General features: G+C 71.9%; 109 protein-coding genes, 1 tRNA gene and 1 pseudogene (2 of these 111 only partly in view). 34 read left to right on the forward strand and 77 right to left on the reverse strand.

Annotation, left to right across the window (positions count from 1 at the left end):
* Both ACUY4T_RS05160 and dnaK read right to left on the reverse strand, forming a co-directional pair.
* Positions 1-344, reverse strand: partial view of a nucleotide exchange factor GrpE gene (locus tag ACUY4T_RS05160; RefSeq protein WP_446017843.1) — the 5' portion only. Its footprint begins 340 nt before the window's first position; the window shows 344 of its 684 coding nt (coding positions 1-344); the start codon lies at positions 342-344; its stop codon lies off the left edge, out of view.
* A gap of 2 nt (positions 345-346) precedes the next feature.
* The gene (dnaK, locus tag ACUY4T_RS05165; RefSeq protein ID WP_446017844.1) at positions 347-2,230 is read right to left on the reverse strand and encodes a molecular chaperone DnaK; all 1,884 of its coding nucleotides are present in this window, start codon (positions 2,228-2,230) and stop codon (positions 347-349) included.
* 624 nt (positions 2,231-2,854) lie between these two features.
* Here dnaK and ACUY4T_RS05170 point away from each other — a divergent pair.
* From ACUY4T_RS05170 to ACUY4T_RS05195, 6 genes are all read left to right on the forward strand, one after another.
* Positions 2,855-3,757 carry a putative endonuclease domain-containing protein gene (locus ACUY4T_RS05170; RefSeq protein WP_446017845.1) on the forward strand — a complete coding sequence of 301 codons (903 nt, stop codon included), beginning with the start codon at positions 2,855-2,857 and terminating at the stop codon, positions 3,755-3,757.
* Positions 3,758-3,915: 158 nt separating this feature from the next.
* The gene (locus ACUY4T_RS05175) at positions 3,916-4,470 is read left to right on the forward strand and encodes a hypothetical protein (protein WP_446017846.1); all 555 of its coding nucleotides are present in this window, start codon (positions 3,916-3,918) and stop codon (positions 4,468-4,470) included.
* Between the two features lie 145 nt (positions 4,471-4,615).
* Positions 4,616-6,157, forward strand: coding sequence for a M1 family metallopeptidase (locus ACUY4T_RS05180; RefSeq protein WP_446017847.1), 1,542 nt, complete (start codon positions 4,616-4,618; stop codon positions 6,155-6,157).
* Positions 6,158-6,222: 65 nt separating this feature from the next.
* Positions 6,223-7,542 (forward strand): dual-specificity RNA methyltransferase RlmN, encoded by a 1,320-nt coding sequence (gene rlmN, locus ACUY4T_RS05185; protein ID WP_446017848.1) that lies wholly within the window; start codon positions 6,223-6,225, stop codon positions 7,540-7,542.
* Positions 7,539-8,120 carry a hypothetical protein gene (locus tag ACUY4T_RS05190; RefSeq protein ID WP_446017849.1) on the forward strand — a complete coding sequence of 194 codons (582 nt, stop codon included), beginning with the start codon at positions 7,539-7,541 and terminating at the stop codon, positions 8,118-8,120. Before rlmN ends, ACUY4T_RS05190 begins: the two co-directional genes overlap by 4 nt.
* A gap of 270 nt (positions 8,121-8,390) precedes the next feature.
* Complete coding sequence (locus ACUY4T_RS05195) at positions 8,391-9,281, forward strand: serine protein kinase RIO (protein ID WP_446018132.1); 891 nt, start codon at positions 8,391-8,393, stop codon at positions 9,279-9,281.
* A gap of 25 nt (positions 9,282-9,306) precedes the next feature.
* On the opposite strand, the gene ACUY4T_RS05200 is transcribed toward ACUY4T_RS05195, so the two are convergent.
* The gene (locus tag ACUY4T_RS05200) at positions 9,307-10,635 is read right to left on the reverse strand and encodes a hypothetical protein (protein WP_446017850.1); all 1,329 of its coding nucleotides are present in this window, start codon (positions 10,633-10,635) and stop codon (positions 9,307-9,309) included.
* A gap of 291 nt (positions 10,636-10,926) precedes the next feature.
* Here ACUY4T_RS05200 and ACUY4T_RS05205 point away from each other — a divergent pair, with 291 nt between their 5' ends.
* Entirely contained in the window at positions 10,927-12,378 is a 1,452-nt protein-coding gene (locus ACUY4T_RS05205) for an MFS transporter (RefSeq protein ID WP_446017851.1), read from the forward strand.
* Between the two features lie 76 nt (positions 12,379-12,454).
* On the opposite strand, the gene ACUY4T_RS05210 is transcribed toward ACUY4T_RS05205, so the two are convergent.
* The gene (locus ACUY4T_RS05210) at positions 12,455-15,076 is read right to left on the reverse strand and encodes an ExeM/NucH family extracellular endonuclease (RefSeq protein WP_446017852.1); all 2,622 of its coding nucleotides are present in this window, start codon (positions 15,074-15,076) and stop codon (positions 12,455-12,457) included.
* A 356-nt stretch (positions 15,077-15,432) separates the two neighbouring features.
* Between ACUY4T_RS05210 and ACUY4T_RS05215 the strand changes: the two genes are divergently transcribed.
* Positions 15,433-16,443, forward strand: coding sequence for a cell wall-binding repeat-containing protein (locus ACUY4T_RS05215; RefSeq protein WP_446017853.1), 1,011 nt, complete (start codon positions 15,433-15,435; stop codon positions 16,441-16,443).
* Positions 16,444-16,474: 31 nt separating this feature from the next.
* Here ACUY4T_RS05215 and ACUY4T_RS05220 read toward each other — a convergent pair whose 3' ends face one another.
* From ACUY4T_RS05220 to ACUY4T_RS05240, 5 genes are all read right to left on the reverse strand, one after another.
* Entirely contained in the window at positions 16,475-17,077 is a 603-nt protein-coding gene (locus ACUY4T_RS05220; RefSeq protein WP_446017854.1) for a nucleoside deaminase, read from the reverse strand.
* A gap of 161 nt (positions 17,078-17,238) precedes the next feature.
* On the reverse strand, positions 17,239-18,039 hold the full coding sequence (locus tag ACUY4T_RS05225; protein ID WP_446017855.1) for an ABC transporter permease: 801 nt from the start codon (positions 18,037-18,039) through the stop codon (positions 17,239-17,241).
* A gap of 10 nt (positions 18,040-18,049) precedes the next feature.
* Entirely contained in the window at positions 18,050-19,003 is a 954-nt protein-coding gene (locus ACUY4T_RS05230) for an ABC transporter permease (protein ID WP_446017856.1), read from the reverse strand.
* Positions 19,004-19,159: 156 nt separating this feature from the next.
* On the reverse strand, positions 19,160-20,353 hold the full coding sequence (locus ACUY4T_RS05235; RefSeq protein WP_446017857.1) for an ABC transporter substrate-binding protein: 1,194 nt from the start codon (positions 20,351-20,353) through the stop codon (positions 19,160-19,162).
* Between the two features lie 54 nt (positions 20,354-20,407).
* Complete coding sequence (locus ACUY4T_RS05240; RefSeq protein ID WP_446017858.1) at positions 20,408-21,460, reverse strand: ABC transporter ATP-binding protein; 1,053 nt, start codon at positions 21,458-21,460, stop codon at positions 20,408-20,410.
* A gap of 146 nt (positions 21,461-21,606) precedes the next feature.
* Here ACUY4T_RS05240 and ACUY4T_RS05245 point away from each other — a divergent pair, with 146 nt between their 5' ends.
* The 4 genes from ACUY4T_RS05245 to ACUY4T_RS05260 all read left to right on the forward strand — a co-directional run bounded on the left by ACUY4T_RS05245 (position 21,607) and on the right by ACUY4T_RS05260 (position 25,820).
* A complete protein-coding gene (locus tag ACUY4T_RS05245; protein WP_446017859.1) occupies positions 21,607-22,404 on the forward strand; it encodes a FadR/GntR family transcriptional regulator in 798 nt (265 codons plus the stop codon).
* Positions 22,401-23,192, forward strand: coding sequence for a cache domain-containing protein (locus ACUY4T_RS05250; protein ID WP_446017860.1), 792 nt, complete (start codon positions 22,401-22,403; stop codon positions 23,190-23,192). Before ACUY4T_RS05245 ends, ACUY4T_RS05250 begins: the two co-directional genes overlap by 4 nt.
* Before the next feature lie 116 nt (positions 23,193-23,308).
* Positions 23,309-23,857: a hypothetical protein gene (locus ACUY4T_RS05255; RefSeq protein WP_446017861.1), complete on the forward strand. Its 549-nt coding sequence runs from the start codon at positions 23,309-23,311 to the stop codon at positions 23,855-23,857.
* A 55-nt stretch (positions 23,858-23,912) separates the two neighbouring features.
* On the forward strand, positions 23,913-25,820 hold the full coding sequence (locus tag ACUY4T_RS05260; RefSeq protein WP_446017862.1) for a vWA domain-containing protein: 1,908 nt from the start codon (positions 23,913-23,915) through the stop codon (positions 25,818-25,820).
* 18 nt (positions 25,821-25,838) lie between these two features.
* Here ACUY4T_RS05260 and ACUY4T_RS05265 read toward each other — a convergent pair whose 3' ends face one another.
* Positions 25,839-26,540, reverse strand: a complete 702-nt coding sequence (locus ACUY4T_RS05265) for a TetR/AcrR family transcriptional regulator (protein ID WP_446017863.1) — start codon at positions 26,538-26,540, stop codon at positions 25,839-25,841.
* 114 nt (positions 26,541-26,654) lie between these two features.
* On the opposite strand from ACUY4T_RS05265, the gene ACUY4T_RS05270 reads away from it, so the two are divergent.
* Both ACUY4T_RS05270 and ACUY4T_RS05275 read left to right on the forward strand, forming a co-directional pair.
* On the forward strand, positions 26,655-27,572 hold the full coding sequence (locus tag ACUY4T_RS05270) for an alpha/beta hydrolase (RefSeq protein ID WP_446017864.1): 918 nt from the start codon (positions 26,655-26,657) through the stop codon (positions 27,570-27,572).
* A 60-nt stretch (positions 27,573-27,632) separates the two neighbouring features.
* Positions 27,633-28,133 carry a hypothetical protein gene (locus ACUY4T_RS05275; RefSeq protein ID WP_446017865.1) on the forward strand — a complete coding sequence of 167 codons (501 nt, stop codon included), beginning with the start codon at positions 27,633-27,635 and terminating at the stop codon, positions 28,131-28,133.
* Positions 28,134-28,137: 4 nt separating this feature from the next.
* Here the strand turns inward: ACUY4T_RS05275 and dcd are convergent, their stop codons facing one another.
* A complete protein-coding gene (gene dcd / locus ACUY4T_RS05280; RefSeq protein ID WP_446017866.1) occupies positions 28,138-28,743 on the reverse strand; it encodes a dCTP deaminase in 606 nt (201 codons plus the stop codon).
* A gap of 70 nt (positions 28,744-28,813) precedes the next feature.
* Here dcd and ACUY4T_RS05285 point away from each other — a divergent pair.
* Positions 28,814-28,887, forward strand: a tRNA-Gly gene (locus ACUY4T_RS05285).
* Complete coding sequence (locus tag ACUY4T_RS05290; protein WP_446017867.1) at positions 28,887-29,273, forward strand: PPOX class F420-dependent oxidoreductase; 387 nt, start codon at positions 28,887-28,889, stop codon at positions 29,271-29,273. The genes ACUY4T_RS05285 and ACUY4T_RS05290 overlap by 1 nt, the downstream gene beginning before the upstream one ends.
* Positions 29,274-29,280: 7 nt before the next feature.
* Here the strand turns inward: ACUY4T_RS05290 and ACUY4T_RS05295 are convergent, their stop codons facing one another.
* From ACUY4T_RS05295 to ACUY4T_RS05310, 4 genes are all read right to left on the reverse strand, one after another.
* Positions 29,281-30,417, reverse strand: a complete 1,137-nt coding sequence (locus tag ACUY4T_RS05295) for an endonuclease/exonuclease/phosphatase family protein (RefSeq protein ID WP_446017868.1) — start codon at positions 30,415-30,417, stop codon at positions 29,281-29,283.
* A 133-nt stretch (positions 30,418-30,550) separates the two neighbouring features.
* On the reverse strand, positions 30,551-31,369 hold the full coding sequence (locus ACUY4T_RS05300; protein WP_446017869.1) for a DivIVA domain-containing protein: 819 nt from the start codon (positions 31,367-31,369) through the stop codon (positions 30,551-30,553).
* Complete coding sequence (locus ACUY4T_RS05305) at positions 31,366-32,577, reverse strand: globin domain-containing protein (RefSeq protein ID WP_446017870.1); 1,212 nt, start codon at positions 32,575-32,577, stop codon at positions 31,366-31,368. The genes ACUY4T_RS05300 and ACUY4T_RS05305 overlap by 4 nt, the downstream gene beginning before the upstream one ends.
* Before the next feature lie 4 nt (positions 32,578-32,581).
* Entirely contained in the window at positions 32,582-32,989 is a 408-nt protein-coding gene (locus tag ACUY4T_RS05310; RefSeq protein WP_446017871.1) for a group I truncated hemoglobin, read from the reverse strand.
* Positions 32,990-33,312: 323 nt separating this feature from the next.
* Here ACUY4T_RS05310 and ACUY4T_RS05315 point away from each other — a divergent pair, with 323 nt between their 5' ends.
* A complete protein-coding gene (locus ACUY4T_RS05315) occupies positions 33,313-34,047 on the forward strand; it encodes a DUF8692 domain-containing protein (RefSeq protein WP_446017872.1) in 735 nt (244 codons plus the stop codon).
* A gap of 133 nt (positions 34,048-34,180) precedes the next feature.
* Complete coding sequence (locus tag ACUY4T_RS05320; RefSeq protein WP_446017873.1) at positions 34,181-35,569, forward strand: PxKF domain-containing protein; 1,389 nt, start codon at positions 34,181-34,183, stop codon at positions 35,567-35,569.
* Positions 35,570-35,634: 65 nt separating this feature from the next.
* Here the strand turns inward: ACUY4T_RS05320 and ACUY4T_RS05325 are convergent, their stop codons facing one another.
* The 10 genes from ACUY4T_RS05325 to ACUY4T_RS05370 all read right to left on the reverse strand — a co-directional run bounded on the left by ACUY4T_RS05325 (position 35,635) and on the right by ACUY4T_RS05370 (position 43,640).
* Positions 35,635-36,390 carry a hypothetical protein gene (locus ACUY4T_RS05325; protein WP_446017874.1) on the reverse strand — a complete coding sequence of 252 codons (756 nt, stop codon included), beginning with the start codon at positions 36,388-36,390 and terminating at the stop codon, positions 35,635-35,637.
* 1 nt (position 36,391) lies between these two features.
* The gene (locus tag ACUY4T_RS05330) at positions 36,392-37,051 is read right to left on the reverse strand and encodes an RNA polymerase sigma factor (protein WP_446017875.1); all 660 of its coding nucleotides are present in this window, start codon (positions 37,049-37,051) and stop codon (positions 36,392-36,394) included.
* A gap of 80 nt (positions 37,052-37,131) precedes the next feature.
* Entirely contained in the window at positions 37,132-37,395 is a 264-nt protein-coding gene (locus tag ACUY4T_RS05335; RefSeq protein ID WP_446017876.1) for a hypothetical protein, read from the reverse strand.
* A gap of 163 nt (positions 37,396-37,558) precedes the next feature.
* On the reverse strand, positions 37,559-37,720 hold the full coding sequence (locus ACUY4T_RS05340; RefSeq protein WP_446017877.1) for a DUF8730 family Cys-rich protein: 162 nt from the start codon (positions 37,718-37,720) through the stop codon (positions 37,559-37,561).
* Between the two features lie 38 nt (positions 37,721-37,758).
* The gene (locus tag ACUY4T_RS05345) at positions 37,759-37,884 is read right to left on the reverse strand and encodes a DUF8730 family Cys-rich protein (RefSeq protein WP_446017878.1); all 126 of its coding nucleotides are present in this window, start codon (positions 37,882-37,884) and stop codon (positions 37,759-37,761) included.
* A gap of 55 nt (positions 37,885-37,939) precedes the next feature.
* On the reverse strand, positions 37,940-39,607 hold the full coding sequence (locus ACUY4T_RS05350) for an FAD-dependent oxidoreductase (RefSeq protein WP_446017879.1): 1,668 nt from the start codon (positions 39,605-39,607) through the stop codon (positions 37,940-37,942).
* Between the two features lie 109 nt (positions 39,608-39,716).
* Positions 39,717-40,100 carry an SHOCT domain-containing protein gene (locus ACUY4T_RS05355; RefSeq protein WP_446017880.1) on the reverse strand — a complete coding sequence of 128 codons (384 nt, stop codon included), beginning with the start codon at positions 40,098-40,100 and terminating at the stop codon, positions 39,717-39,719.
* A gap of 101 nt (positions 40,101-40,201) precedes the next feature.
* Positions 40,202-41,701 (reverse strand): multicopper oxidase family protein, encoded by a 1,500-nt coding sequence (locus ACUY4T_RS05360; protein ID WP_446017881.1) that lies wholly within the window; start codon positions 41,699-41,701, stop codon positions 40,202-40,204.
* Positions 41,694-41,882 carry a hypothetical protein gene (locus tag ACUY4T_RS05365; protein ID WP_446017882.1) on the reverse strand — a complete coding sequence of 63 codons (189 nt, stop codon included), beginning with the start codon at positions 41,880-41,882 and terminating at the stop codon, positions 41,694-41,696. Before ACUY4T_RS05365 ends, ACUY4T_RS05360 begins: the two co-directional genes overlap by 8 nt.
* 72 nt (positions 41,883-41,954) lie before the next feature.
* Positions 41,955-43,640: an ABC1 kinase family protein gene (locus tag ACUY4T_RS05370; protein WP_446017883.1), complete on the reverse strand. Its 1,686-nt coding sequence runs from the start codon at positions 43,638-43,640 to the stop codon at positions 41,955-41,957.
* A 152-nt stretch (positions 43,641-43,792) separates the two neighbouring features.
* Between ACUY4T_RS05370 and ACUY4T_RS05375 the strand changes: the two genes are divergently transcribed.
* Positions 43,793-44,575 carry an SDR family oxidoreductase gene (locus tag ACUY4T_RS05375; RefSeq protein ID WP_446017884.1) on the forward strand — a complete coding sequence of 261 codons (783 nt, stop codon included), beginning with the start codon at positions 43,793-43,795 and terminating at the stop codon, positions 44,573-44,575.
* On the opposite strand, the gene ACUY4T_RS05380 is transcribed toward ACUY4T_RS05375, so the two are convergent.
* The 9 genes from ACUY4T_RS05380 to ACUY4T_RS05420 form a co-directional block, all read right to left on the reverse strand.
* Complete coding sequence (locus tag ACUY4T_RS05380) at positions 44,576-46,318, reverse strand: SulP family inorganic anion transporter (RefSeq protein WP_446017885.1); 1,743 nt, start codon at positions 46,316-46,318, stop codon at positions 44,576-44,578.
* A gap of 4 nt (positions 46,319-46,322) precedes the next feature.
* Entirely contained in the window at positions 46,323-47,039 is a 717-nt protein-coding gene (locus tag ACUY4T_RS05385; protein WP_446017886.1) for a phosphatase PAP2 family protein, read from the reverse strand.
* Positions 47,029-47,817, reverse strand: a complete 789-nt coding sequence (locus ACUY4T_RS05390) for a phosphatase PAP2 family protein (RefSeq protein ID WP_446017887.1) — start codon at positions 47,815-47,817, stop codon at positions 47,029-47,031. The genes ACUY4T_RS05385 and ACUY4T_RS05390 overlap by 11 nt, the downstream gene beginning before the upstream one ends.
* Before the next feature lie 106 nt (positions 47,818-47,923).
* Positions 47,924-48,091 carry a methionine/alanine import family NSS transporter small subunit gene (locus ACUY4T_RS05395; RefSeq protein WP_446017888.1) on the reverse strand — a complete coding sequence of 56 codons (168 nt, stop codon included), beginning with the start codon at positions 48,089-48,091 and terminating at the stop codon, positions 47,924-47,926.
* Positions 48,088-49,683: a sodium-dependent transporter gene (locus tag ACUY4T_RS05400; protein ID WP_446017889.1), complete on the reverse strand. Its 1,596-nt coding sequence runs from the start codon at positions 49,681-49,683 to the stop codon at positions 48,088-48,090. Before ACUY4T_RS05400 ends, ACUY4T_RS05395 begins: the two co-directional genes overlap by 4 nt.
* Before the next feature lie 92 nt (positions 49,684-49,775).
* Positions 49,776-51,212 carry a DUF2252 domain-containing protein gene (locus ACUY4T_RS05405; RefSeq protein ID WP_446017890.1) on the reverse strand — a complete coding sequence of 479 codons (1,437 nt, stop codon included), beginning with the start codon at positions 51,210-51,212 and terminating at the stop codon, positions 49,776-49,778.
* Positions 51,209-52,933, reverse strand: a complete 1,725-nt coding sequence (locus ACUY4T_RS05410) for an MFS transporter (RefSeq protein WP_446017891.1) — start codon at positions 52,931-52,933, stop codon at positions 51,209-51,211. The genes ACUY4T_RS05405 and ACUY4T_RS05410 overlap by 4 nt, the downstream gene beginning before the upstream one ends.
* Positions 52,908-53,747 carry a class II glutamine amidotransferase gene (locus ACUY4T_RS05415; RefSeq protein WP_446017893.1) on the reverse strand — a complete coding sequence of 280 codons (840 nt, stop codon included), beginning with the start codon at positions 53,745-53,747 and terminating at the stop codon, positions 52,908-52,910. Before ACUY4T_RS05415 ends, ACUY4T_RS05410 begins: the two co-directional genes overlap by 26 nt.
* Positions 53,748-53,843: 96 nt before the next feature.
* The gene (locus tag ACUY4T_RS05420) at positions 53,844-55,100 is read right to left on the reverse strand and encodes a serine hydrolase domain-containing protein (protein ID WP_446017894.1); all 1,257 of its coding nucleotides are present in this window, start codon (positions 55,098-55,100) and stop codon (positions 53,844-53,846) included.
* A 274-nt stretch (positions 55,101-55,374) separates the two neighbouring features.
* Between ACUY4T_RS05420 and ACUY4T_RS05425 the strand changes: the two genes are divergently transcribed.
* Complete coding sequence (locus ACUY4T_RS05425) at positions 55,375-55,782, forward strand: DUF4383 domain-containing protein (protein WP_446017895.1); 408 nt, start codon at positions 55,375-55,377, stop codon at positions 55,780-55,782.
* Between the two features lie 10 nt (positions 55,783-55,792).
* Positions 55,793-56,341, forward strand: coding sequence for a hypothetical protein (locus ACUY4T_RS05430; RefSeq protein WP_446017896.1), 549 nt, complete (start codon positions 55,793-55,795; stop codon positions 56,339-56,341).
* Between the two features lie 71 nt (positions 56,342-56,412).
* Here the strand turns inward: ACUY4T_RS05430 and ACUY4T_RS05435 are convergent, their stop codons facing one another.
* Entirely contained in the window at positions 56,413-57,729 is a 1,317-nt protein-coding gene (locus ACUY4T_RS05435; RefSeq protein ID WP_446017897.1) for an ATP-dependent DNA helicase, read from the reverse strand.
* Between the two features lie 169 nt (positions 57,730-57,898).
* On the opposite strand from ACUY4T_RS05435, the gene ACUY4T_RS05440 reads away from it, so the two are divergent.
* A complete protein-coding gene (locus tag ACUY4T_RS05440; RefSeq protein ID WP_446017898.1) occupies positions 57,899-58,951 on the forward strand; it encodes a hypothetical protein in 1,053 nt (350 codons plus the stop codon).
* A 25-nt stretch (positions 58,952-58,976) separates the two neighbouring features.
* On the opposite strand, the gene ACUY4T_RS05445 is transcribed toward ACUY4T_RS05440, so the two are convergent.
* The 11 genes from ACUY4T_RS05445 to ACUY4T_RS05495 form a co-directional block, all read right to left on the reverse strand.
* Positions 58,977-59,543: a gluconokinase gene (locus ACUY4T_RS05445; RefSeq protein ID WP_446017899.1), complete on the reverse strand. Its 567-nt coding sequence runs from the start codon at positions 59,541-59,543 to the stop codon at positions 58,977-58,979.
* A 3-nt stretch (positions 59,544-59,546) separates the two neighbouring features.
* A complete protein-coding gene (locus ACUY4T_RS05450) occupies positions 59,547-61,547 on the reverse strand; it encodes a bifunctional copper resistance protein CopD/cytochrome c oxidase assembly protein (RefSeq protein ID WP_446017900.1) in 2,001 nt (666 codons plus the stop codon).
* A 164-nt stretch (positions 61,548-61,711) separates the two neighbouring features.
* A complete protein-coding gene (locus tag ACUY4T_RS05455) occupies positions 61,712-61,999 on the reverse strand; it encodes an HU family DNA-binding protein (protein ID WP_446017901.1) in 288 nt (95 codons plus the stop codon).
* 270 nt (positions 62,000-62,269) lie between these two features.
* Positions 62,270-62,575 (reverse strand): 30S ribosomal protein S14, encoded by a 306-nt coding sequence (gene rpsN / locus ACUY4T_RS05460; protein ID WP_446017902.1) that lies wholly within the window; start codon positions 62,573-62,575, stop codon positions 62,270-62,272.
* Positions 62,576-62,578: 3 nt separating this feature from the next.
* On the reverse strand, positions 62,579-62,746 hold the full coding sequence (gene rpmG, locus ACUY4T_RS05465; protein ID WP_021760158.1) for a 50S ribosomal protein L33: 168 nt from the start codon (positions 62,744-62,746) through the stop codon (positions 62,579-62,581).
* Entirely contained in the window at positions 62,746-62,982 is a 237-nt protein-coding gene (gene rpmB, locus ACUY4T_RS05470) for a 50S ribosomal protein L28 (protein WP_067945718.1), read from the reverse strand. Before rpmB ends, rpmG begins: the two co-directional genes overlap by 1 nt.
* Positions 62,983-63,182: 200 nt before the next feature.
* The gene (locus ACUY4T_RS05475) at positions 63,183-63,842 is read right to left on the reverse strand and encodes a hypothetical protein (protein ID WP_446017903.1); all 660 of its coding nucleotides are present in this window, start codon (positions 63,840-63,842) and stop codon (positions 63,183-63,185) included.
* A 16-nt stretch (positions 63,843-63,858) separates the two neighbouring features.
* Positions 63,859-65,226 (reverse strand): glutamate decarboxylase, encoded by a 1,368-nt coding sequence (gene gad, locus ACUY4T_RS05480; protein WP_446017904.1) that lies wholly within the window; start codon positions 65,224-65,226, stop codon positions 63,859-63,861.
* 181 nt (positions 65,227-65,407) lie between these two features.
* Positions 65,408-66,304 (reverse strand): glycine betaine ABC transporter substrate-binding protein, encoded by an 897-nt coding sequence (locus ACUY4T_RS05485; protein ID WP_446017905.1) that lies wholly within the window; start codon positions 66,302-66,304, stop codon positions 65,408-65,410.
* 106 nt (positions 66,305-66,410) lie between these two features.
* Positions 66,411-67,376 (reverse strand): ABC transporter permease, encoded by a 966-nt coding sequence (locus ACUY4T_RS05490; protein WP_446017906.1) that lies wholly within the window; start codon positions 67,374-67,376, stop codon positions 66,411-66,413.
* A complete protein-coding gene (locus tag ACUY4T_RS05495; protein WP_446017907.1) occupies positions 67,373-68,878 on the reverse strand; it encodes a quaternary amine ABC transporter ATP-binding protein in 1,506 nt (501 codons plus the stop codon). The genes ACUY4T_RS05490 and ACUY4T_RS05495 overlap by 4 nt, the downstream gene beginning before the upstream one ends.
* 479 nt (positions 68,879-69,357) lie before the next feature.
* Between ACUY4T_RS05495 and ACUY4T_RS05500 the strand changes: the two genes are divergently transcribed.
* On the forward strand, positions 69,358-69,981 hold the full coding sequence (locus ACUY4T_RS05500; RefSeq protein WP_446017908.1) for a DUF2202 domain-containing protein: 624 nt from the start codon (positions 69,358-69,360) through the stop codon (positions 69,979-69,981).
* Positions 69,982-69,987: 6 nt separating this feature from the next.
* Here ACUY4T_RS05500 and ACUY4T_RS05505 read toward each other — a convergent pair whose 3' ends face one another.
* From ACUY4T_RS05505 to ACUY4T_RS05525, 5 genes are read right to left on the reverse strand one after another with little or no spacing between them, the layout of a single operon-like run.
* Complete coding sequence (locus tag ACUY4T_RS05505; RefSeq protein WP_446017909.1) at positions 69,988-70,386, reverse strand: Fur family transcriptional regulator; 399 nt, start codon at positions 70,384-70,386, stop codon at positions 69,988-69,990.
* Positions 70,383-71,225, reverse strand: coding sequence for a metal ABC transporter permease (locus ACUY4T_RS05510; protein ID WP_446017910.1), 843 nt, complete (start codon positions 71,223-71,225; stop codon positions 70,383-70,385). The genes ACUY4T_RS05505 and ACUY4T_RS05510 overlap by 4 nt, the downstream gene beginning before the upstream one ends.
* Positions 71,225-72,082: a metal ABC transporter permease gene (locus ACUY4T_RS05515; protein WP_446017911.1), complete on the reverse strand. Its 858-nt coding sequence runs from the start codon at positions 72,080-72,082 to the stop codon at positions 71,225-71,227. The genes ACUY4T_RS05510 and ACUY4T_RS05515 overlap by 1 nt, the downstream gene beginning before the upstream one ends.
* Before the next feature lie 37 nt (positions 72,083-72,119).
* Complete coding sequence (locus tag ACUY4T_RS05520) at positions 72,120-72,893, reverse strand: metal ABC transporter ATP-binding protein (RefSeq protein ID WP_446017912.1); 774 nt, start codon at positions 72,891-72,893, stop codon at positions 72,120-72,122.
* 4 nt (positions 72,894-72,897) lie between these two features.
* Positions 72,898-73,974 carry a metal ABC transporter substrate-binding protein gene (locus ACUY4T_RS05525; RefSeq protein WP_446017913.1) on the reverse strand — a complete coding sequence of 359 codons (1,077 nt, stop codon included), beginning with the start codon at positions 73,972-73,974 and terminating at the stop codon, positions 72,898-72,900.
* A gap of 123 nt (positions 73,975-74,097) precedes the next feature.
* On the opposite strand from ACUY4T_RS05525, the gene ACUY4T_RS05530 reads away from it, so the two are divergent.
* Complete coding sequence (locus ACUY4T_RS05530; protein ID WP_446017914.1) at positions 74,098-74,595, forward strand: GNAT family N-acetyltransferase; 498 nt, start codon at positions 74,098-74,100, stop codon at positions 74,593-74,595.
* Positions 74,596-74,601: 6 nt separating this feature from the next.
* On the opposite strand, the gene ACUY4T_RS05535 is transcribed toward ACUY4T_RS05530, so the two are convergent.
* The 4 genes from ACUY4T_RS05535 to ACUY4T_RS05550 form a co-directional block, all read right to left on the reverse strand.
* Complete coding sequence (locus tag ACUY4T_RS05535; RefSeq protein WP_446017915.1) at positions 74,602-75,993, reverse strand: dihydrolipoamide acetyltransferase family protein; 1,392 nt, start codon at positions 75,991-75,993, stop codon at positions 74,602-74,604.
* Positions 75,994-76,023: 30 nt separating this feature from the next.
* Positions 76,024-76,983, reverse strand: coding sequence for an alpha-ketoacid dehydrogenase subunit beta (locus tag ACUY4T_RS05540; protein WP_446018133.1), 960 nt, complete (start codon positions 76,981-76,983; stop codon positions 76,024-76,026).
* Between the two features lie 98 nt (positions 76,984-77,081).
* Positions 77,082-78,215, reverse strand: a complete 1,134-nt coding sequence (locus ACUY4T_RS05545) for a thiamine pyrophosphate-dependent dehydrogenase E1 component subunit alpha (protein WP_446017916.1) — start codon at positions 78,213-78,215, stop codon at positions 77,082-77,084.
* A 16-nt stretch (positions 78,216-78,231) separates the two neighbouring features.
* Positions 78,232-79,341 (reverse strand): histidinol-phosphate transaminase, encoded by a 1,110-nt coding sequence (locus ACUY4T_RS05550; protein WP_446017917.1) that lies wholly within the window; start codon positions 79,339-79,341, stop codon positions 78,232-78,234.
* A gap of 52 nt (positions 79,342-79,393) precedes the next feature.
* On the opposite strand from ACUY4T_RS05550, the gene ACUY4T_RS05555 reads away from it, so the two are divergent.
* Positions 79,394-79,774, forward strand: coding sequence for a phage holin family protein (locus tag ACUY4T_RS05555; RefSeq protein WP_446017918.1), 381 nt, complete (start codon positions 79,394-79,396; stop codon positions 79,772-79,774).
* On the opposite strand, the gene ACUY4T_RS05560 is transcribed toward ACUY4T_RS05555, so the two are convergent.
* Positions 79,743-81,254 (reverse strand): alpha/beta hydrolase family protein, encoded by a 1,512-nt coding sequence (locus ACUY4T_RS05560; protein WP_446017919.1) that lies wholly within the window; start codon positions 81,252-81,254, stop codon positions 79,743-79,745. The genes ACUY4T_RS05555 and ACUY4T_RS05560 overlap by 32 nt on opposite strands.
* The gene (locus ACUY4T_RS05565) at positions 81,251-81,556 is read right to left on the reverse strand and encodes a hypothetical protein (RefSeq protein ID WP_446017920.1); all 306 of its coding nucleotides are present in this window, start codon (positions 81,554-81,556) and stop codon (positions 81,251-81,253) included. Before ACUY4T_RS05565 ends, ACUY4T_RS05560 begins: the two co-directional genes overlap by 4 nt.
* 132 nt (positions 81,557-81,688) lie before the next feature.
* Between ACUY4T_RS05565 and ACUY4T_RS05570 the strand changes: the two genes are divergently transcribed.
* Positions 81,689-82,225, forward strand: coding sequence for a low molecular weight protein-tyrosine-phosphatase (locus ACUY4T_RS05570; protein WP_446017921.1), 537 nt, complete (start codon positions 81,689-81,691; stop codon positions 82,223-82,225).
* The gene (purB, locus tag ACUY4T_RS05575) at positions 82,222-83,607 is read left to right on the forward strand and encodes an adenylosuccinate lyase (protein ID WP_446017922.1); all 1,386 of its coding nucleotides are present in this window, start codon (positions 82,222-82,224) and stop codon (positions 83,605-83,607) included. Before ACUY4T_RS05570 ends, purB begins: the two co-directional genes overlap by 4 nt.
* 48 nt (positions 83,608-83,655) lie before the next feature.
* Here the strand turns inward: purB and ACUY4T_RS05580 are convergent, their stop codons facing one another.
* From ACUY4T_RS05580 to ACUY4T_RS05635, 12 genes are all read right to left on the reverse strand, one after another.
* On the reverse strand, positions 83,656-83,943 hold the full coding sequence (locus ACUY4T_RS05580) for a hypothetical protein (RefSeq protein ID WP_446017923.1): 288 nt from the start codon (positions 83,941-83,943) through the stop codon (positions 83,656-83,658).
* Complete coding sequence (locus tag ACUY4T_RS05585) at positions 83,940-84,545, reverse strand: DUF308 domain-containing protein (protein WP_446017924.1); 606 nt, start codon at positions 84,543-84,545, stop codon at positions 83,940-83,942. The genes ACUY4T_RS05580 and ACUY4T_RS05585 overlap by 4 nt, the downstream gene beginning before the upstream one ends.
* Positions 84,546-84,640: 95 nt before the next feature.
* Positions 84,641-86,053: a Re/Si-specific NAD(P)(+) transhydrogenase subunit beta gene (pntB, locus tag ACUY4T_RS05590; RefSeq protein WP_446017925.1), complete on the reverse strand. Its 1,413-nt coding sequence runs from the start codon at positions 86,051-86,053 to the stop codon at positions 84,641-84,643.
* Positions 86,054-86,092: 39 nt separating this feature from the next.
* Positions 86,093-87,655, reverse strand: a complete 1,563-nt coding sequence (locus tag ACUY4T_RS05595; RefSeq protein ID WP_446017926.1) for a Re/Si-specific NAD(P)(+) transhydrogenase subunit alpha — start codon at positions 87,653-87,655, stop codon at positions 86,093-86,095.
* A gap of 264 nt (positions 87,656-87,919) precedes the next feature.
* Positions 87,920-89,080: an aminotransferase class I/II-fold pyridoxal phosphate-dependent enzyme gene (locus ACUY4T_RS05600; RefSeq protein WP_446017927.1), complete on the reverse strand. Its 1,161-nt coding sequence runs from the start codon at positions 89,078-89,080 to the stop codon at positions 87,920-87,922.
* Between the two features lie 61 nt (positions 89,081-89,141).
* Positions 89,142-89,531, reverse strand: a complete 390-nt coding sequence (locus tag ACUY4T_RS05605) for a cupin domain-containing protein (RefSeq protein WP_446017928.1) — start codon at positions 89,529-89,531, stop codon at positions 89,142-89,144.
* Positions 89,532-89,551: 20 nt separating this feature from the next.
* Positions 89,552-90,925 (reverse strand): replicative DNA helicase, encoded by a 1,374-nt coding sequence (gene dnaB, locus ACUY4T_RS05610; RefSeq protein ID WP_446017929.1) that lies wholly within the window; start codon positions 90,923-90,925, stop codon positions 89,552-89,554.
* Positions 90,926-91,462: 537 nt separating this feature from the next.
* On the reverse strand, positions 91,463-91,915 hold the full coding sequence (rplI, locus tag ACUY4T_RS05615) for a 50S ribosomal protein L9 (RefSeq protein WP_446017930.1): 453 nt from the start codon (positions 91,913-91,915) through the stop codon (positions 91,463-91,465).
* Between the two features lie 11 nt (positions 91,916-91,926).
* Positions 91,927-92,187 (reverse strand): 30S ribosomal protein S18, encoded by a 261-nt coding sequence (gene rpsR / locus ACUY4T_RS05620; protein WP_067947514.1) that lies wholly within the window; start codon positions 92,185-92,187, stop codon positions 91,927-91,929.
* Between the two features lie 73 nt (positions 92,188-92,260).
* Positions 92,261-92,779 (reverse strand): single-stranded DNA-binding protein, encoded by a 519-nt coding sequence (locus ACUY4T_RS05625; RefSeq protein WP_446017931.1) that lies wholly within the window; start codon positions 92,777-92,779, stop codon positions 92,261-92,263.
* A gap of 5 nt (positions 92,780-92,784) precedes the next feature.
* Positions 92,785-93,168, reverse strand: coding sequence for a 30S ribosomal protein S6 (gene rpsF / locus ACUY4T_RS05630; protein WP_067947518.1), 384 nt, complete (start codon positions 93,166-93,168; stop codon positions 92,785-92,787).
* 166 nt (positions 93,169-93,334) lie between these two features.
* On the reverse strand, positions 93,335-94,768 hold the full coding sequence (locus ACUY4T_RS05635) for a CCA tRNA nucleotidyltransferase (RefSeq protein ID WP_446017932.1): 1,434 nt from the start codon (positions 94,766-94,768) through the stop codon (positions 93,335-93,337).
* 96 nt (positions 94,769-94,864) lie between these two features.
* Between ACUY4T_RS05635 and ACUY4T_RS05640 the strand changes: the two genes are divergently transcribed.
* The 6 genes from ACUY4T_RS05640 (at position 94,865) to ACUY4T_RS05665 (ending at position 102,686) form a co-directional block, all read left to right on the forward strand.
* Positions 94,865-97,051, forward strand: a complete 2,187-nt coding sequence (locus ACUY4T_RS05640) for a DUF6049 family protein (RefSeq protein WP_446017933.1) — start codon at positions 94,865-94,867, stop codon at positions 97,049-97,051.
* Positions 97,044-98,666: a murein biosynthesis integral membrane protein MurJ gene (murJ, locus tag ACUY4T_RS05645; RefSeq protein ID WP_446017934.1), complete on the forward strand. Its 1,623-nt coding sequence runs from the start codon at positions 97,044-97,046 to the stop codon at positions 98,664-98,666. The genes ACUY4T_RS05640 and murJ overlap by 8 nt, the downstream gene beginning before the upstream one ends.
* 126 nt (positions 98,667-98,792) lie before the next feature.
* Positions 98,793-99,800: a thioredoxin-disulfide reductase gene (gene trxB, locus ACUY4T_RS05650; protein WP_446017935.1), complete on the forward strand. Its 1,008-nt coding sequence runs from the start codon at positions 98,793-98,795 to the stop codon at positions 99,798-99,800.
* Between the two features lie 73 nt (positions 99,801-99,873).
* The gene (gene trxA, locus ACUY4T_RS05655; RefSeq protein WP_446017936.1) at positions 99,874-100,197 is read left to right on the forward strand and encodes a thioredoxin; all 324 of its coding nucleotides are present in this window, start codon (positions 99,874-99,876) and stop codon (positions 100,195-100,197) included.
* Between the two features lie 186 nt (positions 100,198-100,383).
* A complete protein-coding gene (locus ACUY4T_RS05660) occupies positions 100,384-101,706 on the forward strand; it encodes an aminotransferase-like domain-containing protein (protein ID WP_446017937.1) in 1,323 nt (440 codons plus the stop codon).
* A gap of 17 nt (positions 101,707-101,723) precedes the next feature.
* Complete coding sequence (locus tag ACUY4T_RS05665; protein ID WP_446017938.1) at positions 101,724-102,686, forward strand: D-alanine--D-alanine ligase family protein; 963 nt, start codon at positions 101,724-101,726, stop codon at positions 102,684-102,686.
* Positions 102,687-102,723: 37 nt separating this feature from the next.
* Here ACUY4T_RS05665 and ACUY4T_RS05670 read toward each other — a convergent pair whose 3' ends face one another.
* The 8 genes and pseudogenes from ACUY4T_RS05670 to rpmH all read right to left on the reverse strand — a co-directional run bounded on the left by ACUY4T_RS05670 (position 102,724) and on the right by rpmH (position 110,999).
* Entirely contained in the window at positions 102,724-103,698 is a 975-nt protein-coding gene (locus ACUY4T_RS05670) for a ParB/RepB/Spo0J family partition protein (RefSeq protein ID WP_446017939.1), read from the reverse strand.
* Positions 103,698-104,570 carry a ParA family protein gene (locus tag ACUY4T_RS05675; RefSeq protein ID WP_446018134.1) on the reverse strand — a complete coding sequence of 291 codons (873 nt, stop codon included), beginning with the start codon at positions 104,568-104,570 and terminating at the stop codon, positions 103,698-103,700. Before ACUY4T_RS05675 ends, ACUY4T_RS05670 begins: the two co-directional genes overlap by 1 nt.
* A 3,214-nt stretch (positions 104,571-107,784) precedes the next feature.
* Positions 107,785-108,441 carry a 16S rRNA (guanine(527)-N(7))-methyltransferase RsmG gene (gene rsmG / locus ACUY4T_RS05680; protein ID WP_446017940.1) on the reverse strand — a complete coding sequence of 219 codons (657 nt, stop codon included), beginning with the start codon at positions 108,439-108,441 and terminating at the stop codon, positions 107,785-107,787.
* A gap of 28 nt (positions 108,442-108,469) precedes the next feature.
* Complete coding sequence (locus tag ACUY4T_RS05685; protein ID WP_446018135.1) at positions 108,470-108,967, reverse strand: Jag family protein; 498 nt, start codon at positions 108,965-108,967, stop codon at positions 108,470-108,472.
* A 5-nt stretch (positions 108,968-108,972) separates the two neighbouring features.
* On the reverse strand, positions 108,973-109,929 hold the full coding sequence (yidC, locus tag ACUY4T_RS05690) for a membrane protein insertase YidC (RefSeq protein WP_446017941.1): 957 nt from the start codon (positions 109,927-109,929) through the stop codon (positions 108,973-108,975).
* Positions 109,930-110,148: 219 nt separating this feature from the next.
* Positions 110,149-110,481, reverse strand: a pseudogene (gene yidD / locus ACUY4T_RS05695) (membrane protein insertion efficiency factor YidD); the annotation flags it as partial.
* On the reverse strand, positions 110,444-110,854 hold the full coding sequence (rnpA, locus tag ACUY4T_RS05700) for a ribonuclease P protein component (RefSeq protein WP_446017942.1): 411 nt from the start codon (positions 110,852-110,854) through the stop codon (positions 110,444-110,446). The pseudogene yidD and the gene rnpA, both read right to left, overlap by 38 nt.
* Before the next feature lie 7 nt (positions 110,855-110,861).
* Entirely contained in the window at positions 110,862-110,999 is a 138-nt protein-coding gene (rpmH, locus tag ACUY4T_RS05705; protein ID WP_058724833.1) for a 50S ribosomal protein L34, read from the reverse strand.
* Positions 111,000-111,410: 411 nt separating this feature from the next.
* Between rpmH and dnaA the strand changes: the two genes are divergently transcribed.
* Positions 111,411-111,925, forward strand: the beginning of a protein-coding gene (dnaA, locus tag ACUY4T_RS05710) for a chromosomal replication initiator protein DnaA (RefSeq protein ID WP_446017943.1). It continues 946 nt past the right edge of the window; only the first 515 of its 1,461 coding nucleotides appear in the window; it begins with the start codon at positions 111,411-111,413; its stop codon lies off the right edge, out of view.

Below are 111,925 nucleotides of genomic sequence, written 5' to 3' on the forward strand. Positions count from 1 at the left end.
GCCTCGGTCCGCTTGCGGTAGTTCGCGTACTCGGCGGTGACCCGCTTGAGGTCGGCGAGGTGCTCGGCCGTCGGGTCGTCGACCTCGGCCTGCGCCGCGTTCAGGATGTCGTCGACGGTGAGGGTCTCCTCGTCGCCGTCGGCACCGGGCTCGGGCGCACCGGATGCCGCGGCATCCGCCTGCGCGCCCTCGGCCGCGCCGCCGGCCTCAGCCGACGCCGCCTCGGGGGCGGACTCGCCGCCCGCCCCCTCGGCACCGGGCTCGCGAACCTGACCCGTCTCGGGGTCGATCCGCCGCTTGTCGCGGATGATCGGCTCGTCGTGGTTCTGGTTCTCTTCGGCCATGGCTACTTCTTCTCGTCCTCGTCGTCGATGACCTCGGCGTCGACCACGTCCTCGTCGGACGACTCGGCGCCCTCGGCGCCGGACGCGTTGGCGTCCTCGCCGGGGTTGGCGCCCGCGCCGGCCGCGGCATCCGCCTGCTGGCCCTGCGCGTAGATCGCCTCGCCGAGCTTGCCCTGCGACTGGTTGAGCTTGTCGAACGCGGTCTTCACCGCGTCGTCGTCGTCGCCGGCGAGCGCGGCCTTCAGCGCGTCGACGTCGCCCTGGACCTCCGACTTGATGTCGGCGGGGAGCTTCTCGTCGTTCTCCTTGATCAGCTTCTCGATCGAGTAGACGAGCTGCTCGGCCTGGTTGCGGGTCTCGGCCGACTCGCGTCGCTTCTTGTCCTCCGCCGCGTGCTCCTCGGCGTCGCGCACCATCCGGTCGATGTCGTCCTTCGGCAGCGACGAGCCGCCGGTGATGGTCATCGACTGCTCCTTGCCGGTGCCTTTGTCCTTCGCCGACACGTGGACGATGCCGTTCGCGTCGATGTCGAAGGTGACCTCGATCTGCGGGATGCCGCGGGGGGCCGGGGCGATGCCGGTCAGCTCGAACGTGCCGAGCGGCTTGTTGTCGCGCGTGAACTCGCGCTCGCCCTGGAAGACCTGGATCGCGACCGACGGCTGGTTGTCGTCTGCGGTCGTGAAGGTCTCGCTCCGCTTCGTCGGGATGGCGGTGTTGCGCTCGATGAGCTTGGTCATGATGCCGCCCTTGGTCTCGATGCCGAGGCTCAGGGGGGTGACGTCGATGAGCAGCACGTCCTTGCGCTCGCCCTTGAGGACGCCGGCCTGCAGGGCGGCGCCGACGGCGACGACCTCGTCCGGGTTCACGCCCTTGTTGGGCTCCTTGCCGGTCTCCTGCTTCACCAGCTCGGACACCGCGGGCATGCGGGTCGAGCCGCCGACGAGCACCACGTGGGCGATGTCGGCCACCTTGATGCCGGCCTCGCGGATGACGTCCTCGAAGGGCTTCTTGGTGCGGTCGAGCAGGTCGCTCGTCATGTTCTCGAACTGCGCTCGGGTGAGGGTCTCGTCGAGGTTGGCCGGCCCGTTCTCGGTGAGCGAGAGGTAGGGGAGCTGGATGCTCGTGCTCATGCTCGAGCTGAGCTCCTTCTTGGCCTGCTCGGCGGCCTCCTTGAGGCGCTGGAGGGCGATCTTGTCCTTCGAGACGTCGACGCCCGTCGAGTCCTTGAAGCGCTTGATCAGGTGGTCGACGATCCGCTGGTCCCAGTCGTCGCCGCCGAGGCGGTTGTCACCCGCCGTCGCGCGGACCTGGATGGTCGAGAAGTCGTCGTCCTTGCCCACCTCGAGGAGGGAGACGTCGAACGTGCCGCCACCGAGGTCGAAGACGAGGATGAGCTCGTCCTCCTTGCCCTTGTCGAGGCCGTAGGCGAGGGCCGCGGCCGTGGGCTCGTTGATGATGCGGAGGACGTTGAGGCCCGCGATCTCACCGGCCTCCTTGGTCGCCTGGCGCTCGGCGTCATTGAAGTACGCCGGCACCGTGATGACCGCGTCGGTGACCGTGTCGCCGAGGTACTGCTCGGCGTCGCGCTTGAGCTTCTGCAGGATGCGCGCCGAGATCTCCTGCGGCGTGTACTGCTTGCCGTCGATCTCGCGCTTCCAGTCGGTGCCCATGTGGCGCTTGACCGAGGCGATGGTGCGGTCGACGTTGGTCACGGCCTGGCGCTTGGCGGTCTCGCCGACGAGCACCTCGCCGTCCTTCGTGAATGCGACCACCGACGGGGTGGTCCGGAAGCCCTCGGCGTTCGCGATGACGACGGGCTCGCCGCCCTCGAGGACGCTGACGACCGAGTTGGTGGTGCCCAGGTCGATTCCGACTGCACGTGACATGTGTGTCTCTCCTTCTGCCCCGGGGTCTCGGATGTCGCCCCGCGGCGATCGGCCCGGCGGTGCCCGCCCGCGGCCGAAGTCTGCGTTCGTCGAGACTTGAGCCTCGACCGCTCAAGTCTCGCAGCGGCATCCGACGGGTGTCAAGTCGGCGCCCCAAAACTTGAGCGCACTCGACTCAACCCACTCGGTCGCCCCGCTATTCCGCCCTCGCGTCGAGGCGCTCGCGTCCTCTCACCGCGCCATCCGCCCTCCCTCTTCCCTCCCTTTCTTCCCCCTCCCTTTCTTCCCCCGACTCCCGTCCTCGCCCCTCTTCCCTCTCTTCGCCCTGCCCCCGTCCTCGCCACCCCCTCCCCCCCTCTCTTCCCCTCTTCGCCCTGCCCCCGTCCTCGCCACCCCCTCCCCCCCTCTCTTCCCCCTCGGATTGCCGCTTTCTCCGGGAATGGAGTCCGGGTTCCCAACGGAAACGGCAACCCGGAGGCGGAGGGCGGGAGGCGGAGGGCGGAGGGCGGGAGGCGGCGGAGGGCGGAGCGGCGAGCCGTCCTCCACGTCGGGAGGAGTGCGCCGACACCCCACGAGGTGAGCGGATGTCGCGCGCGCCGTCCTGCCGAGGGGCACGGTTGCGGCATGAGACCGCCCGCACCGCTGCCGCACGAGCTCCGGTCGGGGCCGTTCCACGTTCGCCGCGCGGCCGAGCTCGGCGTGACGCGGGGCCGCCTCGATGCCGGGGATCTCTCGAGCCCGTTCTGCGGAGTGCGGACGACCGTCCCGCCGGTGGCCCTGCTCGACCTCTGCCGCGCCTACGCCCAACGGATGCCGCACCGCCACGTGTTCAGCCACGCGACGGCGGCCGGACTCTGGGGCCTGCCGCTGCCGACTCGCGACCCGCTGCCGCTCCACGTCTCCGTGCCGGCTCCGCTCCGCCAGCCCCGCGCCTCCGGGGTGGTCGGCCACCGGCTCGGCAGCGGCATCCGCACCACCGACCTCCTCGGCCTCCCCGTCGTCGACGCCGCCGACGCCTGGTGCCAGCTCGCCGCGAGCCTTCACCACGACGACCTCGTGGCCGCCGGCGACCGCCTCGTGGGATGGCGCTCGCCCATCGTCGCGCTCGACGAGATCGACGCCGCGATCGAGCGGTTCGGATCCCGCCCGGGGGCGGTGCGCCTGCGCGCGGCGCGCGGCGACATCCGCCCGGGATCCGCGTCGCCGCGGGAGACGAGATTGCGGCTGTCCGTGGTGCGCGCGGGGTTCCCCGAGCCGGAGCTGAACGCCCCCATCCGGCTCGGTTCGGGATGGACGGCGCACGGAGACCTCGTGTTCCGGGCGTTCGGCGTGCTGCTCGAGTACGACGGCGCGCAGCACCGGGAGGACGACGTGCAGTTCCATCGCGACGTTGAGCGACTCAACGACCTCGCGGCCGACGGGTGGATCGTGATCCGCGTCGGGCGCCGACTGCCGGGCGCCCGGGCGCTGGACCAGCTCGAACGCGCCCTGCGGAGCCGCGGATGGTGCGGCACTCGCGTGCCCTGACCGATCGCGTTGCCACTTCCGCCGGGAATGGGCGCGGCATTCCCGGGAAAAGTGGCAATCCGCCGGGAGATGGGGGGCGGGACGGCAGGGGCGGCAGGGGTGGGGGTCAGGGGCTGCACCGGTGCGCCGGGGGGTTGGGCGCCGATACGGTGAGGGGCATGACCCGGACCCTCGCGCCGCGCGTGCTCGCGGCATCCGCTGCCCTGACCCTCTCGCTTGGACTCGCCGCGTGCGCGGGCGACGCCGGCGAACCAGCCGAGACCGCGACGACGACGACGCCCGCGGCCGCCTCGCCCGAGCCCACTGCGGAGCCCACGAACGAGCAGCCCGCGATCGGCGCGAGCTGCGAGGACGTGCTCGCGCCCGAGGCGTACGCGAAGCTCGAGGCCGACGGGCTGGAGCCCCGCACGCCGAGTGCGAACGACCCGATCGCGCAGCGGATCGCCGAGGAGGGCGGGCTCGAGTGCAAGTGGGCAAAGCCGCAGAGCGACGTGATCGTCAACCTGGCGCAGACGACCGGGGTGGATGACGCGGCCTGGGCGGAGGAGCTCGCCGCCGCGGGATACGCGCAGACGGACGATCCGGTGCCCGGTGCCTGGACCGGGCCGGTCGAGCCGGGTACGGGCGTCAGCCCTGTCGTCGTGCTCGCCGACGGCTCGATCACGTTCGTGAGCGCGCCGACGTTCGCGCAGTGGGTCCGCTCCGCGAGCTGAGCCGCGGCCCCGCTCCCGCGGGCGATCACGATCCATTCGCCGCGGGCGATCACGACCCACTCATCGCGCGGGCCGGCCGAGTCCGCCCTATCGCGCACGACCCGTCTCGTCGTAGGGTTCAGCCACCGAGGCGAAGGGGATGCGCATGGGCGGGTACGGGGCGAAGGTGATCGGCGGGGCGACCGCCGCGATGGTGGTGGTCGGCGCGTTCGGTGCTTCCGCCGCGGCGGCGGCACCGGGCGGCGAGAAGGGTCCCGGCGGCTCCGGACCGCGGTACACCGCTGGCGCCTCCGGCGTCGGCGATGCGTACTTCCCGTACGCCGGCAACGGCGGCTACGACGTCGAGCACTACGACCTCGACATCCGCTACACGCCGCCGGCCGCGGCCCCCGCCCCGCTCGAGGGCGAGTTCGAGGGCGTCGCCACCATCGACCTCGTCGCGACGCAGGACCTCGACCGCTTCAACCTCGACCTTCGCGGCATGGACGTGCACGCCGTGACGGTGAACGGCGTGTCCGCGGCATCCGTCGACCCGCCCGCCGCCGGCGCGACCGTCGACGGCGCCGCGTACTGGCACGTGCAGGATGACACCGCTCGCGTCTGGGAGCTCACCGTGCAGCCGCGACCGAAGCTCAAGGCCGGCGCGCAGGTCGAGGTCGTCGTCGAGTACGGCGGCACGACCACGCGGCCCCTCGACATCGAGGGCGCGCTCTACGGCTGGGTCACCCAGCGCGACGGGGCGATGGTCGTGAGCGAGCCCGAGGGTTCGATGACCTGGTATCCGGTGAGCGACCACCAGACCGACAAGGCGACCTACTCGTTCGAGATCACGGTGCCCGAGGGCAAGGTCGCGGTCGCGAACGGCATCCAGCCGAAGCCCGAGGAGACCGCCGACGGCTGGACCACCTGGTACTGGGACGCCCCGGACCAGCAGGCCAGCTACCTGACCACCGCGTCGGTCGGCGACTTCGACCTGCGCGACGCGTACACCTCCGGCAGCGGCGTGCCGATCATCGACGCGGTCGACACGAAGCTGAGCACCACACGGCTCGCGACCACGAACACGAGCCTCGGCCGGCAGGTCGCCATGATCGACTTCTTCGAGTCGAAGTTCGGGCCGTACCCGTTCGTGGCCTTCGGCTCGATCGTCGACAACGACAGCGTGGGCTACGCGCTCGAGACGCAGACCCGGCCCGTGTACTCCTCGCAGGCGAGCGAGGGGACGGTCGCGCACGAGGCCGCCCACCAGTGGTTCGGCAACGCGGTGAGCCCCGAGCGCTGGCAGGACATCTGGCTCAACGAGGGCTGGGCGACCTACGCGACCTGGATGTGGAACGAGGAGCGCGGCATCCGCACGGCGCAGGCCGCATACGACAACTGGTACAACACGGCGCGGCCGGACAGCTACTGGGAGCTCCGGATCGGCGACCCGGGCGAGCTCGGGCTCTTCGCGACGCAGGTCTACAACCGCGGCGCCGCGACCCTGCACGCGCTCCGCCTCGAGGTCGGCGACGACGCGTTCTTCGAGGCGGCGCAGCTCTGGCTCGAGCGCTACGACGACTCGGCGGGCACGTCGGAGGACTTCCAGGCGGTCTACGAGGAGGTCTCGGGCGAGGACCTCGACGCGTTCTTCCAGACCTGGCTCTACGACCAGCAGAAGCCTCCGGCCACCTGGACCACCCCGTAGCCACACGACACCGAGGCGCCCGGGCATCCAGCCGATGCTCGGGCGCCTCGGCGTACGCTGGGAGCATGCCGACCGACACGCCCGAGACCCCCGCACGCCCCGCGGAGGCCGCGGCGACCCCGCGCGACGGCGCCGTCCGCGAGGCGCAGGCCGGTGGCATCCGCTCGACGAAGCCCCGCCAGGTGCGGCCCAAGACCGAGGGATGGCAGCAGGCGAAGGGGCCCGACGGCCGCCCGCTGCTGCAGTTCGCGTCGCCCAAGCGCGGCAAGCCGCCCGCCCACCTCGCCGACCTCGCGCCCGAGGAGTGGAAGGCGAAGGCCGACGAGCTCGGCGTCCCGGCGTTCCGGCTCAAGCAGGTCGCGCGCCACTACTTCACCCGGTGGACCACCGACCCCGCCGAGATGACCGACCTCCCGGCCGCGGGCCGCGAGGAGCTCGTCGCCGGCCTCCTGCCGCCGCTGCTCACCGAGGTGCGCCGCCTCGAGACCGACCGCGGCGACACGATCAAGTTCCTGTGGAAGCTGCACGACGGCGCGCTCGTCGAGTCGGTGCTCATGCGCTACCCGGGCCGCATCACGCTGTGCGTGTCGAGCCAGGCCGGCTGCGGCATGAACTGCCCGTTCTGCGCGACCGGCCAGGCGGGCCTCACCCGCAACATGTCGGCCGCCGAGATCCTCGCGCAGGTGGTCGAGGCCAACCGGGTGATCGCGTCCGGGGCCCTGCACGGCAAGCGCGCCGACGACGGCACGCCCGAGCGCGTGTCGAACATCGTGTTCATGGGCATGGGCGAGCCGCTCGCGAACTACGCCCGGCTCATGCGCGCCGTCCGCACGATGGCCGCCCCCGCGCCGAACGGCCTCGGCATGTCGGCCCGCAACATCACGGTCTCGACGGTGGGGCTCGTCCCCGCCATCCGCAAGCTCGCCGACGAGCACATCCCGGTGACGTTCGCCCTCAGCCTGCACGCGCCCGACGACGGCCTGCGCGACGAGCTGATCCCGGTCAACTCGCGCTGGAAGGTCGACGAGGCGCTCGACGCCGCACGCGAGTACTTCGAGAAGACCGGTCGCCGCGTGTCGATCGAGTACGCGCTCATCAAGGACATGAACGACCACGGATGGCGCGCCGACCTGCTCGCCGAGAAGCTCAACGATCGCGGCCACGGCTGGGTGCACGTCAACCCGATCCCGCTGAACCCGACGCCGGGCTCGATCTGGACCGCGTCGGAGCTCGACGTGCAGCAGGAGTTCGTGCGCCGCCTCACCGCCGCCGGCATCCCGACCACCATCCGCGACACCCGCGGCAAGGAGATCGACGGCGCCTGCGGGCAGCTCGTCGCGACCGAGGAGGACGAGGCGGTGGCCGCCGGTACGCTACCGGCATGATGCGAACCTCGGTTCCGCTCCTCGCCGGCGTCGGCCTCGTGGCCGCGCTGCTGACCGGGTGCGTCGCCGACGGCGGCCCGGCACCGGTTCGCCCCTCGGGTTCGGCCGTGCCGACCACGGGGTCCGCACCGGCGACCGAGACGCCGGAGCCGTCGGACGCCGTCCCCGCCCCGACGACGTCGACCGGTGACGAGGTCACCTGCGAGAACGTGCTCGCGGCCGAGGATGCGGCGCGCCTCGAGGCCGACGGCCTCGCGTACCGCGCCGACCGCTCCGAGCCGTTCGGGCCCGCGGCGGCCGAGCTCGCCGCCGACGGCGGCCTGTCGTGCACCTGGCTGGGCGACGGCGACGTCGGCGTGTGGTTCACGATCCTCTCCGAGTCGGATGCCGCGTTCGCGGAGCGGTCGACGCGGCTGGGGTCGGCGGGCTGGGTGCGCACCGACTACCCGCTGCCGGGCGCGCTCGAGGCGCCGCCGGACTACGACGCGAGCTACATCCCGGTCATCGCCCACGTCGACGGCGTGACCTACTTCGCCACCTCGGCGGACTTCCTCATCTCGCTGGCGCAGTCGCGCTAGGCGCCGTCCCGCACGGGCCGCGGCCCGAGCCGGGCGACGCGGGTCTGGACGGATGCCGCGGGGCGGGCGTATGCTCGCCTGCGGGCCGCGCCACGCGGCATCCGTCGCCTCGCACGCAGGCGACCGCACCCCGCAGAGCGGGCCGAGAACGGAAGGAGTGACGTGATGACGACCGTCCTTGTCGCGCGTATCGCAGACACCCTTCCCTGCGAGGCCGCCCGCTAGCATCCGCGACGGTGGCCTCCACGATCTCGGAGAACCACCGTGAACATGCTGTCGTCACTCGACGATTCCGCCGCGCGCCGTCGCGCGGCATCCGCTGCGCCGTTCGGCGCGGCATCCGCCTTCCTCGCCTTCGACGACGTCGAGCCCGGCGAGGACCAGCGCTGGTCGACCTGGCCGGCCACCCAGCCCAGCGAGCGCGGACCGGAGCCCCGCCCCGACTGGCTCGTCACCTCCGCCGCTGCGATCGACACCGAGCTCGGGGTCGTGAAGACGGGCAAGGAGGCCGACGTGCTGCTCATCGAACGCGCCGTGCCCGGCGCCCCCGCCGACGTGCCCGGCAATGCGGTGCTGCTCGCCGCGAAGCGGTACCGCGGCGCCGAGCACCGGCTGTTCCACCGGTCGGCGATCTACACCGAGGGCCGCGGCACCCGCCGCAGTCGCGACGTGCGCGCCGTGCAGCGCGCCTCGACGTACGGCCGCGAGGTCGCGCGCACCGAGTGGGCCTACGCGGAGTTCGCCGCGCTCAGCCGGCTGACCGAGCTCGGCGCCGCCGTGCCGTACCCGGTGCAGGTGAGCGAGACCGAGGTGCTGATGGAGTTCGTCGGCGAGGGGCGCGTCGCCGCACCGCGTCTCGCGCAGGCGCGCGGATCGCGCGGGGAGCTGCGCGACCTGTTCCAGCAGGTCGCGGACTTCATGCGCACGCTCGCGCTCGCGGGCCTCGCGCACGGCGACCTCTCGCCGTACAACCTGCTCGTCGACCGGGGTCGGGTCGTCGCGATCGACCTGCCCCAGGTGGTCGACGTGGTCGCGAACCCGAACGGGTTCGAGCTGCTGCACCGCGACTGCGTCAACGTGTGCGACTGGTTCACCCGGCAGCGCCTCGAATGCGACGCCGAGGAGCTGTTCGCGGAACTCGTGGGCGACGTGACGGGCTGACGCCGCGGGGTCCGGCCGTGCCGGTTCAACCCGGCAGGACCGGGCCGTCCACGGGGTCCCAGGTCCGTCCGGCCACCGCCGTGCCGCCGTCGCCCGTCACCGGCGCAGCGCGGCCCGGGGTGTCGGGCGGCGGGCCGTGGCCGGAGCCCGACACCCAGTTCCCCACGCCGAGGTCGATGACCGTCGCGACCGAGCCGAAGAACGCGTTGTCGATCGTGTTCACGCTGAACAGCAGGTCGGCGACCTCGCTGTCGAAGCCGGCGATGTTGTTGCCGACGAACGTGTTCGACGCCACGGCCTCGTCGGGGAACAGGTAGGGCTCGTTGGCGAACGCGAACGCGCCGTTCCCGCTCAGTCGGTTGCGGCCCACGTCGGTGCCGGTGACGCTGCCGATCAGGCTGATCGCGCCGTACATCGAGTCGTGCATGACCACCCGGTTCCCCGTCACGACGGCATCATCCTGCACCTCGCCGTAGTAGGCCGAGGCGGCGAGCAGGATGCCGTCGGCGTACGGGTTCTCGCACTCCACGGTGTTGCCCGTCACGTGCGCCCGGCCGCCGAGCGAGTTCCCGATGATGATGCCGTTGCCGCCGCCGTACGGGAGCGGCGCGCGAGGCGGACCCGGCGCGACGTCGTTGTCGGCGATGGCGACCGCTCCGAGGTTCACGCCGGCGAGGATCCCGGCCGTGCTGACGCCGCGGATCACGTTGCGCTCGATGCGCGCGTCGGCGCTGAACCCGAAGAGCGCCAGGCCGTAGCCGTTGTCGGCGTGGACGTCCTCGATCAGGTTGTCGGCGATGAGGATGTCGCCCGTGACCGTCTCGAGCCCGACCACCCACACCGCCTGGCCCTTGTCGACCCCGGGGAGCCAGTCGGGGAGGCCGACGACGTCGGTGACGTGGTTGCGCGTGAACTCGAGTCCGGTCGAACCGCTGGCGTACAACGCCGCCACGCCCGGAGCGTCGAAGGTGATGTCGCTGATGCGGCTGTCGACCGGCGCGTCGTACCATCCGCGGAACGGCGCGAAGCCGCCGGCGATGGTCGTCGGGTGCGACGCCGCCACCTCCCCTTCGATCTCCACGTCCCGGTTCAGGTCGACGAAGCCGCCGCCGGGCAGGTTCGATCCGAAGTCGAAGACGCCCGGGGCGCCGTCGACCGTGGTCGCCTTCAACCGCACCGTGCCGCCCAGGTCGACCGCCGCTTGGACGTTCGGCACGTCCTGCGCCGGATCTCCCGTGGGGTAGACGAGCGTCACGTCGACTCCGGCCGCGGGACCCGCCGGAGAGCCCGCCAGGACGATCCCGATCGCGGCCGCCACCGCTCCGATGCGCTGCAACGCCTGCGCCGGTCGCATGGCGACCACCTCCTCGCCGTCGGTGCGGCCATCCTCCGCCGCACCGCGGCACCGACGACAGAGACTTCCGACCCTCGGGTCCCGCTCGTCGAGTTGCGGTGGGCGACCCCCGGGCGGGTCCGCGCGGGAGCGGCGGGGCCGGGCGGACGGCGACATCCGGGGCCACGCGACGGATGCCGCGGGGCTATCGCCCGGCGACCGCGAGGCGCTAGCCTGCACGGGATCGACGCGGATCGGCCCGGCCGGGCGCGCGGTCACCGCCCGTTCACCCCACCTCGGGAGACTCCCGCCATGACCGATCCCCATCGCCCCGCCGACCCCTCCGTCGTCGCCGCCGACCGCCACGTCTCGACCGCCGAGCTGCGCGTCATCACCGGGCTCGAGCTCGCCGGCGATCGCCCGGTGCCCCGAAAGCAGGTGTGGTCGTGGGCGCTCTGGGACTGGGCGACGCAGCCCTTCAACTCGGTGATCACGACGTTCGTGTTCTCCGTCTACCTCACGAGCGCCCTCTTCCTCGCACCCGAGGTCTCGGGGCTCTCGCCCGACGACCCCGCCTACGAGCGCGGGCTCGCCGCGCTGTCGTCGCAGCTGGGCCTCGCCGTCGGGCTCGGCGGCATCCTGATCGCGGTCCTCGCCCCGGTCCTCGGGCAGCGAGCGGATGCCGCGGGCCGCCGCAAGTTCTGGCTGGGCCTCGCCACCGCCGGGGTGATCGTCAGCCAGGCGATGATGGTCTTCGTCGAGGCCGACTGGAGGTTCTTCTGGCTCGGTGCGGGCCTCCTCGCCGCGGGCACCGTGTTCCAGGAGATCGCGGGGGTCAACTACAACGCGATGCTCGTGCAGGTGTCGAACGCCCGGACCGTGGGCCGGGTGAGCGGGCTCGGCTGGGGCTTCGGCTACCTGGGCGGCATCGTGGTGCTCGCGCTCGTCGTCGCGGCGGACTTCGCGGGCTGGTTCGGCATCCCCACCGACGACGGGTTGAACATCCGCCTCGTGGCGCTGTTCTGCGCGGTGTGGACGCTCGTGTTCTCGTTGCCCATCTTCCTGAACGTGCCCGAGGCGCCCGCGGCGCGCGGCCGCGAGCGCGTCGGCTTCTTCCGCAGCTACGTGGTGCTCGTGAAGGACATCGCGCGGCTCTGGCGCGAGGCGCGGCCGACGTTCTGGTTCCTGCTCGCGAGCGCGGTGTACCGCGACGGCCTTGCGGGCGTGTTCACGTTCGGCGCGGTCATCGCGAGCATCACGTTCGGCTTCTCGTTCAACGAGGTCGTGGTCTTCGGCGTCGCGGCGAACGTGGTCGCGGGCGTCTCCACCATCCTGTCCGGACGGCTCGACGACCGGTTCGGACCGCGCGCCGTCATCCTCGCGACGCTCGGCGGGCTCATCGTGTCGGCGGTCGTGGTGTTCTTCGCGCACGACGCCGGCAAGACGGTGTTCTGGGTGTTCGGCCTGTTCCTGTCGGCGCTCGTCGGCCCGGCGCAGGCCGCGAGCCGTTCGTTCCTCGCGCGCGTCACGCCGGCGGGCCGGGAGGGTGAGATCTTCGGCCTCTACGCGACCACGGGGCGCGCGGCGAGCTTCCTCGCCCCGCTCGCCTGGGCCGGCTTCATCGCGGTGTTCGGCGCGCAGTACTGGGGCATCCTCGGCATCGCGCTCGTCCTGGCGGCGGGGTTCGTGATGATGCTCTTCGTGCGGCTGCCCGAGCGCGTGTCGGAGGCATCGCACGCGACCGCCCCGGGTCGGGCCGGCTAGCCCTCCGTCTCCGCGACGAACGACGGCGCGCCGCCCCCGGACGGGAGCGGCGCGCCGTTGCTCTGCGCGGTGCCGGCTACGGCACCACCCGGACGGTCACCTCCTGCGTCGTGGAGTTGCCGCTCGGGTCGGTGGCCACGAACACGAAGGTGTACGAGGTCGCGAACCGGGCGAGGATCTCGGCCTGCTCGTCGGACACGATCCGCGAGTCGGCCTTCGGACCCTGCTCGATGATCTCGACCAGTTCGACGTCGACCTCGCCGGAGTCATCCGACGCCGTGATGTCGAAGTCGACCGTGCGCCACTTGTTGTTGGGCGGGAACACCAGCGACGGGTCGGCGACCACCTCGAGCTGCGGCGGCGTCAGGTCGAGGCCGATGAGCACGGGGTCGTGGTCGCTCGAACGGTACGCGTCGGGCGCGTACCAGTCGGCGACCTGGCCGGGCGACTTGAAGTTGGTGTTGTAGTCGAGGATGCTCGGCTCGTCGGCGTTGATCGCCCACTCCGCCGCACCCGTGACGTTCTCCAGCAGTCCCGGTGCGGCGAGGCCGTGGTCGAGGTAGCCGAGCTGGCCGTCGAAGACGTACGAGTAGGCGTACTCGCCCACGTACTCGTCGAGCAGGTCGGTGTACCCCGCCGTGCGGAGGGCCGTGATCGGGTCCTCCTTGTCGTAGGAGTTCAGGTCGCCGATGATGAGCTCGCGACCCGCCTCGGCACCGGTCGGCGCAGTGGCGAGCCAGTCGGCGAGCGCCTCGGCCGCGAGGGTGCGCGTGCCGTTGCAGTTGCCCTGGCCGTCACCCGTGTCCGGGTCTCCGGCGCACGCCGAGCCCTTGGACTTGAAGTGGTTGACCACGACGGTCACCTCCTCGCCGCCGGCCGCGGGCGCGAAGGTCTGCGCGAGCGCCGGGCGGTTGCGCGTGGTGTCGAAGCGCGGGTCGATCGAGCTGTCGAGGATCGCGTAGTCGCCCACGCGCTCGACCGTGGCCGGCTTGTAGATGAACGCCGTGGTGATCTCGTCGGTGCCCACCTTCCCGGTCTCGACGGCCTCGTAGGTGCCGGCGCCCATCTCCTCGTTCAGCGCCGCGACGAGCGTGTTCAGCGCCTCGCCGTCCTCGCTGTTCTCGATCTCGATCAGGCCGACGATGTCGGCGTCGATCCGGGCGATCGCGTCAACGATCTTCGCCTCCTGGCGTTCGAACTCGGCGGCCGTCTCGGCGCCGCGCTCGTCGAGGGAGGTGAAGTAGTTCAGGACGTTGAAGCTCGCGACGGTCGTGCTGCCGCCCACCTCGGGGGCCTCGCCGCGCGGGTTGGCCGTCGTGTAGTCGGCCGGCTGCGTCGGCTGGATCTTGTACGTGTTGTTGCGGTAGTCGAGCACGCCCGTGAGATCCGTCACCAGGTCGCCGCCGCGGACGCGGTTCTCCAGCGAGAACGGGTCGCCGTCCGGGTGGCGCAGCGGGTCGGGGTTCTGGTTGCTGCGGCCGTCGTCGAGCGTGATCCGGTTCAGCTGGTTGGAGGTCGCGAGCGCGACGGCCTCGGCCGAGCCGGGCGCGTACACCGCGGTCGGCTGGAACTGTCGCTCGGTGCCGAGCGCGATCTCGCCGTAGCGACCGTAGTTGAAGTACTCGAGCACGGAGAGCGACTGCGGCATCGTCACGAGCATGCCCTCGAGCGCCTCGCGCTGGGCCGCGGTGGCCGGAAGCTCGAGCGTCGTCGCCGCGGGCAGTGCGACGCCCGCGTCGCAGGCGAGCACCTCGGATGCGGTGATCTGCGTCGCGCCGAAGAACTCGCCGACGGTGCCCGTGACGGTGAGCAGGTCGCCCGTGCTCACGTCGGCCCCACCGGGCGCGTACACGAAGAGCCCGTCGGAGGTGGCGGCATCGCCGTCGCCGGAGTCCTGCAGGTAGTAGCCGTTGAAGCCGCCGACCTGGAAGTCGCCGACCACCACGCCGCGCACGGTCTGCGTGCTGCCGACCACCGGCGAGGCGGTGCCGGAGCCCTGCACGGCGCCGATCGCGACGACCTGGCTGTCGCAGGTGGGACCCTCGGGGTCGCCGCCGCCGTCGCCGTCACCGCCGCCGCCGCCGGAGCCGGCCTCGCAGTCGGCGGTGTGCGCGCCGAGGCCGTCGAAGGTGTCGGTCGCGAAGCCCGCCCACTGCACGGACGGGTCGAACACGTCGGTCGTGACCGTGTCGCCGGAGCACACGGACGCGTTGCGTCGCAGCGTGTTGTCGGCCGTCGACGTGAGGCCGGTGCCCCACTCGGTGCCCGGGTCGAAGCCGACCTGCCCGAACGAGTCGATGACGACGCCGGCCTTCTCGAGCACGATCGCGTCGTCGCCGTTGTAGAGGCTGGCGCTCGTCGTCTGGTCGGCCTGGGCGAGGATCGCCGCTCCGGCCGCCGACGCGGCGAGCACGTGCACGTCGCCCGCGGCGACCGTGCCCGTGAGGTTGATGGTCGCACCGGCGGCCGTGTTGCCGTTGAAGTACAGCTTGAGCGCGTACTGCCCGGCGCCGAGGTCGATCGGGTTCGCCGTGAGGTTCGCGATCTCGACGGCCTTGTTGTTCGAGCTGCCCTCGACGACCTCGCTGATGATCAACTCGTTCGCCACGTCGGCGGCGTAGGCCGCGGGCACGGCGAGGCCGGCCGCGGCGAGTGCACCGGCGGCGAGACCCGCGAGCGCCTGGTAGGGACGTTTCATGATGCTCCTCAATGCCGGTGGGCCCACCATGGCCCCATGCACGGGCGCAAGCATAAAGGGGCGGATGCGATGGTGTGAAGATCTTCCGCAACGACGTCATCGAACGTTATCCGGCCGGAAACCCCCTGATGAGCGTGGGGATCGAGTCCATTCGACCCGAGGAATGCTCACCTGAGCATGAATACGGGCCCTCCCTGCTCGACTGAGCACGGCCGGCGGTCCGGACCGTACGCTCCGGACTGTTAGCATCGGCTCCGCGCCTGGCGCGAACGGATCAGACGCGGCCGCATCCGCGTCGGAAGCGAGTCTCGCGCGTGGCTGGACGATACCGGAGTTCCCGCTGGACGGCGATCGCCTTGGCGGCCCTCGCCATCGTGGGGATGGTCGGAGCCGGCCCCGCCCCGGATGCCGGGGCCGAGCGGTACTGCAACCCGCAGCCGCGCGCCGTCCAGGACCGGGTCGAACGCCTGGCGGGACCGGACCGGTACTCCACGGCCGTGGCGATCTCGAAGGCCACGTTCGCCCCCGGGGTCTGCACGGTGTACATCGCCTCCGGCGCGAACTTCCCCGACGCGCTCTCCGGCGCGGCCCGCGCGGCCGCGTACACCGCCGCGCCCGTCCTGCTCGTCCAGCCCACCGGCATCCCGACGATGGTCGCCGAGGAACTGCGGCGCCTCGACCCGTACGACATCGTGGTGCTGGGCGGCCCGTCGGCGGTCTCGGCGGGCGTCGCGGCGCAGCTCGAATCGTTCGCGGAGGGCATCGTCATGCGCCTCTCGGGCAGCGACCGCTATGCGACCGCCGTCGACGTCTTCTGGACGACCCCGCAGCCCGTGGCCAAGGTGTACATCGCCTCCGGCGAGACCTTCCCGGACGCCCTCGCCGGAGCGCCGCTCGCCGGACGCGGCAACGCGCCGCTGCTGCTCACGGCGCGGTACGGGATCCCGACGTTCGTGAAGGACTTCCTGCGGATGTTGAAGCCCCAGCAGATCGTGATCCTCGGCAGTGCCGGCGCCGTCTCCAGTCAGGTCGAGTCGGAACTCCGCTCGTACACCACCGGGTCGGTGACACGCCTGCAGGGGCCGGACCGGTACGCGACGGCGGTCGCGATCTCGAAGGCGATGGCGCCGGCCGGGTCGTACACCGTGTACATCGCGTCTGGCGCGAACTACCCTGACGCGCTGGCGGTCGCTCCGACCGCCTCGCTGTCCGGGGCGCCGGTCCTGCTCGTCGCGCCCGATTCGATCCCCGACGTCGTCGCCGCGGAACTCGCGCGCCTCCGGCCCCGGCACATCGTGATCCTCGGCAGCCCCGGCGCCGTCTCGTCCGGCGTGGAGCTCGAGCTGCAGCAGTACCTGGTCCCCTGACGGCCGGGCTGCCGGGAGAGACGGAACCCGCTCAGTCGCCGACCTGGCCGCGGGCGTTGTAGACGACGGCGTCGGAGGCGCCGAACGCGCGGAACACCTCGAGCGCGTCATCCCGCCGGACCCCCGAATGCACGCGGATGCCGCGGCGCTCGAACTCGCCCATCCAGTCGGCCGGCATCGGGCCCTCGTCGAAGCCGGTGAGCTGCTGGCACTCGTCGCCGTGGCCCGCGATCACGAGTCGACGCACGCCCGACCACATCGTCGCGCCGTAGCACATGACGCAGGTCGCCCAGTTGACGACGAGCTCGAGTTCGGCGCCCTCGGCGCCCAGGTCCCAACGGCCGAGCCGCGTCTGCGCGAGGCTGAGCGCGGTCACCTCGGCGTGGGTGGAGCTGAGTCCGCTCGAGAGCACCACGTTGACGCCGGCCGAGACGAGGCGACCGGATGCCGCGTCGACCACGAGCGCGGCGAACGGCCCGCCGTTGCCGGCGCGCCAGTTGCGGTCGGCGAGCTCGATCGCGAGGCCCACGCGCGACTCGTCGTCGGGAAGCTCGGTCTCGGCCAGGCGCGGCAGCTCGTCGACGAGCCAGTCGGGCAGGGAGGCGGAGAACGACGTCGGCATCGCGGCATCCATACCGCCATTCTGGACCCCGCCGCCCCGCCCGCGCGCCCGGTTGCCGTTTTCGCCGGGTTCTGCGCCGGCGTTCCCGGCGGAATCGGCAACCCGATGGAAGGGAGGGGGTGGAGGCGCGGAGGAAGGTGCGAGAGGCGGATGGCGCGGGCGGGCGGGGCGCGTCAGCGGCGCTGCTGCTCGTCGCCCGAGAGTCGCTGCGCGAGGTAGATCGGGATGATCGAGACGAGCACGAGCACCACCGCGATGACGGCGACGATGGGCGCCTGGCTCGGCCGGAACATGTTGTTCAGGATGAAGATCGGCAGCGTCGTCACCCCCGACCCCGCCGTGAACGTCGTCACGATGATCTCGTCGAATGACAGCGCGAAGGCGAGCAGCCCGCCGGCCAGCAGTGCCGAGCGCAGCTGCGGGAACGTCACCAGCCGGAAGGTCGTGAACACGCCCGCGCCCAGGTCGGCCGACGCCTCCTCGAGCTTCGTGCCGGTGCGGCGCAGCCGTGCGATCACGTTGTTGAAGACCGTCACGATGCAGAACGTGGCGTGGGCGATCACGACCGTCCAGATCGAGAGCGGGATGCCCATGATCGTGCGGAAGAAGTTGTTCAGCGCGATACCGGTGATGATGCCGGGCAGCGCGATCGGCAGGATGACGAGCAGGTTCACCGTCTGCCGGCCGAAGAAGTCGAACCGCTGCAGCGCGAACGAGATGAGCGTGCCCAGCACGAGCGCGATCGCCGTCGAGATGAGCGCGACCATCACGCTCGTGCCCACCGCGTCCATCGCGCCCGCCGACGCGAACGCGCGCCGCCACCACTCGAGGGTGAACCCGGGCGGCGGCCACGACAGCGACGTCGAGGTCGAGAACGAGTTCACGAGCACCACGAAGAGGGGCACGTACACGATCACGAGGATGAGGCCGGCCACGGCCCCGAGCATCGTGCGCGAGAGTCGGGAGAGTCGCATCCGTTCGCCCCTAGAGGTTGTCGAGCGCACCCGTGCGACGCACGAGCGCGAGGTAGCCGAAGATGATCGCGATCGGGATGAGCGCGATCGCCGCTGCGAGCGGCAGGTTGTTCGCCGCGCCGACGTTCGTGTAGACGAGGTTGCCGAGCATCTGGCTCGCCCCGCCGACGATGTTCACGGTGATGTAGTCGCCGAGCGAGAGCGAGAAGCTGAAGATGGTGCCGGCGATGATCGCGGGCATCGCGAGCGGCAGCACGACGTGGCGCACGGTCGGCCAGGTCTTGCCGCCCAGGTCGGCGGAGGCCTCGAGCAGCGAGTCGGGCACGCGCTCGAGCCCCGCGTAGATCGGGAGGATCACGTACGGCAGCCAGAGGTACGACAGCGTGATGACGGTCGCGGGCAGGCCGTAGCCGGGGGTGTGCAGGCCGAACGGCGAGACGAGCCATTCGAGGATGCCGTCCTGCGAGAGCACCGACCGCCAGGCGTACGCCTTCACGAGGTAGCTCGCCCAGAGCGGCATGAGCACCGCGATGACGAGGATGCGACGGGCGCGCGGCGACGCGACCTTCGCCATGTAGAACGCGATCGGCAGCGCCAGGGCGACGTCGATGATGGTCACGAGCAGCGCCACGCCGATCGTGCGGAACGTGACCGTCTGGTAGAGCGAGCCGGTGAGCACCGTGACGATGTTGTCGAGCGTCCACTCGGTGCGGATCTGGCCGGTGAAGCTGTCGACCGTCCAGAAGGCGGTGACGAGCAGTGCCGCCAGGGCGACGACGTACACGAGGCCGAGCCAGAACAGCGGCGCGGAGAGCAGCAGCGCGAGCCGCATCCTCGGGTGCGTACTGAGGAACACCGAGGTGCGGCGGCCGGCCCCCGACTTCGGCCTGCGGACGGGCTCGCGGGAGCCGTCGTCGGTGTCCGGGCCGCGGACCGGTGCCGGTGCCGTCGCATTCATCGTCATGCGTGCTTCCTGTCGGGTGGTGCTCGGGGAGTTCGGTGGTGCGGGTCGAGGGGCGAGGGGGCGGGGGCGGACCGGGAAGCCCGGCCACGGGCCCGAGATCGAGGGGGGGCGGATCTCGAGCCCGCGGCGCCGGACTCCCCGGCCCGCGTCAGGGGGTCAGCCCTTGATCTCCTGCCAGGCCGCCGTCCACTGCGCGTAGTCGACGCACTCGACGTCGGTGCGGCCGTCGACGCACTCGGCGACGGGGGTCGTCCAGTACCAGATCTTCGAGGCGAACTCCTCGTCACCGGCATTGAACGCCTCGCACGAACCCTCGCTGCGGAACTCGCACGCGGCCTGGTTCGACGGCGCCTCGCCGAAGTACTCGGTCGCGGCGGCGTTCGCCTCCGGGCTCGCGATGTAGTCGAGCCACGCGTACGCGCAGTTCGGGTTGGCGGCGTCGGCCCCGACCATCCACGTGTCGGACCAGCCGGTGGCGCCTTCCTCGGGCAGCACGACCTCGGTGGTCGCGCCCGATCCGGCGAGCACGTTCTGGATGACCTGCCAGGTGGTGCCGACGACCGAGTCGCCCGACTCGAACGCCTGGATCTCCTTCAGGTAGTCGGACCAGTACTCGCCGATGTGCTGGCGCTGCTCCTTGAGGAGGTCGACCGCGGCCTGGAACTGCTCCTCGTCGAGCGCGTAGGGGTTCTCGATGCCGAGCTCGGGCTGATGGGTCATCAGGTAGACGGCCGCGTCGGCGATGTAGATCGGCGAGTCGTAGGCGGTCACCTTGCCGGAGTTCTCACCCGCGTCGTCGAACACGACGTCCCACGAGGTGGGCGCCTCGGGGAAGGCCTCCGTGTTGTACATGAGCAGGTTCGCGCCGTAGCCGTGGGGCACGCCGTAGGACTGCCCGTCGACGGAGTTCCACTCCTTGTCCTTCAGGAAGTCGTAGATGCCCTCGTAGTTCGGGATGAGGTCGGTGTTGACGGGCGCGACCTCGCCGCCGGCGATGAGACGGAGGGTGGCGTCGCCGGATGCCGCGACGACGTCGTAGTCGCCGGTCTTCATGAGGTTCACGGCCTCGTCGGAGGTGCCGTAGGTCTTGGACGTGACCTCGCAGCCGGTCTCCTCCTCGAACGGGGTCACCCAGTCGACGGCGGGGTCGTTGGAGCCGTCCTCGACGTAGCCGGGCCACGCGAGGATCGAGACCTGGCCCTCGGTGTCGCCGAGCTCGGTGGCGGCGTCGCCGGTGGCGGCGGGCTCGCCCGAGGTGGTTCCGCAGGCGGTCAGGGTGAGCAGCGCGATCGAGCCGATCGCGACGCCGACGGTCGCGCCGCGGCGCGCCGTGCGCGGGATGCGCATCATGGTTCTCTCCTGGTTTCTCTGTGTGGGTGTGGTGCAGGTTCCGGGGTGCGGCCGTCAGGCGGCGGGCGCCGACTCGGCGGCATCCGCACCGCCGAGCGCGATGACGTCGTCGTCGTGCCAGCTGACGACGACGCGGTCGCCGCGGTCCTCGTCGTGGACGCGGTTGCGGTCGTTCTGCTCGAGCACGCTGATCCGCAGGCCGGCGTCGAGGTCGACGACGAGGCGGATGCCGCTGCCGAGGTAGATCGTCTCGACGACGGTGCCGGGGGCGTTGCGAATGCCTGGGCCGGTCTCGCCGGAACCGACGGTCATCTTCTCGGGGCGGACCGAGTGCACGCCGCCGACGCCGAGGAGCTCGCGCGAGACGCGGTCGTCGAGGAGGTTCGAGGTGCCGACGAAGTCGGCGACGAAGCGCGAGGCCGGCCGCTCGTAGAGCTCGGCGGGGGTGCCGAGTTGCTCGATGCGCCCGTTGTTGAACACCGCGACCCGGTCGGAGAGCGTGAGGGCCTCCTCCTGGTCGTGGGTGACGAAGATGAAGGTGATGCCGAGGTCGCGCTGGATCTGCTTCAGCTCGACCTGCATCTGCTCGCGGAGCTTGAGGTCGAGGGCGCCGAGCGGCTCGTCGAGGAGCAGCACCTTGGGCTCGACGACGGTGGCTCGGGCGAGGGCGACGCGCTGCCGCTGGCCGCCCGAGAGCTGCGCGGGCTTGCGGTCGGCCATCTGCTCGAGGCGGACGGACGCGAGCGCCCGACGGGCGCGCTCGTTGCGCTCGGACCGGCCGATGCCGCGGACGCGCAGGCCGTACGCCACGTTGTCGAGCACGTTCATGTGCGGGAACAGCGCGTAGTCCTGGAAGACGGTGTTGACGTCGCGGTCGAAGGGGGCGCGCCGGGTCACGTCGTCGCCGAAGAGCTCGATCGTGCCGCCCGTGGGCTGCTCGAAGCCGGCGATGAGCCGCAGGACGGTCGTCTTGCCCGACCCGGAGGGACCGAGCATCGAGAAGAACTCGCCCGCCGCGATCTCGAGATCGACGTGGTCGACGGCGGTGACGGCGCCGAACTCCTTGGTGAGCCCGGTGAGCCGGATGGCCGGCTGCTGGTCGGTCATTGACGATCTCCTTCGATGTCGATGCTCAAAATCATATGGCTTCATATGTCATAGTCCAGAGGTCCGTGTTACGGTCAGGTCACGGATGCGGCGGATCCCGCCCCCAGTCCGGGGGCCCTGCCGCGGCGCACCATCGAGGAGGACGGATGCCGCACGCGACCGCGCGCGCCGACGCCGCACGCGCCGTGATCTTCTCCCCGCTCGACGGCGCGGGCCGCGCCGAGCTCGTCGAGCAGCGGCTCACCGACGCGATCGTCTCCGGCGTCCTCCACGACGGCGAGCGCCTGCCGAGCGAGGCCGAGCTGGCCAAGCGGCTCGGCGTGGCGCTGGTGACCGCGCGCGAGGCGCTCGTCGCGCTGCGCCACAAGGGCCTGGTGCGCACGCGCCGCGGCCGCGACGGCGGCAGTTTCGTCACGTACGACCGCGACACGTCCGCGCGACTCGTCGACCAGCGGCTCCTCGCGACCAGCCGCATCGAGCTCCGCGACCTGTCGCTGCTCGTCGCCGCGATCGCCGGCATGGCCGCCGAGGTCGCTGCCGACCGCGCGAGCGACGACGACGTGCGGTCGCTCGAGGAGATCGACGCGCGCGCCGACCTCGCGACGCCCGGCGGCGCGCGGCGGGCCGTCAGCCGCTTCCGGCTGGAGGTCGCCGCGGTCAGCCAGTCGCCGAGGCTCGTGCACGAGGAACTGCGCCTCCAGGCCGAGACGGGCTCGTTCCTCTGGCTGTGCCTGCGCCGACAGGAGTACCGTGACCGGAGCAGGGAGTCGCGGCTCGAGGTGATCGACGCGATCCGTGCCGCCGATCCGGAACGCGCCCGCGGTGCGACCGTGGCGCACATCACCTCGTGCGTCGAGTGGCTCATCGACGAGAAGGCGCGGCTCGAAGCGGAGGCCGATGCGGCGGACGAGGTCCCGCCGCCGAGGGAGGGGAGCGCATCATGACGCACGCCGTCGCCATCGACGCCGACGCGATCGCCCGGCGCGTCGCCGACGTCATCGATCCCGTGTTCGCCGTCATCGACCGGTGGCGCGACGACGCCGAGCGGCGGCTCGCCGCCGAACCGGAGCCGCGCGCCGCGTCGTTCGACCCGGTCGTGCATGGGCTCGTCGCCGACGAGCTCGGCCGCCCCGGCACCCTGATCACCGGCGCCGGCTTCGTCGCCGCTCCGGGGTACCTCGCCGACGCGCCCTGGCACCTCGCCTGGTGGCTGAGCGGGCGGTCGCCGTTCCAGGCGGATGCCGCCCGCGGCATCCGTCGCCTCGATGCCGTGAGCGACCCCGACGCCGAGTCGTTCCGCGACTACACCACGCTCGAGTGGTGGCGGGTCCCCGAGCGCACGGGCAGCCGGCACCTGACCGGGCCCTACGTCGACTACCTCTGCACCGACGACTACACGGTGACGATCACCACGCCGGTCCGCGTCGGCGGCGAGATGGTCGGCCTCGTGGGCGCCGACGTGTACGTCGCGAGCCTCGAGCACGTGCTGCTGCCGGTGCTCCGCGACGCCGGGCGCACGTGCACGATCGTCAACGCGTCGAGCCGGATCGTCGCGTCGAGCGAGACCCACCGCGCGACGGGCGCGCTGCTGCGCCTCGAGGGCCTGGCCGACGCGCTCGCCCCGCTGCGCGAAGCCGAGGCCGCGGGCCGGGTGACGGATGCCGCGAGCCTGCCGGGCGGCGTCACGGTCGTCCCGTGCGGCGACACCTCGCTCGCGCTCGTGGTCGAGTAGCCGGGCCGGCGTACCGGCGCTCGCGCCATCCGCTCCGATAGTCTGGGCGCGACGGATGGCCGGCGCTCGTCGATGCCGGGCGCCCTGGACGAGGGACCGGTGGTCGGCTCGTGACGATGACGATCGGTGAGAAGCGGCGCCGTCGTCGTCGACTGCGCGCGGCGGCGTACGCCGGGGTCGCCGCGGCGTGGGCACTCACGGTCTGGCTGAGCACGCTGCTCGCCCCGCCCGACTGGATGCGCCTGCCCGTGCTCTTCCTGCACCTCGCCTCGCTCGTCGTCGGCCTCGGCGCGGTCGTGATGATCGAGTGGCACGGGCTGCTCTGGGCCACCGGGTGGAGCACGGCGCGCGAGGTCCGGCAGGCGGACCGCACCCTCATCCTCCCCGTGTGGGTCGGCCTCGGCGGGCTACTCGCGACCGGCGCGCTGCTCCAGCCCGACCTCGGCGAGCCGCTGACGGTGGTCAAGCTCTTCGCCGTCCTCGTCCTCTCGCTGAACGGCGTGGCGCTCACTCGGTGGACCTCCGACCTGGCGCGCATGCCGGCGAAGGCGCACTTCCGCGCGCTGCCCCGTTCGGCACGCACCGCGTACATCGTCAGCGGCGTCGTCTCGCAGCTGGCGTGGTGGACCGCGGTGCTCATCGGCATGCTCAACTCGACCGGGTGAAGGGACGGCTCCCTGTGTTCGTCCAGCATCACCTGAGATAGGCTCACGAATCGCCATGACCCACACCCCTGCCCCCGCCCGCCGCGACCGAGCCCGCCTGCGCGAAGAAGGTCGCCGGCGACGCCAGCGGGTCGTCTGGGGCGTCATCGCGGGGGTCGCGGCGATCCTCCTCGTCGGCGTCGGCGTGGTCACCGCAGCCGTGATCGGCAACCAGGGTTCGTCGAGCGCCGCCGACGCCGATCCGGCCGCGCCGGAGCCCATCGTCTTCCCCGCCGACGAGCCCGCCGAGGCCGACGGCGAAGGACCGTGCACCACCGTGCGGGTGCTCTCCTCGTTCGAGAACGCCGAGATGGTCGCCACCCTCGCCGAGGCGTACAACGCCGAGCCGCGCGACGTCGACGGAGCGTGCGTCGAGGTGGTCGCGAGCCGCGACAAGTCCGGCGTGGCCGCCGAGGACGCCGCCGCGGGCTGGGAGGACCAGCCCGAGGACGAGCGTCCGGTCGCGTGGATCCCGGACTCCGGGTCGTGGCTCGGCGTCGCACGCGAGTCCGGCGGCTCGGCGGACGTGCCGTCGTCGTCGACCAGCATCGGGTCGTCGAACATCGTGCTGGCGATGCCCGAGGAGCTCGCGGCCGAGATCGGCTGGGACGAGGAGCCGCCGACGTGGGCCGAGGTGTTCGAGACGGCGGACGACGCCGACGTCTGGACGGACCTCGACCATCCCGAGTGGGGCGAGTTCAAGCTCGGCAAGACGAGCCCGGTCGTCGCGACCTCCGGCGAGTCGGCGATGCTGGCCTCGTACGGCGCCGCCGCGGGTTCGGTGGCCGACGTCACGGCCGCCGACATCTCCGACGAGGACGTCGCCGACGAGGTGAAGCAGCACGAGCTCGCGACGAGCCACTACATGGCCACCCCCGAGCACTTCCTCTGGCACGCCCGCCAGAGCGAGGAGAAGGGCGGCTCGGCCGCGGACTTCCTCTCGGCGGTCATCGTCGACGAGAAGTCCGTGTGGGACTACAACCGCGGCATCACCAGCCGCGACGGCGTCACCCGCATCGAGAGCGAGGCCCCCGCCGAGCAGCTCGTGCCGATCTATCCCGCCGACGGCCACCACGTCGCGGACAACCCCGCCGTCGTGCTCACCGGCTCGTGGGTCGAGGAGGCCGAGGCGGCGGCGGCCGAGGACTTCATCCGGTTCGCCGGCACGAAGGAAGGCCAGGCCGTGGTGCGCGACGCCGGCTACCGCGACCTCAACGGCGAGCTCGACGCGGAGGTCGCCGAGGTCGGCGCCCTCGCGACGGCGCCGAAGGGCGGACTGGACTTCCCCGACGCCGAGGTCGTCGTGGCGATGCACGAGGCGTTCCCCGAGGTGCGCAAGCGCGCCAACGTGCTCTTCCTGGTCGACGTGTCCGGGTCGATGGGCGATCCGATCGCGACGGGCGAGTCGAAGCTCGCCGGCGCGAAGGTCGCCATCGAGAAGGCGCTCGACCACTTCGCCGACGGCGACCGGGTCGGACTCGCCGCGTTCTCCGAGGTCGACGCGAACGCGCTCGCCCCGGGCGAGGTGAGCGCCGTCGACGACATCGCCGACACCCGCGACCGCTTCGAGACGGCCCTCGCCGCGCTGAAGCCCATCGAGTGGACGCCGCTCTACGAGGCCGTCGACACGTTCGCCAAGCGCCAGGCCGCCGACTTCGACCCCGACCGCATCAACGCGATCGTGCTGCTCAGCGACGGCCGGAACGAGACCGAGGCCCCGAGCACGACGGCGCAGCAGATGCTCGGCACGCTCGACGAGATGCACCACTCCACGCCGGTGCTGGTGTTCACGCTCGCCTACGGCGCCGACGCCGACGTGAAGACGCTCCAGTCGATCTCGAGCGCCACGGGCGCCCACTACTACGACGCGACCGACCCCACCGAGGTCGACGAGGTGCTCGGCGACCTCGTCACGAGCTTCTAGCCCCGAGGGCGTCAGGCGTCAGGCGTCGGCGTCGGCGACGAACGCGTCGATCGCCTCGGCGTCGCCGCCCCAGCCGCGCAGTCGCGCGGCGATGCCAGCGCGCGCCCGCCGGTACGACGAGTTGCGCCCGGTCAGCAGCGAGTCGCGGTTCGCGAGGTCGAGCAGGGCGCTGAACTCGAAGGCGGCCTGCTTGGCGTCGTCGAGGCCGGGGAGCTCGCCGGCGTCGTGCGCGTGCTGGAGCGTCGCGGCGAGGTACCCGCCCCACTCGCGGAGCGTCGAGGCCACGGCGTCGCGCACCTCCCCCGGCTTCGCATCGAAGTCGGCCGCGGCCTCGGCGAAGAAGCACCCGCCTGGGAACACCCGGTCGCGGGAGTAGGCGATCCAGTGGTCGACGAGGGCGAGCGCGCGCGCGAGTCCGCGCGGGTGCGCTCGGGCCGGATCGATCACGGTCTCGATGAACCGGTCGCGTGCGGCCTCGACGGTGGCGAGCTGCAGCCGCTCCTTGCTGCCGAAGAGCGTGGCGACGTTGCTCTTGGACAGCCCGGCGGCCTGGGCGATCCGGCCGATCGAGAGCTGGTCGAGCCCCTCGACCGAGGCGAGGTCGCAGGCCGCGGCGAGGATGACCCGGCGCGAGGCGTCGCCGCGCAGCCGCCGGCCGTCGGGCTGGGCGGTCGCCGCCGCGGCATCCGTCGGCGTGCTCGCCAGCATCGTCTCACTCATGCTTGCAGTTTACGCACGAACGTTCGTATACTCAACGTACGATCGTTCGTATTGATCACTCGAGCGGATGCCGCGGCCCTGCCGCTCCCGCATCCCGTCGGATCGGAGCCCTCCATGTCACGCACCCTCCTCGCGGCCGCCGCGACCGTCCGCGCCGCCGAGCGCCTCTCCCCCGACGCGGCCGCCCGCCTCGCGATGCCGCTGTTCCGGCAGGTGGGCAGACCGCTGCCCGTGCGCGCGGCGGACGCCGCCACCCATCTCGCGGCCCGGAGGAGCACCCTGCGCGTCCGCGGCCGCGAGCTCGCCGCGTACGAATGGGGCGACGGGCCCGACACGATCCTGCTCGTGCACGGATGGCGCGGGCGAGCCTCGCAGTTCGCCCCCATCGTCCGCGAACTGCGCGCGGAGGGCTTCCGGCTGGTCGCGTTCGACGCGCCCGCCAACGGCGAGTCCGCCGGGCGCCGGGCCGACATCCGCGATTGGCTCGCCGCGATCGAGGCGCTGCAGTTGCGCGAAGGCCGGTTCCACACGGTGATCGGCCACTCCTTCGGCTCGATGGCCGCCCGCGCGGCCGTGACGGATGGCGTGGCCGCGGGCGCCGTCGTCGCGATCGGCGGCATGTCGTCGGCGCGGCACCTCCTCGATTCCTTCGGGGCCCGCGTCGGCGTCGGGCAGGCGACCGTCGACGCCCTCGCCGACCGCTTCGCCCGGCGCGTGCTGCCCCACCTCGACGACCCGTGGCCGCGGTTCGACGGCGCCGTCACGCCGCTGCCCGAGGCGATGCCGCTGCTGGTGGTGCACGACCGCACCGACCGCGAGGTGCCGCTCGCCGAGGCGCACCGGCTGCACGACGCCCACGGCGCCCGCTCGCGCCTCGTGGTCACCGACGGCCACGGCCACAACCGCGTGCTCGGCGCCGACCCTGCCCTCGACGCGATCACCGCCTTCGTGACGGGCGGGCCGAGCGGGCTCGACCGGCTCACGGCTGCGGCGGCGCTCGGCGACGGCGGAGCGGCATCCGTTCGCCCCTGATGCCCCGGAGGGCCCTTCGGCACTCCTGCACGCCCGCGGGCGCGCGACACTCGGAGGACCATGTCCACCGATCCCGCCGCCATCCCCGACGCACCCGGCCCGTCGCCGCGACCGCGACGAACGGCCGGTCCGACCGCGCGCCGGGTCGGGTACGCGGTGGCGACGCTCGTCGACGTCGTCCTGCTCTCCCTCGTGAACGTCTGGCCCGGCTGGCAGGTGCTGCCGTTCCTCGACGACCGGTTCGCGGAGGTGCTGCCCTGGATCAACGCGGGGCTCGCGGTCGGCGCCGTCGCCAACCTCCTGAACGCCGTGTTCGACCGCAGGTGGCTGCGCGCTTTCGGCGACCTGGCCACGACGATCGTCGGCATCGTCGGGCTCGTGCTCCTCTGGACCGTCTTCCCGTTCGACTTCGGCGACTCGACCGTCCCGTGGGAGGCCATCGTGCGCACGATCCTCGTCATCGCGATGGCGGGCTCGGCGATCGGCGCGGTCGCCGCGCTGGTCGCGCTGGTCCGGGCGTTGTTCGCCGACGCGGACGACCTGGAACGACCGAAGGACTGAGGGCTCAGCGGCCGGGCGAGCCGGCGTCGGTGATGCCGACATCCGCTCGGCTGAAGTTCTGGAACGAGCGCGATGCCGTCGGCCCGCGCTGCCCCTGGTATCGCGACGAGTACTCGGCCGAGCCGTAGGGCCGCTCGCTCGGCGACGACAGGCGGAAGAAGCAGAGCTGGCCGATCTTCATGCCGGGCCACAGCTTGATCGGCAGCGTCGCGACGTTGCTCAGCTCGAGGGTGACGTGGCCGGTGAAGCCGGGGTCGATGAAGCCCGCCGTCGAGTGCGTGAGCAGGCCGAGCCGGCCGAGCGAGCTCTTCCCCTCGAGGCGCGCGGCCACGTCGTCGGGCAGGGTGACCGCCTCGAACGTCGACGCGAGCACGAACTCGCCCGGGTGCAGCACGAACGCCTCGTCGGGCCGCACCTCGATGAGGTGCGTGAGCTCGGGCTGATCCTCGGCCGGATCGATGAACGGGTACTTGTGGTTGTCGAACAGCCGGAAGTACCGGTCGAGCCGCACGTCGATCGACGACGGCTGGATCATCGCCGGGTCGTACGGGTCGAGCCGGATGCGCTCGCGATCGAGTTCGGCCCTGATGTCGCGATCCGAGAGAAGCACGAGGCCAGCCTACCGAGGGGGTGGCTGCGGCTTGCTACGATGGTCTCCGCGGCGTCTCAGGATGCCGCACGCCGATGTAGTTCAATGGTAGAACTTCTGCTTCCCAAGCAGACAGCGCGGGTTCGATTCCCGTCATCGGCTCCATGATCACGGATGAGGCACGGGCGTTCCTCGCCGAGCGCCACCTCGCAACGCTCTCGACGCTCGACCGGCACGGGCGCATCCATTCCGTTCCCGTGGGCATCACCTTCCTCGACGGCGTCGTCCGCGTCATCGGCAGTCGCGGGTCGCAGAAGTTCCTCAATGCGCAGCGCTCCGGTCGCGCCAGCGTGAACACGGTCGACGGAGCGAGGTGGATCAGCTTCGAGGGGCCGGCGCGGGTCCTCGACGATCCCGAGTCGGTCGAGCTGGCCGTGCGGCTCTACGCCGAGCGGTACCGGCAGCCGCGACCGAATCCCCAGCGCGTGGTCCTCGAGCTCACGGTGGAGCGCGTGCTCGGGTCGCGCGGGATGCGGGTCGAGCACGGATGACCGGGCCTCAGGTCGCCGCGGCGAGCTCCCGCAGGTAGTCGTCCGAGAAGTCGGTGGCGATCTCCACCCAGAGCGGGCTGTGGTCCGACATCTGCCAGGTCCGCCACGTGCGGTAGCGCTCCAACTCGCTCTTGCGGACGGGCTTCGGCGGCACGAGGTGCGCGTAGAGCGGCAGGTCGTCGTCGGTGAACACGTCCTGGTAGAGGTCGAGCATGCCGCCGTCGGCCACCCGGAACCGCGGGTCCTTCACCCGCACGGCGATCTGGTCGTAGAAGTGGTTCCGGTTCGGGAAGTTCGTGCCGTCGATCGGCTCGGGCACGCGGAACTTCTTGGCGGTCAGCGCCGCCATGGTCTCGTGCTCGGGACTCACCACGTTGAAGTCGCCGAGCAGGATGTAGTTCTCGGCCAGTTGCGGCGTCTTCCCCCGGCTCTCGCGGTCCTGCCGCTTGGCGAAGAACGACACGAGCGCCCGGATCTCGGCGATCCGCCGCCGCAGCGCGACGCCCGAGTCCTCCCCGTAGTAGATGTGCACGGTGCACAGGTTGAAGCGGAACCACCCCGCCTGGAACGCGACGAGGAACGGCGTGCGCGCGAACTGCTGCCCCTCCATCGCCTCGGCCTCCGTCGGCGGGAGGTCGGGCACGAGCGCGGCCTCGGCCGGGGTCCGCTCCGCGGGCGGCGCGACCGCGGCGGCCGGCACCACCAGTTGCCCCTTGGGGAGCACGATCTCACCGGCGATGTGGCGGAACCACACCTTGTCGCGATTGAACAGGAACGCCATCCGCTCGCCGTTGCCGCCGGTGCCCTCGGTGGTGTCGGTGAGCAGGTAGTCCCAGTTCCCGCCCAGGATCCGGACGAGGCGGTCGAAGTCCGTCAAGTCGTCGTTCACCTCCTGCAGCGCGATGAGGTCGAAGCAGGATGCCACCTCGGCGAGGTAGTAGAACGACTCGTCGAGCCGCCCCGCCGGGTTGAACTTGTCGGCACCGAGGTCCCTGATGTTCCAGGTCGCCAGCAGGATGGACGAGTCCTTGCGCTTGGCCCGCAGCGGCGCCAGCGTCGTGCGCATCGCCACCAGCCGTTCGGCGCAGCGCCTCCGCATCTCCGGATCCGGGATCGACCGGACGCCGTTGTACCAGTTCGACATCGCCGCCCCCCGGATGCAATCGCGAACTCGCATCGGGCTGCCTGGAGTCGCGATGCAGTTCGGACGCTACTCCCCGGGGTCACCCGACGCTTCCCCCGTTCGGGGGCGCTTCACGCGCCGCGGCGCCGGGCGGTCAGACGGGGATGGTGGGCTGCCACTGCGGCTCGCCCGCCGGCCCCTCCTCGCGCTCGCGTTCGCGGTCGCGTCGCCGCACCGGCTCGGGCTGCTCCGGCTGCGATCGGCCGGCTTCCTGCGGCTGGGCCGGAGGCTCGGCGTCGACGGCTGCGGCCAGCTGCGGCTGCGGCTGCGGCTGCGGCTGCGGCTGCGGCTGCGGCAGGGTGCCGAGGCGGTCCACCTGCTCGGTGAGCGCGTCGAGCACCGAGCGGAGCTGGATCTGCGCGACCTGCGCGTAGGTGCGCACGTACTCGATCTCGGGGATGGCGGGGCCCGCCGCCTGCGCGGCCGGCAGCGTCGCGGTCGCCTGGCTGGCAGTGCTCTCGGCGCGCTCGAGGATCTCGCGGTACTGGTTGCGTGCGGTCAGCACCAGGTCGCGGGCGTACTGCTCGGCGTCGGCGATCGCCTTGTCGGCGATGAGCTGCGCCTGGGTCAGCAGGCCGACCGCGCCGGAGGTGATCTCCTCCTCCGACTTCGCGCCGATGCCGGAACCGGGCGCCGCGTCACCGTCGCGCAGTCGAGCGGTCTCGGCCCTGAGCGAGGCGATCTCCTGCCGGGCGTCGCTCGACGCCGACTGGACGAGCGCGATCGCCTGCGCGAGGTCGCGCATGAAGTTGTCGACCTCGAGGCGGTCGTACGCGCCGCCCCGGATCTTCATGGTGAACTCCACCGAACGCGTGTCCGGCAGGCGGCTCACCGCGTGCGCCAGGGCGTTCTCGGGTGCGGTCCCGGGCGGGGTGTCGGCGAGGATGTCGGGGTCGTTCTCGTGCTGCGTCATGCGTGGTCCCCCTGTTCGCGCTGCGGCAGCCCGGCGGGCTGCAGGTCTTGGGTGTGGTGGTGCAGGGCATGACTGTCTTCGTCGAGCGTCGCGTACTGCTCGAAGCGCACGTCGGTGTGCGCGATCCCCGCGGCCCGCAGACGGCCGACGGCGTGCCAGACCATCGCCGGCGATCCGCACACCAGGGCCAGCCGGCCCTGCAGGGACTCGGACTCGGCCGCTGCGGCATCGCCGACCAGGCCCCTCCGCCCGTCGTGGAACGGGTCGTCGGAGACGACCGGCGTGTAGGTGAACCAGGGCCGGCCCGCGAGGTTCCGGAGCAGTCGATCCTCGTAGAGGCCCGACGGGAGCCGCGCACCGTGGAAGAGGTGCACGTTCGGCGCGTGCCCCGTCGCCTTCCAGTCGTGGTCGATCCGCTCGAGGTGGGCGCGGAGCGGAGCCAGTCCGGTGCCGCCGGCGACCATGACGAGGTCGCGCCGTCGTTCCGCCTCGTCGAGCACGAGCTCCTGGCCGACGGGCGCACCGAGTCGCACGACCTCCCCCGCGGCGAGGTCGCGCACGACCGTGCTGCTGACCTGGCCGCCGGGCACGAGCTGCACGTGGAACTCGATCGTGCCGTCGGCGCGCGGCGCGTTGGCCGGGCTGAGGTAGCGCCACAGGCGCGGACGCGCGGGCACCTCCACCGCGACCGACTGCCCCGGCTCGAAGGACAGCTCGGGCTCGGGCCGCACCTGGATGACGGCGATGTCGAGCCCGCGCCGCTCCACGGCGACCACCCGCGCCGACCACGACGCCGGGCTGGTGCGCTCGGAGGCCTCCGCCGCCTCGACCATGACCGACGCGATCACGCCGTAGGCGGCGGCCCAGTCACCGGCGAGCTCCTCGGTCCACAGCGCGCCGAGGAAGTGCTCGAGGGTCGCCAGGAGCGACGCGCCGACCGCGTCGTAGTGCTGGGCGATGACCTCGAAGCGCCGGTGGTCGCGGCCGAGCTGCTGGATGAACGCCGTCACCTCGCCGAGCTGGTCGACGTTCGACACGATCCGGCCCAGCGCACCGACCAGGCGGTCGCGCTGGGTCGCCATCGAGACGGGGAACATGTCGCGCAGTTCGGGGTGCGACAGGAACAGGTGGGAGTAGAAGTACAGCGGCACCTCGTCGCCGAGGCTCTCGGCCGCCGACCACGTCTCCTTGAGTGCGGCGGTGTTCACCGGCTCACCCGGCGAGGGTCTTCGCCTCGACGATGTCGGGCTCCGTGCCGGCGATCGTGCCCACCACCCGGTCGATGATGGGCTGCTCGACACCGGCTTCGATGAGCGCGGTGACCAGGTGGACCGCGACGGCGCCGAAGTCCTCGCTCGTGATGCCCATGCCGGAGTGCGCGGCGCGGAGCTCCCGCCCCTCGTACGCGACCGGGCCGCCCATCACCTGCGAGACGAGGGCGACCTGGTGCCGCTTCAGGCGGACCATCTCGACCTCGTCGAAGTAGCCGCGCAGGCGGTCGTCGCCGACCACGAGCTCGTAGAAGCGGTCGACCACGGCGGTGATCGCCGGGGCGCCGCCGACGGCGGCGTAGTCGCTGGGGGTGTTCGGGTCGAGCTGCTCGTCGCGCACGGTCGTCATGAGCTGGTCCATTCTCTGGCAGGGCAGGGACTTCCCTTTCTTAGCAGAGTCGGCTGGGCCCGCGGTATCGCCGCGCGCGCCGTCCTGCGTCGAACACGGCGAACGGATGGCGCGGCGCGGCGCTTCGGGTAGACTGTGTCGATTCCGCCTGCATCCCGAGCAGGCGGCCCGGGCAGGTGCCCCGCTCGCCCCGTCCTCCCCGCGACGGCGCGATGCCCGCCCGCAGCATCCTCCCGGCGCGCGTTCCGACGCACCGCCCGAGCTCCGCCGTGCTGCGACCGGTCGCGCCAGGCCGAACGCCCCCGAACCGAAGAGAGAGCCCCGTGTCCCCGAACCCCACCCGCAACACCGGCCTCGCGGCATCCGCCGTGCGCCTCGCGAGGGCCTACGCCCGCGCCGCGGACCGCACGCCGCCGCTCGGGTACGTGGCGGCCGTCGTCCCCGTCGCCTTCGTGATCGTCGTCGTCGCGACGCAGCCGTGGGTGCCGCCGACCGACCTGATTCGCGACAGCCAGGTGGTGGCGGTGCTGCGCGGCTCGTCGAGCACCCTGCACGGCCTCGTCTCGAACCTGGGGATCCTCGCGATCACTGTCGCCGCGGGCGCCGCCTTCGTCGGTGCCGCCGCAGCCCCACGCCGGGTGCACCGGCTCCGCCGGGCACTCGCCTGGGGCGGCGCGCTCAGCCTGGCGTTCGCGCTCGACGACCTGCTCCTCCTGCACGAGACCGCGACGTTCGCCTCGTGGGTGCCGAAGCTCATCGCCGCGGCCTATGCGGCGGCGTTCGGCGCGTACGTCTGGCGGTTCCGCGCGGTCGTGCTCCGGCACCTCGACGTGGGGCTGCTGACGCTCGCGATCCTCGCGTTCGGGATGTCGGCGATCGTCGACGTGCTCGCGGAGCCGGCCACCGTCGCATCGGTGCTCGCGGAAGACGGAGCCAAGCTGCTCGGTCTCGCGGCGTGGGCGGCGTTCCTGATCCGCGGCGCGCTCACGGCGCTGCGCGTGTCGTCGTCGACCGACGTCGCGGTCGCATCGGATCGGGCACCTGGCCTTCGAGGCTGACCGCCGGCACGCCCACCCGCGCTGGCACCCGCTTGGGGGGATACCCCGGCTGATCGCGGCGGGACTAGCGTGTTCCCGCCACGCACACGCATGCGCCCGCATGATCCGGCGTCGGCCTGGAAAGGGGGCGTCCATGCGACGCTGGGGGAAGCTCGTGATCGGAGTAGCGGCGTCGGCCGCGCTCATCCTGGGAGGCACGGTCGCGTACGCCGACGACCTCGCGCTCGACTACGACGACCTCGTCGTCGAGGACGGCGTGACCTACCTCGACTTCGGCGACGTCGAGTGCGACGTGGAGGCGACGCGCGACGTCGACATGGTCGTCGAGCGCAACGCCAACCTGAACTCCGGTCGGGTGTACCAGAGCGGCAGCACGATCGCGTTCTCGCTGGTGTCGGTCGCCGCCACCGTCGATTCCGGCGTGGCGGTGGGGGCGTCGGCTCCGGCACCGTCGACGGTGACCCTGTCGTCGACGTGGGCATCGCAGCCGGCCGGATCCGACTGGGAGAGCGCGCCGGCCTCCTCGACGATCTCAGTGAAGTCGGCCGTGGAGGGCCCGGACAGCGCGGTCGTGACGTACCGGGCGTCCGGAACCGTGACGACGGGCGCGACCCTCACGCAGACCAAGTCGGTCAACGTGCGCTGGAACGTCCTCTCCTGCGACAGCGGCCCCGAGGACACCACCCCGCCGGTGGTCGTGCTCACCTGCCCGACCGACCCGGTGCTGCTCGGCCAGCCCGCGTCCGCGACCTGGGAGGCGACCGACGAGACCGGCTTCGCCGACGGCACGGAGACCAGCGGCTCGATCGACCTCGACACCTCGGCCTACGGTGCCGCGACCGCGTCACTGCCGGCCGGGTTCATCGCCGACGCCGCCGGCAACCAGTCAGAGGCCACCTCGTGCGACTACTTCGTGACCGAGAACACGCCCCCGGTCGTGACCCTCGTCTGCCCCACGGCGCCGATCATCCTCGGAACGCCGGCCTCGGCGACGTGGACCGCTGAGGACCCGATGCCGGGTTCGGGCATCGACGCCGGCGTCTACGCGGTGAGCGGATCGGTGACGCTCGACACCTCCAGCGTCGGTGCGAAGACCGCGAGCGTCGCTGCGGGCACGGTGGTCGACATCGCCGGGAACGCGTCGCTCGAGGCCACATGCGGCTACTCCGTGGTCTTCGACTTCGACGGATTCTTCCGTCCGGTCGACATGGACATGGTGAACTCGGTGAAGGCCGGCAGCGCCGTGCCGATCAAGTTCAGCCTCGGCGGCGACCAGGGGCTCGACATCATCGCCGCCGGCTACCCGAAGGTGCAGCGCTACAGCTGCAGCGCGCTCACCAACGTGGACGCCATCGAGGAGACGGTGAACGCGGGCGGCAGCAGCCTCAGCTACGACCCGGTCGCCGACCAGTACGTCTACGTCTGGAAGACCGAGAAGAGCTGGGCCGGAAGCTGCGGCACCCTCACGCTGAAGCTCGTCGACGGCACGGAGCACACCGCGAACTTCCAGTTCAAGAAGTGAGCGACCCCGCCTGAACGACGTGGGCCCCAGCCGAACGGCTGGGGCCCACGTCGTTCAGAGTCGGGTCAGTGCCCGGCGCCGTCCTTGGCGTCGCCCGCCTTCTCGTCGGCGGTCTCGGCGCCGCGGTCGCCGGCGTCCGTCGACTGCTCGGCGCCGCCACCGGCCGCGCCGTCGGAGGCCTCCGCACCGGTCGAGGCCTTCTCCTCCGCGGTCTCGAGGCCGGCGCCGGCCTTCTCGCCCGCCGTCTCGAGGCCCTGCTGCGCCTGCTCGGCCGCCTTCTCGAGGCCTGCCTCGCGGTGCTCCTCGCCGTTCTGGCGCGCCTCCTCGGCGGTCTCGAGGCCCTTCTCGCTGTGCTCCAGACCCGACTCGCTCACGTGCTCGCCGCCGGGGTGGGCGCCGGTCACCTGCTCGAACATCACCTGGGCCGGCTCCGGCAGCGCGCCCACGGCGCCTGCGGCGCCTGCGCCGCCCACGCCGACGGCTGCCGCCGCCGACGCGGCGATCGCGATCTTGCCTGCGAGGCCGAGGCCCGCGAACCACTCGAATGCCACTCGTCTTCTCCTGCTTCTCGGCGCCGTCGATCGCATCGACAGGGTCGGCGCCGCGTTCGGGTGCTCTTCCGGGGGATACGAGATGCCCGACAACCGTTCGAGGTCGAGCCGGGACGCCACCGCGGGGCTGGGCCGCGGTGGCGTCCCGAAAGAGGACCGCCGGAACTCGGCGACGGCCGCAGCGAGGGGGAACAGCTCCTCGCGGGCGTGGGGGGTGCGCCCGCCGAGCAGGGCCGCTGCCTCGTCGTCGGTGATCCGTCGGTTCTCCATCTCACTCCCTGTCATCGCCGGACGCGGCTCGAGGGGTACGGGCCCGCGCGAATCTCCTGCGCAGCGCGTCGAGCGCCCGCCGCTGGAGCGCCTTCACTGCACCCGGTCGCTTCCCGAGCACCTCGGCGACCTGCTCCACGGTGAGGTCCGCGACGATGCGGAGCACCATCACGTCGCGCTGGTCGGGTGAGAGCCCGTCGAGCAGGTCGAACGCGGCGGCGTCGCCGAGGCTGCGCAGGGCGTCCTCCTCGGCGCTCGGCACCTGTCGGGGATCGGTCTCCGCCGACCAGGGCTCGTGCACGCCTCGACGCCCGCGGCGGCGCAGTTCATCGGTGAGACGCCGGTAGGCGATGGTGTAGACGAAGGAGCGGAACTCGGCCTCTCCACCCTCGAAGGCGCCGAGTCGATCGAACACGGTGAGGAAGACCTCGCTCGTGAGGTCGTCGGGCTCGAGCGACCCGCGCGCCCGCAGGAAGGCCGCGACGCCCGGCGCGTAGGCCGCCCAGAGTTCGGTGCACGCCCAGCGGGCTCCGGCCCGGGCGGCCGCGAGGATCGACGCGAAGGCGTCGGGCGCGGCCGTTCGAGGACTCGCAGCCCGATGCAGGCGCGCGGTCCCGCCGAGGCCGGATGGCGCAGCGGCGGCGGACTCGTGGTCGGACACCCGAGGGAGTGTAGGCCCGCAGCGGAGTCACCGCCGCCGGTCATCCACAGGCGCCGTCCGCTGGGCGCCGCGAACCGATCTCAGGCGCCCGCGAACGCGTCGAGCGCGTGGACCGCGCCCGCCCGGTAGCTCTCCCAGTCGCGGTTGGACCCGGCGCCGGGGAGCACGCGCGACGTCCAGTCGGCCGACAGCTCGCGGGCGAGCCCGGCCGCGGTCGCGGCATCCGTCTCTGCGCCGACGCGCCGCATCAGCTCGCCGAGGGCGGCGACGCGGCCCTCGTGGTACTTGCCGGCCGGATAGGAGCGGCCGTCCTTCGCGAGCGCGCACGACGTGGCGTCGCCCATCGTCGCCGACCATGCCTGCACGGCCTCGGCTCGCGCCGCGCGCACGCGGTCGCGAGCGGCGCCCGGCGGCAGCGACGAAGGAGGACCCTGCTCACCGGGGTGTCGGGGTCCGACATCCCGGCCCGCGGCCGGATCCTCCTCCATCGTCGATCGCCTCAGCAGGTCAGCGCCCGAACAGGCGGGCGAAGAAGCCCGTCGACGGCTCGTTCTCGTGCCCGGCGCACCGGTCGGTGCGGGGCACGCCGCGCATGACCTGGTCGACGTGCTGGCCGCAACCGGCCCAGGTGGTCTTGCCGCACTTGCGGCAGGTGACGGCTCGGCACATGGTGTGTCTCCTCGTGGTGGGGGTCGGGTCGCGGGGGCTCAGCGACGGTGGTCGCCGTCGCACCACTGCTCGGCGGGCACGTAGGCCTTGACGTCCTCGACGTGCTGGCCGCAGCCGGCCCAGGTGGTCTTGCCGCAGACATCGCAGGTGACGGGGCTGCACATGGTGGTTCTCCTTTGAGTGTGGATGGTTCGTTGGTCGGTGGTCGCCGACGCGGCGTCAGGCCGCGGCGCGGTCGGCGTCGGCGACGAGCTCGCGTGCGTCGACGCCGGCCTTCCAGGTGAGGTAGCCGCCGTCGAGGTTGACGGCGTCCCGGCCGTGCTGCGCGAGCAGGCGCACGGCGGTGTGGCCGCGCTGGCCGACCTTGCAGTGCACGATGAGCCGGCCCTGGGGCAGCTCGTCGAGGCGGTCGCGCAGCTCGTCGAGCGGGATCCGCAGCGAGCCGGGGATGGCGCCGCCGGCGACCTCGCCCGGGGTCCGGATGTCGAGGACCGTCGCGCCCGCGTCGACCGCCGCGTCGACCTCGTGCCACTGGATCGACGGGGTGAGCCCGTCGGCCGCGTTCATGGCGACGTAGCCGAGCATGTTGACCGGGTCCTTCGCCGACGAGTACTGCGGTGCGTAGGCGAGCTCGAGCTCGGCGAGCTCGGAGGCGGTGAGGCCGCCGGCCATCGCGGTCGCGATGACGTCGATGCGCTTGTCGACGCCGTCTCCGCCGACGCCCTGGGCGCCGAGGATGGCGTCGGTCTCGGCGTCGACCAGGAGCTTCAGCGACATGGTCTCGGCGCCGGGGTAGTAGCCCGTGTGCGAGGCGGGGTGGGTGTGGAACACCCGGATGTCGCGGCCGCGCGCGCGCAGCAGCTTCTCGTTCCATCCGGTCGCGGCGACGGTGAGGCCCATGACGCCGACGACGGCCGTGCCGAGCGCGTCGCGCACGCGGATGTCGCGCCCGGTGATGGCGTCGGCCGCGAGCCGGCCGTGGCGGTTCGCGAGGCCCGCGAGCGCCACGATCCGGTGCTCGCCCGTGATCGCGTCGACCTTCTCGACGGCGTCGCCGATGGCCCAGATGTGCGGGTCGCTCGTGCGCAGCCGGTCGTCGACGCGGATGCCGCCGCGTTCGCCCAGCTCGAGTCCGGCGGATGCCGCGAGCGAGGTCTCGGGGCGGACGCCCACCGATCCGAGCACGAACTCGGCGGGGACGACGGAGCCGTCGTCGAGCGTCGCGGTGTCGGGTCCGATCGCGACGACCTTCGTGCCGAGGCGTACGTCGACGCCGCGGTCGACGAGGCGCTGGGCGACGGGACCGGCCATCTCGGGGTCGACGGGCGGCAGCACCTGGTCGGCGAGCTCGACGAGGGTGACGTCGAGGCCGCGGTGCACCAGGTTCTCCACCATCTCGAGGCCGATGAACCCGGCGCCGATGACGAGGGCGTTGCGCGGTGCGGTCTCGAGCCGCTCCATGGCGGCGTCGACGTCGTCGATGTTCCAGAGGGTGAGCATCCGCTCGCCGCCCTGCATGGGCGGGCGGATCGGCGTCGAGCCGGGCGAGAGCACGAGCGCGTCGTAGGCAAGCACGGTCTCGTCGCCGGTCGAGAGGTCGCGCGCGGTGACGGTGCGCGCCTCGCGGTCGATCGCGACGGCCTCGGTGCGGACGCGCACGTCGAGGCCGAAGCGGCTGCCGAGCGACTCGGGCGTCTGGAGCAGCAGGCTGGAGCGCTTCTCGATCACGCCGCCGAGGTAGTACGGCAGGCCGCAGTTGGCGAACGAGACGTAGCCTCCGCGCTCGAGGACGATGATCTCGGCGTGCTCGTCGAGGCGACGGAGGCGGGTCGCGGCGGACATGCCGCCGGCCACGCCGCCGATGATGAGGTACCGCTTGGAAGTCATGCACCCATGGTACGAATACCCCCGGGGTATTGTCAAAACGTCACGCGGCCGACTCCCAGGCAGACGACGACGGCTCGGCGGACCCGGTCGAGCCGCACCCGCGGCGGCCTCAGAACCTCGCGCCCGTCGCCTTGGCCTTGATCGCCTCGAACTCCCCGTCCGTGATGACGCCCTGGTCGCGCAGCGCCTGGGCCTTCGCGATCTCCGCCGCCGGATCGGCGAACGAGATGCTCCGGTACTCCTCCGCCGTCCGGCTCTCGTACTCGACCGGCCTCCGGGCCGACCGCGCGGCCATCCCGCTGCCGCGGGCGATGAGGTACACGAGCCCCGTGATCCACGGCAGGAACACGAGGAAGACGATCCACACTGCCTTCAGCCATCCGTTGAGCGCATGGTCGCGGAAGATGTCGATCACGATGTAGACGAGCACCATGAGGTACGCCACGTAGGCGAACGTCCAGAAGAAGAACCAGATCCAGCCCCACAGGTCCACGAGACGCCCCCTTCGTCACGCCGCCGCACCGACGACGAGGCCGACGCTACTCCGCGCGCGGCGAGGGCGGACGGACCGATGGTCCCGTGTCCCGCCCGAGGTCAGCCGACGCGGATGATCCCCATCATGCCCAGGTCCTCGTGGTCGAGGATGTGGCAGTGGTACACGGTGCGGCCCGTGATGCCCTCGAACGCGATGCGGACGACCACGCGCCCGAGGGCGGGCACGGGCACCACGTCGCGCACGTCCACGCGGTCCAGCGGGACCCCGTCGACCTCGACGAGCTGCATCGGCCACACGTGCAGGTGGAACGGATGGTCCATCGTGCTCGTGTTCACGATCGTCCACTCCTCGATCGCGCCCGCGTCGACCTCGATGTCGGTGCGGTCGTGATCGAAGGCCTGCCCGTCGATCGTGAAGGCCATGCCGCCGCCCATCCCCATGCCGCCCATCGCGAGCGTCAGGGTCCGGCGGCCCGTCACCGACTCGGCGCGGAGGTCGCGTGGCGCGGGCACCGACGGCAGCGACCCGCCGGGCGCGGACGCCGCGCCGGCGACCGTGAGCCGGACCAGGTCCGCACCCTCCGTCGCGCTCGGCGGCGCGCCCATCATCCCCATCCGTCCGCGGTCGAACGGCAGCGTCCGCAGCACCGACTCGCCCTCGACGAGCTCGACGAGCACGTCGGCGCGGTTGCCCGGGAGCAGCACGAACTCGTCGAGCTCGCGCGGCTCGGCGTACCTGGCGCCGTCGACGCCGAGCAGTGCCATCCGCTGGCCGTCGAGCCGGAGTCGGAGGTACCGGGACGTGCACGCGTTCACGATGCGCCATCGCTCGCGCGCTCCCGGGGCCGCGGCCATCGTCGGCAGCAGCCGCCCGTTCACGAGCACCAGGTCGCCCTCGCGCCCCAGCATCCGGTCGGAGCGGGTCGCCGCCGCCACCGCGCCGCTCGCGTCGAAGCGGATGTCGGCGACGACGAGCAGTCGCTCGCGCGCGACGGGCACCTCGTCGGCATCGTCCTCCACGATGATCGCGCCGTACAGGCCGCCGAACAGCTGGTCGGCGGTGGTGCCGTGGTGGTGCGGGTGGTACCAGAAGACGCCGGCCGGATGGTCGTCGCCGAGCCGGTAGTCGTAGTCGAAGCTCGTACCCGGCTCGATCATGGTGAACACGTTGTCGCTGTCGCCCTCCGGCGAGACCACCAGGCCGTGCGTGTGCAGGTTGGTCACCGCGCCGAGGTCGTTGCGGAGCCGGAGCGTGATGCGGTCGCCCGGCCGGACCCGCAGCGTCGGCCCGGGCATCGTGCCGTCGTAGGCGAGGACGCGGACCTCGGCGCCGCCGACGGTCGCCGTCGCGATCGCGGCCGCGAGCTCCAGGTCGAGCCGGCCGTCGGCGCTCGCCAGCACCTCGGGCTCGCCGAACGTCTCGCCGTCGGGCGCGTCCCCGGCATCCGTCTCCGGAACCGTCGTCGCACCGTCGGGCGGCACGGCCGGCCCGTCCGACGTGAGGTTCCACAGGGCCACGCCCCCGCCGACCGCGACCGCAGCGGCACCGGCCGCGCCGGCGATCAGGACCGCGCGCCGGCTGAGGTCCGGGTCAGCCACCGAGCGCGACGAACAGGTCGTAGACCAGGAACGCCGGCCAGAACAGGCCCTGGAAGATCGCGCCGACGAACTCCCAGAAGCTGTCGGCCCGGGAGAAGAAGTAGAACCACGAGCCGATCATCGCGAGGAAGTAGACCCCGCCGCCGCCGGCCACCCCTGCGTTCGAACCCCGGTCGCCCATGTCGCACCTCCGCGACCGACGGTACGCCGCGGCGTCCGTCGCCGAGGGGCCGAAGGACCCTCGGGCCCGGGCTCAGCGCGGGCGGCGCCGCCGCCTCGCCGCCGTGTACGCCAGGTACCCGCCCAGCGTGCCGATGACCCCGAGCCCGGTGCCGAGCAGCGTGCCCTCCCACCGGCGGAACCGACGCTCGCTCGTCACGATGCCGCCGACTCCGGTGATGAGCGCCGCGCTGATCATCCCCGCCACGAGCCGGTTGCCGATCCGCTCGGCACGGCCCATCAGCGGCTCGAGCTCGGCCGCCCGCAGGTGCACCTGCAGTCCGCTGCCGTCGGCGGAGTCGACGAGCCGGCGCAGCACCCCGGGCGCGACGAGGGCGAGCTCACCCAGGTCGACCCCCGCCCGGACGATCCGGCGCGCGATGGCGGTCGCGGTCAGCCGCTCACGCGCCAGCCGCTCGGCGTAGGGCTCCAGCGACTCGCCCAGGCGGAAGTCGGGATCGAGGCGCAGCGCGAGCCCCTCGATGAGCAGCAGCGCCTTGAACAGCAGGGCCATCTCGCGCGGCAGCCGCAGGCGGTTGGCACGGAGGATCGCGAACAGGTCGGCGATCATCCGCGCGAAGGGCGTCTCCCTGAGCGAGCGCATCCGGTACTTGGCGAGGAACACGCGGAGGTCCTCGCGCAGCATCTCGCGGTCGATCGTCGCCGTCCCGACCGACATGCTCGTCAGCGCGCCCGTGAGGAGCGCGGCGTCGCTGCGCACCAGCGCCACGAACAGGCTGCTGAGCTGCCCGCGCAGCTCCTCGCCGATCGCGCCGACCATGCCGAAGTCGATGAGCGCGATGGTGCCGTCGTCGTGGATGAACAGGTTGCCGGGGTGCAGGTCGGCGTGGAAGAAGCGGTCCTCGAAGGTCATCTGCAGCACGATCTCGGCGCCGCGGCGCGCGACGTGCTTGCGGTCGACCCCGGCCGCGTCGAGCGCCTCCGCGTCGCCGACGTTCATGCCGCCCATCCGCTCGAGCGTGAGCACGCGCGAGGTCGTGTGCTCCCAGAACACCCGCGGGATGATGACGTCGTCGGCGTCGGCGAAGCTCTCGGCGAAGTGCTCCGCGTTGCGCCCCTCCTGCAGGTAGTCGAGCTCGGCGCGGAGGGTCTGCGCGAACTCGTCCACGATGCCCGGCGCGTCGAACTCCCGCGCCGGCCCCCAGTTGCGGGCGGCCCGCGCGGCGAGGTTCTGCAGGATCTCGAGGTCCTCGAGCACGCGCGCCACCGCGCCCGGACGGCGCACCTTTACGACGACCGCCGTGCCGTCGGCCAGCTTCGCCGTGTGGGCCTGCCCGATCGACGCGGAGGCGAGCGGTCGGTCGTCGAACTCGGCGAAGACGTCCTCCGGCTCCGCGCCGAGCTCCCGGCGGATGACGGCACGGATGTCGGCGGCGGGCACCGGCGGCGCGGCATCCTGCAGCTTCGCGAGCTCGTCGACGTAGGCCGGCGGCAGGAGGTCGGACCGCGTCGACAGCAGCTGCCCGAGCTTGATGAACGTCGGGCCGAGCTCCTCGAACGCCAGGCGCAGGTGCTCCGGCGAGGTCTCCCCCACGGCCGCCGCATCGCGGTCCCGATCGTCGCTGCGGCCGGACGAGGCGCGCCGGAAGGGCACGAGCCGGCCGACCCCGAGCAACCCGACCAGGAACCCGAGGCTGTGCCGGCGCAGCGTGCCCGCGATCTCCCGGTATCGCGCGCTGTGGCCGTTCCCCTCCCCCATGACTCCAACGTGGCACATCCCGGCGCACCGCACACCCCCGGCGCACCATCCCGCGGGCCCAAGGACCCGCGACCGCCCGGCGATCAGGGACAGAGTGGCATCCGGACGAGCGCGAGCGCTGCGTCCCCGAACCCGACCTCGAGGAGGACCCCATGGCCCGCACGTACGTCATCACCGGTGCCGCGAGCGGGATCGGCAAGGCGACGGCCGAGCTGCTCGTCGAGCGCGGACACCGCGTCATCGGCGTCGATCTCGCCGGGACCGACGTGAACGTCGACCTGTCGACGGCGGACGGCCGAGCCGACCTCGTCGAACGCGTCCGCGAGGAGAGCGGCGGAACGATCGACGCGGTCATCGCCAACGCCGGCCTCGCCACCCCCACCGCGAAGACCGTCGCCGTGAACTACTTCGGCGCGGTCGCGACCCTCGAGGGACTGCGTCCCCTGCTCGCCGGCTCGCCGGCGCCCCGAGCCGTCGCGACGGTCTCGATGGCGTCGCTCTTCCCGGGCGACGACGCGCTCACCGAGGCGCTGCTGGCCGGCGACGAGGAGGCGGCGATGGCGCGCGGCGCCGAGCTCGAGGCATCGGCTCCCGAGGTCGCCAACCAGATCTACGCCACGACCAAGGCGGCGCTCTCGAGGTGGATCCGCCGCAACGCGGCCACGCCGGAATGGGCCGGCGCCGGCATCCCGCTGAACGCCATCGCCCCGGGCGTCGTGGTCACGCCGATGACGACCGAGTACACGAGCACCGAGGAGGCCAGGCGCGCCATCCTGGAGATGGTGCCGATGCCGCTCGGCGGGATCTTCCAGCCGCGCGACGCCGCCTACCTGCTCGCGTGGCTGACGAGCGAGGAGAACGCGCACCTGTGCGGCCAGGTCATCTTCATCGACGGCGGATCGGACGTGGTGATCCGGGGCGACTCGACCTGGTGATCACCCCGCCCCGTCCCGGTCGTCCCGGACCGGCGGCTCCGCCTCCCACTTGGTGCCCTCGAGGTCGCCGCGCAGCGTGCCGGTGACGTCGTCGACGGCGGCGCCGACGGTCGGCGCGAACCGGTCCGGCGTGAACCGGTCGAGCAGTCCGTAGTCGCGCAGCACGTCGACGACCGGGTCCTTCATCTCGGCGATGACCATCCGGATGCCGCGCGCCGTCAGCCAGTCGTCGAGCTCGACGAGCTCGTCGGCGGCGGTGGTGTCGACGTCGGTGATGGGCTCGGCGGCCAGGATCACGGTGCGCACGTCCGGCCCCGCGGCCTCGACGCGCGACCGGACGAAGTCGTCGAACAGCCCGCCGTTGGCGAAGAACAGTGGCGCGTCGAAGCGCACGATCACGACGCCCGGGATCCGCGCCCCCCGGGGGTACCGCGAGAGGTCGTGGTACCCCCGGAGCCCGGTCACCCGCCCGAGCTCGGCGCGGTAGGGCCGCCACGAGTGGTTCACGAACGCCAGGAGGGACAGCCCGATGGTGACCGCGATGCCCTCGAGCACGCCGAAGACGAACACCCCGACGAACGCCGCCGCCGACAGCGCGGCGTCGACGCGGTCCATCCGCGCCAGGCGCAGGAATCCCGTCACGTCGACGAGGCGCGATGCGGCCATGATCACCACGGCCGCCAGGGTCGCCGACGGCAGGAACTCCGTGAGCCCGGGAGTCAGCAGCATGAAGAGCACGATGAGCGCGGCGCCCACGACCCCCGTCAGCTGCGACTTCGAGCCCGCCTGCTCCGCGACCGGGGTCCGCGACGCCGACGCCGAGACCGGGAAGCCGCCGAAGAGGCCGCCGGCGAGGTTCGCCGCGCCGATCGCGCCCATCTCGCGGCTGCCGCTCACGGTCTCGCCGCGACGTGCGGCGAGGGTGCGCGAGAGCACCGCCGAGTCGGTGAACGCGACGAGCGCGATGCCTGCGGCGGGCAGCGCGAGGGCCGCGACGTCCGACCACTCGAGGCCCCCGAGCGCCGGCGCCGGCAGGCCCTGCGGAAGGGCGCCAACGACGGGGAGCTCGTCCGAGAGGCCGAGCATCGCCGTGAGCGCGATGGCTCCGACCACCGCGGCGAGCACGCCGGGGACGCGCGAGCGAACGACGGCCAGCACCACGATCACCGCGAGCGACCCCAGGCCGAACGCGAGCGCGAGCGGCTGCACCTGCCCGCCGGTGATCCCCAGCCAGACCGCCGCGACCTCGCCGGCCGGCGACTCGGCGTCGCTCGAGAACCCGAGCAGCGTGGGCAGCTGGGAGATGATGACGATCAGGGCGACCGCGTTGAGGTAGCCGACGCGGATCGGCTTCGACAGCAGGTCGGTCACGAACCCGAGGCGCAGGATGCCGCCGAGGAGCAGGATCGCGCCCACCATCAGCGCGAGCAGTCCGGCGAGCGCGACGGCGCGGTCGTCGTCGCCCAGCGCGAGCGGCAGGATCGCCGCGGCGATGATCGGTGCGAGCGCCGAATCGGGGCCGAGGACCAGGATCCGCGACGGGCCGACCACGGCGTAGACGATGAGGGGCACGATCGTCGCGTACAGTCCCGTCTCCGGCGGCAGCCCGGCGACCTGGGCGTAGCCCATGCCCGCCGGGATCAGCAGTGCCGTGACGACGATGCCCGCACGCAGGTCGGGCCACAGCCACGCGCGGCGATAGCGCCGCGCCGTCTCGATGCCGGGCGGGAGCCACCGCGGCATCCGATCACCCACCGTGGGTGCGCTCGATCCTCCGCCACGGCGGCGGGTGCGGCATCCGGTTCTCGCGGTACAGCTTCTCGGCGAACGGGGCCCAGACGATCACGGCGGCACCGGCGCCGAGCAGCATCCCGCCGATCACGTCGGACACCCAGTGGGCTCCGAGGTACATGCGACTGGCCATCATGATCACCGCATACGCGGCGCCCGCCACCCACACCCACGTGCGCATGAAGGTCAGCCCGAACGCCGTCGCCATGACGGCGGCGTTCGACGCATGGCCCGAGGGGAACGAACCGAAGTCGGGGGTCACGAGGATGTCCTCCGGCCGCACCCTGCCGACGAGGACCTTGACGACCTGCGTGAGCAGGCCGCTCGCCGCGATCGCGGCGACGAAGTACCCGGCACCCCACGGGCGGCGCCAGAGCACGAGCGCGACGACCACGATCGCCGGGATCACGAAGCTCGAGACGAGCCCGCTCCCGAGCCAGTCGAACCCCAGCGCGACGGACGTGACCAGGGGCGTGCGTGCGTCCACGATCGCGCCCATCAACGCGGACTCGAAGGCGAACGGTTCCCTCGCCTGGTTGATGACGATGACGACGCCGACCGCGGCCACCACGGCGAGCGCGATGACGCCCGTCCACGCCCACGGCCGACGGCTGACGCGCAGCGGCGCCGGTGCGCGGTTCGCCTGCCCCGGTTCCGCCTCGTCAGTGCTCATCGCGGCCCCACGCCTCCGGCCGCGCATCGGATTCCCTGACCTGCTCGGGCGATCCGACCCGGACGGTGCGCCACGTGTCGACCGCGATGACGACGCCGAGCACCACCAGCGACAGGAAGATCGAGCCGAGCGCGTCGGTCGGCCAGTGGTAGCCGAGGTAGATGCGGCACGCCGCGGTCAGCAGCACGATGAACGCCGCGGCGACGAAGGCGAGCGCCGTGATGATCGGGCGCCGGTGCCGGGAGAACACGAGGTACGTGCCGATGAAGAAGAAGTCGGCGACGCCCATGACGTGCCCCGACGGGAAGGAGGAGGTCTCGTCGATGCCGATCATCATCTCCTCGACGGGCGGGCGGTCCCGGGCGATGACCGGCGCGAGCACCTGCACCATGATCACGCCGAGGATCATGCCGCCGGCCAGCAGTATCGGCCGCCAGGCGTGCTTGGCCAGCACGCCCCACGTGACCGTGGTCACGAGGATGATGATGGGCATCACGATCGGGCCGAACACGATCGTCAGCACCGTCATCAGCACGGTGAGCCACTCGTCGCGGCCCGACTCGAGCCAGGTCTCGATCGGCTCGTCGATGTAGGAGAGGTCGTCGGCCTCGAGGACCGAATCGAGGACGATCAGGAAACCCGTGAGCCCGACGACGGCGAGCACGGCCGCGGTGAGGTACAGGTTGCGGCGAGCCGCAGCCGAGAGGAAGCGATGCTCGACCATGAAGCGGTCGTGGAACCTGCGCAGCCGGCCGCTGCGCTCCTTGGTCTCGGTCATCCCGGATCCTCCTTCGCCCTCCGCGCTGCGGATGCATCACAGTATCGCCCGGGTCCGCCGCCGAGGGCGAGCCGGACCCGCCCCCTTGACGCGGCGGCGACGGCCGTCAGGTGTCGCGCTCGACGGGCGCGACGTCCTCCCGGTGGTCGTCCTCGCCGCCCGCGGGGAAGTCATGACGGTCGGGCCGGCGCGCGAGGTAGAGCACGCTCACGGTGAACCCGCCCCAGACGAGCACGATCGCGAGGACCAGGAAGAAGATCGCGGTGGCGGTCATCGCCGTCCTCCTTCAGTCGAGGCGGCCGCGTGATGCGGCGGGGAGTGGTCGGGCAGCGGCGGCCACGCGCGGAACGCGTCGGGGCTCTGGCGCCACGGCAGCACGGTGAGCAGGAGCGCCCCGACGGCGATCGCGACGACCGCCCCCCAGCCGAGCGCGAGCAGGTACCAACCCGGGTAGTCCGCGTAGCCGTCCACGATGAGCGAGATGATCCGCGAGATGAGCATGTAGCCGAGGATCACCGGGGCGAGGATGCCGGCGAGCACCGTCCAGATCCCGCCGACCCGGAAGGTCGACACACTGTTCAGGTGGTAGCGCAGCTCCGGGCCCTTGCGCAGCACCCAGAACGCGAACACGCTCGCGAGGATCGCCGAGAGCACGATGCCGATGTTGTTCGCCCAGTTGTCGACCGTGTCGAGGGCGAGGAGGCCGGTGGTCGTCGAGAACAGCAGGATCGACAGCACCGCGGCGACCCCGCCCACCCGGACGGCCGCCTGCCGCGGCGAGAGTCCGAACTTCTCCTGGAAGCCCGCCGAGACCACCTGCAGCACCGACAGCAGCGACGTGAAGCCGGCCATCGCGAGCGACCCGAAGAACAGGATGCCGAAGATGGGTCCGCCGGGCATCTGCGAGACGATCGCCGGGAACGTGATGAACGACAGCCCGACGCCCGTGAGGCCCTCGAGCTCCGCGACATCCACGCCCTGCTGGAAGGCGAAGAAGCCGAGCGTCGCGAACACGCCGATGCCCGCGAGGATCTCGAACGACGAGTTCGCGAACGCCACCACGAGCCCCGGCGTCGTCAGGTTCGAACGCCGGCGGCGGTATGACGCGTACGTGATCATGATGCCGAACGCGATCGAGAGCGAGAAGAAGATCTGGCTGTACGCAGCGATCCACACGTTCGGATCGGCCAGCGCCGGGAAGTCGGGGGTGAACAGCGCGTTGAGCCCGTCGGCCGCGCCGTCGAGGAACAGCGCGCGCACCACGAGCGCCGCGAAGGCCACGACGAGCAGCGGCAGGAAGATCACGTTCACCCGCTGCACGCCGCGCGCGACGCCGAAGGCGAGCACCACGATCACGGCCACCCAGATCAGCGCGAGCGGGATCAGCACGCTCGGCACGAACGTCAGGCTGAAGCCTGGGTCGCTGGTCTGCAGGAAGTCGCCGACGAGGAACCCGGCCGTGTCGTCGCCCCAGCGCAGGTCGAACGAGAAGACGAAGTAGCTGACCGCCCAGGCGATCACCACCGTGTAGTACAGGGCGATGACGAAGCAGATGACGACCTGGAACCATCCCAGCGCCTCGAGCGCCCGGCCCTTCTCGCCGCCGAGCCGCCGGAACGCCGTCGGCGCCGCGCCGCGGAAGCGGTGCCCGACGGCGTAATCGAGGAACAGGATCGGGATGCCCGCGGTCAGCAGCGCCACGAGGTACGGGATGAGGAACGCCCCGCCGCCGTTCTCGTACGCGACCCCCGGGAAGCGCCAGATGTTGCCCAGGCCCACCGCCGAGCCGATCGCCGCCAGGATGAACCCCACCTGGCCGGTCCACTGCTCACGAGGTTGCCGGTGCTGACCGCCCGCTGCTGACATCGCGCCTCCCAGGGTCGCCGTCGACTGCCTGCACCGTACCAAGGGCGGGGCGGATGCCGCAGCATCCGCCGCACGATCGCGTCGTCGCCGGCTCAGCCGAGATCGGCGGCGACGAGTCGACCGGATGCCACGGCATCGCGGAACGCCGCGTAGTCGCGCTCGTTCTGGTCGGCGTAGTCCGACGCGAACCGGGCGATCGCCTGGTCGAAGCGATCCGAGCCGCCGAGGTAGGCGGAGATCGCCACGCGGTCGCCGGCGCGGGCGTGGGCGCGGGCGAGGGTCTCGCCGCAGGCACGGGCGTACATCTCGGCCCCCTTGGGAAGCATGACCTCGATGTCGGCCGACCCCTTCCAGTCGTTGAGCTGGCGCAGGTAGAAGTCGCGCTCGACCCCGTCGGGGGCGAGGACGCGCTGCCAGCCGAGGAAGAGGTCGCTCGCCGCCTGCATGAGCCGCTGCCCGCGCACGACGCGTTCCCCGTGGTTGTCGTAGCGGCTCTCCGGCAGGAACCGTTCGAGCACCGACGCCTCGGCCTGCTTCGCCTGGAGGATGAGCGGATCCGCGTCGTCGCGGCCGCGGAGCAGCACGATCCAGGCCCTGGTGCCGACGCTGCCGACGCCGACGACCTTCCGGGCGAGGTGGACGTACCGGAACTCCTCGATAGGGTGGCGCTCGAGCGGGAGCGTGGACCGGTACTCGCGCAGCATCCGCCGCATCCACTCCTCGACCTGCTCGCCCGTTCCCGGCTCCAGCCCGAGGTCCTCGATGGCAACCACGAGTGGCGGATCCGACCGGATCCGCATCCGCCCGCCGTCGACCTCGACGAGCTTCGTGAACGCGCGGACGCTGTCGCGCGTGCGCGCCTTCGCGAGCGCGGCCTCCGTCCGCTTCACCTGCTTGCCGCCGACCCGGTTCGCTTCGCGCTCCTCGCGGACCCACTCCTCCATCCGCGCGGCATCGAGTCGGTCGTACCAGGCCTCGAGCACGCCGGCCTCGGCGGCCAGCCGCATCCGCTCGCGGTAGCCGCGCACGGCCTCGAGCACGACGTTCCGGCGCACGGCCGCATCGAACCCCCGATGCCGCCCGGCGACCTCGAAGCTCGCCGCGAGGCGCTTCACGTCCCACTCCCACGGCCCGGGTAGCGTCTCGTCGAAGTCGTTGATGTCGAAGATCAGCGCGCGCTCGGGGGTGGCGAACACCCCGAAGTTCGACAGGTGCGCGTCGCCGCAGATCTGCGCGGTGAGTCCCGAGGCGGGCGTCCCGGCCAGGTCGGCGGCCATGATCAGGGCCGCGCCGCGGTAGAACGTGAACGGCGACACGAGCATGCGCGCGTAGCGGATCGGGACCAGCTCGGGCACCCTCGTGACCGCCTGCTCCTCGAGCAGCGAGACGGGGTCGGGGCGATCCGGCGGCGGTGCCCATCCGGCGTGCGACGACCGGGGCACGCGACGGCGCGCCTCGCGGCCCGCCTCCGCGCGTGCGGGGAAGTCGTCGCGGTCTGCGGCGTCGAAGACGTCGTCGGGATCGGTCACGGTGCCGCCTCCTCAGCTTCGGGGCGCTCGGCCCTGCGCCGCCCTCCTGCGCGCTCCGGCACGTCGGCCGGGATGCCCGACGAGAACGCGAGGGCGCCGAGCGCGATGGCGATGAGCCCGACGAAGGCGATGCGGAGCGCCTGCACCTGCGCGTCGGCGTAGGCCTGCTGGAGCTCCGATGCGTCGTCCTCCGACAGTCCGGCGTCCTCGCCGATCTGCTGCACCGACGACGCCGGCACCAGTTCGACGCCGCCCTCGGTGGCCGCCGCGACCTCCTGCCTGACGTCGTACGGCAGGGCGCTCGACGCGACCGTGCCGGCGAACGCGGTCGCGAGGGCGCCGATCAGGATCGATCCGATGAGCGCGGTGCCGAGCGACGAACCGAGGTTCTGGAACACGCCCTGCATGCCGCCGACCTCGCTCGACTTCTCGACGCCGACGCTCGACATGTTGACGTTGCCGAGCTGCGACGCGAGCAGGCCGAGCGCGGCGCCCGCCGTGAACATGCCGACGCCGAACGCCGGCGACCTGAGCTCGGCATCGACCGAGGCGAGCAGCACCACGGCGGATGCCGCGAGGACGAGCTGGCCGATCCGCACGATCGTGCGCGGCGACCACAGCGACGAGAGCCGCGTGCCGGCGAACGAGAAGAGGATGAGCGAGACCGACAGCGGGAAGATCTTGAGCCCGGTCTGGAGCGCGTCGAGGCCCAGCGTCATCTGGAGGTACACGGGGATCATGAAGAACACGCCGGCGGTGACGGCGTACTGCGCGCCGAGCGCGCCGAGGCCGCTGCGCAGGCGCCGGATCGACAGCAGCGTCACGTCGAGCAGCGGCGCGCGGCCCGCATCGACGAGACGGCGCTGCCGGCGGACGAACCACGCCAGCACCGCGACGCCGCCGAGGACGAACCAGGTGGTGAGCGAGATCCCGAACGGCGCGATCGGGTACCCGTTCACCTCGGGGGATTGGAGCGGCACGATCCAGCCCCAGGTCTTGCTCTGCAGCAGCCCGAGCACCACGAGCACCAGGCCGGCCGAGGACAGCAGCACGCTGACCAGGTCGATGCGCACCCGCAGGGGCGGATGCCGGTCCACGATCCGCCGCGCAAACAGCACGACGACCGCCATCACGACCACTTCGCCGACGAACACGTAGCGCCACGAGAGGTAGGTCGTCAGGTAGCCCCCGATGAGCGGCCCCGCGGCGACCGCCGCCCCGGATGCCGCCCCGATCATGGCGTACGCCGTGACCCGCGCCCTCCCCCGGTAGTTGTCGGCGATGAGCGCGGCGATCGCCGGGATCACGAGGACCGCGCCCATGCCCTCGACCACCGACCAGCCGAGGAACAGGACGACGATGTTCGGGCTGAGCGCGGTCGTGAGCGACCCGAGGGCGTACACGATGGCACCGATCACGAACGCGCGCAGCCGGCCCAGGACGTCGCCGAGCTTCGCGCCGACGAGCATGAGGGCCGCCATCGTGAGCGTGTAGAAGGTGATCGCGGCCTGCATCGCGGCCACGGTCGTGCCGAGGTCGTCGACCACCTGCGAGATCGACACGTTCATGACGGTGCTGTCGAGCACCATCACGAACTGCGCGGCCGAAAGCGCGATGACGACCGTCCACGAGGCGTTCGCGGCATCCGTCGCGCCGTCGTCCCCGGACCCGGTCGCGGGCGCCCGCGACGGTGCGTCAGGCGGCGGATCGGAAGGGCTCATGGTGGTATCCCCCTCGGTCGAGGACGGCGATGGTCGACTCCGGTACCTCGAGGAATACCCCCGGCAGGTCGTTCAGCGGCTCCGACACGACGACGTGCGCGTGTTCGCCGAACTGGGCGAGCCGCTCGGCGTCCGGGTACATCGAGCGGATGGTGGGGATGTCGGCGGAGTGGAACAGGGTGCGCGACCGGCCTTGGCTGGAGTACCGCAGCGCCCAGATCGTGGCGCCGTCGGCGACCGCGATCGTGCCCTGCATCGGGAACAGGATGCCGTGCTCGCGCCCCACCCGCTCGACGTGGTCGATCGCCGCGGTGAGCCCCTGCACGGGGTCGTCGGCCAGGCCGAAGGTGATCGCGAGGTGGAAGAGCACCTCGGAATCGGTCGTGCCGTGCACCAGCGGGTAGAGCGACGGGTCGATCGCGAAGGTGAGGTCGCGCTTGACCTTGGCGAACTCCGCGAGGAAGCCGTTGTGCATGAACAGCCAGTTCTCCCAGCGGAACGGATGGCAGTTGGTGCGCTGGATCGGCGGACCCGCGGCGGCCCGCACGTGGCTGAAGAACAGCGGGCTCTCGATCGCGCGGGCGAGCTCGCGGACGTTCTCGTCGTTCCACGCGGGCTCCACGCTGTGGAACACGGCCGGGATGCTGCCGGCCACCGCGCCCGGCGGATACCAGCCGATGCCGAAGCCGTCGCCGTTCACGGTCTCCGCGCCGAGCGGGGAGTCGAGCGACTGCGCGACCAGCGAGTGGGTGGCGTCGAGGAGCACCGTCGACGTGCGCAGCGGCTCGCCCGAGTACGCCAGCCATCGGCACATGGCCGCCTCCTCCGCCACGCCGTCGCGCGGCACCTCGCCCGTAGTCTGACGCGTCGGGCGCCGGGCCGCGCGGGTCGAAAGTCCCCGGCCCGGTCCTCAGCCCTCGGTGGCCGGCTCCTCGGCGGGCGCCTCGCCGTCGGCGGGGAGCGGGCAGGCCGCGGCCGCCGTCATCCGCTCGACCGCCTGCTCGTACGACCAGGGCAGCTCGATCAGCGGCGGAACCGTCTCGCCCGGAGCCGTGGTCTTCGACGCGATCGAGGCGAGTGCGAACGCGGCCTCCCGAACGAGGTCGTCGTCCGACGAGGAGTTGTTCAGCGCCACGACGACCGTGAGCCCCGTCTCGGGCTCGGTGAAGACCGCGGTCAGCGCCCCCGTGCTCGCGCCGGCCAGGCCGCGCATCGGCCCGAACTGCATGGCGCCGATCCCCTGCGTCTGCCAGGCCGGCGTCTCGCCGCCCAGCGGAAGCGTGGTCCAGACGCGCCGGGCCGTGTTCTCGCTGAACATCGAGCCGTTCGCGAACGCCTCGCTGAAGTCCTTCGCCTCGGCGAGCGTCGAGAACGCGCCGGCGGCCGTGCCGCCGATCGAACTCGATCGCCCGGAGACGTCGAGCACGTTCGCGCAGTCCCGACTGCCGTCGCTGAGCTTCATCGAGGTGTATCCGCCGAGCGCCCCCTCGTGCTCGGTATCCTGCGCCGCCGGGATGCGCGTGGCCGTCAGATCGAGGGGCTCGAACACGTACTGCTCCGCGAGGTCGTCCCAGGTCCGGCCCGTCTCCTGCTCGAGCGCGGTCGCGAGGAGCATCACGCCCGAGCGGGACTCGGCCCAGCCCCGGCCCGCCTCGAACGAGCGGCTCGCGGCCATCCCGCTCGCGACGAGCTCGGTCGCCGGCCAGACCCTCCCGGGGTTGCCGGCGAAGAAGCGCTCCAGCGACGGGTAGTAGTCGGCGATCCCCGACCGGTGGCGGCAGAGGTCCTCCAGCGTGATGTCGCCGAGGCCCGGCACGCCGCGGACCATGGTGCCCACCTGCTCGTCGAGCTCCACGACGCCCGCGTCGACGAGTCGGAGCATCAGCGCGCAGGTGATGGCGCCCGTCGTCGTCGTGAGCTGGAAGCGCGTGTCGGCGGTGACCTCGTCGGCGCCTTCGCCGAATCCGATCGTGCCGACGCCGGTGGTCCACTGGCCGGACCACGGAGCCCAGACGCCGGCGACCCCGCCGCTCGACCCGCTGAGCCGCACCGCCTCCGCGAGGGTCGCGTCGAGACGCTCGACGACCTCGGGCGCGAACTCGGCGTCGACCTGCTCGTAGCCGGTCACCGCCTGCGGCGACCCCGTGCAGCCGGCCAGGAGGAGCATCGAGCACGCCGCAGCGATCGTCGTGGCGATCCTCCGCCGAACGCCGGCCCGTCCTCCAGCCACCGTGCCCCCCGCCGTGTGTCCGCAGCGATTGTAACCCGAAGCGGGCGTCCGGCCACGGACCCAGCATCACGGTTCGGCCACGCCGCCTGCGCCGCGACGGCGCGATGTCCCCCGAACGGCCGGCCCGCGGACTCCGGGCAATCCGCATCCGGCCCCGCGCCGAACCCCTCGGTGCACGGCGGACGCCGCGCGACGACAAGGAGGCATCGCCATGAAGAACTCACCCAACCGCATCGCCGCGACCGCGTTCGGCGCGGTCTACGTCCTGGTGGGCCTGCTCGGATTCGCCGTCACCGGCGGCGTCGGGCTGCTCGCCACCGAGGGCGGCCTGCTCCTCGGCATCTTCGAGGTGAACCCGCTGCACAACATCGCCCACGTCGCGATCGGAGCGGCGCTGCTCATCGCCGGCCTGTCGAACGTCGCGGCGGCCAAGGCCGTCAACACCACGGTCGGCGCCGCGTACCTGCTGCTCGGCATCGTCGGCTTCTTCATCGCCGGCACCGCCGCCAACATCCTCGCGCTGAACACGGCCGACCACTTCCTCCACCTCGCCAGCGCCATCGCGCTGCTCGGCGTCGGACTCGGAGCCGAGCGCTCCGCACGCGTGGCGACGGCCTAGGGAGCCGGCCATGGACGCACTGGCGGCGATGACCCGCACGTGGCCGATGCTCGGCGCGCTCGGTGCCGGCCTCGTGCTCACGGCCCTCGCTGCCGGTGCCGGGGGTGCACCGCAGGTCGTCCTGGCCGGGCTCGGCGTCGCCGCGCTCGGCTGGGGCGTCCTGTCCCTCCGGGCGGGACGCGTCCTCGCACCGGCCACGACGCTCGCCGTCGCGGTCGTGGCGCTCCTCGCCGGTGCCGGCGCGGTGATCGCGGGCGCCGCGACGGATGCCGCGGGCCTGCCCCTGGCCGCCGCATCCGCCTTCACCGCCGCGGTCGCGTTCTCGGCCGCGCACGCCGTCCGCGCGCGACGGGCGCCGGCGCGCGACGCGGACCACGACCTCCGCGCCCCCGCCCCGCGCGGCACCGCGCGCGAGGCGCGCCTCGGCCTCGCGGGCCTCGCGGCCGGCGCCGCGCTCGTGTCGGCCCTCGCGACGCCGGCCCTCGCGGCCACCGAGGCGGGCGAGCTCGCCGTGCCCCACGGGCAGCACGGCACCCACGACCCGGGTCACGCGCACTGACCCGCCCGAACGCGGCCGGGGGCGCGTGGCGATGACGCCCCCGGCCGCTCCCCCGAACGGATGCCGGACGGTCAGGCGGACGCGTCGCCCGCGGTGCCGACCTCGCGCAGGGCGCCAGACATGAACCGCTCCACGTCCCGGTCGACGATGATGTCGCGCGGCACCAGCGGACGCGCGAGGTAGAGGCCGTCGAGCGAGGTCAGCCGCGACAGCGCGACGTAGGTCTGGCCCGGGCTGAACACCAGCGGTCCGAGGTCGACGATCGCGGTGTCGTAGCTCGCGCCCTGCGACTTGTGGATCGTCACCGCCCACGCCAGGCGGAGGGGGAACTGGGTGAACTCGGCCACGATCTCGCGCTCGAGCTTCTTCGCGCGCGGATCCCACGTGTAGCGGTACTTCTCCCAGGTCGCGGGCTCGACCTCGTGCTCCTCGCCGTCGACCTCGACCCGCACCTCGCGGTCGAGCGAGGTGACGGTGCCGATCGTGCCGTTGACCCACCGCGGCGCCTCGCCCCACCCGCCGGTGTCGTTGCGCAGGAACATCACCTGGGCGCCCACCTTGAGCTCGAGGCGCTCGTCGGCCGGGTAGCCGCGCCCGCCGAACTCGCCCTCGACCTCGGCCTCGTTGGCCAGCGACTGTCCCGGCAGGCGGTGCAGCGCCGCGCGGTTGATGCGGTTGACCGTCTCGTTCGTCGTCGCGAGGGTGATCGCGCCCTGCTCGGGCAGCGGCCGACGCGCACCCGCGTCGTTCAGCACCCCCGCGATCTCGGCCGTGACCATGCCGTGGCGGACCGCGTTCAGCATGTGCTTGAACGCGTCGTCGTGCTGCCGGTGGATCTCGCCGAGCTCGTAGATGCGCAGGTCGGCCTCCTGCCAGACCTTCGCGTCGAAGAACCACATCGACCGGTAGGTGTCGGCGAAGTAGCGGCGCTCGTCGCCCGAGCCGGGCACGGGCGCGAGCTGGTACGGGTCGCCGAAGAGCACGACCTGCACCCCGCCGAACGGCTCGTGCGGTCGCTGCCTGGCCTGCCGGAGCGACCGGTCCATCGCATCCATCAGGTCGGCGTTCACCATCGACACCTCGTCGACGACGAGCGTGTCGACCGCGTTGAGGATCTTGCGGACCGCGTCGTTCTGGTCGATCTCGCGGTCGGCGACGACCCCGATCGGCAGCCGGAACAGCGAGTGGATCGTCTGGCCGCCGACGTTCAGCGCGGCGACCCCCGTCGGGGCGCAGATGACGATCTGCTTCGAGGTGTGCCAGTTCAGGTGGTTCAGCAGCGTCGACTTGCCCGTCCCGGCCCGGCCGGTCACGAACACGTGCTCGCGGGTGTGCTCGATGGCCCGGAACACCGCCTCCTGCTCGGCGGTGAGCGTCACGTCGTGCACTGGGGTCCTTCGGGGGTGAGCGGATGCCGCGGTGCGGGAAAGCGCGCCGCGTCGGCGTCTTCACTGTAGACCGCCGCGCCGGCGGCCCGGCCCGGCCGGCGGCATCCGTGGACCGACGTCCGCGCTGTGGACGACCGTCTCCCGGGGAGGCGCTGTCTAGACTTGCCGCGTGGGGAGTTCGGGCAGACGCGTCGGGCGCCTGTCGCCGGCGGCCGTCGCGGGATGGGCGGGGCTGGCCGTGCTGCTCGGCGGCGCCTTCTTCGCCGCGCTCGGCGGGCTGAACCAGACCCTCTACGGCGCGTCGGCGTTCGTCGAGCGCTACCTCGACGCGATCGCCCGCGACGACATCGTGAGCGCCGCCGCCACGCCGGGCGTGCGCCTCGATCCCGCCGACCTCGCGGGCGCTGGGCTGCCGGAGGACGTCTCGACGGCGATGCTCCGGTCGGGCGTGCTCGCCTCGGGACCGCAGGACGTCCGCGTCCTCAGCGACGAGCCGGCCGGCGAGCAGGGGGCCCGCGTCGTCACGGTGAGCTACCGCATCGAGTCGTCGATCATCGAGAGCACCTTCACCGTGCGGCCGATCGCCCCGCTCTACGGCGTGCTGCACCGCTGGGAGTTCGCGACCAGCCCGCTCGCCGTCGTGCAGGTCACCGCGGCGCACAGTCCGATGTTCACCGTCGGGTCGCTCACGCTCGACACCCGGGCGGCGAAGAGCGGCGACGAGCTCGCGGCGTTCACCCAGCAGGCGCCGTACCTGGCGATCGCCCCCGCGGCCTACGAGTTCGGGTACCGGTCGACGCTGCTCGAGGCGGTGCCCGACACGATCGTCACGGAGCCCGGCGCCCCGGCCGAGGCGACCGTGGACGCGCTGCCCACGCAGGAGTTCGTGGACCGGGTGCAGGCCAAGGTCGACGAGTACCTCACCGACCAGTGCGCGACCCAGCCCGTGCTGAAGCCGGCCGGCTGTCCCTTCGGGATCGACGTGGACGATCGCGTGCTCACCGATCCGGCGTGGACCATCGTCGAGTCGCCCGCGGTGACGCTCGTCCCGGGCGAGTCCGCCTTCGAGATGCCGCCGACCCCGGGCGTGGCCCGCGTGACGTTCGAGGCGCAGTCGCTCTTCGACGGCAGCACCTACCTCTTCGAGCAGGACGAGGGGTTCATGCTCGCCCTCGAGGCGCGGGTCCGCGCCGACGGCTCGATCTCGATCCAGTTGAAGTGACCGGCCGGGCGGCGTCGCCGGCGCCTCAGCGTGCCGGCGGGTCGAGCCGGTCGAGGGCGGATGCCGCGGTGCCGGCGATCTCGTCGACGCCGGCGTCCACGTCGACCCGCACCGCTCGCTCGTCGGCTCCGGGCGCCTCGTACGCCGCGAGCTGCGAGTCGAGCAGCGCGGCGGGCATGAAGTGCCCCGTGCGGCCGCCGATGCGCTCGGCCAGCAGCTCCGGGTCGCCCTCCAGCGCGACGAACGCCGTTCCGGGAGCAGTGACGCGCAGGCGGTCGCGGTAGGCCCGCCGCAGCGACGAGCAGGCCACCACGATGCCGGGCGCGGCCGCCTCGGCGAGGGCGGCGCCGACGAGGTCGAGCCAGGGCATCCGGTCGGCGTCGTCCAGCGGCGTCCCGGCCCGCATCTTCGCGACGTTCGCGGCCGGATGCAGGTCGTCGGCATCGACGAACCGGAGGCCGAGGCGGTCCGCCAGCGCGACGCCGACGCTCGTCTTCCCGGCACCCGAGACGCCCATCACGACGATGCGCCGCACCGCCGCCCGGCCGGCGTCGCGGCCGTCCGGCTCCCCCGCGGGCTCGGGCCGCGGCATCCGTCAGCCGTTCCCGCCGTCGCGTGCCGAGAGCGACGCGAGCTGCGCGTTGTACGCCTCGAGCTCGGCCTCGCCCGTCCGGTCGGCGTGGCGGTCCCGCCGCTTCGTCTCCTTCGCGTCGCTCCGCGACCACTGGATCGCCACGGTGATCGCGAGCGCCACCGTGGGGATCTCGCCGATCGACCAGGCGATGCCGCCGCCGAGCTGCTGGTCGACGAGCGCGTCGGTGCCCCAGCCCATCGCGCCGTACCAGTCGGCGAGCAGCAGGCCGGTGCCCATCATGATCGACAACCCGAAGAAGGCGTGGAACGCCATGGTGGCCAGCAGCAGCACCAGCCGGAACGGGTACGGCAGGCGGTAGGGCACCGGGTCGATCCCGATGAGCGACTGCACGAACAGGTAGCCGGTGATGAGGAAGTGCACGACCATCCACGTGTGGCCGATGTGGTCCTCCATCGTCCAGCGGAACAGCGACGAGTAGTAGAAGATCCACAGCGAGCCGGTGAACAGCACCGCGGCGACGATCGGGTTGGCGATGATCCCGGCGAACCGGGAGTGCACCGCGAGCAGGATCCACTCGCGGCCGCCGCGGCTGCCGTCCTTGCGCGGACGCACGGCGCGCGCGGCGAGGGTGACGGGCGCACCCGGCACGAGCAGCACCGGGATCCCCATCGTGAGGATCATGTGGGCGAGCATGTGCGCCGAGAACAGGTACTCCTCGTAGGCGCTGACGCCGCCGCTGGTGACCCAGGCCAGCAGCAGCATGCCCGCCACCCAGAGCACCGTGCGGTAGACCGGCCAGGCGTCGCCGCGGCGACGAAGCCGGCGCACGCCCGCCAGGTAGAAGAAGATCCCGAACGCGCACGCGAGCAGCCACAGCAGGTCAGGGCTCCACTCGGTGAGGTAGCGCCATCCGTCGGGCGGCGGCGGCAGCGGCTCGCCCGTGAGCAGCTCGGCCGGCGTCCGGGCCAGGCCGCCCGACGCCTCCTCGTCGACCGGCGTCGCGGTGCGCGCCAGCGCCGCGGCGAGACCCGACGCGAGCCCCATGAAGGCGAGCTCGACGACGACGAGCAGCCAGAACACGCGGTCGGCGGGTGACCCGGGGCGGGCGGATCCCGGCGCGCCCGCGCGCGCCATCCGCGCGATCATCACGCGTCGCTGCGACGCGCCGAAGAGGCCGAGCGCGACGAGCACCGCGACCTTCGCCAGCACGAGCACGCCGTAGCCGGTCGACAGCTGCGGCCACGAGCCGATGCGCAGGGCGGCACTGGCGTAGCCGGAGACGGCGACCACGATGAAGCTCACGAGCGCCACCGTCGAGTACCGGGCGAGCACCACGGCGAGGCGATCGCCGGGGAGCCTCGACTTCAGCAGCACGAGGGTCAGCAGTCCGCCCAGCCAGGCGCTCACGAACACGAGGTGCAGCCCGAGCGCGGTGACGGCCTCGTCGTGGCCGGCCGTGCCGGCCGCGTGCCCCTGCTGCGCCATCGGCACGAGCGCGACGACGGCGAGCACGCCCACGAACACGAGCGCGGTGTGGTTGCGCACCGCGAAGCACAGCACGGTGACCGCCGCCGCGATCAGCGTGGTCGCGAGCCACGCCTGGCCGAGCTCGATCGACGTGGCGAACTGTCCGAGCTGCGCGCCGAACCGGTCGCTCAGCTCGAACGGCGCGCCGGTCACGAGCACGAAGGTGAGCACGCCGGTCGCCGCGCTCGCGACCGTGAGCACGGCGGCGGATGCCGCGGCCACGTCGAGCGCCAGGTCGAACTCGCGCTGCTTCGGGCTGAGCGCCCACAGCGCGAGCACGAGCGCGCCGATCATGCCGGCCGCGCCGAGGTTGACGAAGAGCTTCGCGACGGGGACGCCCCACCTGGCCACCGGGCCCGGATCCTGGATCGGGTACGGCTCGGCTCCCCCGCCGTAGGCCAGCCCGGCGATCGTCGCGACGAGGGCGACGGCGACGAGGGCGGCGGGGCCGAGCACGCGGACGGAACGGGTCACCCGAGCAGCCTAGGCGAGCCGGCTGGAAGCGGGCTCGCCGCGGCATCCGTCATGCCTCGCCGCGGGCCGTGCGCCCGCATGCCCGAGGTACGCCGAAGGGGCGCGCCGGATCTGACCGGGCGCCCCTTCGGGAGTCTCGGGGTGCGTCGTGCGACGCGGCCGTGCTACTTGACGGCGGCCTTGAGCTTCGAGCCCGCGGAGACCTTGACCGAGTTGCCGGCGGCGATCTGGATGGTCTCGCCGGTCTGCGGGTTGCGGCCCGTGCGGGCGGCGCGGTGGGTGCGCTCGACGGCGAGCCAGCCCGGGATGGAGACCTTGGTGCCCGAGCCGACCGAGTCGGCCAGCGCCTCGAAGAACCCGTTCAGCACGGAGTCGACGGTGCTCTGGCTCTGGTTCGTCGCCGCAGCGATCTTGGCAACGAGCTCGGACTTGTTGAGCGACTTGTCAGCCATTGAATGTCCTCCTCGGACCTTCGCTGTGTGTCTACAGCTGTCGTATGGATACGCGGAGCCGATCCCTCGATCGCCCCCGTGGCCGTTCAGGCCGCCTCGAATGTAGCAGAGTCCCGCGGAAACACGCGGATTTCCGGGGATTCGGCGGCGGTTCGGACGGGGGTTGACGGATGCCTCGCGCGTCGTGCGCGTGCGGCGCCGACGGCCGCGGACGACGAGAGGGGCGCCCCGGAGTGATCCGGGACGCCCCTCTCGGACGACGTGCGGTGCTTACCAGCTCGACTTGGTGATGCCGGGCAGCTCGCCCTTGTGCGCCATGTCGCGGAAGCGGACACGCGAGATGCCGAACTTCGTCAGCACGCCACGGGGGCGGCCGTCGATGGCGTCGCGCGAGCGGACGCGCACCGGCGAGGCGTTGCGCGGCAGCTTCTGCAGGCCGATGCGGGCGGCCTCGCGGGCCTCCTCGGTGGCGTTCGGGTCGACGAGCGTCTTCTTCAGCTCGGCACGCTTCGCGGCGTAGCGGTCGACGACCGCCTTGCGCTGCTCGTTGCGCGCGATCTTGCTCTTCTTGGCCATGTCCTAGCGCTCCTCTCGGAAGTCGACGTGCTTGCGCACCACGGGGTCGTACTTCTTGAGCACGAGACGGTCGGGGTTGTTGCGACGGTTCTTGCGGGTCACGTAGGTGTACCCGGTGCCGGCCGTCGAACGGAGCTTGATGATGGGACGGATGTCCTGCTGCTTCGCCATTAGAGCTTCACCCCACGAGCCTGGATGTCACGGACGACCGCCTCGATGCCGCGGGCGTCGATCACCTTGATGCCCTTGGCGGACACGTTCAGGGTGACGTTGCGACGGAGCGACGGCACGTAGTACGTCTTCTTCTGCACGTTCGGGTCGAAGCGGCGCTTCGTCCGGCGGTGCGAGTGCGAGATGTTGTGGCCGAAGCCGGGGACGGCTCCGGTCACCTGGCACACTGCTGCCATTGGTCTTTCCTCCAATACCGAGGGGCCGGACGGCCCCTCCCAAGGTCTCTTGTCTGCAGACGGCCCCCTCCGCTCGCGCGGTAGATACAGGGGATTCATCCACGGTCTGGACGGTGGAAGCGCCCAGCCAAACGACGATCCTACCAGACGGGCCGATCGCGCCCGAATCCGCGCCGGCGTCGCGGCCGACGGGACGCGCGTCATCCGCCCGGCCGGTGCGCCGGAACGACCCGACGCGACAGGAGCGCGGCGACGAGGAAGCACACGCCGCCGAGGAGGGTTCCGAGGTTCGCCCACAGCAGGTTCAGGTACGAGCCGCTGTCGGGCAGCACGTACGCGCCGATCGCCGAGAGGCCGAAGAACACCGAGCCGACCAGGTTGAGCCACGTCCCGTGCCAGGTCCGGGCGTCGGGGTCCCAGAGCCGGCCGCGCTGCCGCGTCGCCGCCACGGCGAGCCCGCTCGAGGCGAGGAAGGCGATGGAACCGAGCGCGTCCGGCCTCCAGCCCACGCCGAGCCTCGTCGGATCGGCGAACGCGGCGACCATCGCCCAGAACGTGCTCCAGTTGAACAGCAGCGTGCCGCCGAACTGGACCGCGGCCGCCCACCAGTCGGTGAGGTCCGCCCGGTCGGCGCCCCGACGCGGCCGAGGGCGGCCGCTCAGCGTCAGCTGGATGAACGCCGCGAGCGTGAAGAAGATCGACCCGACGAAGAACGTCAGGCCCACCCCGACCGGGCCGGCCGTCTCCGCGTAGTTCGGCACGGCGCCGACGATGAAGCAGAACGAGCCGAGGATGAACCCCCAGGCCTCTCGGCGCAGGCGCAGCGCCGTCGGCGTCTCCCCCGGCGTCGACCCGGCCAACGTGCGCCCCGGCCGCTCAGTGGTGGAAGGACTGCACGAGTCCCTCGTGCGGCATCGGACCGTCCAGCGCGTCGAGGAAGTCGGTCTCGTCGCGGATGTCGCCGAGCAGGTCCTCGGCGAGGTCCCGGCTCAAGCCGTTCCGGCAGACGATCCGCATCACGGTCTGGTCCGATTGGTCTCCCGAGAGCGGGTACGCCGGCACGAGCCATCCCCGGATGCGCAGCCGTTCGGCCAGGTGGTACAGCGTCCACTTGTCGGTGCGCCCCGGAACCTGCCGCCACGCGAACACCGGGATGTCGCTGCCGTCGGTCAGGAGCTCGTACGCGTCGAGCGCGGCGATGCCCGACGAGAGGTAGCGCGCGACGTCCTGGGACGTCTGCTGGATCGCGGTGTACCCGACCCGGCCGAGTCGGAGGAACCGGTAGTACTGCAGCAGCACCTGGGCCCCGGGGCGGGAGAAGTTGATGGCGAACGTGGGCATCTCCCCGCCGAGGTAGCTCACCTTGAACACCAGGTCCTCCGGCAGCGCGGCCGTCGAGCGCCAGACCACCCACCCGACACCCGGGTAGACGAGGCCGTACTTGTGCCCCGAGGTGTTGATCGACTGCACCCGCTCGACGCGGAAGTCCCACTCGATCTCGGGCTGGAGGAAGGGCGCGACCATCGCCCCGGAGGCCCCGTCGACGTGGATCGGGATGTCGAGGCCCGTGTCCGCCTCGATCTCGTCGAGCTTCGCCGCGATGCGCGCGACCGGTTCGTACGCCCCGGTGTAGGTCACGCCCATGATCGCGACGACGCCGATGGAGTTCTCGTCCACCACGTCCTCCAGGCCCGTGCCGTCCATCAGCGGATGCTCGTCGCTCGTCGGGACGAGGCGCATCTCGACGTCGAAGAAGTTGCAGAACTTCTCCCAGCAGACCTGCACGGCGCTCGACATGACGAGGTTCGGCGTCTCGGTCGACTTCCCGGCCGCACGGCGCGCGTGCTGCCACCGGCGCTTCAGCGCGAGCCCGCCGAGCATGCACGCCTCGCTCGACCCGATGGTCGACGTGCCGATCGCGTCGCCCGGATCCGGTGCGTTCCACAGGTCGGCGAGGATCCGCCAGCAGTACTCCTCGATCGCCGCGGTGGCAGGGTACTCGTCCTTGTCGATCATGTTCTTGTCGAACGCGTCGTGGTAAAGCCGATCACCGTGCTCGTCCATCCACGTCGTCACGAACGTCGCGAGGTTCAGGCGCGCGTTGCCGTCGAGCATCGACTCGTCGTGGATGATGCGGTACGCGGTCTCGGGCAGCATCGGCAGGTCCGGGATCCGCGTATGGCGCGCGGTCGACGCCTCCCCCGCCCGCGTGAACGTCGGCTCGAGTTCCTCGTCCTGGCCCATGGCTCCCCCTCCGCCGCCGGACCCGGACCCGGCCGCACGCTCCGGACGCTAGTCTCCGTCCGGCGCCGCCTCAAGGCTCGGGTCCAACGGCCCGGGACGACGAAGCGGATGCCGCGGGGCACGACGTGCGCCCGCGGCATCCGCTCTTCGGCTCATCGCGCCGTCACGGCGCGCGCCGACCTCAGGAGGTCAGCGAGTCGACGTACTCCTGGTTCTCGGAGATCCACTCCTCGACCACGGGGCCGTAGTCGTCGGTGTCGTTCTCGTTGAACATGGCGTTCTCGAGCGAGTAGAGAAGGTCGCTGTCCATCTGGAAGCCCTGCAGCCAGCCGGCGAGGGTCGGGTGCGTCTCCTCGAGGTCCGCGGTGCCGAAGGCGTGGATGCCCTCGGCATCGCCCAGCGTGCCCTCGGGGTCCTCGAGGTCCTTCAGCGGGAAGGCGTCGTAGGCCCAGTGCGGGCGCCACAGGGTCACGGCGATGTTCTCGCCCGCGTCGGTGGCCGCGGTCAGCTCGGAGAGCATCGCGGGGGTCGACGAGGTGAGGTACTCCATGCCGTCGAGGCCGTACGTGGGGATGACCTCGTCGGTCGTCACGCGGTTCAGGCCCGAGCCCGGCTCGATGCCCACGAGGCGGTTGCCGAACGCGTCGGCGTTCTCCGCGAGCTCGTCGAGGGTGTCGACGGGCGCGTCCTCGTTCACGGCGATGGTGAGCTTGGCGTCCTCGTTCCAGGCGCCGAGGTCGACGATGTCGTCGCCGTACTGCTCGACGTAGTCGGCGTGCGTGATCGGCAGCCAGGTGTCGAGCGTCACGTCGTAGTCGCCGTCGCTCAGGCCCTGGAACACCGGGGCGGCGTCGGCGTACTCGAGCTCGACGTCGTAGCCCTGCTCCTCGAGCAGGGTCTTCCAGAGCTCGCTCGCGGCGATGCCCTCGTCCCAGCCGTTGAACACGGCGATGGTGAGGTCCTTCTGGTCGCCGTTCTCGAGCGTCTCCGCCTCGCCGGCGCCGGCCGAGCAGCCGGTGAGCGTGAGGGCGGCGGTGGCGCCGACGGCGAGCATGGTGCGCATGGTGCGCTTCTGCATGTGTGGTTCCTTTCCTCCCGCGTGCTGTGGCGCGGGTGATCGGTGGTCCGCATGGGGTGCATGCGGGGTTCGCGGGCGCCGGGGTGGGGCGCCCGAGGTCTTGGGGTCAGGCGACGGGGGCCTTCACTGCGGACTCCGTCGCCGGGAGGTCCGAGCCGTCGGTCTCCGCGAGATCGGCGGCCTCCGGAACGTCGGTCGAGGTCGCGGCATCCGCTCGTTTCGCCTTCGCGCTGCGGCGCTGCGGGCGCGCACGCCCGCCGAGCCCGCCCGTGATGCGGTCGAGCACGATCGCGAGGATCACGACCGACAGGCCCGCCTCGAAGCCGAGGCCCACGTCGATGCGCGTGAGCGACTGCACGACGTCGCCGCCGAGCCCGCCCGCGCCGACCATGCCCGCGATGACGACCATCGAGAGCGAGAGCATGATGACCTGGTTGACGCCGGCCATGATGCTGGGCATCGCGAGCGGCAGCTGGATCTGGCGGAGGATGCGCCACGGCGACGAGCCGAACGCGTGCCCGGCCTCGACGACCTCGCGGTCGACGCCGCGGATGCCGAGTTCGGTGAGCCGCACGCCGGGCGCCATCGCGAACACGATCGTCGCGACGATGCCGGGCACCACGCCCACGCGGAACAGGATCAGCGCGGGGATGAGGTACACGAACGCCGGCATCGTCTGCATGAAATCGAGCACCGGGCGGATGACGCGGCTGGCCACGTCGCTCCGTGCGGCGAGCACGCCGAGCGGGATCGAGATCACGACCGCGATGGCGCTCGAGACGAGCACGAGCGCGAGCGTGTCCATGGCGTTCTCCCACTGGTCGACGCCGACGATCACGAGGAGGCCGAGCGCCGTGCCGAGGGCGAGCTTCCAGCCCTTGGCGAACCAGGCGAGCGCGGCGATCACCACGATCACGGCCCAGAACGGCGGGGTCGACAGGACGAGGTCGACGAGGTCGTAGAAGCCGGCGAACACGGCGCGGATCACGTCGAAGAGGCCTCCGAGCGCGTCGGTCAGGACGTCGATGGCGCCCTCGGCGAGCTCGCCGAGCGGCAGGCGGATGTCGATCATGCGCGGCTCCCCTCGATCGCGGCGGAGTGGTCGGTGGCCGGGGCCTCCGTTGCGGCGCCGGCCGCGTCGGCGGGCGGCACCAGCAGGGGCTCGGGCTCGGGCTCGGGGACGGCGACCGCCGCCTCGAGGGCGGACGCCGGGTCCGGCTCGATCGGCTCGGTGCGCTGCAGGGTGGCCGTGATGACCGCGATCGGGACGGTCGCGGGCGGCACGGTGGCGAGCTCGTCGGCCGTCGTGGGCACGTTGCCGAGGGCGGCGAGCAGGGTCACCCGCGGCACGACGCCGACGAGGCGCTGCCGATCGTCGACGACCGCGAGCGGCACCTCCTGCTCGACCGAGCTACCGAGCAGGTCGGCGAGCTGCTCGTCGGAGCCCACCGTGGCGATCTCGTGCACGGCCTCATCGAGCCGCTTCTCGCCGCGCTGCACGAGGCGCAGCACGTCGCGGTCCTGCGCGACGCCGAGCAGGCGCCGGCCGGGTGCGACGACGAACACGGTCGAGGTCTGCAGGTCGCGCATGACCCGGAGCGCGGCGCGAGGGCCGGCGGACGACGACACCACGGCCCGCGGCGTCTCCATGACGTTGCCGGCGGTGAGCACGCGCGCCCGGTCGACATCCTGCACGAACTGCGCGACGTAGTCGTCGGCGGGGTCGGTGAGGATCTCCTCGGCGGTGCCGTTCTGCACGATGCGACCGTCGCGCATGACGGCGATGCGGTCGCCGAGGAACATGGCCTCGTTCAGGTCGTGCGTGATGAAGACGATGGTCTTGCCGAGCTCCTGCTGCAGCTCGACGAGCTGCTCCTGCATCTCGCGGCGGATGAGGGGGTCGAGCGCCGAGAACGCCTCGTCCATGAGCAGGATGTCGGTGTCCGACGCGAGGGCGCGGGCGAGTCCCACGCGCTGCTGCATGCCTCCGGAGAGCTCGGACGGGCGCTTGTCGCCCCAGCCGCCGAGTCCCACGCGCTCGAGGACGCGACCGGCGCGCTCACGGCGCTCCGCGGCATCCACGCCCTGGATCTCGAGGCCGTACGCGGCGTTGTCGAGCACCGTGCGGTGCGGCAGGAGCGCGAAGTGCTGGAACACCATCGACACGTGGTCGCGGCGCACCGAGCGCAGGCGCTTCGCGGGGATGCCGGTGATGCGCTCGCCCATCACGTCGACGGTGCCGGCGGTGGGCTCGAGGAGCCCGTTGAGCATGCGGATCAGCGTCGACTTGCCGGAGCCGGACAGGCCCATCACGACGAAGATCTCGCCGCGGCGGACGTCGAAGTCGGCGTCGACGACGGCGGCGGTGCCGAGGTCGGCGACCTCGGCACGGGTGGCGCCGTCGCGGAGCCGGCTGAGCGCCTCGGCCGGCCGGCGACCGAAGAAGCGGGTGAGGCCGCGCACCTGGATGGCGGGCGGGCCGTCGGCGACGGCGGGGTCCGTCGTGGCCGGGCCGGCAGCGGCGGATGCCGCGGGAGCGGCGGGTTCGGGTTGGGTCTCGCGGGGTTCGAGCATGGGGGGCGGATCTCCGTCGCACGCTCACGCAGACGCGGCCGCTGGGGCGGCGGCCGGTGCAGGAGCGTGCTCATGGTCTCGGCCGGGTTCCGTGCGATCCGGGAGGCGGGCTGCGAGCGCCGGCGTCGAACTGGGGCTGCCGGGCGAGCGCCGCGATCCAGCGCAGCCGGTCATCGGGACCGGATGCCACACGCGGAACCGTACGACCCCGCGGCTCGGCGTGAACCGATGCCCCGGGGGCGCGGACTGGGCGTCATGGTCCGTCCTGGACCGCCGACCACGGTATCGGCGCGAGGCGAGGCTTGTCGAATCGCCGATGGGAATGCGCGCCTGGTCTGGGATTCAGGGCGTCGACGGGCTGGCGGGACCCTTGCGGGACCCGTGCGGGACCATGGTCCCGCAATACCCCCGGGGTATTTGCGTACGATCGGATGGCACCGGCCGGCGCATCGCCGTCCGGAACCGCTGGGAGGTACCTCATGACGCACCGCACCGCTCTCGTCCTCGGCATCGCGACCGGCGTCCTGGTCCTGCTCGGGATCGTCGGGGTGGGCGTGATGACCGCCGTCGGCGGCGACCCGCAGGGCGTTCCGGCCGCCGCGCCATCGCCGACCGCGGGTCAGGCCGACGCCGGCGACGACGCCGAGGACGACGCCGAGCCGTCGACCGGGATCGCGCCGGCGGACACCACCGCGGCGTCGTTGCGCTACCTGATCGAGGAGGAGAAGCTGGCGCACGACGTCTACGTGACGCTGTCGGAGCGCTGGAGCCTGCCCGTCTTCGACAACATCGCGGCGAGCGAGGTCACGCACCAGGACCTCGTCGCGCCGCTGCTCGAGGCACGCGACCTCGACGATCCCCGCTCGGCGGAGGTCGGCGAGTTCACCGACCCGGCGCTGCAGGCGATGTACGACGACCTGGTCGCGCGCGGCACCTCGAGCCTCGACGAGGCGGTCGCCGTGGGGGTGCTGATCGAGCAGACCGACATCGCCGATCTCTCCGCCGCGATCGAGGGCGCGGATGACGAGGCCATCGTCAGCGTGATGGAGCGGTTGCTCGCGGGGTCCGAGAACCACCTCCGAGCCTTCGAGGCGCTGCGGTGACCCGGCTCACTCGCCGCGATCGAGGGCGCGGGAGCAGTCGGCGCAGAACCCGAAGACGTCGACCACGTGCGCGGCGCGCGTGAAGCCGTGTTCCCCGGCGACGCGCTTGGCCCACGCCTCGACCTCGTCGGCCGCGATCTCGACGGTCAGCCCGCACTTCCGGCAGATGAGGTGATGGTGGTGACCCGTGCTGCAGGCGCGGTAGATCGCCTCGCCCTCGGGCGACTGCAGGCAGTCCGCATCGCCGCTGGCCGCGAGGTCGCCGAGGGCCCGGTACACGGTCGCGAGCCCGATCGGCGAGCCGCCGGCGTGCAGCGCCGAGTGGAGGGCCTGCGCGCTGATGAAGCCGTCGGTGGCGTCGAGTGCGTCGCGCACCGCCTCGCGCTGCCAGGTGTTGCGTTTCATGCGATCCGTGCCTCCTCCGCGGTCTCGACGGGGATCGGGGCCCGCCTCGAGGGTATCCCCCGCAGCGCGGACGCGCCGAGCGCGAGGAGCAGGAACGCGGTGGCGGCGAGCACGATCGCCGGGCCGGCCGCGACGCCCGCAGACCGCGAGACGACGACGCCGATGACGCCCGATGCCGCGCCGATGATCGGGGCGGCGACGAGCACGCCGACGAAGGTGGGCATGACCGCGCGGGCGGCGGCCGCGGGGGCCGCGAGGAGCGCGATCGCGAGGATGGCCCCGACCGCGGGCAGCGAGCTGACGACGGATGCCGCGGTCAGTCCGAGCACGAGCAGCTCCACCGGCCATTCGCGGAACCCCGCCGCCCGGTAGCCGGCTGGGTCGAAGGTCGAGTAGACGATCCGCGTGCCGAACGCGGCGACGAGGGCGACGGATGCCACGAGCACGACGGCGGCGATCAGAACGTCGCCGTCGCCGACCGTCAGGATCGAGCCGACGAGGAGCGACTCCGGCTGGACGGGCAGGCCCGGGATCACGGCCTGCAGGAGCGCCCCGGCCGCGAACCCGCCGGTGAGGACGATGCCCGCCGCGACCTGCGCGCCCTGGTGGCGGACGCGCGCGAGCGCCGTCATGATCGCGACGATCGCGATCGAGGCCACCGCGGCGCCGAGCGGCACGCTCACGCCCAGCGCGGCGGCGAGCACCGCGCCCGGGTACGTGGCGTGGGTGAGCGCCTGGGCGAAGAAGGTCCGGCGACGCAGGACCACGAGGGACCCAACGAAGCCCGCGCCCGCGCCGATGACGACGGCGGCGAGCAGGGCGCGCTCGAAGTAGCCCATCAGCGCTCCCCCGCCCGGGCCACGGCCAGGCGGACCGCGAGGATCACCGCGTAGCCGATGACGAACGCCGCGACGACGGTGCTGCCGGCGGGCACGTCGACGCCGGCGCCCACGGAGATCGCGAACCCGGCCGACAGGCCGAGCCAGGCGCTGACGGCGGCGACCGCGCCCGCCGCCGGGAAGAGCCACCAGAGCCGGGTGGTCACGAGCCGCGCCGCAGCGCCCGGCACGATGAGCAGGGCGAGCACGAGCAGGGCGCCGACGGTGCTGGCGCCCGCGACCACCACGAGCGCGATCGCCGAATTGAGCACGAGGTCGAGCACGAGGCCCCGGTCGCCCGCGGCGCGGCTCGCCGCGGCGTCGAACGCGCGGAGCAGCTGCTGCTTGAGCGTGACGACCACCGCGATCACCGCGGTGAGCGAGACGAGAACGAGCGGCAGCACGTCGGCCGGCGCGATCGTGAGGATCCGGCCGAACAGCAGTCCTTCGAGCGCAGCGGCGTAGTCGGTTCCGCGCGAGACGACGAGCACGCCGATGCTGAAGGTGGCGGTGAGCATCACGGCCACCGCCGCGTCGGAGGCGACGCCGGCGCGCATGAGGAGCGTCAGCGCCACGGCGCCCGCCAGCGCCGCGATCGCCGCACCCGGGACGAGGCCGGCGGTGCCCGCGACGGCGAGCCCGATCGCGAGACCCGGGAACACCGCGTGCGTCAGCCCGTCGCTGATGAACTCGAGGCCGCGGAGGTTCACGAGCACGCCCACGACCGCGGCCGCGACGGCGAGGATCAGCAGCACGACCAGCGCGCGTCCCATGAACGGCAGCGCGTACGCTCCGAAGAGCGCATCGCCCGCGCTCATCGGAGGCCGCCCTCCGGCGTCCATTCCCCGACCGGCATCAATGGCCCTCGTGACCCGGGACGATGAGCGTGTGCTCGTCGATCTCGACCTCGACGCCCTCGAAGCAGCGCTGCACGTTCTCGAGCGTGAGCACCTCGTCGACGCGACCGCAGCCGACCTGCTCGCCGTTCACCAGGAGGGCGACGTCGCAGACGGTCCGGGCGAGCTCGAGGTCGTGCGTCGACACGATGATGGCGACCCCGCGCGCCTTGAGCGTGCGGAGCGTGTCGACGAGCGCGTCGCGATTGGTCTGGTCGAGGCCGTTGAACGGCTCGTCGAGCAGCAGCAGGCGCGGCTCGGCGGCGAGTGCGCGGGCGAGGAACCCGCGCTGGCGCTGGCCGCCCGACAGTTCGCCGAAGCGGCGGTGCGCGAGCGCGGCGAGGCCCACGGTCTCGAGGGCCTCGCGGACGGCCTCGCGATCGCGCCGGCCCGGCCATCGCAGCAGGCCGAGACGGCGGTACCGCCCCTGCATCACGACCTGCGAGAGGCTGATCGGGAAGTCGGCGTCGACGTCGACGGACTGCGGCAGGAAGCCGATCATGCCGTCAGCGGCATCCACTCCCCCGGCGAACCGCATCTCGCCGTCGACGAGCGGCACCAGGCCGAGGATGCCGCGGAGCATCGTCGACTTGCCGGCGCCGTTCGGCCCGATGACCGCCACGGCCTCCCCCGGCCGGACGCGGAAACGCAGGCCCGCGACGCCGGCGCCGCCGGGGTGCCGGAATGCCGCGCCCCGCATGGCGAGCACGGGCTCGGCGGCCGCATCGGTCATGTCGTCATCCTCCCAGCACGTCCGGCAGCGCGGAAGGCTCGACGCCCCACGACTCGAGGATCAGCCGTGCGTTGTGCACCTGGCTCCCGAGGTAGGTCTCCCCCGCGCTCCCGGGCTGGCCGAGCGAGTCGCCGTACAGGGCGTCGTCGCCGGAGTAGACCGCAACGCCCGCCTCGGAGGCGATGGTCTCGGCGGTCTTCGGCGAGATCGACGCCTCGGAGAAGACCGCGCTCACGCCCGTGGCCCGGATTCGATCGACGAGCGCGTCGATCTCGGCGGCACTCGGCTCGGCGTTGTCGTCGAAGCTCGGGATGACGCTGCCGACGAAGGTGACGTCGTAGGCGTCGAGGAAGTACGTGAAGGCGTCGTGGTTCGTCACGAGCAGGCGCTCGTCGACCGGGACCTGCTCGACGTTCTCGTGGATCCACGCGTCGAGCGCGTCGATCCGGCCGACGTAGTCCGCCTCGGCGTCGCGGATGGCGCCGGCGTCGACGCCGTCGAGTCCGGCGAGACCGTCGGCGATGTTCGCGACCATCTCGGCCGCGAGGTGCGGGTCGGTCCAGATGTGCGGGTTGCCGTCCTCATGGGCGTGCTCGTCGTCGGCGTGCTCGTCCGCCGCGCCGTCGTCGTGGCCGTCATCGGCGTGCTCGTCGTCCGCGTGCTCGTCGTCGGCGTGCTCGTCGTCGGCGTGCAGCTCATCGGTCGCGAGCAGCTCGATCCCGGTGCTCGCGTCGATGAGCTCGCCGTCGAAGCCGGACGCCTCGATGGCGTCGTCGATCCAGCTCTCGAGGCCGCCGCCGTTGACGACGAGCGCATCGGCCTCGCCGAGCGCGAGCAACTGGGCCGCCGACGGGTCGAACGAGTGGGCGCTCTGCCCGGGCGTCAGCAGCGCGGTCACCTCGACGGCCGCTCCCCCGACCTCGCGGGTGAAGTCGGCGACCTGGGTGGTCGTCGCGACGACCCGCGGCAGGCCGTCGTCGGTGGCGTCGCCGCCGGTCGCGCAGCCCGCCAGCAGCGTCGCGGAGGCGACCGCGAGCGCAGGTGCGAGCAGGCGGGAACGTCGGACGGCGTCTCGGTGCATGGGTCGAGCGTACTTCTTATTGATAATGATTGTCAACACCATCTGGGTCGCATCCACTGCCATGTGACGCCGTGCTGTGGACAGCGTTCTCCGATATCGGCGGTCCATGCAAGAGTGTCAGCCGTGGAAATCGCCACGACCCGAATCACCCTGCACGCGTTCACGCTCTCCGACGCCGAACGACTGCTCGCCGGCGACGTCGACCCGCTCGACGGCTGGGAGGGCGGCTACTCGTTCACCGACGAGCCCGAGCTCCTCGCCGAGTACGTGCGCGCCGTGCGACGCTCCGGCGACCCCGCGCCGTTCGGGCCGTACCTCGTGCGGCGCGCCGACGGGGGCGCCCACGACGGCGCCGCCATCGGCGGCATCAACCTCTTCGGCCCGCCCGACGAACGAGGCGCGGTGGAGTTCGGGTTCGGCCTGGTCCCGGCCGTGCGCGGAGAGGGCCTGTCGCACGACGTCGTCACCGAGGCGGTCGAGCTGATCCGCTCGACCGGCGCGGCGATCGCGCGCGCGGAGTGCGAGATCGCCAACCTGCCCGCTCGCCGCGCGCTCGAGCAGGTCGGACTGTCCGAGGTCTCCCGCAGCGACGACTCGGTCGCCTTCGAGATCCGCCTCTGACCGGGTTCACTCCAGGAGGAGCGCCGGCTCCTCGATGATCGAGGCGACGTCGGCGAGGAACCTGCTCGCCACGTCGCCGTCGACCACGCGGTGGTCGAACGAGCCGCCGATCGTCGTGACGTAGCGGGGGCGCACCTCGCCGTCGACGACCCACGGCTTCTGCTTGATGGTGCCGAGGGCGACGATCGCCACCTCGCCGGTGTTCAGGATCGGCGTGCCCGTGTCCATCCCGAAGACGCCGATGTTCGTGATCGTGATCGTGCCGCCCTGCATCTCGGCCGGTTGCGTCTTGCCCTCCCGCGCCGTGAGCGTCAGTTGCTCGAGCGCCGCGGCGAGCTCGACCATCGACATGGCCTGCGCCTCCTTGACGTTGGGCACGATCAGCCCCCGCGGCGTGGCCGCGGCGACGCCGAGGTTCACGAAGTGCTTCACGATGATCTCGTCGTCGGTCCACTGCGCGTTCACGGTCGGGTTGCGCCGCGCCGCCCAGATCATCGCCTTCGCCATGATCAGCAGCGGCGAGACCTTCACGCCGGCGAAGTCCGGGGAGGCCTTCAGGCGCTTGACGAACTCCATGGTGCGCGTCGCGTCCACGTCGACGAACACCGATACATGCGGTGCGGAGTATGCACTCTGCACCATCGTCTGGGCGATCGCCTTCCGCACCCCCTTCACCGGGATGCGGGTCTCTCGATCGGTCGGCGCCTCGGGCGTCTGGATGTTGCGGAAGACGCTCGCCTGCTGCGCCTCGCGGATCACGTCGTCGCGGGTCACGTCGCCGATCGGTCCGGTCGGTGCGACGCGCGACAGGTCGACGCCGAGATCCTTCGCCAGCTTGCGGATCGGCGGCTTGGCGATGACCGGGACCCCGGCGTCGTACCGCTCCGCCGGACGCGGAGATTCGGCGATGACCTGGGGTTCTGCAGCGATCTGGACCGCCTGGGCGGCGGCGGGCGGAGCCGGCGGCGCCGGGGGCGGCGGCGCGAGGTGCTCATGTGCGCCGCCGGGCGACGGATGGCGGCGGCGGCGGCTGCCGGTGGGCCCGCTGCTGCCGTGGCCGACGAGGACCGCCCCGCCCGCGTCATCCGCGGCGGGGGAGGCGGACGGCTCGGCGGGCGCAGCCTCCGGTGCCGGGGCAGCGGACATTCCGCCAGCGGCATCCGTCCGGATCACGAGGATGGGCGTGCCCACGTCGACGGTGCGCCCCTCCTCGACGAGGAGCTCGGCGACCGTGCCCTCGAACGCGCTCGGGAGCTCGACGAGGGACTTGGCCGTCTCGATCTCGACGAAGACCTGGTCGAGCGCGATGCGATCGCCGGGGGCGACGCGCCACTGGACGATCTCGGCCTCCGTCAGGCCCTCGCCCACGTCGGGAAGCGGGAACCGGATCTCGCTCATGGTGCTCCTCGGGTGTCTCGTCGTGGGCGGTCAGTAGGCCATCGAGCGGTCGACGGCCTCGAGCACGCGATCGGCGCTCGGGAGGTACTCGGTCTCGAGCGCGGCGGGCGGGAACGGGGCGTCGAACGCGGAGACGCGCAGCACGGGGGCCTCCAGCGAGTAGAAGGCGCGCTCGGCGACGGTCGCGGCGATCTCGGAGCCGACGCTCACGAAGCCGTAGGCCTCCTGCGCGACCACGAGCCGACCGGTGCGGTGCACCGAGTCGAGGATCGGGCCGTAGTCGATGGGGGAGAGGGACCGGACGTCGATCACCTCGAGGCTGCGACCCTCCTCGGCCGCGATGTCGGCCGCCTGCAGCAGCGTCGACACCATCGCGCCGTGGCCGACGACGGTGACGTCGTCGCCCTTGCGGATGACGCGGCTCGCGTGGAGCGGCAGGCCGGAGTGGTCGTGGTCGACCGGGCCCTTGCCCCAGTACCGGCTCTTCGGTTCGAAGAAGAGCACGGGGTCGTTGGAGGCGATCGCCTCCTGGATCATCCAGTACGCGTCGTGCGGCGACGACGGCGCGACCACGCGCAGGCCCGGCGTGTGCGCGAAGTACGCCTCGGGGCTCTCCTGGTGGTGCTCGATCGAGCCGATGTGCCCGCCGTAGGGCACGCGGATGACGACCGGCATCGACAGCGCGCCGTCGTGACGGAGGGTCAGGCGGCTGAGCTGGCTCGTGATCTGGTCGAACGCGGGGAAGATGAACCCGTCGAACTGGATCTCGACCACGGGCCGGTACCCGCGCATCGCGAGGCCGATCGCCGTGCCGACGATGCCGGACTCGGCGAGCGGGGTGTCGAGCACGCGCCGTTCGCCGAACTCGGCGAGCAGCCCCTCGGTGACGCGGAACACGCCGCCGAGCCGCCCGATGTCCTCGCCCATGAGGAGCACCTTGGCATCGGCGCGCATCGCCTCGCGGAGCCCGGCGGTGATCGCCTTGGCCATCGACAGCGTGTGCACGCCGCGGACACCGCCCGGCGCGGCATCCGTCGTCGCCTCCGAGGGCACCTGGGCCGCGGGGGAGCCGGGGACGGTCTCGACGCTCACTGTGCCTCTCCCTCGAACGAGTTCTCGTACGCCTCGAGCCAGGCGGCCTGCGCCTCGACCAGCGGGTGCGGTTCGCTGTACACGTGCTCGAAGATCGCCGATCGCGGGGGAGCGGCCGCATCGAGCGCGCGCCGTCGCAGGTCCGCGGCGACGTCGCCGGCCTCCTCGTCGACCTCGTCGAAGAAGGCGGATGCCGCGCCGCGGCCCTCGAGCCACGTGCGGTAGCGCGTGATGGGGTCGCGGGCGGTCCAGTACGCGACCTCGTCGTCGGTCCGGTACTTCGTCGGGTCGTCGGCGGTGGTGTGCGCGCCCATGCGATAGGTGACGGCCTCGATGAAGCTCGGTCCCTCGCCCGCGCGGGCGTCCTCCATGGCCTGCCGCGTGACGGCGTAGCTGACCAGCACGTCGTTGCCGTCGATGCGGATGCCGGGCATGCCGAACCCGCCGCCGCGCAGCGAGAGGGGGCTGCGCGACTGCCGCGAGACGGGGACCGAGATCGCCCACTGGTTGTTCTGCACGAAGAAGACCTGCGGCGTCCGGTAGCTGCTCGCGAACACCAGCGCCTCGCTCGCATCGCCCTGCGAGGTCGAGCCGTCGCCGTAGTAGACCAGCACCGCGGCATCCGAGTCGGGGTCGCCCGTCGCCGTGGCGCCGTCGAACTGCAGCCCCATGGCGTACCCCGTGGCGTGGAGGGTCTGCGACGCGAGCACCAGCGTGTACAGGTGGAAGTTCCCGTTGTCCGCCGGGTTCCAGCCGCCGAGGGTGACGCCGCGGAGCAGCTTGACGATGTCGACCGGGTCGAGACCCCGGATCATGCCCACGACGTGCTCGCGGTAGGACGGGAAGATGTGGTCCTGTGGGCGGGCGGCACGGGCGGACCCGACCTGGGCGGCCTCCTGCCCGTGGCTCGGCACCCAGAGGGCGAGCTGGCCCTGCCGCTGCAGGTTGGCCCCGGTCACGTCGATGCGCCGCGAGACGGCCATGTCGCGGTAGAACTGCTCGAGCGCGGCATCCGGCAGGGCGTCGACCAGCTCGAGGTACGGCTCGGCCTCGGCCGTCGGCCGGAGCTCGCCCTCGGGCGTGAGGAGCTGGAGCGTCGGCGCGGTGAACTCGCGGGAGGGGGCTGTCACCGTTCCACGGTACCCGCTACCCGGAGACCCCTTCTTGTGAAGGACCGACAAGCTCACCCAGAACCCTTAGGAGCAGGTCGACAGACTCCTCCTCGCCGACCGAGACGCGGATGCCGTCGCCGGGGAACGCGCGGGCGACGATCCCGGCGTCGAAGAGCCGTTCCGCGACCTCGACCGTGCGGTCGCCGGTGGGCAGCCACACGAAGTTGCCCTGCGCCTCGGGGATCGCCCAGCCCTGCGCGACGAGCGCCTCGCGCAGCGCGTCGCGGCGCCGGGCGAGCACGTCCACGCGACGCAGCAGCTCGGCCTCGGCGTCGGGCGCCATCGCGGCGATCGCACCCGCGGTCGCGACCGCGGTGACGCCGAGCGGGATCGCCGTCGCCCGGGCGGCATCGAGGATGCCGACGGGGCCGATCGCGTAGCCGACGCGGACGCCGGCGAGCCCGTACGCCTTCGAGAACGTCCGGAGGATCACGAGGTTGGGGTACCGGCCGATCAGGGAGCTGCCGTCGACCGCGGCGTCGTCGCGCACGAACTCGGCGTAGGCCTCGTCGAGGACGACGAGCCGATCCGCCGGCACGCGGGCCATGAACCGCTCGAACTCGTCGGCCGACACGGCGACGCCGGTGGGGTTGTTGGGGGAGCAGACGATGACCACCCTGGTCCGGTCGGTGACCGCGGCGGCCATGGCGTCGAGGTCGTGGCCGTGGTCGCCGCGATTGGGCACCTGGACACTGGTCGCACCCGCCACCGTGACCAGGCCGGGGTAGGCCTCGAAGGACCGCCACGAGTAGACGACCTCGTCGCCCGGCGCCGCGGCGGCGAGCACGAACTGCGCGAGCAGCGAGACCGAGCCCGCGCCCACGAGCACCTCGTCGGCCGAGACGCCGAAGCGCTCCGCGAGACGCTCGCGCAGGGCGAGCGCGGTGGCGTCGGGGTACCGGTTCACGTCGGCGGCCGCCGCGGCGATGGCCTGCTCGACCGCCGGTACGGGCCCCCAGGGGTTCTCGTTGCTCGAGAGCTTGAAGCCGTCGGCCGGGGCGGGTCGCCCCTGGCGATAGGGCGGAAGCGCGGCGATCTCGGGTCGCAGGCGCACGGGGGTGGTCGTGGGCTCCGATGCGGTCACGGATTCCACCGTACCCCTTCGATCCGGTCGCGCCCGCTGCCATAGTTGAGGGATGCGCTTCATTCTGAAGGTCGTCGTCTCTGCGTTCGCGCTGTGGCTCACGACGCTGATCGTCTCCGGCGTGCGGGTGGTGCCCTACGAGGACGGCGATCTCCCGACGGTCCTGACCTACCTGCTGATCGCCCTGATCTTCGGCATCGTCAACGCGACGATCGGCACCCTGATCCGCATCGTCGCGTTCCCCCTCTACGTGCTCACGCTGGGCCTCATCTCGTTCATCGTCAACGGTCTGCTGCTGCTGATCGTCGACTGGCTGAGCGGGCTCATGGGCTTCGGGCTCGAGGTCGACGGCTTCTGGTGGGGCGTGCTCGCCGCACTGGTCCTGGGACTGATCAGCTGGCTCATCGGCCTGGTCGTCCGCCCGAGGGAGTGAGGTCGGCCGGCACGCGCTCGGCGTGCCAATAGGTCGTCTGCGCGGAGCCTCCGACGGCGACCCCGTCGAGGACGCGCCCGAACGCGGCCACGCTCGGATGCTCCGACTCGTCGATGAGGCGGGCGGTGCCGCGGTACTCGACGAGCGCGTGCGCCGGCAGCGGGTCCTCGCGCGTGGGCGCCGCGGTCGTGATGCCGCGCTCGACGACCAGGCGGCCGTCGGACGCGACGCCCCGCCCGCCGAGCGCGGGCACGAGGTCCTCCGAGTGGACCACCGAGAGCACGGGAGTGTCGGCGGTCGGCACCTGCGCCACCGGACCGCCGAGGCTGACCGCCCCGACCACCTCGAGGTCGGGATCGGCGGCGAGGTTCGCGGCGACGATGCCGCCGGCGGAGTGCCCCACGACGAGCACCGGGTCTCCGGCCGCGACGCCCGCCGAGGCCATCGCCGCCCGGACCGCGCGCTCGGCCGCTCCCGAGTCGCCGGACAGCCCGACCAGCGCGGCCCGTTCCGAGGCGTCGGCCACGACATGCAGGTTGGACGTGGTGTCGTAGGGCTCCGAGCCCGGCACGGCTCCGAAGTCGACCGTGCCGCTCGAGTACACGATCCAGGAGGGCCCGTCGCGACCGTCGTAGCGCTCGATGCGGATCTGCGCGCCACCCGGTGACGGCGACGGGATGCGGTCGGCGAGATCGCCGATGCCGCGCGGCGGCGTGCTCGCGTGCGCCGCCGGCCCGAGCGGCGACACCGCCGAGACCGGTGTCACCCGCGCCACGCGCACCTCGGTCTCGCGCAGCGCTCCGGCCCCCGTCAGCCACCCGAGGGCGGCCGCCGACGCGACCAGGAGCGCGGCGCCCTCCGGGGCGTCGATGCCCGGGCCGAGGCCGAAGAGGCCGCCCGACCGGAGAAGGCCCGCCACGAACTCGTCGGCCGAGTCGACGGACGCGCGGACGAGGTCGACGAACGCCGGGTCGGACAGGATCGGCAGCCCGTGCCGCTCGACGAGCGCGAGGAGCGCGGCGGACGTCGCCTCGCGCCCGGCGACGGCCCCGGCCAGCGCCACCCCCGGCGCGAGGAGGGCCGCCGAGGCCGCGGCCGTGAGGAGCGCCCCCGGCGCCAGCAGCCCGAGCAGGCCCGCCGCCGCGCGGGCGCCGGCATCGCCGATGAACGTCGACAGCCACTCGGCGCGGGCGTAGGCGCCGGCGCCAGCCCGCAGCGACCACGACAGCTCGGTCGCCCGCCGGCTGCCGTCGATGAAACCCGATCGTGCGGTGTCGAGGTCGAGCAGGGCACCGTGCAGCGAGCCGACGACGTCGGCGGATCCGCCGGGAAGGTCGCCGAGCCGGTCGCGGACCCCCGCCGCCCGCGCCGCCCAACCCTCGAGCAGGTGGGCGGCGGCGGCGAGCCGGGTCGCCTCGGCGAGGAGCGCCTCGGTCTCGATCGAGACGACCCCGCCGCCTCGGACGACGAGGTCGCTCACGCGGCGAGCCCGGATCGCGACCGCGCGTGCTCGGCGGCGACGACCTCCTCGGCCTCGGCGAGCAGGTGCACGGCTCCGGCCAGGGCCAGCCGGAGGTCGCGGACCCGGTCGAGGTAGTGGCGGGCGGCACCGGAGTGCCATCCGTCGACCTGCTCCAGGATGAGGCCCGGCTGCGCCCGCTCGACCTCGGCGCGCAGCACCCGCAGGACGTGCAGTTCGCGCTCGAGCGCCTCGGCTCGGGCCTGCGAGCGGGCTGCGGTCGCCGCGTCGGCGGCGGCCGGTCCGTGGGTGATGGGGAGCACGGTCCCGACTCTCCCCGCCATCCGCGCCCGTCGCGACCGCCCCGGGGCCGGACGTGCAACGCGGCCTCGGGCGAGGGGCTGGGGAGGAGCACTCGCGGCCCGCGCTTCGCGAACGGCCCCCGCTCGTCCACAATGGGAATCATGACGCCAGCGGATCCTTCCGTGGAGCCCGCGCAGCGCTTCCGTGTCTCGTTCGTCTGCACCGGCAACATCTGCCGTTCGCCCATGGCCGAGGTCGTGCTGCGCTCGCTCGCCGCGCGCTCCGGCATCGAGGACCGCATCGCGATCGAGTCCGCCGGCACGGGGGACTGGCACGTCGGCGAGCGTGCCGACGCCCGCACCGTCGCCGCCCTCGAGCGCGCCGGGTACGACGGCAGCCGGCACCGCGCCCGCCAGTTCGACCCGGCTGACTTCGCCCGGCTCGACCTCGTCGTGGCGTTCGATCGCGGCCAGTCGAGGGTGCTGCGCCACCAGGCGCGCAACCTGGCCGACGAGCACAAGGTGCGCCTGCTCCTCGAGTTCGACCCGGAACTGGCGCAGCTGCAGGACGTGCCCGACCCGTACTACAGCGACGATGCGACCTTCGATCGGGTTCTTGGGATGATAGAGCGGTCGACGTCGGCGCTGTTCCGGCAACTCGCCCCCGCACTCAGACAAGGAAACCGATGACCTCGCTGCCTCCCCAGCCGCTCAGCCCGCTCGACGGACGCTACCGTGCGGCGGTGGGCGAGCTCGGCGAGCACCTCTCCGAGGCCGGCCTGAACCGGGCCCGCGTGCACGTCGAGATCGAGTGGCTGATCGCCCAGACCGACCGCGGCTTCTTCGGCACGAGCCCGCTGACGGATGCCGCGAAGCAGTCGCTCCGCGCGGTCGTCACCGGCTTCGGCCAGGCCGACATCGACGAGCTCGCCCGGTTCGAGGCCACTACCCGTCACGACGTGAAGGCGGTGGAGTACTACGTGCGCGGCCGGCTCGACGAACTCGGGCTGGGGGAGCTCGCCGAGCTCACGCACTTCGCCTGCACGAGCGAGGACATCAACAACCTCTCGTACGCCCTGACCGTGCGCGACGCGGTCGCGCAGGTCTGGCTGCCGAAGTACAGGGCCGTGATCGCGAAGCTGATCGGCCTGGCGCAGGAGCACCGCGACGCCCCGATGCTGTCGCGCACCCACGGCCAGCCCGCGACGCCGACCACGATGGGCAAGGAGCTCGCCGTGTTCGCGCACCGGCTCGAGCGCATCCTCCGACAGGTCGAGGCGACGGAGTACCTCGGCAAGTTCTCGGGCGCGACCGGCACGTTCTCCGCCCACCTCGCCGCCGCGCCCGACGTCGACTGGCCCACGGTCTCGCGCGAGTTCGTCGAGGGCCTCGGCCTCACCTGGAACCCGCTGACGACGCAGATCGAGTCCCACGACTGGCAGGCCGAGCTCTACGGGCGCATCTCGCACGCCAACCGCGTGCTGCACAACCTCGCGACCGACATCTGGACCTACATCTCGCTCGGGTACTTCCGCCAGATCCCGGCGGCCGGCGCGACCGGCTCCTCCACGATGCCGCACAAGGTCAACCCCATCCGGTTCGAGAACGCGGAGGCGAACCTCGAGCTCTCGTCTGCCGTGCTCGACTCGCTCGCCGCGACCCTGGTCACGAGCCGCCTCCAGCGCGACCTCACCGACTCGAGCGCCCAGCGCAACATCGGCGTCGGGTTCGGGCACTCGATGCTCGCGCTCGACAACATCCTCCGCGGCCTCGGCGAGATCGACCTCGACCGCGCGCTGCTCCTCGAGGACCTCGACGGCAACTGGGAGGTGCTCGGCGAGGCGATCCAGACCGTCATCCGCGCCGAGGTCGCCGCGGGTCGCTCGTCGATCGCCGACCCCTACGCGCTGCTCAAGGAGCTCACGCGCGGCAAGCGCGTCGGCGCGACCGACCTCGCCGAGTTCGTCCGGGGCCTCGAGATCCCGGATGACGCGAAGGAGCGCCTGCTCGCGCTCACGCCCGCCGGCTACATCGGCCTCGCGGAGGAGCTCGTCGACCGCCTCGAGGCCTGAGCGGCGGCTCCGGGGGCGTTCGAGCGACCCGGACTCCGCCGGCCCTGCTCAGTGGCCGGGACCGTCCGTGGGATCCCGTCGGCCCGGGTCGCCGCCCGTGCCGTCGCCGTGTTCGCCCGGGTTCGGCTTGACCGCCATCGACAGCAGCGCGAGCACCATCAGCACGACGATGAACACGCCCCCCGCGCTGATGAGCGTCAGGTTCAGGTCGCGCGTGCCGAAGAACACGATCACGGCGGTGAAGACCGCGGCGATGGCCGCGCCGCCGACGTACTCGGCCGGTCGCAGCACCTCCCGGCGGCTCGGCCGGTAGTCGTCGCCAGGGCGATTGGTCACGAGCGCTCCGTTCCGGATGCCGCGGCGCCGGCGTCCGCCGGCTGGGCTGCGGCCCACTTCTGCGAGAACCCGCCGATCAGCAGCAGCACCCCGATGAGCACCAGGTACGCGCCGAGCAGGCCGACCGCGGTGACGGGATCGAGCGGGAGGAGGACGAACACGAGGGCGAGCGCGGCGGTCAGCGCGCCTGCGGCGATCACGTCGCGCGCCGCCGGCGAGCGGCCGCGCAGCCGGAGGCCGGCGAGGAGCTCGATGATGCCGGTGACGGCGGCCCAGACCGCCACGGAGAACGTGAATGCCCCGACACCGTTCGATGCGGTGTCGCGGAGCCCGAGGGCGACGAGGCCGGAGGCGACCGTCACGACGCCGTTGGCCGCGGCGGTCATCCGGCCGACGCGGTCGGCGACGAGCCGGAGCGACAGCGCGCCCACGACCAGGCCGGCGACGACCGCCCAGGAGCCGAACACCGTCAGGCCGAACGCGGGGGAGTGGTCCTGCGAGAACGTGATCACCGCGGCGGGCACGAGCGCGAGGGCGCCCCGCACCACCGGCACGAGCCAGGCGCGGGCGCGTTCCGGTGCGGTATCGCGGGCATCGGCCACGGCGACCTCTTTCGACGGGGGACCGTCCAATCCTATGCCGCGCTCTCTGGGCGCCCGCTTCACGACCGGTCCGCGCCCCGCCGCGCCGCGGGCGGTCACAGGGCCTTGAGGATGTCCTCCACCCGGTCCTTCGCGTCGCCGAACAGCATCTGCGCGTTGTCGCGGTAGAACAACGGGTTCGGAACGCCCGCGTACCCGCTGGCCATCGATCGCTTGAAGACGATCACGTTGTCGGCCTCCCACACGCGCAGCACCGGCATGCCGGCGATCGGGCTGCCCGGATCCTCCGCGGCAGCCGGGTTCACGGTGTCGTTCGCGCCGATGACGAGCACGACCGACGTGCCGGCGAGGTCGTCGTTGATCTCGTCCATCTCCTCGACGATGTCGTACGGCACCTTCGCCTCGGCGAGCAGCACGTTCATGTGGCCCGGGAGGCGGCCCGCGACGGGGTGGATGCCGAAGCGCACGTCGACGCCGCGCTCGCGCAGCTTCCTGGTCAGGTCGGCCACCGGGTACTGCGCCTGCGCGACGGCCATCCCGTAGCCGGGCGTGATGATCACGCTGTCGGCGGACTTCAGCAGCTCAGCGGCATCCGTCGACTGGATCTCGCGGTACTCGCCGAGGTCGGTGTCGGTCGCGGTCGGCGCCTCGATGCCGAATCCGCCCGCGATGACGGAGATGAACGAGCGGTTCATCGCCTTGCACATGATGTACGAGAGGTACGCACCCGACGAGCCCACGAGCGCGCCGGTCACGATGAGCAGGTCGTTGTTGAGCAGGAATCCCGCCGCGGCCGCGGCCCAGCCCGAGTAGCTGTTGAGCATCGAGATGACGACCGGCATGTCGCCGCCGCCGATGGAGGCGACGAGGTGCCAGCCCAGCGCGAACGCGAGCGCCGTCACGAGGATCAGCAGCCAGAGCTGCGAGTCGATGACGTACCAGACCGTCAGGCCGAGGAAGACGACGATCGCCCCGAGGTTCAGGGCGTTCTTGCCCGGCAGCACGAGCGGCGCCGACTTCATGCGCGCCGAGAGCTTCAGGAACGCCACGATCGAGCCGGTGAAGGTCACGCCGCCGATGAAGATGCCGATGAAGACCTCGGCGTGGTGGATGTCGGCCAGCGACCCCTCCAGCGCTGGCGGGTCGAGGTGGCCGTTCCAGCCGACGATCACGGCCGCGAGGCCGACGAAGCTGTGCAGCAGCGCGATCAGCTCGGGCATGCCCGTCATCTCGACGATGCGGGCCCGCCACAGGCCGATCGAGCCGCCGATCAGCACGGTGACGACGAGCAGGCCGAGGCCGAGCAGCGTGCCGGGCTCGTCCCACGCGCCCTGGAAGGTCACCCACACGGTGGCGACCAGGGCGATGGCCATGCCGGCGATGCCGTAGCCGACACCGGCTCGTGCGGTCTCGTGGCGGCTCAGGCCGGCGAGGCTGAGGATGAAGAGCAGCGCGGCGACGATGTATGCGGCGCCGGCGATGGATTCGGGGGTCAGGGTCTCAGGCAACAGGGGGCTCCTCGATGACGTCTTCGGTCGTTCCGCGGGTCAGCTGCTCGCCCGGTCGCCCTTGGCGAACATGGAGAGCATTCGCCGGGTCACCGCGAACCCGCCGAAGACGTTGATGCTGGCGATCAGGATGGCGATCGATGCGAGGACCTGCACCACGAGGACGTCGCTCGTGACCTGCACGATCGCGCCGACGATGATGATGCCCGAGATCGCGTTGGTCACGCTCATGAGCGGGGTGTGCAGCGCGTGGGCGACCTTGCTGATCACGTAGAAGCCCGCGACCACCGCGAGCACGAATACCGTGATGTGCTGCGGGAGCGGCTGGGGTGCGAAGGCGTTGAGCAGGAAGAGCCCGGCGATGCCGACGCCGATAAGCGCGGCGCGGCCGGCGGGGGAGAGCTGCCGCTTCGGCTTCGGGCCGGCGGATGCCGCGTCGTCGGCCGCCGTCGCGCCGGCGGCGGGCGGAGCCGCCGACACCTGCACGGGCGGCGGCGGCCAGGTCGTCTCGCCGTCGCGGACGACCGTGACCGACCGCTGCACGACGTCGTCGAAGTCGATCACGAGCTCGCCGTCCTTGCCCGGCGTGAGCAGCTTGACGAGGTTCACGAGGTTCGTGGCGTAGAGCTGCGACGCCTGCGTGGGCAGCCGCGAGGCGAGGTCGGTGTAGCCGAGGATGACCACGCCGTTCGGCGTGACGACCCGCTCGCCCGCGACGGACCCCTCGACGTTGCCGCCCATGCCCGCCGCCATGTCGACGACGACGCTGCCGGGCTTCATGCTCGCGACATCCGCCGCCGTGATGAGCTTCGGCGCCGGCCGGCCCGGGATCAGCGCGGTCGTGATGATGATGTCGACGTCGGCGGCCTGCTCGGAGTAGATCTCCGCGGCGCGCCGGTCGTAGGCCTCGCTCGTCGCCTTGGCGTAGCCGTCGGCCGACTCCATGACCTCGTCGACCTCGACCTTCAGGTACTCGCCGCCGATCGACTTGACCTGGTCGGCGACCTCGGGGCGCGGGTCGGTGGCGCGCACGATCGCGCCGAGGCTGGAGGCCGCGCCGATCGCGGCCAGTCCGGCGACGCCGGCGCCCGCCACGAGCACCTTCGCCGGGGGCACCTTGCCCGCGGCCGTCACCTGGCCGGTGAAGAAGCGGCCGAACTCATGGGCGGCCTCGACCACGGCGCGGTACCCGGCGATGTTCGCCATCGAGCTCAGGACGTCCATCGACTGGGCGCGCGAGATGCGCGGCACCGCGTCGAGCGCGAGTGCGGTCACGCCGCGAGCCGAGAGCGCCTCGAGCAGGTCGGGCCGGAGCGCCGGGCTCAGGAGGCTGATGAGCGTCGTGCCGGGCCGCAGCTGCGCGATCTCGGCATCCGTCGGCGCGTTCACCTTGAGCACGACGTCGCTCGCGATCGCCTCCGCGCCCGCGACGACCACGGCGCCCGCGTCGACGTAGGCGTCATCGGGGAACGACGACCGCGCTCCCGCGCCCGACTGGACGACCACCTCGTAGCCGAGTCCGACCAACTGCTTGACGGTCGCCGGCGTGGCGGCGACCCGGGTCTCCGAGCCCTGCTCGGTGACGACGCCGATGCGCGTCATTCGCTCTCCTCCTCATCGCGGCGGCCGCTCGCGTCGGGGAGGAGGCGCCGCCGGAGCGGACCCCGGTGGGGGATCCGCGGGCGGCGCCAGGCACGGCGGCACTGCTGCACGCATCACCATATGTCCCCGCATGGCCGGGACTCCACGATTCGACCGCGAACGCGGCGAAACTCCCGCGGTTCTTCCGCTGGGTGAAACCTCGGCCGCCCGTTGCCGGTGCCAGGTGCCGGTCTCCGGTCTCCGGTCTCCGGCCGGTGGAGCGTGTCAGGCCGACGCGACGAGCGCCGGCAGCGCCCGCTCGATCATCTCCATGGTCGCGGTCAGCGAGATGCGGAAATGCGCCGGCTGGTCGAACAGCGTGCCCGGCATGACGAACACGCCTCGCTCGGCGAGCGAATCGCAGAACGCCGCACCGTCCCCGCCGGGGGCTCGCCCCCACAGGTAGAACGTGCCCTCGGGCTTCGTCAGCGAGTACCCCGCGTCGTGCATCGCGCCGTACATGCGATCCCGCTTGCGGGTGAGCTCGGCCAGGTCGATCGAGACGTGCTCGAGTTCCGGGACCGAGTACTGCATGATCGCGTCCGGGAACCCCCAGCCGATCGCGAGCTGCAACGGCATGCACGCCTCTCGCAGCTCGGTCCGGTGGGCCGGCTCGAGCAGCGGCGAGATCGCGAGGTACCCCAGCCGTTGCCCGGGAGCGAGCAGCACCTTGCCGTAGCTGTAGTCGATCAACGTCCAGGGGTAGGAGCCCGCGGGGCTGGCGAAGCCGATGCCGTCGAAGCGGATGCGGCGGTACGGCTCGTCCGACAGCAGCCAGATGCGGCGGCCGTGGCGACGGGACGCCTCCTCGAGCACCTCCGCGAGCGCGTCCCAGGTCTCCTTCGGGTACACCCGGCCGGTCGGGTTCGACGGCGAGTTCACGATGACCACGCGCGTGCGCGGCGTGATCGCCCGCGCGATCTCGTCGACGTCGAGGCTGAAGTCGACCGGCGCGAGCGGCGCCCCGACCGGCACCAGGTTCGCCGCGTGCAGCATCGGCGCATAGCAGAACCACCCCGGCACGGGAATGACGACCTCGTCGCCGGCATCCGTCGACATCGCCAGTGCGAGCTGGATGGCTCCGAACGCCCCCTGCGTCATCGCGACGTCGTCCGGCTCGAAGTCCAGGCCCAGTTCGCGGCGGAGACCGTCCGCCACCGCCTCCTGTGCAGCGCGTTCGCTCGTCTTGTAGGCGTACCAATCCACCGACCTCGGTTCGAGCTGCGCTCGCATCGCCTCGGTGAGGCCGGCCAACGCCATCTCGTGCGGGTTGCCGAACGTGAAGTCGAGCGCGTCGGGATCGTCGGCGCCCTGGATGCTCGCGAAGAACGACGTCACCGTCGCGACCGAGTCCCTCGCCTCGGTGGCTCGTGTGGACAGGACCATGTCGACCGCCTCTCGGCTTCGTGACGGGTCGGTGCCAGCCTCTCAATCCCCGCCTGCGTCGTCAATGCGGCGCCGTCGGAACCCAGGGCCCCTCGGTCACGGTGGCCTCGCCGTCGCCGGGCCACGGCGGCATCGTGACGCACAGGAACCGAAGTGGCTCCGGGCCGGTGCACCGGTACTGGAAGGCCGTGCCCCGGGGAATGTCGATGGACACCCCGGGCACCAGCTCGGTGACCTGCTCCTCGCGGTCGTCGCGTCGCCAGATCTCGCCGCGACCGGAGAGGACGTGCCAGAACTCGTTCACCGTCGCGTGGACGGTCGCCCGATTGACCTGCCCCGGAGGCACCGTCGAGTGGATGAGGTTCCCGGTCGGTCCGGTGAGCAGATGCCGGACTTCGGCGCCGGCCGGCGAGCGGCCGTCGGGGGCGTCGGGAAGCTGACGGGCCTGCATCGGTGCTCCCTCCGCGTGCGTCAGACCTGCACCATGTCGGCGAAGCGCGAGAAGTGGCCGTGGAACGCCACGGTCACGGTGCGCGTCGGACCGTTGCGGTGCTTGGCGACGATGAGGTCGGCCTCACCGGCGCGCGGGCTGTCGCGCTCGTAGGCGGCCTCGCGGTGCAGCAGCACCACCATGTCGGCGTCCTGCTCGATCGAGCCCGATTCGCGCAGGTCGGAGAGGGCGGGCATCTTGTCGGCGCGCTGCTCGGGACCTCGGTTCAGCTGCGACAGCGCGAGCACCGGCACCTGGAGCTCCTTCGCGAGCAGCTTCAGGGCACGCGAGAACTCCGACACCTCCTGCTGGCGGCTCTCGACGCGCTTGCCGCTCGTCATGAGCTGCAGGTAGTCGATGACGACCATCTTCAGGCCCACGCGCTGCTTGAGCCGCCGGCACTTCGCGCGGATCTCGACGAGCGTCATGTTGGGGGAGTCGTCGATGTAGAGCGGTGCGTCGTTGATGCGGCCGCGCGTCGACGCGATGGTGGTCCAATCGCGGGTGTCGACGGTGCCCTTGCGCATGTTCTGCAGCGGTACGGATGCCTCGGCCGAGAGCAGTCGCATGGCGATCTCGCTGCGCCCCATCTCGAGCGAGAAGAAGATCGTCGGGAGGTCGTGGGTGATCGCGGCCGACCGGGCGAAGTCGAGCGCGAGCGTGGACTTGCCCATCGCGGGTCGGGCGGCGACGATGATCATCTGCCCGGGGTGGAAGCCGTTGGTGAGGTCGTCGAGGTCGGCGAACCCGGTGGGCACGCCGGTCATCTTGCCGTCGGTGTGCTTCGCGGCCTCGATCTCGTCGATGGCGGTGCCGATGGCGTCGGTCAGCGGGACGTAGTCCTCGCTCTCGACCGACCCGGTGACCGAGTAGATCTCGGCCTGGGCGTTGTTGACGAGCTCGACGACTTCGCCCTCGCCGGCGTAGCCCATCTGCACGATGCGGGTCCCGGCCTCGACGAGCCGGCGGAGCAGGGCGCGCTCGGCGACGATCTCGGCGTAGTACCCCGCGTTCGCCGCGGTCGGCACGAGGCTCGTGAGCGTGTGCAGGTACTCGACGCCGCCGGCCCGGTGCAGTTCGCCGGTCTTCGTCAGTTCGTCGGTGACTGCGATGACGTCGGTCGGCTCGCCGTGCGAGTACAGCGAGAGGATCGCATTGAACACGACCTCGTGCTTGGGCACGTAGAAGTCGATGCCGCGGAGCGTCTCGATGACGTCGGCGACCGCGTCCTTCGAGAGCATCATGCCGCCGAGCGTGCTCTGCTCGGCGAGGAGGTCGTGGGGCGGCGTGCGCTCCCCGCGACGCGACTCGGGGTCGTCGAGGGGGTCAGCGAGTCCCAGTTGCGCGATCGACAACGTGACGACCTCCGATTCGCTCGCTGCGGGCGTCTGCCCGACCTCTGTTCAGGACTACCAGCACCTGCCCACATGCCCGGGGCGGACCCCTGTTCCCAGGTCCCCCGGCCCGACCGGAACTCACCCTAGGCAAGGCCGCGCCGGGGGGCAAGATGGCCTGTGGATAACTCTGTGGAGAAACTGGGCGAAACGCCGTGGAAGGTGTGCACTTCACCTGTGGACAACTGTGGAAATCGTGGGAATAACATCGGATGAATTCAGGTCTGACCTGCCCTTTTCCGAATCCACACCTGTGGGGGAAAACTTTCTCGAGATTCCACGTCGGCGTATGTTGCACCTGTGCACAACGGTGGGGATAGTCCCCGAAACGTGGACTTGCGCTCACCTTCTCCGCGGGTGTACAAATCGCCCCGCGGAACACGCTGGCCGGCGGTGGGCGCGAGCGGCCGCCCGCACGCGTCGCGACCGGGTCGCGCCGCACACGACGACGCGGCGGGGGCCTTCGCCCGCCGCCGCGTCGTGCGTGAGGTTCCGCGACTACTTGGCCGCGACCACCTGCAGGGTGATCGTCGCCGAGACGTCGTCGCGGAGCTTGACGGTCGCCTCGTGGTCGCCGACCGACTTGATCGGGGTCGGGATCTCGATCTTGCGCTTGTCGACCTGGCCGAGGCCGGCGTCGGCGACCGCAGCCGCGACATCCGCCGTCTTGACCGAGCCGAACAGGCGACCGCCGAGGCCGGCCTTGACGGCCAGCTTGACCTTGGCCGACTCGAGCTTGGCCTTGAGGGCCTGCGCGTCCTCGAGGGAGTGCAGCTCGCGCGCAGCGCGCGCGGCCTTGATCTGGTCGACCTGCTTCTGGCCGCCGCGGGTCCACGGCGTGGCGAGGCCCTGGGGGACGAGGTAGTTGCGGGCGTACCCGTTCTTGACCTCGACCACGTCACCGGCGGTGCCGAGACCCGAGACCTCGTGCGTGAGGATGATCTTTGCCATTGTCGTGCTCCTTAGCGGCCGGAGCCCGAGTAGGGCAGGAGCGCCATCTCGCGCGCGTTCTTCACGGCGCGGGCGATGAGGCGCTGCTCCTGCACGGAGACACCGGTGATGCGACGGGCGCGGATCTTGCCGCGCTCCGAGATGAACTTGCGAAGGGTGGCGACATCCTTGTAGTCGATGACGCCGACCTTGACGGACTTCGCGGGGGCGGCGTTCTTCGCGCCCTTGCCGCCGCGAGGCTTGCGGCGGTCGCCGCTGCTCTTTCCAGCCATTGAACTTTCCTGTCGTGTGTGAATTCTGGGTGCGAGCGGATGCCGCGTGGCATCCGTCGCCGGCCATCAGGCCTTAGAAGGGCGTCTCGTCGCCGTAGTTGGTGCCCGGGGTGTTCCAGACGTCGCCGCCGCCCGAGGACTGCGCGGGAGCGCTGGGCGCCCACGCGTCATCCGACTGGCTGCTGCCGCCGCCGCCCCCGTAGGAGCCGCCGCCGACGCCGCGGTTGGACTGGGCGCGCGTCACGGACGCGGTGGCGTAGCGCAGGCTCGGACCGATCTCGTCGACCTCGAGCTCGATGGAGGTGCGCTTCTCGCCCTCCTTCGTCTCGTACGAACGCTGCTTGAGACGCCCGGAAGCGATGACCCGGGTTCCCTTGGTGAGCGATCCCGCGACGTGCTCGGCGAACTCGCGCCAGCAGCTCGCGCGCAGGAAGAGGGCCTCGCCGTCCTTCCACTCGTTCGCCTGGCGGTCGAACGTGCGGGGGGTCGACGCGATCGTGAAGTTCGCGACCGCGAGCCCCGACTGCGTGTAGCGCAGCTCGGGATCGGCAGTGAGGTTGCCCACCACGGTGATGATGGTCTCGCCGGCCATGAGGACTAGGCGTCCTTCTTGGCGGGGGCCTTCGCGGCGGCGGCGGCCTTCTTCGCGGCCTTCGCCTCCTCGGCCTTCTTCACGGCGGCGACCTGGGCGATCGCCTCCTCGGCACGGAGGACCTTGGTGCGCATGACGGCCTCGCTGAGGTTCAGCTGGCGGTCGAGCTCGTTGGTGGTCTTCGACTCGGCGGTGAAGTCGACGACGGCGTAGATGCCCTCCGACTTCTTGTCGATCTCGTAGGCCAGGCGACGCTTGCCCCAGATGTCGACCTTGTCGACGGTGCCGCCATCGTTGCGGATGACGTTGAGGAACTTGTCGAGGCTCGGAGCAACGGTGCGCTCGTCGATCGACGGATCGAGGATGACCATCAGCTCGTACTGGTGCATGACAGACCCACCTCCTTCGGACTCAGCGGTCACAGACGGTCTGTGACAGGAGGGTGTACATGCGTCGTACTGCGGAGGCCCGGAATCGGGCACGCAGACAACCGGTCAAGTGTAACGGATGCCGCATCCGCGCGCACATCCGCGCGGCCGGCCCCCCGCGACCCGGTCAGGCGTCGCCGCGAGACGCCCACCAGGCGAGCAGCCGCTCGCGCGCGGCATCCGGCCCGATCGGGCCCTCGTCGAGCCGCACGTCGAGGAGGAACTTGTACGCCTCGCCGACCGCCGGCCCAGGGCGGATGCCGAGCGCCGCCATGATCTCCTGCCCGTCGAGCTCGGGGCGGACGGCCGCGAGCTCCTCCTCCTCGGCCAGGCGCGCGATGCGCTCCTCGAGGTCGTCGTAGGCGAAGCCGAGTCGGTCGGCCTTGCGGCGGTTGCGCGTGGTGACATCCGCCCGGGTGAGGATGTGCAGCCGTTCGAGCTGGTCGCCGGCGTCGCGGACGTAGCGGCGCACGGCCGAATCGGACCATGCACCGTCGGTGTACCCGAAGAAGCGCAGGTGCAGCTCGATCAGCCGGGCGACCGCCTTGACGGTGTCGTTGTCGAACCGGAGCTCGCGCAGGCGCTTCTTCGCGAGCTTCGCGCCCACCATGTCGTGGTGGTGGAACGACACGGCGCCGCCGGGCTCGAGCCGACGCGTGGCGGGCTTGCCGATGTCGTGCAGCAGCGCCGCCAGCCGCAGGACCAGGTCGGGGGAGTCCAGGTTGCCGCGCGACACCTCGTAGTCGATGGCCTGGTCGAGCACGGTGAGCGAGTGCTCGTACACGTCCTTGTGGTGGTGGTGCTCGTCGATCTCGAGCTTCAGCGCGGGGATCTCGGGCAGCACCCGCTCGGCGATGCCGCTCTCGACGAGCAGGCGGATGCCGCGGCGCGGGGCGGCGGTGCACAGCAGCTTCGACAGCTCGTCGCGCACCCGCTCGGCGGAGATGCGGTCGATCTCGGGCGCGAGCGCCGACATCGCGGCGAGCGTGCCGGGCTCGACCTCGAAGCCGAGCTGCGACGCGAACCGCGCAGCGCGCATCATCCGCAGCGGATCGTCGCCGAACGAGACCTCGGGCTCGGACGGCGTCCGGAGGACCCCGGCGATGAGGTCCTCCACGCCGCCGGACGGATCGACGAGCGCGAGCTGGGGGAGCCGGAGGGCGAGCGCGTTCACCGTGAAGTCGCGGCGCACGAGATCGTCGTCGAGCGAGCTGCCGAACACCACCTCGGGCTTGCGCGAGGCGCCGTCGTACGAGTCGGCGCGATACGTGGTGACCTCGACGGTGTGGCCGTGGATCTTCGCCCCGATGGTGCCGAAGTCGCGGCCGATGTCCCAGTGGGCCTCGGCGATCGGCTTCACGACCTCGAGGATCTCGTCGGGCGTGGCGTCGGTCGTGAAGTCGAGGTCGTTGGTGCTGCGGCCGAGGAACGCGTCGCGCACGGGGCCGCCGACGAGGGCGAGTTCGTGCCCCGCCGCGGCGAACGCCTCGGCCAGGGCCGCGACGGTCGGCGAGGCCGCGAGACCACTGAGGCGGTCGAGGGCCTGCGCCACGCTCTGCATTGCTCCATGTTAAGCAGTGCCGCGAGGGCGGCGGCGCGCCCACCGCGCCATCCACACCCTGCGGTCCGGCAGATCGCACGCCGTAGAATCGCTGCCATGCCGGCCGAGTCGACTCCCCCTCGACGCCTCCGCCGACTCCTCGCCCACACCGCCGCCACCGCCGCGTGCGCCCTCGTCGCGCTCGGCGGAGCGCTGGCCCCGATCGGTTCCGCCGGCCTCGGAGCGCCGGCCGCGGCCGCGGCGGAAGAGGAGGCGGGCGAGGGCGTCCGCCTCAGCGTCGCCCCCGCGGGCGCCGCGTCGGTCTCGGCGGGCGGCGCGTTCGACGTGGTGGTCGAGATCGTGAACCGCACGGATGCCGCGATCGACGCCGGCACCATCAGCCTCGAGGTGGGCGGGGAGCTCCTGGAGGCCGACGACGTCGACGACTGGTCGGGCGCCGCGCCCGATGCCCGGCCCGCGTCGAGCCCCGTCGCCGAGCGCGCGACCGCCTCGCTCGCGGCGGGCGCGGCCACGACCCTGACCTTCTCGGTCCCCGCCGATGCGACCGACGCGTCCTGGCCCGTCGTGGGCGTCGGGGCCTCGCTCCAGGTCGACGGGCAGGCCGTGGCGGATGCCACCACGGTGATCGCCAACTCACGCGTCGCCGCACCCGAGCGGGTGGGGCTCTCCCTCGCGTACCCGCTCACCACGCCGCCCATCGAGGCGGGGCTGATCCCCGCCGACCGGCTCGCGGACTGGACGGCGCCCGCCGGTGCCCTGAGCCGCCAGCTCGACGCCGTCGACGGGGCCGACGTCGCCGTGGCCCTCGACCCCCGGATCCCGGCCTCGATCCGGGCCCTCGGCTCCTCGGCCCCGCAGTCGGCGGTCGAATGGCTCGCCGAGCTCGAGCGGATGCCGAACGAGGTGTTCCCGCTCGCCTACGCCGATGCCGACCTGGCCGCGCAGGCGCAGGCCGGGCTCGAGGAGCCCCTCGAACCGCTGGGATTCGACGACGTGGTCGACCCGGCCGACTTCGCCGACGACGCGGCGGACGACGGCACGTCGACCGCGCCGCCCGGCGAGGCGCCCGACGCCGAGGCCCTGCTCGACTGGGCCTTCACGCGGACCGACATCGCCTGGCCGGCCGACGAGACGGTCGCGTCGGGCGACCTCGACATGTTCGCCGCGGGGGGCCTCACCACCGCCATCCTCGCCCCGGGCAACGTCGAGCCGGTCGCCGGAACCGCGGGCGCGGCCGCCACGGTCGACGGTCGTGCGGCGGTCGTCGCCGACGACCGAGTGACCCCCGCGCTCCGCGCCGCGGCCGGTGCGGCATCCGACACCGAGTGGCGCGCCGCCCTCTCCCGCGGCGTGGCCGAACTCGCGCTCGCCTCGGCCGACGGTCCGAGCACGCTCCTCGTGACGTTCGCCCGGTCGGGCGGCGGGGACGCCGACCGGGTGGCCGCCACCATCGCCGCCCTCTCGAGCACGCCGTGGTCGCAGCCGGCGACGCTCGTCGACGCGGTCGGCGCGCCTCCGACCGCGCGCACGCTGGTCCCGCTTCCGGAGCCGCAGCAGCGTCTCGACAACGTCCGGCGCATGCTGGCCGCCGAGCGATCGGTCGACGAGTTCTCCGACGTGCTCGCCGACCCCTCGGTCCTGACCGCGCCCACCCGTCGGGACCTGCTCGCGCTGCTCGCGACGGGCTGGATCGGCATGGACGTCGACTGGACCGGGGCGGTCGGGGGCTGGCTGGTCGAGCAGCGGGCGATCACCGATGCCGTCTCGATCGTGCCGAGCAGCACGGTGCTCGTCGTCGCCAGCGAGACCGGCATCCCCATCACGATCCTGAACGCGCTGCCCTACCCGGTCGAGGTGATCGTGAGCGTCGCGCCCTCGAACGGCCGGCTCATCGTCGAGGACTCCGTCGACGTCGTCGTGGAGGCCGAGACCCGCAGCACCGTCAGCGTTCCGGTCGCCGCCGGCGTCGGCAGCGGCGAGGTCGCGCTCGAGGTGTCGCTGGCCTCGCCCGACGGCACGCCCGTCGGCGACGCCGTCACGGTGCCGGCGAACGTGCAGGCCGACTGGGAGGGCGTGGGAGCGGCCGTGCTCGCCGCGATCGCGGTCGCGGTCTTCGCGATCGGCGTCCTCCGCAGCGTGCGCCGGCGGCGCACGGCCCGGGCCGAGTCGGCCGCGGATGCCACGCCCGCGACCACCGACGACGAGGCCGCCGCATCGCGCGTCGAGCCGCCCGCCGCGCCCGGTGAGCACCCCGAGACTCCGGAGGAACGACCGAATGGCTGAAGACCGGATCGCCCGAGCGAGTCTCTTCCTGGCGTCCGGCACGATCGTGTCGCGCCTGCTCGGGTTCCTCAAGGCGATCGTGCTCGCCGCGACCATCGGCGTGGTCGGGTCGGCCAGCGCCGACGCGTTCGCCGTCGCCAACGGACTGCCGAACACGATCTACGTGATCGTGGCCGGCGGAGTCCTGAGCGCGGTGCTGGTCCCGCAGATCGTGCGCGCGAGCGCCCACGCCGACGGCGGCAGCGCGTACATCAACAAGCTGGTGACGCTGGCCCTCGTGGTGGTCGGCGCGGCAACGGTGGCGGCGACGGCACTCGCCCCCGTCCTCGCCTGGCTCTACGGCGGCAGCTTCCCCCCGGACACCCTCGCCCTCGCCACCGCCTTCGCGTTCTGGTGCCTGCCGCAGATCTTCTTCTACGGCCTCTACACGCTGCTCGGCGAGGTGCTCAACGCGCGGCGCAGCTTCGGTCCGTTCACCTGGGTGCCCGTGCTGAACAACCTCGTCGCGCTGGCCGGCCTCGTGGCCTTCGGGCTGCTCTTCGGCTTCGATCCCGACGGCACCCGCGACGCGTCGGACTGGACGCCCGGCATGATCGCCCTGCTCGCCGGCTCCGCGACCCTCGGCATCGCGGCCCAGGCCCTGGTGCTGTTCTGGTTCTGGCGACGCATCGGCCTGCGGTACCGTCCCGACTTCCGGTGGCGAGGGGTCGGGCTGGGATCCGCCGGCCGGATGGCGGCCTGGACGTTCGGCATGCTCCTGCTCACCACCTTCGCCGGGATCGTGCAGACGCGCGTCGTCGCCACGGCCTCCGCGCAGGGCGCGTCCGTGGCGGCGATCGAGAACGCGTGGCTGATCTTCATGCTCCCGCACTCGGTCATCACGGTCTCCATCGCGACGGCGTACTTCACCCGCATGAGCGAGCACGCGAGAGACGGCGAGCTCGGCCGCGTGCGCGACGACCTCTCGGGCGCCGTCCGGGCGGTCATGCTCATCCTCACGCTGGCATCGGCCGTGCTGGTCGTCGTCGCCTACCCGTTCGCGGCGGTCTTCCAGCCCGGCAACTTCGCCAACGCCGCGGCGCTCGGCAACGTGATCATCGCCTTCGCCATCGGGCTCGTGGCCTTCAGCGTGCTGTTCGTCGTGCAGCGGACCTTCTACGCGCTCGGCGACACGCGCACGCCGTTCGTCTTCACGCTCGTGCAGGTCGTCGTCTTCACGGCCGCCGCGCTCACCTGCCTGCTGCTGCCGCCCGAATGGATCGCCGTGGGCGTCGCGCTGTCGACCACCGTCGCCGGGATCATCCAGCTCGGGCTCGCCGTGGCCCTCCTGCGTCCGAAGCTCGGCCGGCTCGACGGCACCCGGGTCGTGAAGAGCCTCGCCCGCGACGTCGTCGCGGTCATCGTGCCGATCCTCGCCGGCGTGGCCCTGGTATCCGTGCTCGGCGGGTTCGAAGCGGGCGGGTTCGCGATCGCCGACCGCTGGAGCGCCGTGCTGGTGATGGCGCTCGTCGGGGCGGTCATGTCCGTCCTGTACGGAGGCATCCTCTGGCTCCTGCGGTCGCCGGAACTCCGCGGGTTCGCGACGCCCGTCATCGCCCGCCTCCGGCGTCGCTGAGCACCCTGAGAGCACCCTGCGAGCCGCGCCGCTGGGCGGAATAGCGGCCGCCTAGACTGTGTTCACCTTGTCGTGGCATCCGCTGGATAGGATGCCGCGGACCATCGCAGGACGACAGGAGCGGGTTTGCGCGACATCATCATCATCGGATCGGGACCGGCCGGGTTCACCGCGGCCGTCTATGCGGCCCGCGCCGAGTTGAAGCCCCTGCTCATCGCCAGTTCGGTCGAGATCGGCGGCGAGCTGATGAACACGACCGAGGTCGAGAACTTCCCCGGCTTCCCCGAGGGCATTATGGGCCCCGACCTGATGGGCAAGATGCAGGCCCAGGCCGAGCGCTTCGGCACCGAAGTCGTCTACGACGACGTGGTCGAGCTCGACGTCGAGGGTCCGGTCAAGCGCGTGAAGCTCGGCGGCGGATCCGAGCACGAGGCGAAGGCGATCGTGTTCGCCACCGGTTCGGCCTACCGCAAGCTCGGACTGCCCGAGGAGGAGCGCCTGTCGGGATACGGCCTGTCGTGGTGCGCCACGTGCGACGGGTTCTTCTTCCGCGAGAAGACGATCGCGGTCGTCGGAGGCGGCGACTCGGCGATGGAGGAGGCGACGTTCCTCACCCGGTTCGCCGACAAGGTGTACGTGATCCACCGGCGCGACGAGCTCAAGGCGTCCAAGATCATGCAGCAGCGCGCGTTCGACAACCCGAAGATCGAGTTCATCTGGAACGCCGAGGTGGCCGCCATCCTGGGCGACACCCAGGTCAGCGGCGTCACGCTGCGCGACACCGTGACCGGCCAGGAGCGCGCGCTCGACCTCGACGGGCTCTTCGTCGCGATCGGCAACGACCCGCGCACGCACCTCGTGCACGGCAAGCTCGACCTGACGCCCGAGGGCACGATCGCGGTGCAGGGCCGCTCGTCCCGGACGTCCGTGCCCGGTGTCTTCGCGGCCGGCGACGTCATCGACCCGACCTACCGCCAGGCCGTGACGGCCGCGGGATCGGGCACCGTCGCCGCGCTCGACGCCGAGCACTACCTCGCCGCGCTCGAGGACACCGGCGAGCAGCCGGAGGCCGCCGAGGCCGAGGCCGTCGAGGTCGACCAGGCGGTCGCCGCGGATCTCGCTCGCGTCGACTGAGTATTCCCGTCGCGGCATCCGCTCGGATGCCGCATCCCAGGCGCCATGCGCCGCTCGAGAAGGAGACACACACATGACTGCTCGCGCAGTGACCCAGGCCACCTTCGACCAGGAGGTGCTGCAGAACGAGCGCGCCGTGCTCGTGGACTTCTGGGCGGAGTGGTGCGGCCCGTGCCGCGCCGTCAGCCCCATCCTCGACCAGATCGCGAGCGAGCACGCCGACAAGCTCGACATCGTGAAGCTGAATGTCGACGAGAACCCCGACCTCGCGATGAAGTACCAGATCACCGCCATCCCCGCGATGAAGGTCTTCAAGGGCGGCGAGGTCGTGCACACGGTCATCGGCGCCAAGCCGAAGCCCATGCTCGAGGCCGACCTCGCGCAGTTCATCGGCTGAGCGCGCTCGCGCCTCGAGGCCCGTCCCGGTCCGCCGGGGCGGGCCTTCGCCGTCCGCGCCGCGCCGCTCGACATCGGATGCCGTCATCGGCATGACTGCCGCTCCGGTGTCACGGAGCGCCATCCGCTTCGGGGTCGGCTCGACCGGCTGGCTAGCATGGGAACCCTGAGCAGAACGGAACCAGCAGTGACCCCTGACGGAGTGCCCCAGCGGGCCGGCAACAACCTCGACCCCTGGTACGCGAACTACGCCGAACGAGCCGCCGGATTCGCCGCCTCCGAGGTCCGGGCGCTGTTCGCCGTGGCATCCCGGCCCGAGGTGGTCTCACTCGCCGGCGGCATGCCGTACGTGTCCGCCCTGCCGCAGGAGCTGATCACCTCGGCGTTCGAGCGGGTCATGCGCGAGCAGGGGCCCGTGGCACTCCAGTACGGTTCCGGCCAGGGGATCCCGCGGCTCCGGGAGCACATCCGCGAGGTGATGTCGCTCGAGGGGATCCGCGCCTCCGTCGACAACGTCGTCACCTCGACCGGGTCTCAGCAGGCGCTCGACTTCGTCGCGAAGCTCTTCCTCGATCCCGGCGACGTGGTGCTGGCCGAAGCGCCGTCGTACGTCGGCGCCATGGGCGTCTTCCGCTCGTACCAGGCGTCGGTGGTGCACGTGGCGATGGACGAGGACGGGCTGATCCCCGAGGCGCTCCGGCAGACCATCGCCCACCTCCGCGGCCAGGGTCGACGGATCAAGTTCCTCTACACGATCCCCAACTTCCACAATCCGGCCGGCGTCACCTTATCGGCCGGCCGACGGCCCGAGATCCTCGAGATCTGCCGATCCAACGAGATCCTCGTGCTCGAGGACAACCCGTATGGCCTCCTGCACTTCGACGAGCCGGCGCCCGATGCGCTGCGGTCCATGGACCCCGAGGGCGTCGTGTACCTGGGCTCGTTCTCCAAGACGCTCGCCCCGGGCTTCCGCGTCGGGTGGGCGCTCGCGCCGCACGCCATCCGCGAGAAGCTCATCCTGGCGGCCGAGTCGGCCATCCTCTCGCCGTCGTCGTTCAGCCAGTTGGTGGTGTCCGAGTACCTCTCGCAGGCCGACTGGCGCGGGCAGATCGACGCGTTCCGCGGTGTCTACCGCGAACGCAAGGACGCCATGATCGGCGCGCTCCAGGAGTACCTTCCCCAGTTGTCGTGGACGAACCCGAACGGCGGGTTCTACGTCTGGGTCACGCTGCCCGACGTCCTCGACTCGAAGCAGATGCTCCCGCGCGCCGTCCGCGAGCTCGTCGCGTACACGCCGGGCACGGCCTTCTTCGCCGACGGCCGCGGTCGCCACGCCATCCGCCTCTCGTTCTGCTACCCGACCCCGGAGGCCATCCGCCTGGGCATCCGGCGCCTGGCGACCGTGGTCAACGGGGAGCTCGACCTGCTCGACACGTTCGCGGGCACCGGACCACTGCAGCTGCCCGAACGCCCCGGCATCGAGCCGGCCCCTCCCACCGACCTGAAGTAGTGGAGAAATCCCTGATCATGAGCGATTCGACTAGTCTCGATGTCATCGTCCTCGCCGGCGGCATCTCGCACGAGCGCGACGTCTCCCTCCGTTCGGGCCGCCGGGTCGCCGATGCGCTGACGCAGGCGGGCCATCGGGTCGAGTTGCGCGATCCGGATGCGGGGCTGCTCCCGTACCTGACCGAGCACCGCCCCGACGCGGTCTTCCCGGCGCTGCACGGTGCGAGCGGCGAGGACGGCTCGCTGCTCGAGCTGCTCGCCGCGCTCGGCGTGCCGACGGTCGGCTCGACCGGCGCCGCGGCGCGCCGGGCCTGGTCGAAGCCCGTGGCGAGCTCGCTCGTGGCGCAGGCGGGGTTGTCGGTGCCGCGCTCGATCGTGCTGTCGCACGAGGCCTTCCGCGAGCTCGGCGCATCGAGCGTCCTCCGCGTGGTGCGGTCGGCGATGCAGGGTGACCTCGTCGTCAAGCCCGAGTCGGGCGGATCGGCGCAGGGCGTCTCGATCGTCGAAGACCCGTCCGAGCTGCCGCGCGCCATGGTCGAGGCGTTCACCTACGCCGAGGTCGCCGTGGTGGAGCAGCGCATCGTCGGCACCGAGATCGCGATCGGCATCGTCGGACCCGAAGCCGACCCGCGAGCGCTCACCGCGGTCGAGATCGTCCCGACGACCGGGGTCTACTCGTTCCAGGAACGGTACAACGCGGGGGAGACCACGTTCTTCGCTCCCTGCCGCCTCGACGAGCCGACCGTGCAGGCAGCGACGGATGCCGCGCTCCTCGCGCATCGCACGCTCGGGCTGCGCGATCTCTCGCGTGTCGACCTCATCGTCGACGAGCACGGCACGCCCTGGTTCCTGGAGGCGAACGTGCTGCCAGGCCTGACCGAGACGTCGTTGCTGCCCCTCGCGATCGAGGCATCCGACACGGACGCGGCGTCCCTCTACGACGAGCTCGTCAGGAGTGCGGCCGCGCGCGGCGCCGAGTAGCGGTGGAGTGGCGGTCCGGTCCGCGAAACGCCGCTGCCTACATTCCCTCGAGGTCCGCGCCCATCTCGGTCAGGATCCGGCGGAGGTCCTGGACCGTGGCGAAATCAATGCTGATCTGCCCTTTTCGAGCGCCGAGCGTGATCTTCACCCGGGTGTCGAGCCGGTCGCCCAGACGCCCCGACAGGTCGTCGAGGAACTCCTGCCGCTTGCCGGCGGCCGGCTTCGCACGAGCCGGCTTCGGCGCCTGCGCGACGATCGCCTCGGCCGCGCGGACCGAGAGGTCCTCGTTGACGATCTTGTCGGCCAGCTTCTGCATGGCCTCGGGATCGCCCGCCGCGAGGATCGCCCTGGCATGCCCCGCGCTCAGAACCCCCGCGGCGACGCGGAGCTGCACTGCTTCGGGGAGCTTGAGCAGCCGCAGCGTGTTGGAGATCTGCGGCCGCGACCGACCGATCCGGGTCGCGAGCTCCTCCTGGGTGATCCCGAAGTCGGACAGGAGCTGCTGGTACGCGCTGGCTTCCTCGAGCGGGTTGAGCTGCGAGCGGTGCAGATTCTCCAGGAGCGCGTCGCGGAGCATCGCCTCGTTGGCGGTGTCCTTGATGACCGCGGGGATCGTGGCCAGTCCGGCGGCCTTCGTCGCCCGGAGCCGGCGCTCGCCCATGACGAGCTCGTACTTCCCGGGTTCGTCGGGATGCGGCCGGACGACGATCGGCTGCAGCACGCCGAACTCGGTGATGCTGTGCACGAGTTCGGCGAGGTCCTCGGGGTCGAAGACCGTGCGCGGCTGCTGCGCGTTCGGCAGGATGTCGTCGGGGTTCAGCCGGGCGAGGTGTGCCCCGGGCACGGTGACGAGGTTCGCGTCCGCGGCATCCTCGACCGCCGACACGGCGGGCTTCGGCGCCTCGCTGTCGGGGAAGAAGACGTCGACCGGGCGATTGATGCGCGGGGCGTCCTCGGTGGTCGGGATCAGCGCGCCGATGCCTCGTCCGAGACCGGTCCGCTTGGTTGCCATCAGTTGATCTCCTTGGGTTCCGACGCACCGCGCCGCGCGATCTCAGCGGCGGCCTCGCGATACGACAGCGAGCCGCTGGAGGCGAAGTCGTAGCTGATCACGCTCTGACCGTAGCTCGGGGCCTCCGACACCCGAACCGAGCGGGGGATGATCGTGTCGAGCGTCTGGTTGGGGAAGTGATCGCGCACCTCCTGGGCGACCTGCTGCGCGAGGTTGGTGCGGGAATCGTACATCGTCAGCAGGATCGTGGTCAGCCTGAGTTCGGGGTTCAGGTGCTTCTCGATGAGCTCGATGTTGCTGAGCAGCTGCGAGAGCCCCTCGAGTGCGTAGTACTCGCACTGGATGGGGATCAGGACCTCGCGTGCCGCGACGAACGCGTTGATGGTCAACAGCCCGAGGGACGGCGGGCAGTCGATGAAGACGTAGTCGTACGGCCGGTCCATGGATGCGAGGTGTGCATCGAGGGCACGGCGCAGTCGCTGCTCACGGGCGACCAGCGAGACCAGTTCGATCTCGGCGCCGGCGAGATGGATGGTCGCCGGCACGCAGTCCAGTCGCTCGTGCTCGGTCGACGACTGGATCACCTCGGCGAGTGGCAGATCCGAGACGAGGACCTCGTAGACGCTCTGCCGCTCCGAACGGTGGTCGACCCCGAGTGCGGTGGACGCGTTGCCCTGGGGGTCGAGGTCGATCACGAGGACATGCGCCCCGGCGCGAGCCAGTGCCGCCGCGAGATTGACCGCCGACGTGGTCTTCCCGACCCCGCCCTTCTGGTTCGAGATCGTGAAGACTCGCGTGGCGGGCGGAAGCGGGAGGACGGTCTGCTCGAGCGCGATACGCCGCCGGGTCTCGTCGGCAATCTGGTCAGCCAGGGGAGTTCCTCCGTCTTGTTCAGGTGTTTCACGTGAAACATCACCGCGTTCCGCGACGCCGGGCTCACGATCGAGGGGCGCGGAAGGCGAGTCGACGACCCCGACCTCGCCGGTCGGGGACGCATCGTGGTGTCGCACGGGCGTCTCGGGAATCGGTGCGACCGCGCCCTCGGAAGGGTACTCCACTGACGAGTCGCCCGTGGACGCGCCGGTTCCATGCTCCGGTTCGGCCTGGGCATGCGCAACGTCAGGGGTACGCGCGCCAGGCTCGGCCGTCAGGTCCGGCGTGGGCGGGGCGACCGCAGGGGAGGCGTGCCCGTCCTGGATGGCCTCGTCCACTGCATGCACTCCGCCCGGTTCGATCGCGGACGCGCCGACGACCGTCGAGGACGACGGGGCGGCCTCGGCCACAGGCGGGGAAGGGTTCGCCGGCTCTGCGCGGGGCGGCTGCAGGCTCGAAACGGTCTCCGCCGTGGCGTCGCCCACGATCTCGCGGATGATCTCCTCGAGCAGCCGGTCGGGCTCGCTCCGCGGGAGTGGCGAGGTCGTCGCGGGTTCGCTCGATCCGCCGTCATCGGAGAGCGCCGCGGCCGTCGCGGCATCCCAGTCGTACCGGGCGGGCCTGGTCGCCTCAGCTCGCCGATCGGGCTCCGGAGGAGGCACCCGCGGATCAGTCCGCTCGGCGGTCACCGGCGCGACGGGAGCAGGGCGGGATGCGGTCGCGACCTCCGGACCTCGGTCGAAGGGCTCGCGCGCCGCTGTGGTCGCGCCACGGTCGGCGTCCCGTGTCTGCGTGGCTTCGGTGGGTCGTTCCGGTGCAGGTCGTGGCGGTTCGCCCGTCAGCGCGCGATCCGCCTGGCTCGTCGACGGTCGAGGGGCGCGGTTCGGGTCGAGCAACTCATCGAACTCTCGTCGAGCGCGGTCCCGGTCGACGTACGCGGTGGGCACGAAGTTCGTCTCGCCGGCCGCACCGCGACCCGCGTCGTACGCCTCGATCCGGGTCAGCTCGGGCTCGGGCGTCGGGGCGGGCGTCGGATCGGGACGCGGATTCCTCCGGCGGAACCAGCCGCGCCCCCCGCCATTCGCCATGCCTGCTCCCACCCGTTCGAGTTCGCTGCCACTCCGTCCCGCGGCGATCTCCGACTAGCCTAACCGCCGGGTCGGACCCCGCCCGGAAGCCTCGTACGGCGCGCTTCGGAGTTCGGCTGAACTGCAGGACGCACCCAGCCGGGAGGCGGTGCTCGAGGGTCCGTTTCACGTGAAACGCTCCGTATTCCTCGCTCCGATCCGACTCGACCGCGGGAGCGAGACCATGAGTGCGGGATCAGGGGACCGATCCGGCTCGCCGCCGGAGCGACGCGGCGCAGGGCTCCGAGCCGTCGGCGTAACCTCGAGCATGCCGGAACTTGGCGAGCGCCTTCCAACGGTCCGCCCGATGGTTCAGGGAGCTGCCGTCGCCGGCAGCGGGCGGTCCCGGCGCTGGTGCTCGGCGACACGCAGGCTGCCGCTCCGTCGGTGAAGCCCATCGGACGGACCGATCGGATCCCGCGCGTTCGAGCGGACAACGGGGCACGCAATCGTCGACTGCTCGCTCCTGGTTCAAGATTTTGGTCGGAATCTCGCGCGTGCTCACCGGGCTGCGCGGACCGGTAGTCGGGGACGACGAACGCAGCCTGCTGCACGGCGAGGAGCTCACATCGGACGGACAGCGGGACGGGCGCAGATCGTCCGCGGTTCGGGTACTGCGTTCCCCTACGTGAGCAGCCCAACGAGCTGTGAGCGGCCTCGCCACTCTGTGGGCATCGGTTCAGACCACCCCGTCGGCCGCGCGGTGTCGGGCTCGCGTCGGCAATACTCTGCCGGGTTTCCGAGTTCTCCCATCGGCACGGTACCGCGATGATCCGGCCCCGGCGGAAACCGCATGCCCTGAACCGGGGGGCAACGCCGTCGGTGGCGTGGAGAGGCGTCCCGACCCGAGCGGCGCCCCACCGCTTCGCGCCCGGCCGCACCCAAAGGGACACCCTCGGCCGGCTCTCGCGCATCGCGCCATGCTGGTTCGATACACCCCAGGGCGTGATGGACACTCCACCGATCCTGTAACCGCCCGCGTTCCCTCGGCCATCCATCGGAACCTGCAGCCGCGCTGCAGATCGATCCGTGACCGCTGCTCGCGGTCGCCGGCGACTCCATCCACGGAGTCCGCGGGGCGGCCGGGCGCAGGTCAACACGCGCCGGCCGGAGCCACTCAGCCACCCGACGGCACCTCGCCACCTCGCGGTCGATCTCGTCCGTTTCACGTGAAACGTGGCGGCGCAGGGCCCGGCACGTCACTGAAACTGCGGCGGCGACCGCAGCACGGGCATTCGCGGCGCCACGGACCGTGTCATGGACTCAGCGACGCAGCCGGGGGGTGTCCGCGCCGCACCTTGCCGGCAGCACACCTGCGGGTTCCACTCGTCGCACGCGCTCACCTTCCGCGTCAGCATGAGGGCCCTGATGGCCGCCATCGCACGATCCGCTGCGCTGGGCCGCGACGGCGAGTCGTTGGTGGCCGCGGGTCTGGCCGCGCTCGAGGAGGATCCGGCGGCGACGCGGCGTCGGGTCGCCGAGGCGCCCGCGACGCTCCACGCGCATGGGCTGATCCGTCCACATGTGGACGGCTCGGGTCGGCGTCCGCCGACGATCGGGGGGAGAGCAGCGAGACGACCGAGGCCGGTGCGGCGGGAGGCGCGGCAAGACGAGCGCACCCTGACCGACCGACGCCCGCGGCAGCCGACTCGATCGAGGTCCGCGGTGTCCGCCGGCCGTCGACCGAGCCCTCGCCCGCTGAGCGCGGTACAGCATCGAGCGACCCCAGGGCGGAACGGCGGGGAGCGGTACGCAGGTCGGCGACAGAGAACGGCGGCGGGTTCCGCCTTCCGGCGCCAGCAGCACCGGGCTCGACGGTGTTTCACGTGAAACGCCGCATGCGAGCGGGTCCCCAATGCCCGCGCTCGATACGGCCGGCGGCAGATGCCGGATCGATCGCGACCGGAAAGCTCAGCGGGGATCGACTCCGAGCTTCACTGGGGGAGCGGCCGTATCTCAGGACCGCGGTGTTTCACGTGAAACGCCGCACGCGAGCGATCCCCGACGCACGGTGATCGGTGGAGTTGGGCATTCGCATCCCCGCGGAGGATGCGGTCGGCACCGATGGAAGCCGGCGCAGCGTGACCTACGCTCCCGGAACGCGCGCCCGGAACACCCGGGTCACCTCGTCGACCACGCCCTCGCCGAGAACGAGGGTCTCGACGTCCTGGAGGCGGAACTTCCGGATCGCCTTCTCGGCGGCGCCGATCTCGCCCGCGACGCCTGCGCCCTTCATCAGGATCAGTTCACCGCCCGGGGCGAGCAGGGGCGCCGTGATCGGGATCAGCGTGCGCAGTGCGCTCACCGCGCGCGCGGTGACCTGATCCAAGCGCCCATTCAGCTTGGCCTCCTCGGCGCGCGCTCGGACCACGTCGACGTTCTCGAGCTCCAGCTCGTCGACCTGGCGGTTCAACCACGCGACGCGGCGTTCCATTGGCTCGATCAGCGTCAGGTGCACGTCGGGACGGGCGATCGCCAGGACGACGCCCGGCAGGCCCGCACCGGAGCCGACATCCCCGACCCGACCGGGTCGGAGCAGCGGAGCGACCAACCCGGAGTTGACGACATGGCGGCGCCAGAGTCGCGGGAGTTCCAGCGGACCGATCAGGCCCAGCTCCTCGCCGTGGAGGGCGAGGTTCTCGGTGAAACGCCGAACAGTCGCAAGCTGGTCGCCGAACACCGTCGCCGCCGAGGCGGGCTCGGTCTCCAGCGCCTCGCGCCAGTGGGGGAAGTGCTCAGTCATGTTCCACGTGAAACGGACGGGCGCCGAATCAGCCGACGCGAGTGATCACGGTGTGGCGCTCGGCCCCTTCGCCGCGCGACTCCGAGTGCAGCCCGCGCTCGGCGACCAGGTCGTGCACCAGCTTGCGCTCGTACGACGACATCGGGGGCAGTGCGGCCTCGGCAGCGCCGGCCTCGAGGCGCTCGGCCGCGCGGACGACCAGGCGGTTGAGCTCATCGCGTCGCGCATCGCGCGAACCGCCGATGTCGAGGATGAGGCGCGAGAACGCGCCAGTCTTGGTCTGCACGGCGAGCCGCGTGAGCTCTTGCAGGGCGGTGACCACGTCCGGCTTGGACAGCAGGGAGAGGTTGGCGCCCTCGGAAGCGTGCACCGAGACATACGCGCGGCCGTTGCGGGCGTCGATGTCGATGTCGCCGTCGAGGTCGCTGATGTCGAGCAGCTCCTCGATGTAGTCGGCCGCGATGTCGCCCTCCTCCTCGATCTGCTCGAGGGTTCGGTTCGCCGAGTCGGGCTTGACGTCGGTCATCGGGGTCACTTCCTCTTCTTCTTGCCGCGGTTCTTGCTCACCGGCTGCTGACGCTGCGTGGTCTTCTTCTCGGGCTCCTCGGATGCGCCATCCGCGGGCCCTTCGACGACGAGCTTGCCCTTCTTGGCGAGGCGCGCCTCACGGGCCTTCGCGGCCTCGCTCCCGGGCGTGGGCATGTTGCGGATGACGATGAACTGCTGGCCCATGGTCCAGAAGTTCGAGACGAGCCAGTAGAACATCACGCCGAGGGGGAAGGCGACGCCGGAGACGGCGAACACGAGGGGGAGCAGGTACAGCAGGATGCGCTGCTGGCGGAACATGGGGCTCGCCTTGGTCTCGGGCGACATGTTCTTCGAGACGATCTGCAGCTGGGTGATGAACTGCGACGCGGTCATCAGGATGATCATCACGACGGCCACGACCATGACCTGCCACGGGCCGCCCGCGTTCATGGCCTCGATGAAGGTGGAGCTCAGCGGCGCACCGAGGAAGGTCGAGCTGGCGAACGAGTCGGCGAGCTCCGGGGTCATCGCACCCACGCCGCCCCGCTCGGGGTTGCGCGACGCGTCGTTGAGCACCGAGAAGAGGCCGAAGAAGATCGGCATCTGCAGCAGGAGCGGGAGGCAGGAGGAGAGCGGGTTCGTGCCGGTGCGCTTGTAGAGGTCCATGGTCTCGCGCGACATGGCCTCACGCGAGAACTGGTCCTTCTTGCCCTTGTACTTGTCCTGGATCTTCTTCAGTTGCGGGGCGACCTCGAGCATGCGGCGCTGGCTCTTGATCTGGCGCACGAAGATCGGGATCAGCGCGGCGCGGACCACGATGACCAGGCCGACGATCGAGAGCACCCAGGTGATGCCGGCCTCGAAGGGCAGGCCCACGAACGTCCACAGCGAGTGGAACGCGACGAGGATCAGCTCGATGACCCATTTGATGGGCCAGAGGATGATGCTGAAGATGTCCATTGGAGCGGGTCAGTCCTTTCGGGACATGGTGGGGGAGAGGTCCGGGTCCGCGGGGCGATCGGTCGCGGATGCCGCGGGCGCGGCGCCGTCGGCGGGACGTCCGCGGTGTTCGTGGTCGGCGTGGACGTGGCCGCCCAGCCAGGCGATCGCCGGGCCGGTGGCGCGGCGACGACCCCGTCGGGCACGACGCTCGGAGGACTCCGCCGACCGTGCCCACCCGGGCGGGATCACGAAGCCGAACCGGGTCACGTGGAAGCGCCGCACCCGCGGCATGGGCACGTCGTCGACGCCGCCCCTCGACCACGGGTTGCAGCGCACGATCCGCCAGCCGGTCAGCGCCGAGCCGACCACCAGGCCGCGGTGCTGCACCGCGCCGAGACCGTAGGCCGAGCAGGACGGGTAGTACCGGCAGACGTCGCCGTACAGCGGGGACACCACCGCCCGATAGGCGCGGATGAGCAGGACGCCCGCGTTGCGGGGGAGGAGCCAGACGAACCAGGCGAGGTCTCGCACGTCACGCGTCTTTCGCTGCGAGGGAGGGGGAGGCGGCATCCGCTGCCGACGAGGGACGCGCACGCGACCCGGAACGTCGACGCTCGTGCACGTCGAGTGCCGAGACCACGTCGGCCCTGAGGGAATCGAAGTCGGCGCCGGCCGCCGTCGGCAGTGCGCGGACGACGACGTCGATCGCGGAGACTCCGCCGTCGACGAGCTCACGGCATGCGGCCTTCAGCCGGCGCCGGACGAGGTTGCGACGGACGGCCGAGCCGACCTTCTTGGAGACGATGAAGCCGAAGCGCGCGTCGGTGCCCGACTCCCGTGAGCGGAGGTAGCTCACGGTGTGGGCACCGGCGACCTTCGCGCCACGGCGCACGATGAACCGGTAGTCATCGGCGCTCGTGACGCGATTCGCTTTGGCGAGCACCGATCGCTTACGCGGAGAGTTCGGTGCGGCCCTTGGCACGGCGGGCCGCGAGGATGGCGCGGCCGGCGCGCGTGCGCATGCGGGCGCGGAAGCCGTGCTTCTTGGCGCGGCGGCGGTTGTTGGGCTGGAACGTACGCTTGCTCATTCTTCTTCTCCGGCTTCAGGGATCTCCGCGCCCGGACGCGTCAACGGTGCGCCGGGGGGAAAACTCGGTGCCCGAAAGGGCTGCGGTCAACTGATTAAAACTACGGCCTGCGGATGCCGCGGTCAAACCGAGCCCACCCCGAACTGCATATTCTCCACCGATCCCCAGCTTGCCCGTCGGAACGACACGCCGTGGGCGCTCGGGATCCGCGGATCGGCATTTGTCGGGGGCACTCCGATTCGCTAGCGTGTGTGACCAGTTATCCCCAGCCTGTGCGGCGGAATCTCGCGCATCTCGCAACTTCGCTCACAGGCAGTGGACAACGCTGTGAACAGAGCCTTCGGGCCGCTCCGCCTGTCGTTCGGGGGAGCGACGAGCGGCCGGACGACGGTGCAGAGAATGCGGGGAGCGATGACAGAACAGCCCATTTCCGACACGTGGGCCACGGTCCTCGAACGGTTGTCGGAAGATGAGGCGATCACGCCGATGCTCCAGGGGTTCCTGAACCTGGTGGAACCGAAGGGCATCGCCGCCGGCACCTTCTACCTCGAGGTGCCGAACGACTTCACGGCGAGCATGCTCAACCAGCGCATGCGGATCTCCCTCCTGTCGGCGATGAGCGCCATCGACGGCCCGTCGCCCGTCACCTCGTTCTACGTGGTCGTGAATCCCGAGCTCGAGGACGCCCGGCAGGCCGAGCCCATGGCCGCGGCCGGACTCGGCGACGGCGCCGGCCCGGGGATCCACGCGATCGACGGAGGACTCGACCCGGTCGAGCTCCCGGCGTCGCACCAGTCGGTCTTCGACAGCCCGGGGAACCCGGACCGCCCCCGCGACGCACGCCTGAATCCCAAGTACTCGTTCGACAGCTTCGTCATCGGCCAGTCGAACCGCTTCGCGCACGCCGCCGCGGTCGCCGTCGCCGA

The organism is Agromyces arachidis (assembly GCF_052805135.1).

Bases quoted from the DNA above. Each gene is read 5' to 3' on its own strand.
- dnaK (WP_446017844.1), bottom strand. From the start codon at position 2,230: ATGTCACGTGCAGTCGGAATCGACCTGGGCACCACCAACTCGGTCGTC.
- ACUY4T_RS05170 (WP_446017845.1), top strand. From the start codon at position 2,855: ATGAGACCGCCCGCACCGCTGCCGCACGAGCTCCGGTCGGGGCCGTTC.
- ACUY4T_RS05175 (WP_446017846.1), top strand. From the start codon at position 3,916: ATGACCCGGACCCTCGCGCCGCGCGTGCTCGCGGCATCCGCTGCCCTG.
- ACUY4T_RS05180 (WP_446017847.1), top strand. From the start codon at position 4,616: ATGGGCGGGTACGGGGCGAAGGTGATCGGCGGGGCGACCGCCGCGATG.
- rlmN (WP_446017848.1), top strand. From the start codon at position 6,223: ATGCCGACCGACACGCCCGAGACCCCCGCACGCCCCGCGGAGGCCGCG.
- ACUY4T_RS05190 (WP_446017849.1), top strand. From the start codon at position 7,539: ATGATGCGAACCTCGGTTCCGCTCCTCGCCGGCGTCGGCCTCGTGGCC.
- ACUY4T_RS05195 (WP_446018132.1), top strand. From the start codon at position 8,391: ATGCTGTCGTCACTCGACGATTCCGCCGCGCGCCGTCGCGCGGCATCC.
- ACUY4T_RS05200 (WP_446017850.1), bottom strand. From the start codon at position 10,635: ATGCGACCGGCGCAGGCGTTGCAGCGCATCGGAGCGGTGGCGGCCGCG.
- ACUY4T_RS05205 (WP_446017851.1), top strand. From the start codon at position 10,927: ATGACCGATCCCCATCGCCCCGCCGACCCCTCCGTCGTCGCCGCCGAC.
- ACUY4T_RS05210 (WP_446017852.1), bottom strand. From the start codon at position 15,076: ATGAAACGTCCCTACCAGGCGCTCGCGGGTCTCGCCGCCGGTGCACTC.
- ACUY4T_RS05220 (WP_446017854.1), bottom strand. From the start codon at position 17,077: ATGGATGCCGCGATGCCGACGTCGTTCTCCGCCTCCCTGCCCGACTGG.
- ACUY4T_RS05225 (WP_446017855.1), bottom strand. From the start codon at position 18,039: ATGCGACTCTCCCGACTCTCGCGCACGATGCTCGGGGCCGTGGCCGGC.
- ACUY4T_RS05230 (WP_446017856.1), bottom strand. From the start codon at position 19,003: ATGACGATGAATGCGACGGCACCGGCACCGGTCCGCGGCCCGGACACC.
- ACUY4T_RS05235 (WP_446017857.1), bottom strand. From the start codon at position 20,353: ATGATGCGCATCCCGCGCACGGCGCGCCGCGGCGCGACCGTCGGCGTC.
- ACUY4T_RS05240 (WP_446017858.1), bottom strand. From the start codon at position 21,460: ATGACCGACCAGCAGCCGGCCATCCGGCTCACCGGGCTCACCAAGGAG.
- ACUY4T_RS05245 (WP_446017859.1), top strand. From the start codon at position 21,607: ATGCCGCACGCGACCGCGCGCGCCGACGCCGCACGCGCCGTGATCTTC.
- ACUY4T_RS05250 (WP_446017860.1), top strand. From the start codon at position 22,401: ATGACGCACGCCGTCGCCATCGACGCCGACGCGATCGCCCGGCGCGTC.
- ACUY4T_RS05255 (WP_446017861.1), top strand. From the start codon at position 23,309: ATGACGATCGGTGAGAAGCGGCGCCGTCGTCGTCGACTGCGCGCGGCG.
- ACUY4T_RS05260 (WP_446017862.1), top strand. From the start codon at position 23,913: ATGACCCACACCCCTGCCCCCGCCCGCCGCGACCGAGCCCGCCTGCGC.
- ACUY4T_RS05265 (WP_446017863.1), bottom strand. From the start codon at position 26,540: ATGAGTGAGACGATGCTGGCGAGCACGCCGACGGATGCCGCGGCGGCG.
- ACUY4T_RS05270 (WP_446017864.1), top strand. From the start codon at position 26,655: ATGTCACGCACCCTCCTCGCGGCCGCCGCGACCGTCCGCGCCGCCGAG.
- ACUY4T_RS05275 (WP_446017865.1), top strand. From the start codon at position 27,633: ATGTCCACCGATCCCGCCGCCATCCCCGACGCACCCGGCCCGTCGCCG.
- ACUY4T_RS05290 (WP_446017867.1), top strand. From the start codon at position 28,887: ATGATCACGGATGAGGCACGGGCGTTCCTCGCCGAGCGCCACCTCGCA.
- ACUY4T_RS05295 (WP_446017868.1), bottom strand. From the start codon at position 30,417: ATGTCGAACTGGTACAACGGCGTCCGGTCGATCCCGGATCCGGAGATG.
- ACUY4T_RS05300 (WP_446017869.1), bottom strand. From the start codon at position 31,369: ATGACGCAGCACGAGAACGACCCCGACATCCTCGCCGACACCCCGCCC.
- ACUY4T_RS05310 (WP_446017871.1), bottom strand. From the start codon at position 32,989: ATGACGACCGTGCGCGACGAGCAGCTCGACCCGAACACCCCCAGCGAC.
- ACUY4T_RS05320 (WP_446017873.1), top strand. From the start codon at position 34,181: ATGCGACGCTGGGGGAAGCTCGTGATCGGAGTAGCGGCGTCGGCCGCG.
- ACUY4T_RS05325 (WP_446017874.1), bottom strand. From the start codon at position 36,390: ATGGAGAACCGACGGATCACCGACGACGAGGCAGCGGCCCTGCTCGGC.
- ACUY4T_RS05335 (WP_446017876.1), bottom strand. From the start codon at position 37,395: ATGGGCGACGCCACGTCGTGCGCGCTCGCGAAGGACGGCCGCTCCTAT.
- ACUY4T_RS05340 (WP_446017877.1), bottom strand. From the start codon at position 37,720: ATGTGCCGAGCCGTCACCTGCCGCAAGTGCGGCAAGACCACCTGGGCC.
- ACUY4T_RS05345 (WP_446017878.1), bottom strand. From the start codon at position 37,884: ATGTGCAGCCCCGTCACCTGCGATGTCTGCGGCAAGACCACCTGGGCC.
- ACUY4T_RS05350 (WP_446017879.1), bottom strand. From the start codon at position 39,607: ATGACTTCCAAGCGGTACCTCATCATCGGCGGCGTGGCCGGCGGCATG.
- ACUY4T_RS05365 (WP_446017882.1), bottom strand. From the start codon at position 41,882: ATGGGCGACCGGGGTTCGAACGCAGGGGTGGCCGGCGGCGGCGGGGTC.
- ACUY4T_RS05370 (WP_446017883.1), bottom strand. From the start codon at position 43,640: ATGGGGGAGGGGAACGGCCACAGCGCGCGATACCGGGAGATCGCGGGC.
- ACUY4T_RS05375 (WP_446017884.1), top strand. From the start codon at position 43,793: ATGGCCCGCACGTACGTCATCACCGGTGCCGCGAGCGGGATCGGCAAG.
- ACUY4T_RS05380 (WP_446017885.1), bottom strand. From the start codon at position 46,318: ATGCCGCGGTGGCTCCCGCCCGGCATCGAGACGGCGCGGCGCTATCGC.
- ACUY4T_RS05385 (WP_446017886.1), bottom strand. From the start codon at position 47,039: ATGAGCACTGACGAGGCGGAACCGGGGCAGGCGAACCGCGCACCGGCG.
- ACUY4T_RS05390 (WP_446017887.1), bottom strand. From the start codon at position 47,817: ATGACCGAGACCAAGGAGCGCAGCGGCCGGCTGCGCAGGTTCCACGAC.
- ACUY4T_RS05395 (WP_446017888.1), bottom strand. From the start codon at position 48,091: ATGACCGCCACCGCGATCTTCTTCCTGGTCCTCGCGATCGTGCTCGTC.
- ACUY4T_RS05400 (WP_446017889.1), bottom strand. From the start codon at position 49,683: ATGTCAGCAGCGGGCGGTCAGCACCGGCAACCTCGTGAGCAGTGGACC.
- ACUY4T_RS05410 (WP_446017891.1), bottom strand. From the start codon at position 52,933: ATGAGCCCTTCCGATCCGCCGCCTGACGCACCGTCGCGGGCGCCCGCG.
- ACUY4T_RS05415 (WP_446017893.1), bottom strand. From the start codon at position 53,747: ATGTGCCGATGGCTGGCGTACTCGGGCGAGCCGCTGCGCACGTCGACG.
- ACUY4T_RS05420 (WP_446017894.1), bottom strand. From the start codon at position 55,100: ATGCTCCTCCTGGCCGGCTGCACGGGGTCGCCGCAGGCGGTGACCGGC.
- ACUY4T_RS05425 (WP_446017895.1), top strand. From the start codon at position 55,375: ATGAAGAACTCACCCAACCGCATCGCCGCGACCGCGTTCGGCGCGGTC.
- ACUY4T_RS05430 (WP_446017896.1), top strand. From the start codon at position 55,793: ATGGACGCACTGGCGGCGATGACCCGCACGTGGCCGATGCTCGGCGCG.
- ACUY4T_RS05445 (WP_446017899.1), bottom strand. From the start codon at position 59,543: ATGCCGCGGCCCGAGCCCGCGGGGGAGCCGGACGGCCGCGACGCCGGC.
- ACUY4T_RS05455 (WP_446017901.1), bottom strand. From the start codon at position 61,999: ATGGCTGACAAGTCGCTCAACAAGTCCGAGCTCGTTGCCAAGATCGCT.
- rpsN (WP_446017902.1), bottom strand. From the start codon at position 62,575: ATGGCCAAGAAGAGCAAGATCGCGCGCAACGAGCAGCGCAAGGCGGTC.
- rpmG (WP_021760158.1), bottom strand. From the start codon at position 62,746: ATGGCGAAGCAGCAGGACATCCGTCCCATCATCAAGCTCCGTTCGACG.
- rpmB (WP_067945718.1), bottom strand. From the start codon at position 62,982: ATGGCAGCAGTGTGCCAGGTGACCGGAGCCGTCCCCGGCTTCGGCCAC.
- gad (WP_446017904.1), bottom strand. From the start codon at position 65,226: ATGGGCCAGGACGAGGAACTCGAGCCGACGTTCACGCGGGCGGGGGAG.
- ACUY4T_RS05485 (WP_446017905.1), bottom strand. From the start codon at position 66,304: ATGCAGAAGCGCACCATGCGCACCATGCTCGCCGTCGGCGCCACCGCC.
- ACUY4T_RS05490 (WP_446017906.1), bottom strand. From the start codon at position 67,376: ATGATCGACATCCGCCTGCCGCTCGGCGAGCTCGCCGAGGGCGCCATC.
- ACUY4T_RS05495 (WP_446017907.1), bottom strand. From the start codon at position 68,878: ATGCTCGAACCCCGCGAGACCCAACCCGAACCCGCCGCTCCCGCGGCA.
- ACUY4T_RS05500 (WP_446017908.1), top strand. From the start codon at position 69,358: ATGACGCACCGCACCGCTCTCGTCCTCGGCATCGCGACCGGCGTCCTG.
- ACUY4T_RS05505 (WP_446017909.1), bottom strand. From the start codon at position 70,386: ATGAAACGCAACACCTGGCAGCGCGAGGCGGTGCGCGACGCACTCGAC.
- ACUY4T_RS05510 (WP_446017910.1), bottom strand. From the start codon at position 71,225: ATGGGCTACTTCGAGCGCGCCCTGCTCGCCGCCGTCGTCATCGGCGCG.
- ACUY4T_RS05515 (WP_446017911.1), bottom strand. From the start codon at position 72,082: ATGAGCGCGGGCGATGCGCTCTTCGGAGCGTACGCGCTGCCGTTCATG.
- ACUY4T_RS05520 (WP_446017912.1), bottom strand. From the start codon at position 72,893: ATGACCGATGCGGCCGCCGAGCCCGTGCTCGCCATGCGGGGCGCGGCA.
- ACUY4T_RS05525 (WP_446017913.1), bottom strand. From the start codon at position 73,974: ATGCACCGAGACGCCGTCCGACGTTCCCGCCTGCTCGCACCTGCGCTC.
- ACUY4T_RS05535 (WP_446017915.1), bottom strand. From the start codon at position 75,993: ATGAGCGAGATCCGGTTCCCGCTTCCCGACGTGGGCGAGGGCCTGACG.
- ACUY4T_RS05540 (WP_446018133.1), bottom strand. From the start codon at position 76,983: ATGGCCAAGGCGATCACCGCCGGGCTCCGCGAGGCGATGCGCGCCGAT.
- ACUY4T_RS05555 (WP_446017918.1), top strand. From the start codon at position 79,394: ATGCGCTTCATTCTGAAGGTCGTCGTCTCTGCGTTCGCGCTGTGGCTC.
- ACUY4T_RS05570 (WP_446017921.1), top strand. From the start codon at position 81,689: ATGGGAATCATGACGCCAGCGGATCCTTCCGTGGAGCCCGCGCAGCGC.
- purB (WP_446017922.1), top strand. From the start codon at position 82,222: ATGACCTCGCTGCCTCCCCAGCCGCTCAGCCCGCTCGACGGACGCTAC.
- ACUY4T_RS05595 (WP_446017926.1), bottom strand. From the start codon at position 87,655: ATGACGCGCATCGGCGTCGTCACCGAGCAGGGCTCGGAGACCCGGGTC.
- ACUY4T_RS05600 (WP_446017927.1), bottom strand. From the start codon at position 89,080: ATGGTCCTGTCCACACGAGCCACCGAGGCGAGGGACTCGGTCGCGACG.
- ACUY4T_RS05605 (WP_446017928.1), bottom strand. From the start codon at position 89,531: ATGCAGGCCCGTCAGCTTCCCGACGCCCCCGACGGCCGCTCGCCGGCC.
- rplI (WP_446017930.1), bottom strand. From the start codon at position 91,915: ATGGCAAAGATCATCCTCACGCACGAGGTCTCGGGTCTCGGCACCGCC.
- rpsR (WP_067947514.1), bottom strand. From the start codon at position 92,187: ATGGCTGGAAAGAGCAGCGGCGACCGCCGCAAGCCTCGCGGCGGCAAG.
- ACUY4T_RS05625 (WP_446017931.1), bottom strand. From the start codon at position 92,779: ATGGCCGGCGAGACCATCATCACCGTGGTGGGCAACCTCACTGCCGAT.
- rpsF (WP_067947518.1), bottom strand. From the start codon at position 93,168: ATGCACCAGTACGAGCTGATGGTCATCCTCGATCCGTCGATCGACGAG.
- ACUY4T_RS05635 (WP_446017932.1), bottom strand. From the start codon at position 94,768: ATGCAGAGCGTGGCGCAGGCCCTCGACCGCCTCAGTGGTCTCGCGGCC.
- ACUY4T_RS05640 (WP_446017933.1), top strand. From the start codon at position 94,865: ATGCCGGCCGAGTCGACTCCCCCTCGACGCCTCCGCCGACTCCTCGCC.
- murJ (WP_446017934.1), top strand. From the start codon at position 97,044: ATGGCTGAAGACCGGATCGCCCGAGCGAGTCTCTTCCTGGCGTCCGGC.
- trxA (WP_446017936.1), top strand. From the start codon at position 99,874: ATGACTGCTCGCGCAGTGACCCAGGCCACCTTCGACCAGGAGGTGCTG.
- ACUY4T_RS05665 (WP_446017938.1), top strand. From the start codon at position 101,724: ATGAGCGATTCGACTAGTCTCGATGTCATCGTCCTCGCCGGCGGCATC.
- ACUY4T_RS05670 (WP_446017939.1), bottom strand. From the start codon at position 103,698: ATGGCAACCAAGCGGACCGGTCTCGGACGAGGCATCGGCGCGCTGATC.
- rsmG (WP_446017940.1), bottom strand. From the start codon at position 108,441: ATGACTGAGCACTTCCCCCACTGGCGCGAGGCGCTGGAGACCGAGCCC.
- ACUY4T_RS05685 (WP_446018135.1), bottom strand. From the start codon at position 108,967: ATGACCGACGTCAAGCCCGACTCGGCGAACCGAACCCTCGAGCAGATC.
- yidC (WP_446017941.1), bottom strand. From the start codon at position 109,929: ATGGACATCTTCAGCATCATCCTCTGGCCCATCAAATGGGTCATCGAG.
- rpmH (WP_058724833.1), bottom strand. From the start codon at position 110,999: ATGAGCAAGCGTACGTTCCAGCCCAACAACCGCCGCCGCGCCAAGAAG.